This window comes from Bacillus sp. FF-1, from assembly GCF_028548245.1.
GTDB lineage: Bacteria > Bacillota > Bacilli > Bacillales > Bacillaceae_G > Bacillus_A > Bacillus_A paranthracis.
This window is the reverse complement of record NZ_JAQQGG010000008.1, coordinates 1-115343: the sequence shown is the minus strand read 5'-3', so window position 1 is coordinate 115343 and position 115343 is coordinate 1. Positions and strand designations below refer to the sequence as shown.

Annotated in this window: 108 protein-coding genes, 1 rRNA gene, 3 riboswitches and 1 other annotated feature (1 of these 113 running past the window's edge); of the genes, 77 read left to right on the top strand and 32 right to left on the bottom strand. The window is 35.6% G+C overall.

The genetic code is table 11. The annotated features are described in order from the left end of the window. A protein-coding gene (locus PQF83_RS22850) for an FAD-binding oxidoreductase (RefSeq protein WP_000814875.1) crosses the window boundary here: on the bottom strand, positions 1-1178 show its 5' portion. It extends 157 nt beyond the left edge of the window; the window shows 1178 of its 1335 coding nt (coding positions 1-1178); the start codon lies at positions 1176-1178; the stop codon falls past the left edge of the window. A gap of 243 nt (positions 1179-1421) precedes the next feature. Between PQF83_RS22850 and PQF83_RS22845 the strand changes: the two genes are divergently transcribed. From PQF83_RS22845 to PQF83_RS22830, 4 genes are all read left to right on the top strand, one after another. Beyond that, positions 1422-3086 (top strand): glycoside hydrolase family 13 protein, encoded by a 1665-nt coding sequence (locus tag PQF83_RS22845; protein WP_001044741.1) that lies wholly within the window; start codon positions 1422-1424, stop codon positions 3084-3086. Positions 3087-3291: 205 nt separating this feature from the next. Beyond that, entirely contained in the window at positions 3292-4929 is a 1638-nt protein-coding gene (locus tag PQF83_RS22840) for a PTS transporter subunit IIBC (protein WP_000705535.1), read from the top strand. Positions 4930-4933: 4 nt separating this feature from the next. Further along, entirely contained in the window at positions 4934-5725 is a 792-nt protein-coding gene (locus PQF83_RS22835; RefSeq protein WP_000771967.1) for an endonuclease/exonuclease/phosphatase family protein, read from the top strand. 305 nt (positions 5726-6030) lie between these two features. Next, complete coding sequence (locus tag PQF83_RS22830) at positions 6031-9036, top strand: YhgE/Pip domain-containing protein (RefSeq protein WP_000810114.1); 3006 nt, start codon at positions 6031-6033, stop codon at positions 9034-9036. Positions 9037-9076: 40 nt separating this feature from the next. On the opposite strand, the gene topB is transcribed toward PQF83_RS22830, so the two are convergent. Beyond that, entirely contained in the window at positions 9077-11266 is a 2190-nt protein-coding gene (gene topB / locus PQF83_RS22825) for a DNA topoisomerase III (protein WP_000047312.1), read from the bottom strand. Positions 11267-11534: 268 nt separating this feature from the next. Further along, a riboswitch (TPP riboswitch) is annotated at positions 11535-11644 on the top strand. Between the two features lie 72 nt (positions 11645-11716). On the opposite strand from topB, the gene thiM reads away from it, so the two are divergent. From thiM to PQF83_RS22810, 3 genes are all read left to right on the top strand, one after another. Next, complete coding sequence (thiM, locus tag PQF83_RS22820; protein WP_001080177.1) at positions 11717-12523, top strand: hydroxyethylthiazole kinase; 807 nt, start codon at positions 11717-11719, stop codon at positions 12521-12523. Positions 12524-12539: 16 nt separating this feature from the next. Beyond that, a complete protein-coding gene (gene thiE / locus PQF83_RS22815; RefSeq protein ID WP_000086994.1) occupies positions 12540-13199 on the top strand; it encodes a thiamine phosphate synthase in 660 nt (219 codons plus the stop codon). A 79-nt stretch (positions 13200-13278) separates the two neighbouring features. Continuing rightward, positions 13279-14214 (top strand): alpha/beta hydrolase, encoded by a 936-nt coding sequence (locus PQF83_RS22810; protein ID WP_000823920.1) that lies wholly within the window; start codon positions 13279-13281, stop codon positions 14212-14214. A 58-nt stretch (positions 14215-14272) separates the two neighbouring features. Here PQF83_RS22810 and PQF83_RS22805 read toward each other — a convergent pair whose 3' ends face one another. Next, the gene (locus PQF83_RS22805; protein WP_000498710.1) at positions 14273-15586 is read right to left on the bottom strand and encodes an anaerobic C4-dicarboxylate transporter family protein; all 1314 of its coding nucleotides are present in this window, start codon (positions 15584-15586) and stop codon (positions 14273-14275) included. A 283-nt stretch (positions 15587-15869) separates the two neighbouring features. Continuing rightward, a riboswitch (cyclic di-GMP riboswitch) is annotated at positions 15870-15954 on the top strand. A gap of 141 nt (positions 15955-16095) precedes the next feature. On the opposite strand from PQF83_RS22805, the gene PQF83_RS22800 reads away from it, so the two are divergent. From PQF83_RS22800 to PQF83_RS22770, 7 genes are all read left to right on the top strand, one after another. Then, a complete protein-coding gene (locus tag PQF83_RS22800; protein WP_000761106.1) occupies positions 16096-17835 on the top strand; it encodes a methyl-accepting chemotaxis protein in 1740 nt (579 codons plus the stop codon). 61 nt (positions 17836-17896) lie between these two features. After that, a riboswitch (TPP riboswitch) is annotated at positions 17897-17998 on the top strand. Positions 17999-18098: 100 nt separating this feature from the next. After that, entirely contained in the window at positions 18099-18419 is a 321-nt protein-coding gene (locus tag PQF83_RS22795; RefSeq protein ID WP_000082897.1) for an MTH1187 family thiamine-binding protein, read from the top strand. After that, a complete protein-coding gene (locus PQF83_RS22790; RefSeq protein WP_001057151.1) occupies positions 18391-19164 on the top strand; it encodes an ABC transporter permease in 774 nt (257 codons plus the stop codon). Before PQF83_RS22795 ends, PQF83_RS22790 begins: the two co-directional genes overlap by 29 nt. Next, positions 19161-20159, top strand: a complete 999-nt coding sequence (locus PQF83_RS22785) for an ABC transporter substrate-binding protein (RefSeq protein ID WP_000715551.1) — start codon at positions 19161-19163, stop codon at positions 20157-20159. Before PQF83_RS22790 ends, PQF83_RS22785 begins: the two co-directional genes overlap by 4 nt. Then, positions 20156-20905: an ABC transporter ATP-binding protein gene (locus PQF83_RS22780; RefSeq protein ID WP_000016059.1), complete on the top strand. Its 750-nt coding sequence runs from the start codon at positions 20156-20158 to the stop codon at positions 20903-20905. The genes PQF83_RS22785 and PQF83_RS22780 overlap by 4 nt, the downstream gene beginning before the upstream one ends. Positions 20906-20971: 66 nt before the next feature. Next, positions 20972-21745, top strand: coding sequence for a hypothetical protein (locus PQF83_RS22775; RefSeq protein WP_000848343.1), 774 nt, complete (start codon positions 20972-20974; stop codon positions 21743-21745). Between the two features lie 305 nt (positions 21746-22050). Beyond that, entirely contained in the window at positions 22051-23595 is a 1545-nt protein-coding gene (locus PQF83_RS22770) for an ABC-F family ATP-binding cassette domain-containing protein (RefSeq protein WP_000025937.1), read from the top strand. A gap of 459 nt (positions 23596-24054) precedes the next feature. On the opposite strand, the gene PQF83_RS22765 is transcribed toward PQF83_RS22770, so the two are convergent. After that, positions 24055-26079, bottom strand: coding sequence for a glycosyl hydrolase family 18 protein (locus PQF83_RS22765; protein WP_000837172.1), 2025 nt, complete (start codon positions 26077-26079; stop codon positions 24055-24057). Between the two features lie 354 nt (positions 26080-26433). On the opposite strand from PQF83_RS22765, the gene PQF83_RS22760 reads away from it, so the two are divergent. The 8 genes from PQF83_RS22760 (at position 26434) to PQF83_RS22725 (ending at position 30332) form a co-directional block, all read left to right on the top strand. Beyond that, positions 26434-26805: a J-domain-containing protein gene (locus PQF83_RS22760; RefSeq protein WP_000382354.1), complete on the top strand. Its 372-nt coding sequence runs from the start codon at positions 26434-26436 to the stop codon at positions 26803-26805. A 10-nt stretch (positions 26806-26815) separates the two neighbouring features. Then, the gene (locus PQF83_RS22755; protein ID WP_000787596.1) at positions 26816-27130 is read left to right on the top strand and encodes a thioredoxin family protein; all 315 of its coding nucleotides are present in this window, start codon (positions 26816-26818) and stop codon (positions 27128-27130) included. A gap of 13 nt (positions 27131-27143) precedes the next feature. Next, entirely contained in the window at positions 27144-27389 is a 246-nt protein-coding gene (locus PQF83_RS22750; protein ID WP_000394356.1) for a hypothetical protein, read from the top strand. A gap of 126 nt (positions 27390-27515) precedes the next feature. Next, positions 27516-27659: a hypothetical protein gene (locus PQF83_RS22745; protein ID WP_000817979.1), complete on the top strand. Its 144-nt coding sequence runs from the start codon at positions 27516-27518 to the stop codon at positions 27657-27659. Between the two features lie 80 nt (positions 27660-27739). After that, a complete protein-coding gene (locus PQF83_RS22740; protein ID WP_001254445.1) occupies positions 27740-28321 on the top strand; it encodes a TetR/AcrR family transcriptional regulator in 582 nt (193 codons plus the stop codon). Between the two features lie 65 nt (positions 28322-28386). Continuing rightward, positions 28387-29619, top strand: coding sequence for an MFS transporter (locus PQF83_RS22735; RefSeq protein WP_000992542.1), 1233 nt, complete (start codon positions 28387-28389; stop codon positions 29617-29619). Between the two features lie 56 nt (positions 29620-29675). Beyond that, positions 29676-29927, top strand: coding sequence for a helix-turn-helix transcriptional regulator (locus PQF83_RS22730; protein WP_001996603.1), 252 nt, complete (start codon positions 29676-29678; stop codon positions 29925-29927). Positions 29928-29939: 12 nt separating this feature from the next. Further along, positions 29940-30332: a hypothetical protein gene (locus tag PQF83_RS22725; protein ID WP_000514010.1), complete on the top strand. Its 393-nt coding sequence runs from the start codon at positions 29940-29942 to the stop codon at positions 30330-30332. A 36-nt stretch (positions 30333-30368) separates the two neighbouring features. Here the strand turns inward: PQF83_RS22725 and PQF83_RS22720 are convergent, their stop codons facing one another. Together PQF83_RS22720 and PQF83_RS22715 are read right to left on the bottom strand one after the other, a co-directional pair. After that, entirely contained in the window at positions 30369-31652 is a 1284-nt protein-coding gene (locus PQF83_RS22720) for an MFS transporter (protein WP_000738822.1), read from the bottom strand. Between the two features lie 108 nt (positions 31653-31760). Beyond that, positions 31761-33074, bottom strand: coding sequence for an alkaline phosphatase family protein (locus tag PQF83_RS22715; RefSeq protein WP_000356448.1), 1314 nt, complete (start codon positions 33072-33074; stop codon positions 31761-31763). Between the two features lie 153 nt (positions 33075-33227). Between PQF83_RS22715 and PQF83_RS22710 the strand changes: the two genes are divergently transcribed. Further along, the gene (locus PQF83_RS22710) at positions 33228-33521 is read left to right on the top strand and encodes a YesK-like family protein (protein ID WP_000383851.1); all 294 of its coding nucleotides are present in this window, start codon (positions 33228-33230) and stop codon (positions 33519-33521) included. Between the two features lie 93 nt (positions 33522-33614). After that, positions 33615-33820, top strand: a binding site (T-box leader). Positions 33821-33867: 47 nt separating this feature from the next. Continuing rightward, positions 33868-35298, top strand: a complete 1431-nt coding sequence (gene proS / locus PQF83_RS22705) for a proline--tRNA ligase (protein WP_001040945.1) — start codon at positions 33868-33870, stop codon at positions 35296-35298. A gap of 117 nt (positions 35299-35415) precedes the next feature. Here the strand turns inward: proS and PQF83_RS22700 are convergent, their stop codons facing one another. After that, a complete protein-coding gene (locus PQF83_RS22700; RefSeq protein WP_000161201.1) occupies positions 35416-36450 on the bottom strand; it encodes an LPXTG cell wall anchor domain-containing protein in 1035 nt (344 codons plus the stop codon). Positions 36451-36652: 202 nt separating this feature from the next. Between PQF83_RS22700 and PQF83_RS22695 the strand changes: the two genes are divergently transcribed. The 7 genes from PQF83_RS22695 (at position 36653) to PQF83_RS22665 (ending at position 43226) form a co-directional block, all read left to right on the top strand. Beyond that, positions 36653-37531, top strand: a complete 879-nt coding sequence (locus PQF83_RS22695) for an ROK family protein (protein WP_000666103.1) — start codon at positions 36653-36655, stop codon at positions 37529-37531. A 128-nt stretch (positions 37532-37659) separates the two neighbouring features. Beyond that, positions 37660-38256, top strand: a complete 597-nt coding sequence (locus PQF83_RS22690; protein ID WP_001121580.1) for a TerD family protein — start codon at positions 37660-37662, stop codon at positions 38254-38256. A gap of 23 nt (positions 38257-38279) precedes the next feature. Continuing rightward, complete coding sequence (locus PQF83_RS22685; protein ID WP_000146722.1) at positions 38280-38864, top strand: TerD family protein; 585 nt, start codon at positions 38280-38282, stop codon at positions 38862-38864. Between the two features lie 79 nt (positions 38865-38943). Next, a complete protein-coding gene (locus PQF83_RS22680) occupies positions 38944-39522 on the top strand; it encodes a TerD family protein (RefSeq protein ID WP_001007531.1) in 579 nt (192 codons plus the stop codon). A 72-nt stretch (positions 39523-39594) separates the two neighbouring features. Next, positions 39595-40386: a TerC family protein gene (locus PQF83_RS22675; RefSeq protein WP_000025699.1), complete on the top strand. Its 792-nt coding sequence runs from the start codon at positions 39595-39597 to the stop codon at positions 40384-40386. Between the two features lie 107 nt (positions 40387-40493). Continuing rightward, a complete protein-coding gene (locus PQF83_RS22670; protein ID WP_000492873.1) occupies positions 40494-42125 on the top strand; it encodes a YceG family protein in 1632 nt (543 codons plus the stop codon). 18 nt (positions 42126-42143) lie between these two features. Next, positions 42144-43226, top strand: a complete 1083-nt coding sequence (locus PQF83_RS22665; RefSeq protein WP_001064413.1) for a toxic anion resistance protein — start codon at positions 42144-42146, stop codon at positions 43224-43226. A 60-nt stretch (positions 43227-43286) separates the two neighbouring features. Here PQF83_RS22665 and PQF83_RS22660 read toward each other — a convergent pair whose 3' ends face one another. Together PQF83_RS22660 and PQF83_RS22655 are read right to left on the bottom strand one after the other, a co-directional pair. Next, positions 43287-45953, bottom strand: coding sequence for a cation-translocating P-type ATPase (locus PQF83_RS22660; protein ID WP_000073719.1), 2667 nt, complete (start codon positions 45951-45953; stop codon positions 43287-43289). Positions 45954-46143: 190 nt separating this feature from the next. Further along, entirely contained in the window at positions 46144-46368 is a 225-nt protein-coding gene (locus tag PQF83_RS22655) for a DUF1128 domain-containing protein (RefSeq protein ID WP_000366197.1), read from the bottom strand. A gap of 174 nt (positions 46369-46542) precedes the next feature. Here PQF83_RS22655 and PQF83_RS22650 point away from each other — a divergent pair, with 174 nt between their 5' ends. From PQF83_RS22650 to PQF83_RS22640, 3 genes are read left to right on the top strand one after another with little or no spacing between them, the layout of a single operon-like run. Further along, positions 46543-47007 carry a low molecular weight protein-tyrosine-phosphatase gene (locus PQF83_RS22650; protein WP_000250909.1) on the top strand — a complete coding sequence of 155 codons (465 nt, stop codon included), beginning with the start codon at positions 46543-46545 and terminating at the stop codon, positions 47005-47007. A 53-nt stretch (positions 47008-47060) separates the two neighbouring features. Then, positions 47061-47576 (top strand): DUF4075 domain-containing protein, encoded by a 516-nt coding sequence (locus PQF83_RS22645; RefSeq protein WP_001085393.1) that lies wholly within the window; start codon positions 47061-47063, stop codon positions 47574-47576. 6 nt (positions 47577-47582) lie between these two features. After that, the gene (locus PQF83_RS22640) at positions 47583-48452 is read left to right on the top strand and encodes a YihY/virulence factor BrkB family protein (RefSeq protein ID WP_001226530.1); all 870 of its coding nucleotides are present in this window, start codon (positions 47583-47585) and stop codon (positions 48450-48452) included. 184 nt (positions 48453-48636) lie between these two features. On the opposite strand, the gene PQF83_RS22635 is transcribed toward PQF83_RS22640, so the two are convergent. After that, positions 48637-50562 (bottom strand): heavy metal translocating P-type ATPase, encoded by a 1926-nt coding sequence (locus PQF83_RS22635; protein WP_001083783.1) that lies wholly within the window; start codon positions 50560-50562, stop codon positions 48637-48639. Positions 50563-50832: 270 nt separating this feature from the next. Between PQF83_RS22635 and PQF83_RS22630 the strand changes: the two genes are divergently transcribed. The 3 genes from PQF83_RS22630 (at position 50833) to lepB (ending at position 53366) form a co-directional block, all read left to right on the top strand. Next, a complete protein-coding gene (locus PQF83_RS22630) occupies positions 50833-51783 on the top strand; it encodes a DMT family transporter (RefSeq protein WP_000845689.1) in 951 nt (316 codons plus the stop codon). A 123-nt stretch (positions 51784-51906) separates the two neighbouring features. Beyond that, positions 51907-52587 (top strand): lysoplasmalogenase, encoded by a 681-nt coding sequence (locus tag PQF83_RS22625; protein WP_001051049.1) that lies wholly within the window; start codon positions 51907-51909, stop codon positions 52585-52587. Between the two features lie 242 nt (positions 52588-52829). After that, the gene (lepB, locus tag PQF83_RS22620) at positions 52830-53366 is read left to right on the top strand and encodes a signal peptidase I (protein WP_000983294.1); all 537 of its coding nucleotides are present in this window, start codon (positions 52830-52832) and stop codon (positions 53364-53366) included. Between the two features lie 143 nt (positions 53367-53509). Here lepB and PQF83_RS22615 read toward each other — a convergent pair whose 3' ends face one another. Continuing rightward, positions 53510-56272, bottom strand: a complete 2763-nt coding sequence (locus PQF83_RS22615; RefSeq protein WP_000151452.1) for a tetratricopeptide repeat protein — start codon at positions 56270-56272, stop codon at positions 53510-53512. Between the two features lie 462 nt (positions 56273-56734). Here PQF83_RS22615 and PQF83_RS22610 point away from each other — a divergent pair, with 462 nt between their 5' ends. Then, the gene (locus PQF83_RS22610) at positions 56735-57331 is read left to right on the top strand and encodes a DedA family protein (RefSeq protein WP_000434856.1); all 597 of its coding nucleotides are present in this window, start codon (positions 56735-56737) and stop codon (positions 57329-57331) included. Positions 57332-57338: 7 nt separating this feature from the next. Here PQF83_RS22610 and PQF83_RS22605 read toward each other — a convergent pair whose 3' ends face one another. The 3 genes from PQF83_RS22605 to PQF83_RS22595 all read right to left on the bottom strand — a co-directional run bounded on the left by PQF83_RS22605 (position 57339) and on the right by PQF83_RS22595 (position 58631). Continuing rightward, positions 57339-57767: an EamA family transporter gene (locus tag PQF83_RS22605; protein ID WP_000100309.1), complete on the bottom strand. Its 429-nt coding sequence runs from the start codon at positions 57765-57767 to the stop codon at positions 57339-57341. Positions 57768-57912: 145 nt separating this feature from the next. Continuing rightward, the gene (locus PQF83_RS22600) at positions 57913-58059 is read right to left on the bottom strand and encodes a BH0509 family protein (protein ID WP_000817786.1); all 147 of its coding nucleotides are present in this window, start codon (positions 58057-58059) and stop codon (positions 57913-57915) included. Positions 58060-58214: 155 nt separating this feature from the next. Then, positions 58215-58631, bottom strand: coding sequence for a pyridoxamine 5'-phosphate oxidase family protein (locus PQF83_RS22595; RefSeq protein ID WP_000550222.1), 417 nt, complete (start codon positions 58629-58631; stop codon positions 58215-58217). A gap of 179 nt (positions 58632-58810) precedes the next feature. Here PQF83_RS22595 and cax point away from each other — a divergent pair, with 179 nt between their 5' ends. Both cax and PQF83_RS22585 read left to right on the top strand, forming a co-directional pair. Beyond that, complete coding sequence (gene cax, locus PQF83_RS22590; RefSeq protein WP_000482147.1) at positions 58811-59866, top strand: calcium/proton exchanger; 1056 nt, start codon at positions 58811-58813, stop codon at positions 59864-59866. Between the two features lie 81 nt (positions 59867-59947). Next, entirely contained in the window at positions 59948-60745 is a 798-nt protein-coding gene (locus PQF83_RS22585) for a YfkD famly protein (protein WP_001992424.1), read from the top strand. Between the two features lie 34 nt (positions 60746-60779). On the opposite strand, the gene yfkAB is transcribed toward PQF83_RS22585, so the two are convergent. Then, on the bottom strand, positions 60780-61907 hold the full coding sequence (yfkAB, locus tag PQF83_RS22580) for a radical SAM/CxCxxxxC motif protein YfkAB (RefSeq protein WP_000156010.1): 1128 nt from the start codon (positions 61905-61907) through the stop codon (positions 60780-60782). Between the two features lie 213 nt (positions 61908-62120). On the opposite strand from yfkAB, the gene PQF83_RS22575 reads away from it, so the two are divergent. The 6 genes from PQF83_RS22575 (at position 62121) to truA (ending at position 68046) form a co-directional block, all read left to right on the top strand. After that, positions 62121-62303, top strand: coding sequence for an SE1561 family protein (locus tag PQF83_RS22575; RefSeq protein WP_000513558.1), 183 nt, complete (start codon positions 62121-62123; stop codon positions 62301-62303). A 206-nt stretch (positions 62304-62509) separates the two neighbouring features. Continuing rightward, positions 62510-64030 carry a class I fumarate hydratase gene (gene fumA, locus PQF83_RS22570; RefSeq protein ID WP_000413517.1) on the top strand — a complete coding sequence of 507 codons (1521 nt, stop codon included), beginning with the start codon at positions 62510-62512 and terminating at the stop codon, positions 64028-64030. Between the two features lie 126 nt (positions 64031-64156). Beyond that, positions 64157-64939, top strand: coding sequence for a delta-lactam-biosynthetic de-N-acetylase (gene pdaA / locus PQF83_RS22565; protein ID WP_000681213.1), 783 nt, complete (start codon positions 64157-64159; stop codon positions 64937-64939). Between the two features lie 59 nt (positions 64940-64998). Further along, positions 64999-65862 (top strand): DNA-3-methyladenine glycosylase family protein, encoded by an 864-nt coding sequence (locus PQF83_RS22560; RefSeq protein ID WP_000269439.1) that lies wholly within the window; start codon positions 64999-65001, stop codon positions 65860-65862. A gap of 10 nt (positions 65863-65872) precedes the next feature. Next, entirely contained in the window at positions 65873-67252 is a 1380-nt protein-coding gene (gene rlmD, locus PQF83_RS22555; protein WP_000615223.1) for a 23S rRNA (uracil(1939)-C(5))-methyltransferase RlmD, read from the top strand. Positions 67253-67308: 56 nt separating this feature from the next. Further along, on the top strand, positions 67309-68046 hold the full coding sequence (gene truA, locus PQF83_RS22550; RefSeq protein WP_001067307.1) for a tRNA pseudouridine(38-40) synthase TruA: 738 nt from the start codon (positions 67309-67311) through the stop codon (positions 68044-68046). A gap of 53 nt (positions 68047-68099) precedes the next feature. On the opposite strand, the gene PQF83_RS22545 is transcribed toward truA, so the two are convergent. Both PQF83_RS22545 and PQF83_RS22540 read right to left on the bottom strand, forming a co-directional pair. Further along, entirely contained in the window at positions 68100-68297 is a 198-nt protein-coding gene (locus PQF83_RS22545; protein ID WP_000063856.1) for a hypothetical protein, read from the bottom strand. 149 nt (positions 68298-68446) lie between these two features. After that, positions 68447-69850, bottom strand: a complete 1404-nt coding sequence (locus PQF83_RS22540; RefSeq protein ID WP_001258439.1) for a sigma-54 interaction domain-containing protein — start codon at positions 69848-69850, stop codon at positions 68447-68449. A 274-nt stretch (positions 69851-70124) separates the two neighbouring features. Between PQF83_RS22540 and PQF83_RS22535 the strand changes: the two genes are divergently transcribed. The 3 genes from PQF83_RS22535 to PQF83_RS22525 all read left to right on the top strand — a co-directional run bounded on the left by PQF83_RS22535 (position 70125) and on the right by PQF83_RS22525 (position 73275). Then, complete coding sequence (locus tag PQF83_RS22535; protein ID WP_000859492.1) at positions 70125-70379, top strand: biotin/lipoyl-containing protein; 255 nt, start codon at positions 70125-70127, stop codon at positions 70377-70379. A gap of 98 nt (positions 70380-70477) precedes the next feature. Further along, positions 70478-71899, top strand: a complete 1422-nt coding sequence (locus tag PQF83_RS22530; protein ID WP_000969259.1) for an amino acid permease — start codon at positions 70478-70480, stop codon at positions 71897-71899. A gap of 95 nt (positions 71900-71994) precedes the next feature. Then, on the top strand, positions 71995-73275 hold the full coding sequence (locus tag PQF83_RS22525) for an acetylornithine deacetylase (RefSeq protein WP_001001581.1): 1281 nt from the start codon (positions 71995-71997) through the stop codon (positions 73273-73275). Positions 73276-73369: 94 nt separating this feature from the next. Here the strand turns inward: PQF83_RS22525 and PQF83_RS22520 are convergent, their stop codons facing one another. Then, positions 73370-74023: a helix-turn-helix domain-containing protein gene (locus PQF83_RS22520; RefSeq protein WP_001123717.1), complete on the bottom strand. Its 654-nt coding sequence runs from the start codon at positions 74021-74023 to the stop codon at positions 73370-73372. Between the two features lie 128 nt (positions 74024-74151). Between PQF83_RS22520 and PQF83_RS22515 the strand changes: the two genes are divergently transcribed. Together PQF83_RS22515 and PQF83_RS22510 are read left to right on the top strand one after the other, a co-directional pair. Continuing rightward, on the top strand, positions 74152-74763 hold the full coding sequence (locus tag PQF83_RS22515) for a manganese efflux pump (RefSeq protein WP_000100725.1): 612 nt from the start codon (positions 74152-74154) through the stop codon (positions 74761-74763). A gap of 114 nt (positions 74764-74877) precedes the next feature. Beyond that, positions 74878-75036 carry a hypothetical protein gene (locus PQF83_RS22510; RefSeq protein WP_000532409.1) on the top strand — a complete coding sequence of 53 codons (159 nt, stop codon included), beginning with the start codon at positions 74878-74880 and terminating at the stop codon, positions 75034-75036. Between the two features lie 23 nt (positions 75037-75059). Here the strand turns inward: PQF83_RS22510 and PQF83_RS22505 are convergent, their stop codons facing one another. Both PQF83_RS22505 and glsA read right to left on the bottom strand, forming a co-directional pair. Continuing rightward, the gene (locus PQF83_RS22505; RefSeq protein WP_000766603.1) at positions 75060-75401 is read right to left on the bottom strand and encodes a DUF3969 family protein; all 342 of its coding nucleotides are present in this window, start codon (positions 75399-75401) and stop codon (positions 75060-75062) included. A 175-nt stretch (positions 75402-75576) separates the two neighbouring features. After that, entirely contained in the window at positions 75577-76506 is a 930-nt protein-coding gene (gene glsA / locus PQF83_RS22500; protein WP_001149849.1) for a glutaminase A, read from the bottom strand. Positions 76507-76830: 324 nt separating this feature from the next. On the opposite strand from glsA, the gene nagE reads away from it, so the two are divergent. The 11 genes from nagE to PQF83_RS22445 all read left to right on the top strand — a co-directional run bounded on the left by nagE (position 76831) and on the right by PQF83_RS22445 (position 90852). Further along, positions 76831-78324 (top strand): N-acetylglucosamine-specific PTS transporter subunit IIBC, encoded by a 1494-nt coding sequence (gene nagE / locus PQF83_RS22495; RefSeq protein WP_000938883.1) that lies wholly within the window; start codon positions 76831-76833, stop codon positions 78322-78324. A 253-nt stretch (positions 78325-78577) separates the two neighbouring features. Further along, a complete protein-coding gene (locus PQF83_RS22490) occupies positions 78578-79819 on the top strand; it encodes a serine hydrolase domain-containing protein (RefSeq protein WP_000349478.1) in 1242 nt (413 codons plus the stop codon). A gap of 157 nt (positions 79820-79976) precedes the next feature. Then, positions 79977-80378, top strand: a complete 402-nt coding sequence (locus PQF83_RS22485) for a hypothetical protein (RefSeq protein ID WP_000335520.1) — start codon at positions 79977-79979, stop codon at positions 80376-80378. Between the two features lie 16 nt (positions 80379-80394). Next, positions 80395-80589 (top strand): hypothetical protein, encoded by a 195-nt coding sequence (locus PQF83_RS22480; RefSeq protein ID WP_000899481.1) that lies wholly within the window; start codon positions 80395-80397, stop codon positions 80587-80589. Then, positions 80570-82150 (top strand): glycosyltransferase family 2 protein, encoded by a 1581-nt coding sequence (locus PQF83_RS22475; RefSeq protein ID WP_000458457.1) that lies wholly within the window; start codon positions 80570-80572, stop codon positions 82148-82150. The genes PQF83_RS22480 and PQF83_RS22475 overlap by 20 nt, the downstream gene beginning before the upstream one ends. Then, positions 82140-83384 carry a nucleotide sugar dehydrogenase gene (locus PQF83_RS22470; RefSeq protein WP_001103216.1) on the top strand — a complete coding sequence of 415 codons (1245 nt, stop codon included), beginning with the start codon at positions 82140-82142 and terminating at the stop codon, positions 83382-83384. Before PQF83_RS22475 ends, PQF83_RS22470 begins: the two co-directional genes overlap by 11 nt. Next, positions 83381-84346, top strand: coding sequence for an NAD-dependent epimerase/dehydratase family protein (locus PQF83_RS22465; RefSeq protein ID WP_000037033.1), 966 nt, complete (start codon positions 83381-83383; stop codon positions 84344-84346). The genes PQF83_RS22470 and PQF83_RS22465 overlap by 4 nt, the downstream gene beginning before the upstream one ends. Further along, positions 84339-85883, top strand: a complete 1545-nt coding sequence (locus tag PQF83_RS22460) for a glycosyltransferase family 2 protein (RefSeq protein WP_001129994.1) — start codon at positions 84339-84341, stop codon at positions 85881-85883. Before PQF83_RS22465 ends, PQF83_RS22460 begins: the two co-directional genes overlap by 8 nt. A 339-nt stretch (positions 85884-86222) precedes the next feature. Continuing rightward, a complete protein-coding gene (pflB, locus tag PQF83_RS22455; RefSeq protein WP_000195487.1) occupies positions 86223-88472 on the top strand; it encodes a formate C-acetyltransferase in 2250 nt (749 codons plus the stop codon). Between the two features lie 69 nt (positions 88473-88541). Beyond that, positions 88542-89273: a pyruvate formate-lyase-activating protein gene (pflA, locus tag PQF83_RS22450; protein ID WP_000238472.1), complete on the top strand. Its 732-nt coding sequence runs from the start codon at positions 88542-88544 to the stop codon at positions 89271-89273. Between the two features lie 412 nt (positions 89274-89685). Beyond that, positions 89686-90852, top strand: a complete 1167-nt coding sequence (locus tag PQF83_RS22445) for a diglucosyl diacylglycerol synthase (protein WP_000594702.1) — start codon at positions 89686-89688, stop codon at positions 90850-90852. A gap of 364 nt (positions 90853-91216) precedes the next feature. Here PQF83_RS22445 and PQF83_RS22440 read toward each other — a convergent pair whose 3' ends face one another. From PQF83_RS22440 to PQF83_RS22425, 4 genes are all read right to left on the bottom strand, one after another. Continuing rightward, positions 91217-91336: a YfhE family protein gene (locus PQF83_RS22440; RefSeq protein ID WP_000358480.1), complete on the bottom strand. Its 120-nt coding sequence runs from the start codon at positions 91334-91336 to the stop codon at positions 91217-91219. 110 nt (positions 91337-91446) lie between these two features. Further along, complete coding sequence (locus PQF83_RS22435; RefSeq protein ID WP_000914738.1) at positions 91447-92004, bottom strand: GNAT family N-acetyltransferase; 558 nt, start codon at positions 92002-92004, stop codon at positions 91447-91449. A 241-nt stretch (positions 92005-92245) separates the two neighbouring features. Further along, on the bottom strand, positions 92246-93376 hold the full coding sequence (locus tag PQF83_RS22430) for an amidohydrolase (RefSeq protein ID WP_000698301.1): 1131 nt from the start codon (positions 93374-93376) through the stop codon (positions 92246-92248). A gap of 140 nt (positions 93377-93516) precedes the next feature. After that, positions 93517-94422, bottom strand: a complete 906-nt coding sequence (locus PQF83_RS22425) for a TIGR01777 family oxidoreductase (RefSeq protein ID WP_000684393.1) — start codon at positions 94420-94422, stop codon at positions 93517-93519. A gap of 81 nt (positions 94423-94503) precedes the next feature. Here PQF83_RS22425 and recX point away from each other — a divergent pair, with 81 nt between their 5' ends. Together recX and PQF83_RS22415 are read left to right on the top strand one after the other, a co-directional pair. Next, entirely contained in the window at positions 94504-95316 is an 813-nt protein-coding gene (gene recX / locus PQF83_RS22420) for a recombination regulator RecX (protein ID WP_000268522.1), read from the top strand. A gap of 9 nt (positions 95317-95325) precedes the next feature. Further along, positions 95326-95643 carry a YfhH family protein gene (locus PQF83_RS22415; RefSeq protein ID WP_001057035.1) on the top strand — a complete coding sequence of 106 codons (318 nt, stop codon included), beginning with the start codon at positions 95326-95328 and terminating at the stop codon, positions 95641-95643. Between the two features lie 64 nt (positions 95644-95707). Here PQF83_RS22415 and PQF83_RS22410 read toward each other — a convergent pair whose 3' ends face one another. Beyond that, complete coding sequence (locus PQF83_RS22410) at positions 95708-95860, bottom strand: YpzG family protein (RefSeq protein WP_000122093.1); 153 nt, start codon at positions 95858-95860, stop codon at positions 95708-95710. A 38-nt stretch (positions 95861-95898) separates the two neighbouring features. Continuing rightward, a complete protein-coding gene (locus PQF83_RS22405; RefSeq protein ID WP_000517891.1) occupies positions 95899-96057 on the bottom strand; it encodes a small, acid-soluble spore protein K in 159 nt (52 codons plus the stop codon). 121 nt (positions 96058-96178) lie between these two features. Here PQF83_RS22405 and PQF83_RS22400 point away from each other — a divergent pair, with 121 nt between their 5' ends. Next, on the top strand, positions 96179-96445 hold the full coding sequence (locus PQF83_RS22400) for a YfhJ family protein (protein WP_000998157.1): 267 nt from the start codon (positions 96179-96181) through the stop codon (positions 96443-96445). Positions 96446-96469: 24 nt separating this feature from the next. Here PQF83_RS22400 and PQF83_RS22395 read toward each other — a convergent pair whose 3' ends face one another. Beyond that, positions 96470-97450: a metal-dependent hydrolase gene (locus tag PQF83_RS22395; protein WP_000379131.1), complete on the bottom strand. Its 981-nt coding sequence runs from the start codon at positions 97448-97450 to the stop codon at positions 96470-96472. 149 nt (positions 97451-97599) lie between these two features. On the opposite strand from PQF83_RS22395, the gene mutY reads away from it, so the two are divergent. Further along, positions 97600-98697 carry an A/G-specific adenine glycosylase gene (mutY, locus tag PQF83_RS22390; RefSeq protein WP_000171405.1) on the top strand — a complete coding sequence of 366 codons (1098 nt, stop codon included), beginning with the start codon at positions 97600-97602 and terminating at the stop codon, positions 98695-98697. 187 nt (positions 98698-98884) lie between these two features. Here mutY and PQF83_RS22385 read toward each other — a convergent pair whose 3' ends face one another. Further along, a complete protein-coding gene (locus tag PQF83_RS22385; RefSeq protein ID WP_000289263.1) occupies positions 98885-99109 on the bottom strand; it encodes a hypothetical protein in 225 nt (74 codons plus the stop codon). A 125-nt stretch (positions 99110-99234) separates the two neighbouring features. Here PQF83_RS22385 and PQF83_RS22380 point away from each other — a divergent pair, with 125 nt between their 5' ends. The 4 genes from PQF83_RS22380 to PQF83_RS22365 all read left to right on the top strand — a co-directional run bounded on the left by PQF83_RS22380 (position 99235) and on the right by PQF83_RS22365 (position 102562). Then, the gene (locus PQF83_RS22380) at positions 99235-99516 is read left to right on the top strand and encodes a gamma-type small acid-soluble spore protein (protein ID WP_000039045.1); all 282 of its coding nucleotides are present in this window, start codon (positions 99235-99237) and stop codon (positions 99514-99516) included. A 188-nt stretch (positions 99517-99704) separates the two neighbouring features. Then, on the top strand, positions 99705-99965 hold the full coding sequence (locus PQF83_RS22375) for a YgaB family protein (protein ID WP_000997582.1): 261 nt from the start codon (positions 99705-99707) through the stop codon (positions 99963-99965). Between the two features lie 251 nt (positions 99966-100216). Next, the gene (ntdP, locus tag PQF83_RS22370) at positions 100217-100747 is read left to right on the top strand and encodes a nucleoside tri-diphosphate phosphatase (RefSeq protein ID WP_000506628.1); all 531 of its coding nucleotides are present in this window, start codon (positions 100217-100219) and stop codon (positions 100745-100747) included. A gap of 54 nt (positions 100748-100801) precedes the next feature. After that, the gene (locus tag PQF83_RS22365; protein ID WP_001161627.1) at positions 100802-102562 is read left to right on the top strand and encodes an ABC transporter ATP-binding protein; all 1761 of its coding nucleotides are present in this window, start codon (positions 100802-100804) and stop codon (positions 102560-102562) included. A gap of 14 nt (positions 102563-102576) precedes the next feature. Here the strand turns inward: PQF83_RS22365 and PQF83_RS22360 are convergent, their stop codons facing one another. The 3 genes from PQF83_RS22360 to hemL all read right to left on the bottom strand — a co-directional run bounded on the left by PQF83_RS22360 (position 102577) and on the right by hemL (position 109865). Then, positions 102577-103665, bottom strand: coding sequence for an aromatic acid exporter family protein (locus PQF83_RS22360; protein WP_000765784.1), 1089 nt, complete (start codon positions 103663-103665; stop codon positions 102577-102579). Positions 103666-103925: 260 nt separating this feature from the next. Continuing rightward, on the bottom strand, positions 103926-108362 hold the full coding sequence (locus tag PQF83_RS22355) for a glutamate synthase-related protein (protein WP_000933001.1): 4437 nt from the start codon (positions 108360-108362) through the stop codon (positions 103926-103928). Positions 108363-108560: 198 nt separating this feature from the next. Then, a complete protein-coding gene (hemL, locus tag PQF83_RS22350) occupies positions 108561-109865 on the bottom strand; it encodes a glutamate-1-semialdehyde-2,1-aminomutase (protein ID WP_000260535.1) in 1305 nt (434 codons plus the stop codon). Positions 109866-109986: 121 nt separating this feature from the next. Here hemL and PQF83_RS22345 point away from each other — a divergent pair, with 121 nt between their 5' ends. The 6 genes from PQF83_RS22345 (at position 109987) to perR (ending at position 114279) form a co-directional block, all read left to right on the top strand. After that, positions 109987-111000, top strand: a complete 1014-nt coding sequence (locus PQF83_RS22345) for an ABC transporter ATP-binding protein (protein WP_000843642.1) — start codon at positions 109987-109989, stop codon at positions 110998-111000. Next, complete coding sequence (locus PQF83_RS22340) at positions 110993-111784, top strand: ABC transporter permease (RefSeq protein WP_000521517.1); 792 nt, start codon at positions 110993-110995, stop codon at positions 111782-111784. The genes PQF83_RS22345 and PQF83_RS22340 overlap by 8 nt, the downstream gene beginning before the upstream one ends. 4 nt (positions 111785-111788) lie before the next feature. Further along, complete coding sequence (locus tag PQF83_RS22335; RefSeq protein ID WP_000639354.1) at positions 111789-112574, top strand: ABC transporter permease; 786 nt, start codon at positions 111789-111791, stop codon at positions 112572-112574. Positions 112575-112646: 72 nt separating this feature from the next. After that, the gene (locus PQF83_RS22330; protein ID WP_000964356.1) at positions 112647-113051 is read left to right on the top strand and encodes a potassium channel family protein; all 405 of its coding nucleotides are present in this window, start codon (positions 112647-112649) and stop codon (positions 113049-113051) included. A 44-nt stretch (positions 113052-113095) separates the two neighbouring features. Continuing rightward, positions 113096-113551, top strand: coding sequence for a thioredoxin-dependent thiol peroxidase (gene bcp, locus PQF83_RS22325; protein ID WP_000633725.1), 456 nt, complete (start codon positions 113096-113098; stop codon positions 113549-113551). A gap of 299 nt (positions 113552-113850) precedes the next feature. After that, a complete protein-coding gene (perR, locus tag PQF83_RS22320) occupies positions 113851-114279 on the top strand; it encodes a peroxide-responsive transcriptional repressor PerR (protein ID WP_000237831.1) in 429 nt (142 codons plus the stop codon). Positions 114280-114488: 209 nt separating this feature from the next. Here perR and PQF83_RS22315 read toward each other — a convergent pair whose 3' ends face one another. Further along, entirely contained in the window at positions 114489-114845 is a 357-nt protein-coding gene (locus tag PQF83_RS22315; RefSeq protein WP_000025063.1) for a YgzB family protein, read from the bottom strand. A gap of 388 nt (positions 114846-115233) precedes the next feature. Between PQF83_RS22315 and PQF83_RS22310 the strand changes: the two genes are divergently transcribed. Next, positions 115234-115343, top strand: a 16S ribosomal RNA gene (locus PQF83_RS22310); the annotation flags it as partial.

Here is a 115343-nt window from a genome sequence, read left to right as displayed (position 1 = left end):
GTATAAGGATCTAAGCTTTCTCGTAAATCTTTAACCCAGCGTATATTTCGATTTTCTTCATCATCACATTTCCAAGAGGTAATGTATTCTTGCGCAATAATTGCTTTGCGATGGAAATAAGCTGTTTCAGTAGGCGGAATATTTTTAACAGCACCTACGAGCGATTGGTGCCAAATACTCGCATCTTTATTTGGTGCATGTGAAAGAAAATACTGCATGATTTGAATTCCTTTAAGAGGAATAGGTTTATATACGTAGGAACCGGAGCGCTTGAAGTTTTCAGGGATGTTACCACTGTTAAAAAATTCAACAGCCTTTATATAAGGAACTTCATCTATAAAGAGAGAGGGGGTACCAGTTTCAAGAAGAGGAGATAATAAGGAATGGAGTTCAGAGGGAGAGCCAACAAACTCACCTTGTGCTTCAATTTTGTTTTGTTGTTTTGTGAATAATTCAATTGATGAAGTAAGACGTTCGTCTACATAAGGCGCCCAGTTTTGCCAAGCTTGAAAGGCAGCAATAAAATCTTCCCATTCCCATGTAATGGAGAAGATTGATACATTTTTTATAGGGTGTACGCGAAAAGTCAAAGAAGTAATAATTCCGAAGTTTCCACCACCGCCACCGCGGCATGCCCAAAACAAGTTATGGTTTTCATGTTCGCTTGCACGAATGATTTTTGCTCCAAATTTACCACATGCTTGTACCATTTCAACTTCTATTAATTGATCACATGTTAATCCAAATAAGCGTGAAAGCATACCGATGCCACCGCCAAGTGCTAATCCAACAATTCCAACGCTTGCGCTTGTACCAGCCGGTATTGTCACACCATAATTCCAAAGCTCTTTATAAACAGTGCCAAGGTTTGCACCAGCTTCAATTGTTGCTGTTAATTTATCTGTATGAACAGTAATACGATGCATTTCACTCACGTCAATAATAAGTCCTCTATTTAAAAGAGAAAAATTTTCATAGCTATGACGTCCGCTTCTTAAGCGAAATGGTACATGACGCTCGCGTGCCCATTTTAAGGCGTTACACACATCATTTTTATTTTGACAAAACACAATAATACAAGGGAGTTTTGGAATACTTAAATTTAAGTTCATTCGGGCTACGTCATAGTCAGGGGCTGAAGGAACAACGATACGACCTGTTAATTTTGTTTGTTTCAATTTATCACTCCTTTCTAAAATAAGCGGGGCTTTTTATTAATATATGAAAAGTATATGTAACGTGCGTGGACAAGGAGATGAGAAGAATGAGATTTGCCTTTGTGAGAAATAAATAAAGCATAAGAATCAAGAAACTACATAGAGTTCAATGAAAACAGTTGCAAACTATTCATATTTTGTTATGATAGTGTTACGAAAACGTTTGCATAAAAATTCCGATGGATGCAAAAGGAGAGAATGACTATGAATAAGACATGGTGGAAAGAAGCGGTTGCTTATCAAATTTATCCACGTAGCTTTATGGATTCAAATGGCGATGGTATTGGAGATTTACAAGGTATTATTGCGAAACTGGATTATTTAAAAGATTTAGGAATAGATGTAATTTGGATTTGTCCAATGTATAAGTCACCTAATGATGATAATGGTTATGACATTAGTGATTATCAAGATATTATGGATGAGTTTGGGACGATGGAAGACTTTGATGCTTTACTAGATGAAGTTCATAAACGTGATATGAAGCTTATTATTGATTTAGTTATTAATCATACAAGTGATGAACATCCATGGTTTATTGAGTCTCGTTCATCTAAAGACAATCCGAAGCGTGATTGGTATATTTGGCATGATGGTAAAGATGGTGCAGAACCAAACAACTGGGAAAGTATTTTTAATGGTTCGGCATGGGAGTATGATGAAGTAACAGGACAATATTATTTACACTTATTCTCGCGTAAACAACCAGATTTAAACTGGGAGAATAAAGAAGTTCGAGAAGTGCTATACGATACAGTTAATTGGTGGCTTGATAAAGGAATTGATGGTTTCCGAGTAGATGCAATCAGCCATATTAAAAAAGAAGACGGCTTTAAAGATATGCCAAATCCAAAAGGACTAAAGTATGTTCCATCTTTTGATAAACATATGAATGTGGATGGTATTCAACCTTTATTAGAAGAATTAAAAGAAAATACATTTTCTAAGTACGATATTATGACTGTTGGTGAAGCGAATGGCGTTAAGATTGAAGATGCTGAGCTTTGGGTTGGAGAAGAGCAAGGTAAGTTCAATATGGTATTCCAATTCGAACATTTAAGTTTATGGGATGCAGAAAAGAAGAAAGATCTTGATGTTGTAGGGCTGAAAAAGGTATTAACGAAATGGCAAAAAGGGTTAGAAAATAAAGGATGGAATGCTTTATATATTGAGAATCACGATAAGCCGCGTATCGTTTCAACTTGGGGAGATGATAAACAATATTGGCGTGAAAGTGCAACGGCTCTAGGAGCAATGTATTTCTTTATGCACGGTACACCGTTTATTTATCAGGGACAAGAAATTGGGATGACAAATGTCCAATTACCAAATGTTGAAGATTACGATGATGTTGCAACTAAAAATTTATATCGTGAGAAAATTGCAGAGGGCGTATCACATCAAGATATGATGGAAATTATATGGGCTTCTTGCCGCGATAATTCACGTACACCTATGCAGTGGAACGATGAGATGAATGCTGGCTTCACAACAGGTGCACCTTGGTTTAGTATGAATCAAAACTACAAAGAGATTAATGTTGAAAAGCAGAAAAATGAAGAAAACTCTATTTTCAATTTCTATAAGAAAATGATTGCCTTGAAAAAAGAGCACGATGTACTGAATTACGGTACGTACGATTTACTTTTAGAAGATGATCCGCAAATTTATGCATATACTCGTACATTAAACGATGAAAAAATAGTCGTAATTAGTAATATCTCAAAAGAGGAAGCTGTGTATAATGAGGATTTATTTGCACTAGAACGCAAACGTTTGCTTTTAAATAACTATGAAGTTGCGGAACATGAACAAGTAAATTCAATCACGTTAAAGCCGTATGAAACAAGGGTTTATCGTATTTCATAATAAAAAAGGATGCTCTTAGAGCATCTTTTTTTATGAAAAATAATAAATTTCTATTGCAAAGTGAAAACGCTTTTATTAAAATAGATTTATGAAAACGGTTGCGTAAAGATAAAAATGAAGTAACATAAGGAATCGTTTTCATAATAGAAACAGAAATTATAATTTAAATCATTATGTTGTTATAAATAAAGGGGAGGAAGAACAGATGAAAATTACGTCTTTTGATTTTTGGCAAAAGTTCGGGAAAGCGTTATTAGTTGTTGTAGCTGTAATGCCAGCAGCTGGTTTAATGATTTCTATCGGTAAGTTAATTGGAATGTCTGCTGGGGATATTAACGCAGTTCATACAATCGCTCGCGTAATGGAAGATATCGGTTGGGCAATTATTACTAATCTACACATCTTATTCGCAGTAGCGATTGGGGGATCTTGGGCGAAAGATCGCGCAGGTGGTGCATTTGCAGCGCTATTAGCATTCGTCTTAACAAACAGAATTACAGGGGCTATATTTGGCGTAAACGCTGAAATGTTAGCGGATTCAAAAGCGAAAGTTTCTTCAGTATTAGCAGGGGACTTAATTGTAAAAGATTACTTTACTTCTGTACTTGGTGCACCAGCATTAAACATGGGGGTTTTCGTAGGGATTATCACAGGTTTCTTAGGAGCTACTTTATATAACAAATATTATAACTATAACAAACTGCCACAAGCATTAGCATTCTTTAACGGAAAACGATTCGTGCCATTCGTTGTAATTGTTTGGTCTACAGTAACTGCAATTGTATTATCACTTTTATGGCCATTCATCCAAAGTGGATTAAATGAATTTGGTCGCTGGATTGCAGCTTCAAAAGATAGTGCACCAATTGTTGCACCATTTGTATATGGAACGTTAGAGCGTTTACTATTACCATTCGGTTTACATCATATGTTAACAATTCCGATGAACTATACAGAGCTGGGCGGAACATATACGATGTTAACTGGCTCAAAAATTGGACAAGTTGTAGCAGGACAAGATCCATTATGGCTTGCATGGATTACAGATTTAAATAACTTATTAGCAAATGGAGATACAAAAGCATATAACGATCTATTAAATAATGTTGTACCGGCTCGTTTCAAAGCTGGACAAGTTATCGGTTCAACAGCAGCATTAATGGGTATTGCTTTCGCGATGTTCCGTAATGTTGATAAAGAAAAACGTGCAAAATATAAACCAATGTTCTTATCAGCAGCATTAGCAGTATTTTTAACAGGTGTAACAGAACCAATTGAATTCATGTTCATGTTTATTGCTCCAGTATTATATGTTGTATATGCAATTACAACAGGACTTGCATTCGCATTAGCAGATTTAATTAACTTACGTGTTCACGCATTCGGATTCATTGAGTTAATTACTCGTACACCGATGATGGTTAATGCAGGATTAACTAGAGATTTAATCAATTTCGTTATCGTTTCATTAGTATTCTTCGGTCTGAACTTTACATTATTCAATTTCTTAATTAAAAAGTTCAACTTACCAACACCAGGACGTGCAGGTAACTATATTGATAATGAGGATGAGGCATCAGAAGGAACAGGAAATGTACAAGATGGTTCATTAGCAACAAAGGTTATTGATTTATTAGGTGGAAAAGAAAATATTGCTGACGTAGATGCTTGTATGACACGTTTACGTGTAACAGTAAAAGATTTAGATGTTGTTGCACCAGAAGCGCAGTGGAAACAAAATGGTGCTTTAGGACTTATCGTAAAAGATAAAGGTGTACAAGCGGTATATGGCCCGAAAGCTGACGTATTAAAGTCAGACATTCAAGATATGTTAGGTGCGTAATAATATGAAATTGCTAACTTTAAACTGTCACTCTTGGCAAGAAGAAAATCAAATAGAAAAGATAAAATATCTTGCTAAAGTCATTCAAGAAGAAGAGTACGATGTTATCGCATTGCAAGAAGTAAGTCAGTCGATAGGAGCTAAAAATGTATGCGGTAACAAGAAAGAAGATAATTTTGGACTTTTACTATTAGAAGAGTTAAAAGCGTTACATGTAAAAGATTACAATATTACTTGGGATTTCTCTCATATTGGTTATGATGTGTATGAAGAAGGATTAGCGATTATAACGAAGCATAATGTTGTAAAAGAAGATACGTTCTTTATTTCAGAAAATAAGGATACAACGTATTGGAAAACACGCAAAATTGTAAGTGCAACAATTGCTTATAATGGTAAGAACATCACGTTTTACTCTTGCCACCTCGGTTGGTGGAATGATGAAGAAGAATCATTTAAAGGTCAAGTGAATCGTTTGATGGAGCATGTAGATAGCAATGAACTTTCCTTCTTAATGGGTGATTTTAATAATAACGCTCGTTTGCAAGGGGAGGGTTATGAATATATGATGCAAAAAGGTTTGCATGACACATATGAACTAGCAATAGAGAAGGATGAAGGAACAACTGTCCAAGGTGAGATTGCTGGTTGGGATGAAAATAAACATAATTTACGAATCGATCTAATATTGTGTAACCGAAGTGAAAAAGTTTGTTCTTCAAAAGTTATTTTTAATGGTACAAACCGAAATATAATTTCAGATCATTTCGGTGTAGAAGTGCAAGTAGATATATAATAGAAGAAATCCTCACAGATAATAAAAAGCTGTGAGGATTTTTTTAGGAATACAAGTATTTCCAAGAGAAAATACTTGTATTTTTTATGACATTTCCTATATATTTGTTATTATTGAATGTAAAACCGATTTGGTCATTTTGTATTCATGCTTTGACTTACTTCGTTATATAATGTAGTAAGTTAAAGTTAATGGGAAAAAATAGTTCGTTTTTGGTTAATCCACGATGTAGAAAGTGATATAATTGCAAAATGTATGTATCATTTTCTAAAGAAGGAAAAATATATAATTAGGTGATAACTTCTATGAAACAAATTTGGCGTATTTATAAGACAGATTTACGGAATGTAGCAAAACATTGGGCTGCAATTGTTATTGTTGTAGGGTTAATGATTTTACCATCGTTATATGCATGGTTTAACATTAAAGCTTCTTGGGATCCATATGGAAATACAAAAGAAGTTCCCATTGCAGTTTCTAACGAAGATGCAGGCTCTAATTTAAGAGGAAAAGATATCAATATCGGGAACGAGATTGTAGATTCTCTGAAGAAAAACAAAAATCTTGGCTGGAAATTTGTAGATGAAAAACAAGCAATTTACGGAGTGGAACGCGGGGATTACTATGCAAGCATTACAATTCCAAAAGACTTCTCTGAAAAGATTGCAACTGTTCTGGATGAAAATCCACAGAAACCAGAACTTGATTACTATGTAAATGAAAAGGTAAATGCGATTGCACCGAAGATTACAGCAAAAGGTGCATCAGGTATTACAGAAGAAATTAGTAAAAACTTTGTTAAAACAGCGAACGGTGAGATTTTTAAAATCTTCAATGACCTTGGAATCGATTTAGAAACAAACTTACCAAGTATTGAGAAAGTAAAAGATCTTGTATTTAAGTTAGAAGCGCAGTTCCCAGAAATGAATACATTGATGGATAAGGCGTTAGATGATGCGACTCGAGCAGAGGATGTTGTGAAAGTAGCGCAGAAAGAGTTGCCGGTTGTAGAGAGTGTTATTAATGATGGTCAGGATACACTTAAGAGCTTAGATGCATTCTTTGCGAGAAACGATGAAACATTGAATCGTGCTCCAGGAACTATTAAGAATAATTTAATTGTAACGAAGCAGGGATTGGATGCTGCAGCGAAAATTACGGATTACTTAAAAAATCCTTCATTTGATTTTAATCTGACACTTCCAGATCCAGCTAAATTACCAGTGTTACCTAATATAACTATTCCGCAAATACCACAAATACCAGAAATACCAGAAATTCCAGCATTACCGCAAGTGAATGGTGAGGGGTATAAAAATATTGCTAAAAATATTAATCAAACTGTAAATAATGTTTTTAGTTCGATACGTGTCGGAACAACTTACGCACAAGGTGTTATAAACGGGTTGCAAAATGGTAATTTTGATCCAGAGAAAGCGAAACAAGATCTTAATAATGTTTCTGAGACGCTACAAGGTAGAGCAGATAGTGTTTCATATGTAATTGATATCTTTACTAAATTTAAAGAGTCGGCATCAACTGATTTTGGAAAAGAATTCTTCCAAAAGAGAATAGAGAAATTAACAAACCTTAAAACAGCAATTGTAAATGCAAATGGTGGCGTTAAAGATATTGCCAATATTATTGGTACAGGGCAAGAAGTGAAACAAGATGTAAGAGATGCTACTAATAAAAAGCTAGATGCAATAAATAACTTGGTAAATCAAGCAGAAGCAGATTATAATGCTACGTTTGTAGCAGATTTCGAAAAAGCAGTAAGCACAGCTGAGCAATTGAAAAACCAAGCTGAGCAATTGAAAGACAAAGCTGAAAATGTAAAAGAAGATGCTCAGCAACTTAGAGGTAATTTAAATCAAGATATAAAAAAAGCGAATGAGTTAGTAAATCAAACCAATGAGGCATTAGACAATGGTAGAGAAAAGTACGATAAGGCTGTAAGTGATTACAGCAGAGTAAAAACAGAACTTGGAAAAGCAAGAGAAGACTTAAGCAACGCAGGTGTTAATGGATTAGACTCTACAAAAGTAGCCTTAAATGATTTAAATGGACAGTTCAAAGCAGCATGGAATTTAGTTAATGATATGATTCCAGTTCTGGAAAATACAAATAAAGTTTTAGCAGATGTAAATAGTGATAAGAACACGAATAACACGATTTCTAAATTGAATAAAGTAAAAGATGGTCTTCAAAAAGGAATCGATTTAACTGATAAAGGAATTGACGCTATTAATAAAGGTCAAAAGCCAGCAGCAGATGTTATTGAAAGTATTAACGCAGTATCTAAAAGTACTTCGGCCCAAATAAGTGACATCTTAGCTAAATACGATTCAGAAATCGTTCCAAACTTTAATGAAGCAATTGCTCGTACAAAAGAGATGTCTAAAAACACATCTCAAATTTTAAAAGAAGCAGACAAAAAGCTTCCAGATGTTAAAAAAATACTAGAAGATTCATCAAAAGGCTTAGTAGATGGTAAAAAGAAATTAGCAGACATTAAAGCTGAAATGCCAGCTACTGAGAAAAAGATTAAAGAATTGGCAGATAAAATTCGTGATTTTGAATCTGAAGAGGATTTAAAAGACATCATACGCTTATTGAAAAACGATGTTGAGAAGCAAAGTGACTACTTTGCGAATCCAGTAAATTTAAAAGAGAATAAATTATTTGCAATGCCGAACTACGGTTCAGCGATGTCACCATTCTATACAGTGCTTGCATTATGGGTAGGCGCATTATTAATGGTTTCATTATTAACAGTAGAAGTACATGAAGAGGGCGCGAATTATAAGAGCCATGAAATTTACTTCGGACGTTTATTAACATTCTTAACGATAGGTCTTTCACAAGCGTTTATCGTATCAATGGGAGATATATTCTTACTCGGTACGTACGTAGTCGATAAATTCTGGTTTGTATTATTTAGTTTATTTATTGGTGGAGTCTTCGTTTGTATCGTATACTCACTCGTTTCTATTTTTGGAAACGTTGGGAAATCGATGGCGATCATTTTACTTGTACTGCAAGTAGCAGGGTCGGGCGGAACATTCCCAATTCAAATGACACCGAAATTCTTCCAAGCAATTTATCCGTTCTTACCGTTCACATATGCAATTAGTGCAATTCGTGAAACAGTAGGCGGAATGCTGTGGGATATTGTAACGCGAGATTTACTTGTATTAAGTGCTTTCGTAGTAGTTATGATTGTAGCTGCGTTATTACTGAAAACACCAATTAATAAATCGAGCGAAAAATTCGTTGAGAACGCAAAAGGAAGTAAAATCATTCACTAACATAAAAGGTTCCTACCGATAGAGGTAGGAACCTTTTTGTTTAATCAAATTTTAATTTCTTTAATGCTTCTGCAAATGGGTTATTTAATGGTTCTTCTTCTTTTTTCTGTTGTTTCATATATTTTTGAACGTCACGTTTATCAGCTTTGTTTCCAGATTCTTTTTTACGTCTTTCTTGGAATGTGGATAATTTTTCGCGATAGCCACATTTACATGCAAAGATTTGCCCTGCACCTTCACCACGTAATTCTAACTTCTTCTTACACTGAGGGCAACGAGCGTTTGTTGTACGAGATACATTTTTACGATGACCACATTCACGGTCTTGGCAAACGAGCATTTTTCCTTTTTTGCCGTTTACCTCTAGCATTGGTTTACCGCAATCTGGACAAGATTTCGTTGAAATGTTGTCATGTTTATATTTTTTATCACTCGATTTAATTTCAGAAACAATTTCTTTCGTATAGTTCTTCATTTCGGAAATGAATACTTCTTTTTTCAGTTTACCCTTTGCAATTGCCTCTAGCTTTTGTTCCCACTCACCAGTTAGTGTAGGTGATTTTAACTCTTCTGGTACTAAATCAAGTAACTGACGGCCTTTTGAAGTAATGTGAATATCTTTACCGCGTTTTTCAATTAAGAATGAATTGAATAGCTTGTCGATAATATCAGCTCGTGTTGCTACAGTACCTAATCCACCAGTTGATTTTAACGTATCAGCAAGTTGTTTATTTTGCGTATCCATATATTTTGTAGGATTTTCCATTGCTGAAAGTAAAGTTGCTTCGTTAAAACGTGCAGGTGCTTTCGTTTGACCTGATGTTTGCATAATCAACTTTACAGTTAATGTATCGCCTTTTTCGATGCGAGGTAAAAGTTGTTCTTTTACGTCATCAGTTACATCATCATCTTCAAAGCGATTTTCATATACTTCTTTCCAACCGGCATGTAAAATTGTTTTTCCGCGTGCAATGAACGTTTCATTACCGACTTTTGTGCGTAACGTTAGTTGTTCGTATTCGAATGCTGGGAATAAAACAGCTAAGAAACGTTTTACAACTAAATCATAAATTTTACGTTCTTTATCTGTGAAGGCGGAGAAGTTAACGTATCCTTCTGTTGGAATAATTGCGTGATGATCACTTACTTTACTATCATCAACAAATGATTTATTAGCCTTGATAGGCTTTTGTAATACTTTATGTGCTAAGGAACGGTACTCTCCAACACCACATGCTTTTAGACGTTCTGGAAGTGTTCCAACGATATCAGATGAAATATAGCGTGAATCTGTACGAGGGTACGTTAGCACTTTGTGTTGTTCATACAATTTCTGCATAATGTTTAATGTTTCTTTCGCAGAGTAACCGAACTTTTTATTTGCATCACGTTGTAATTCAGTTAAATCGTAAAGACCAGGAGAGAATGACTTCTTTTGTTTTTTATCAATTTCTAAAACAGTAGCATTATGTTTATCTAAACCTTTTACAATACCATCAATTTTTTCTTTATTAAAACTGCGGCTATTGCCATTTGCATCTTGCCACGTTAGTTTTAATTGATTTGTTGTTTGAGCTTCAATGCCGTAGTAAGTTTGAGCTTTGAAGTTCTTTATTTCATCTTCACGATTAGCGATCATAGCAACAGTAGGTGTTTGCACACGGCCACAGTTAAGCTGGGCATTAAAGCGAGTCGTTAAAGCTCGAGTCGCGTTAAGACCGATATACCAGTCAGCTTCTGAACGTGCGACAGCTGAAGCGTATAAATTGTCATATGCTTTACCTGGTTTTAAATTAGCGAAACCATCTTTAATTGCTTTATCAGTAACAGATGAAATCCATAGACGTTTAATTGGTTTGTTAATTCGAACTTTATCAATAATCCAACGAGCGACTAATTCTCCTTCACGCCCAGCGTCTGTCGCTACAATAATTTCATTTACATCTTTTCTAAGAAGCTGACTTTTTACAGCATTAAATTGTTTCCCTGTTTGTTTAATAACTGTTAATTTCAAACGCTCAGGTAGCATCGGTAAATCTTCTAAATTCCACTTTTTATATTTCACATCGTAGCTTTCTGGATCTGCTAATGTAACGAGATGACCTAAAGCCCAAGTCACAATATATTTACTACCTTCAAGGTAGCCGTTTCCCTTTTTATCGCACTTCAGTACACGTGCAATATCTCGTGCAACGGAAGGCTTTTCAGCGATTACAACGCTTTTTGACATATTTAAAACATCCTTTCAAATTTCCATACGTTAACTATAGCATACATCTTCTTGAGATTCAGTTTCGCTCCAGATTTGAACGTTTTTTAATGGGATAACATCTGTTTGAAAGTGAATGATCGTGACAGAACATAATATGCACCATGATGAGACTGTGAGAAATAGATAGTTATTATGCGTATTGTTTTATTAGTTGCTTCTATATTAAATAGAAAAGTAAAGAACTTGTTATTTTACTAGAATAAGAGTAGACTTTGAAGTAGAAGAATACTAAACACATGGGAGTTTGTGGATACAAACTGAGAGTATGACTAGTCCGTCATTGACCATTTGAACCTGTTGGATAATGCCAGCGTAGGGAGAGTGTAAAAGCACATGTTCAGGCACTTTGCGTACGCGCAAAGTGCCTTTTTGTGTATCTCCCATAACTATAGTTAGGAGATGAGAAGGATGAATAGGAAAGAAATTAGTAAAGTAGTGGATTTGGTGAGAGAATCTAATCCGCTCGTTCATAATATTACAAATGTTGTTGTAACAAATTTTACAGCTAACGGTTTGTTAGCGTTAGGGGCATCGCCTGTAATGGCGTATGCAAAAGAAGAAGTGGCAGAAATGGCTAGCATTGCTGGAGCGTTAGTATTAAATATGGGAACACTTCGTCCGGAAGAAGTAGAAGCGATGTTACTTGCCGGTAAATCAGCAAATGTGAACAATGTACCAGTACTGTTTGATCCAGTTGGTGCAGGAGCAACATCGTATCGAACAGAAGTTGCGAGACATATTCCGGCTGAAATTGAATTAGCGATTATTCGCGGAAATGCAGCTGAAATAGCGAACGTTATTAATGAGAGATGGGAAATTAAAGGGGTAGACGCTGGTGCTGGAAATGGTAATGTCGTAAGTATTGCAAAACAGGCAGCGGATGAATTGAATACAGTTGCGGTGATTACTGGAAAAGAAGATGTTGTTACAGATGGAGAGCGAACTGTTCTCATTCGAAACGGTCATCCTATTTTAACGAAAGTTACGGGAACAGGTTGTTTACTAACTTCTGTAATAGGAGCATTTGTAGCGGTAGAAAAGGATTATGTAAAGGCAGCGGTAGCGGCATTAACGTTTTATGGGGTAGCTGCGGAACTGGCAGCTGCCAAGACGGTGGAAAAAGGACCTGGTAGTTTTCAAATTGAATTTTTGAATCAGTTAGCGAATACGACTTCAGGTGATATAGAGAAGTATGGGAAAATTGAGGTTATATAGTAAGGAGGGAAAATAAATGTCACGTATTTCAAAGTCAGAAATGTCTAGGTTGTTATCAGTATATTTTATTATGGGAAGTAACAATTGTACGAAGGATCCACTGCAAGTATTGAGAGATGCACTTGAAGGTGGTATAACAATTTTTCAATTTCGTGAAAAGGGGGAAGGCGCTTTAACGGAAGAGAAACGCATTTGTTTTGCAAAAGAACTACAAGCAATTTGTAAGGAGTACGGTGTACCGTTCATTGTAAATGATGATGTGGAACTAGCTCTCGAGTTAGATGCAGATGGCGTGCATGTTGGGCAAGATGATGAAGGAATTATCTCTGTTCGTGAAAAAATGGGGGATAAAATTATCGGTGTATCTACACATACAATTGAAGAAGCACGCTGGGCAATTGAAAATGGAGCGGACTATTTAGGGGTTGGCCCTATTTTCCCAACGAGTACGAAAAAAGATACGAAAGCGGTGCAAGGAACGAAAGGTTTAGCTCATTTTAGAGAACAAGGAATTACAATACCGATTGTCGGAATTGGAGGTATTTCAATTGAAAATACCGCTTCGGTTATAGAAGCAGGTGCGGACGGTGTTTCAGTTATTTCAGCGATTAGTTTAGCGGAATCTGCGTATGAAAGTACGAAGAGGCTAGTAGAGGAAGTGAGTAACAGTTTGTAGAAGAAGGCTATGTAGTATTAAAACGCTACATAGCTTTTTATGTTTTGATATCGATAGTTAGAAAAAGGGGGAGGATTGTTTGAAAAGGAAACAGTTTATAGAGTTGCAAAATGAGTTGTTTCGTTTATTCGAAAAAAGAGAATTCGAAGCGATTTATAGATGCATAGATAAAGCAAAAAGGGAGTTTCCTGAAAGAATAGAAAAAACTAGTTTCTGGGAAGTGTGTGCACTTTCGGCAGAAGGTAAGTATGAGGAAGCGATTGTTAGTTTAAACGAAGCTTTAGAAAAGGGGATTTGGTGGAATCCACCTACACTTATGGGGGATGAAGATTTAAAGGGATTACGAGAGAATGCAGCTTTTAAAATGATAGTGAAAAAGTGTGAAGAAATCTTTAAGAAACAGCAGCTAACAGCCGAACCGAAATTATTTACTTATGGAAATAAAGAGGCGAAGATAGGGTTATTTTCTTTGCATTGGAGAGGATCAAATATAAGTGATTTTGCACCATATTGGTGTGAAGAAGAAATACTAAATGAGTATATATTAGGTTTTCCCCGGTCCTCACAAATACATGGAATGAAGTCGTATAGCTGGGATAATCATGAAATAGCTATAAAAGACGTTATGAAAACTTTTAATGATTTTGTAAATAAATATAACTTGGAGGACATCATCATCGCGGGAGCTTCTCAAGGGGGAAATATAGCGATAGAGTTAGCGTTAAAGAATATGTCAGCGACTCAAAAATTTATTGCAGTTATACCTGCTATTCGAGATGTTAAGGAAATTGAAAGTATAGTTGTATCAAATGATATAACGAATGTAGAAGGATATATTGTTACGGGAGACAAAGATCCATTTTATGAAAACACACTTCAATTAATGTCTATGTTTGAGGAATATAATGTGGACTGTAAATTAATTGTGAGAGAAGGTTTGGGGCATCTTTTCCCAGCGGATTTTACACAAATATTAAAGAACATAATGGAAGAATGGATAGCTAAAAATATTTAAACAAACGTTTGATTAAAAAAGCACAAACCCTGTAAATTTGTAGGTTTGTGCTTTTTCTTTAAAACATAATTGATATTAAGAGCATTCCAATTCCTATAGAAGTGAATGTTGCGATTAGGCCTGGAATCATAAAGCTATGATTTAAAACATATTTACCAATGCCAGTTGTACCAGTACGATCAAAGTTAATGGCAGCAACAATTGTTCCGTAGTTTGGAATGAAGAAATATCCATTTACTGCAGGGAACATCGCGATCAGTAGTGCTGGTGGAATACCGAGTGATAATCCAAGAGGCATTAAAGCACGTACTGTTGCGGCTTGGCTATATAGTAAAATAGATAGAATGAATAATGCGATGGCAAATAGCCATGGCGCACTTGTTACTAGATGCTGAATTGATCCTTGAATCATATTTAAGTTTCCGTTAAAGAAAGTATCTCCCATCCAAGCGATACCGAAAATAGCAACAACTGCTGTTGCCCCCGCTTTAAAGACGTTACCAGACACGATGCTTTCTACATTTGGTTTACAGAAAATAATAATAAGAGCTGCGATCGTTAACATAACCATTTCAATTGTGTTTGGCATGGAAAGACGGGCTAACTTCCCATCAACTATCCATCCTGGACGAAGTGCTTCAAATGAACCGAGAAGTACGACAAGGAAAGTTCCTACTAAGAAAAGGATAACTGATAATTTAGCGCCTTTTACATCTACAAATTCTTTTTTCTCTTCAATCTTAGGAATCATTCCTTCTTTTAATCGTTTTAAGTATTCAGGGTCTTCATTTAATTCTTTCCCCATTTTGCTAGCAACAAATGCAGCTACCATACAAGCGATAAAAGTAGAAGGGATACTTACTTTTAAAATATCTAATAAAGTGATTTTATAGTCAGCTAACATTGCTAAAAGTGCAACTGTTGCAGCTGATATAGGACTAGCTGTAATTGCTTGTTGGGAAGCAATTACGGCAATTGACATTGGTCGTTCCGGTCTAATTCCAGATTCGCGAGAGACTTCTGCGATAACAGGAAGTACAGAATAAGCAACGTGACCAGTTCCTGCACAAAGTGTAAATAGATAAGTAACAATTGGAGCAAAGAATGTAATGCGTTTTGGATTTTTTCGTAATGCTTTCTCGGCCAGATGAACAAGGTAGTCCATTCCTCCAGCGGCTTGGAGTGCACCAGCAGCTGTAATTACTGCTAAAATCATAAGCATGACATCAATAGGAGGAGCTGTAGGTTGTAAGTGGAAGACGAAAACAAGTATTGCCATACCAACGCCACCCATTACTCCTAGACCAACTCCGCCTAGACGTGCGCCAATAAAAATGCAGAGTAGTAACGTAAGAAATTGTAGCCAAAACATGATAAACTACCTCCGAAATTCATTAGTTAAGATATATTCGAATAATTTAATTTAAAAGAAAATTAAAATAAATATTCAAAACAATCCTTGTGTTATATACATTTTTTATTATATAACACAAGAAATGTAACATTCACGTACTTTGTTAAATTATTTTGAAAAAATAATACAGCCAAATTTTACATTTGTATCTCTAAATAGGTGGACATTTTAATTTTTATGTTGTAATCTTTGATAGAGAATAATGTAATTCTCATAGAACTCCCATATCGTTCAACTCGTTCAGCGAGAAAGGCAAACTGATGGAAACATTAGGACGCAAAACTACAGGAGCTAAGGCCGAAAGGCTACGCTAGCCAGTTACCGGACGGATAGGGTTGGTCTTGACCAATGCTTTTTCATTGGTCTTTTTTTATTTGCAAACAAATGAGAAACCTTATCAGTTGTTGATAAGGTTTCTATTTTAATAGTTTTCCTTTATATTAAGTTAATTAAGAAAGGTGATGTGAATGAAAAAATATTGGCACAAGCTATCATTTCTTCAAAAGAATGTATTGTTAACTGTGTTAGTTATTTTGACGCTTGTTGGTACTATGGGTGCGTTAAGTTTTAACATGTTTCAAAATAGCATGATGTCTATATTTGAAAGGCATTCTTTTGAAACAGGAGATACGGTATTACATAAATTAGACGAAGAAATAGTGAGAGATGTTACAAAAGACCCAGTGGCACAAAGAGAAAAGAGAGAGAAGTTAACAGAGAAATTAGATGAAGCAACGGAAGAATTGAATAGTGTTGGACAAACGTATATTGTTGGAGCAAAAAAAAATGAAAAAGGTGAGTTACTAATCGTCGACTTGTCTACAGACTTAGCAAATGTTGTTGAAGTAAGGCCGGGAGAATATTATAAACAACCAGATCTTTGGATGAAAGCATACGATAAGGTAATGAGCACGAAAAAAGCAAACATGACAGTAGTATATGAAGATCTATTAGGATCATGGGTAACGATATTAGAGCCAATTAAAGATGGAGACGGAAATATTGTGGCAATTGTTGCAGCCGATGTAGATGCTTCTATTGTTCCTATTACAAAGGAAAAATTCATTATACAAGGTTTAATGTTTATTTGTATTTCTGTTTTAATTGCAACTGTTATTCAATTCTTAATCGTACGTAACGCACTTGCTCCATTGCGGGATTTACGTGAAGGATTACGCAGAGTTGGTGAAGGTGATTTAAGTATTAAATTAGAGGAAAGACCAGATGATATTGGTATTATTAATGCGTATTTTAACAATACCATCGAGAAGTTTAAAGGAATTATAGATAAAGTGAAGCAGACAGCAGAACAGGTTTCCTCATCTTCACAAGAATTGTCAGTGAGTACGAAAGAAAATAGCATGGCAGTCCAAGGAATCGTAAGTTCTATAGTTGAGTTAAGGGCTGGCGTTCAATTGCAAGAAACGTCAGTACCAAAGTATTTAGATATTGTATATGAAATGGAAGATAGGATGGAAGAGATAACTAATATTGCAAAACAAATGACGAAAGAGTCTGAAGGTACGAAGCATCATTCAGAAAAAGGAAATGGTATTATTGAACAGACGATGAATCAAATGAACATAATACAAAATGCAGTACAAGATTTATCTTCTATCATTTATTCTTTGGAAGTAAGATCAAAAGAAATTAGTGATATTGTAACTGTAATTACAAGTATTTCAAATCAAGCGAATTCGCTGGCTTTACATGCTACTATTGAAGCTTCACGTGCTGAGGAAACAGGAGAGGGATTTGCCGTTGTTGCTGATGAAGTGCGTAAATTAGCAGAGCAGACGGAAGCATCAGCAAAAGATATAGCAAAATTAATAGGGGAAACACAAGCAGGAACGGAAGAAGCTGTTGTTTCAATGCAAAAAACCTCAAAAGAAGTAGAGTCTGGAATGAAACTTGTTGAAAGTAGTGGTGCTTTCTTTGAAAAAATTTCGAAATCAGCACAAACTGTTACCAATCAAGTTGGAGTTGTTTCTAGCAATTCAAATAATATATTGCAAAATAGCCAAAATATTGTTCGTGTTGTAAATGAACTATCACTTATTGCAAATAAGTATGCGAATAGTAGTAGTAATGTTGAAGAAATCATGAAAGAACAGAAAATGTCTGTACAGGATATTGCTGAATTAGCCAGTTCTTTAAGCTGGCTCTCACAGGAGTTACAAGAGTTAATTGGGGAATTCAAAAGTTAAATGAAATGATTATACATGCTTTTGTTTGTTCAATAAAATAAATCATGCTACAATGAAAACGAATTAAGGACCGGGGAGCCAATTGGCTGAGAGGATGTGAGCAAACATCGACCCTCAACCTGATCTGGATAATGCCAGCGTAGGGAGTTACTTAAAGTGATGTAGCATATGTTATTCTATAATAACTTGCATACAAGGCTTTCCTACGCAGTAGGAAAGCCTTTTCTTGTTTTAAAATTTAATTTCATAAGGGGGATTTTATTATGTCACAACAAGTTACAATTTCGTTTTCAGTAGTACCACAAGCAAAGAACAAAGATGTGTATTCTGTTGTTGATAAAGCGATTGAGGTTGTACAACAATCGGGAGTTCGTTATGAAGTAGGGGCAATGGAAACGACGCTGGAAGGAGAATTAGATGTACTTCTTGATATCATTAAACGTGCACAACAAGCTTGTGTGGACGCTGGAGCAGAAGAAGTGATTACTTCTATTAAAATCCATTATCGTCCAAGCACTGGTGTAACGATAGATGAAAAAGTTTGGAAGTACCGTGATGAATATGCAAAACCAGAAGCAATCTAAAATAATTACAGCAATTTGGCTTATCCTTCTCATTGCGATATGGGAAGGATCTGTTTCATTATTTAAAATTGAACCGTGGATTTTACCGAAGCCTTCTGCCATTGTTCAAGAATTAATTGGAATGAAAGATTTACTATTACCTAATACGATGCAGACGCTGCAAGAGGTTATAATGGGACTGTTCTTTGCGATTTTAATTGGGACAAGCATTGCAATTCTTATGGACGTTATCCCTTTATTTCGTATTTTAATAAATCCGTTGCTTGTTATTTCGCAAACGATTCCAATCGTTGTACTTGCACCGTTATTTATTATTTGGTTTGGATATGGAATGCTACCGAAAGTAATGGTAGTCATACTCGTTTGTTTCTTCCCGATTGCGCTTAGCATTTTAGAAGGTTTTCAAACGGTAGATAAAAATATGTTGAAGTTGTTGCAAACGATGAAGGCAACGAAATGGCAAGTTTACCAGAAAGTAAAGTTTCCAGCAGTGCTTCCATACTTTTTCTCCGGTTTAAAAATTGCAGTTACATATAGCGTAATGGGAGCGATTATTGGAGAATGGCTCGGTGCCAGTGAAGGATTAGGAGTTATGCTTACAAGGGCTACGAAATCCTTTTTAACAGCCCGAGTCTTTGGTGTTGCAGCAATTATTGTAATGGTGACATTATGTCTGTATTTTATCGTGGAGTTTATGGCAAGAATAACAGCACCATGGATATATAGAAAGGACGGCAGAAAATGAAAAAAGGTTTAAAAGTTATGTTGGCTGCCTTATTAGCAGTAGGTGTAGCTGGATGTAATCCGGCGAAGAAAGAAGAAAGTGCAAGTAAAGATCAAAAAGTAAAAGTCGTATTAGATTGGTTTCCGAATACGAATCATACTGGCTTATATGTAGCACAAGCGAAAGATTATTATAAAAAACAAGGCTTAGATGTAGAAATCATTCAGCCTGGTGATAATGTGACGGCGGAGCAAATGATAGCTTCAGGAAAAGCTGACTTCGCAATAAGCGCACAAGAAAATGTAACGTTGGCTCGTGTGGAAGGTATTCCTGTTGTATCTGTAGGTGCGATTATTCAGCATAACACTTCAGCTTTTGCATCGCTTAAGAAAGATAATATGACGTCACCGAAAGATTTTGAAGGGAAACGTTACGGTGGCTGGGGAGGACCAGCGGAAGAAGCGACATTAAAGACAATTATGGATAAGCACCAAGCCGATTTTAATAAAGTTGAAAAAATCATTTTAGGACAAACAGATTTCTTTAAATCAATTGGTCGTGATGCAGACTTTGAATGGATTTATTACGGTTGGGATGGAATTGAAGCGAAGCGCCAAGGAAAAGAGTTAAATACGATTATGGTGAAAGACTTAGATCCAGCGCTTGATTTCTATAGTCCTGTTATGATTACGAGTGAAAAACATACGAAGCAAGATAAAGACTTTGTGAAAAAGTTTATGAGTGCAACGACAGAGGGTTATAATTTTGCAATTAAAGAGCCGAAAGAAGCTGCTGATATTTTAATTAAAGCTGTTCCAGATGTAAATAAAGATTTAGTACAAGAAAGTCAAAAATGGTTAAGTACGAAGTATCAAGATGATGCAAAAGCGTGGGGAGTACAGAAGGAAGAAGTTTGGACGAATTACATGAATTTCTTATATGATAACAAAGTTATTAAGAAGAAAATTGATGTGAAAGATGCCTTTACAAATGAGTTCCTTCCAAGTGAAAAATGAGTGGATTACAAATAAAAGATATTGTGAAATCTTTCGATGGCAAGAATGTATTAGCAAATATTAGTGCTTCTATACGAGAGGGAGAATTTGTTTCTTTTGTAGGACCGAGTGGTTGTGGGAAAAGTACACTATTAAATATGATCGCAAATATTGAAAATCCAACAAGTGGAAGTGTAACGTATAACGATAAGCAAATGCAAGAGCAAGATGTTGTAAGTTATATGCCGCAACAGGATTTATTACTACCGTGGCGGTCAGCTTTGCAAAATATCGTTCTTCCGTTAGAAATTGAAGGGAAGCCGAAAAAACAAAGGCTGACAGAAGGAATGGAAGCATTAAAGCAGTTTGAACTAGATGAATATGCAGAACATTATCCAGATGAATTGTCTGGAGGGATGCGTCAAAGAATTAGTTTTCTGCGCACATATTTATGTGAAAAGCCAATTATGCTACTTGATGAGCCTTTTGGTAAATTAGATGCTTTTACAAAAATGGAAGTACATAGCTGGCTTCTAAACTCTTGGCACCAAGAGAAGCAAACAATCGTTATGGTTACACACGACTTAGATGAGGCAATCTTGCTTTCGGATCGCGTATTTATTTTATCTCAAAGACCAGCATCAATAGTTGGTGAGGTACAAGTGAAATTACCTAGGCCGAGAACGATGGATATGTTAACATCACTTGAGTTAAAGAAAGATAAGGAAGAAATTTTGAGAGTATTAGCTCCTTATATGAAAAAATAGAAAAAGCCTTTTAACAGTTTTTGGTATAATTACTGTTAAGAGGCTTTTTTATATAGGGGGAGAAAGATGAAAACTATAGAGAAAATAGTGGATGAATTAACGGCAGATAATCTTGAAGAAAGAAAAGCTGTATTAAAAAATCATATTTTATTAATGAAGTATGGTATGGAACATCATGAATTAAAAGAAGAAGAAATGACAGAAATTTTAAAGTGGGTTCAAGGTCGAGATCAATTGAGAAAAGATGTTCCGGAGTTACGTGATTTACATTTAATTAAAAAGTTTCAAGCGGTATTAGATGAATTTATTCATTCCATAGTTTCAAATGGTTATGTAGAAGACGCGGTAGAAATTCTAGAGAGTGTATTAAAAAGTATGGGGGCAGTCGCTCATATTGTAAAAATTATGTTTGTCGGCAAAATGAAAGTTGATAGAAATTCTTTGGAAATGGTAGAGGTGCTAAAACGAGAGTGCTACAATTTAATGGAACAGCGTGCTGTTGTTGGTTTACATGCTCAAATTTTTCACGTTTTAGGTTTTGTTCATTCAATACAGTTTGATTTAGAAGAAAGATCACAGGAACACGGACGAGTTGTGATAGGTCTTTTAACAGATTTTAAAACGGATGAATTGAAGTCTGTACAACAATTTCAAGCTGAAGACCATATTTCAGAAGTGAAAAGTATGGTGAGTAAAGGATACGGAATAGAATTACAGAGAAGAATTTATATGTGGAAATCGTTAACGCTCATCTTTACAAGTCCATATGCATTAGAAAAGATGTATAAAGAAATTTATGTAGAAAACGATAACATGGGGAAGGAACAAAAGGAAAAGTAGAGAATAGAATATAACAGAGTAGTTTATACTCTTAATATAACAAATGTTAAAGGAGTGAAAGGATAAAATGACTTTATCAACTGTTCTTCAAATGGTTTTAGCTTGATATGGGAGAAGTCTGCCCATTTTTATCGATTAAGCTAAATTGAAGACAGCAGGTAAAGAACCTTAATCCTTTCTTACGATAATATGTAATGGGTAAGGTGTATTCACCTTACCCATTTTTTATATGCACAATTAAATAAGGCTTTATACTGTTGCTCTCTCTATTTAGCTTATGAATCATAAGTAAAGGAGAGAAAATAATGAGTATATTAACGGTAGAAAATTTAAGTCATTCGTATGGTGAGAAAACCATTTTATATAATGCATGTTTTCGAATATTGAAGGGTGAGCATGTTGGGGTAGTAGGGCAAAATGGAATTGGAAAATCAACATTGTTAAGGATTTTAACAGGAGAACTTATACATGATGATGGGAACATTGAATGGTTTCCACATGTGAAGGTAGGTTTCTTGCAGCAGCATATGGATTTACAAGAAGGGATGACAATTGAGGGATACTTGCAAAGTGCATTTGCTGATTTGTATGCGATTGAATACGAAATGTTAAAAATTGCTGAAGAAATGAATGGAGCAGGAGAAGTAGAAAAACTGTTAGTAAAGTATGGAGAATTACAAACTATATTGGAAAGCTCTAATTTCTATCACATTCATACAGAAGTTGAAGAAGTAGCAATCGGTTTAGGTTTATTTGAAATAGGTTTGAAAAAGGATGTATCGAAGTTAAGTGGGGGACAGCGAACAAAGTTATTACTTGGGAAGCTTCTTTTAGAAAAAGCTGATGTTTTATTACTAGATGAGCCAACAAATTATTTAGATACAGCTCATATAGAATGGTTGCAATCATATTTGAGACTATATGAAAAAGCTTATGTAATCATTTCGCATGATGAATTATTTTTGAACAGTATTACAAATGTTATTTTTCATCTAGAAGGAGGAAAAGTGAAGCGATACGTAGGAAACTATGAAAAGTTTGTGCAAAGTTACCAAGTGCAAAAGAAACAATTACAATCGGCGTATGCGAAACAACAAAAAGAAATCTCTCAGTTAGAAATATTTATTCAAAAAAATAAAATTCGAAAAGCGAAACAGGCTAAAAGTCGAGAGAAAGTATTAGAGAAAATGCAAAGGATTGAAAAGATTCATTCTGTAACTCGATCCCGTTTTGATTTCAGTGTTTATGAGGAGCCGGTGAGTCGTATATTGCAAGCTGAGAAACTAAGGATAGGTTATAGTGATCCTTTATGTCCAGAGTTGAATTTACAAGTGAAAAAAGGAGAAAAGATAGCGATTATTGGTCATAATGGAATTGGAAAAACGACGATGTTAAAAACATTATTAGGTCAAATTAAGCCGCTAAGCGGTTCAATTTCTGTTGGAGAACGAGTAAATCCTGCGTATTTTGCCCAGGAAGAGTTTGCTTCAGAAACAACACCCTTAGAGAAAGTTTGGGCAGAGCGACCAGATATGACAAAGAAAGAAGTACGCCAAGCATTAGCAAAGTGTGGATTGCGAGAAGAACATGTATTAAAGCCTATTCGTTTATTAAGCGGCGGAGAACAAACGAAAGTACGTTTATGTGAACTGATCGTAACGAAAAGTAATGTTTTAATTTTAGATGAACCAACTAATCATTTGGATATAGAAACAAAGAAGGCGTTGCAGGAAGCGCTACAACGATATAAAGGAACCGTTTTACTTGTATCACATGAGCCTTCTTTCTATGAAGCATGGATAACAAAAGTGTGGAATATAGAAGAATGGAACGCTGAACAATATGAATAAAGAAAAGGCATTAGCTTGTATAAGCTAATGCCTTTTCTTTGTGATTAACATGATTTTCGAGAACTCTTACATGAGAATTGTATGAAGAAGCACTCTTATGGTGCGCTTATAAGCGTGCTTTTTCTTTTGTTATGTTTATATTTATAATAATACTAGATGCCTTTCCCTAATAGGCGACTATCCTTCTTTATGTATATATAGATAGTTTGAAATGGAATGAAAATAATTCCTATATGTAAAGGATAATGTGATTAGTATAGGAAGACAATAGAGCTTAAAGGAAATTCATGTAAAATTCAGGTTAACTTCACACGAACTTCATATTGTAAACTAAATATAGTTATAATAGGTTATTATAATGTTAATTTGTGATTTTTCATAAAATTAAAAGTTTGAATTTAAGAGAGAGGAATCAAACCTAAATTCAAACTTTAGTGAAATAATTATTGGAAGTTACGTTTAGTTTTCGCTAATGGATGGATTTACAAGTTCAGCAGGAGTGCCTGTTCCTGCTCCTCCGATTGTAATCGATCCACCAGGAGGAATTTCACCATTCCATCCTGCATTCGTAATTACGTAATGATTATTTATTTTACTACTAATTTTAGAATCCCAAACTTGTGTTAAATTGCCGTTATAATCAAATTCTAATTTCCAGTTTTTAATAGAGGTCGTTCCACTATTTTTAATTACAATCGAGAAGTTGTAACCACTTCCCCAATTTGAAGTGACTGAAAAGGTAGCATTGCTATTTCCACCAGGAGGTGTTGTGTTAGCATCATCTGTTTTAACTGTAATAGCGGTAGGCTGTGACTTATTTCCGGCAGCATCTTTGGCAATTACTGAAAATGTGTATTCTGTATTAGATTTTAAGTTTTTAATTGTAATGCTATTTGTTGTTGTACTCCACTTCTCTTCTCCAGCAGTAATTTCATATTCCGTAACTCCTACGTTATCAGTAGATGCCGTCCAGTTTAATTGAACTGAGTTTGAATTTTTATTTGTTACAGCAATATTTTTTACGTTTGTTGGTGGCTCAATATCTTTTTGAGTAATAGGTCCACCTAGTAATTCTTTTACTAACGTATCAAGTAATTTTGGTCCACTACAACTATATTTTGGACTGGTGCGACAGTCACCACTAAGCTCCCAAAACATTGCACCACTTAAACCTTTTGTCTTTATATAGTCTGTTTTATATTTCATAGATTCGTTGTCATCATAGCTAATAAATGTACCTGTAGTTGCATTATATAAATAAGGTACTTTCGCTACATCGTTCCAGTAGCGAACAAACCCATTTTTATTCACATAATTAGCTGCTAAATCACCATAATCGTACACACCTGTGTCACCGGTAGAATAATCATCCCAAGTACCTTTAGAGGCTAGCTTTCCATCGCTACCTGGTTTACAAGGTTGGTATTGTCCGTTATTTTCTTTTCCACAACTTTTCCACCCGCGTCCGTAAAAAGGTACACCTAATACGAGTTTATCTGCTGGAACCCCTTCATTTGTATAAATGTTTATCGCACCATCTACGTAAAAATTCGTATCCGCTGCTGGGTCATTTGGATCTTTGTATAGAGCTGCATTATGGTTAGAAGTAGCTTCCCATCCACCGTGGAAATCATATGTCATAATATTAATCCAATCCAGTATTTGAGAGATTTTCTTTAGCTCTGTATGATCAGCGTAACGTTGGCTTGCACCTGATGCAATTGTTAGTAAATATTGTTTACCATCTTCTGCACCAGCTTTCGTTAATGCATTTCGAACTTCTTGAAGGAGTAGGGTGAAGTTTTGCTTATCTTCAGGACGATAACTACCACCAGGAATCGTTTCTACGCCCGGATATTCCCAATCTAAATCAACGCCGTCAAATCCATATTCGCGTAGGAAATCGACTGTAGATTCAGCGAATACTTTTCTTGTTTTTTCATCAGCGGCCATGTCAGAAAAGCGGTTAGACCAAGTCCAGCCACCAACGGAAATAATTGTTTTTAAGTGAGGATACTTAGCTTTTAATCGTTTCAGTTCGCCGAAATTTCCGCAGCGTGCGTATTTATCACAATCTTCCCAAGTTGTACCTGAGCCAGGATAAGATTTTGTGACATCGGCCCATGGTTCACCGAGTACGAGAGTACCATTAGGGACTTCTTTATTTTGCAGTGGTACACCAGATTCTTTACAGTTCCACGTTTGTTTATTTGGATTATCGGGGTGAGTAGAAGGGTTTCCATGTTTTCCATTCCAGCAAATATCAGCGAAAGCATAGTTTAAATGAGTTAGCTTTGATGCATCAATATCTGCAACTTGATAATTACGTCCGTAAATGCCCCATGAAGGAAAATACCCAACAATTTTTTGACCTTGCTTTTGTGAATCTGCTAATGCGACATTGGGAGTAATAAAGTTTGTGAGAAAAAGAGGTAAGAAGAGTAGTAGGGATAGTAATAGCAGTGTGAATTTTTTTGATTTCATAGCCATTTCTCCTTTCAAAATAAAAGATATATTTAAAGGCATGCGCCAATAAATCAAAATGAATCTAGATAAAAATGATCAGACATCACGAAGTCTATACAAGGAGCTGAAGCTGATTAAATCGTAGCAAATGTAAGATTTGGTGTAAACGCTTTATTGAATTCGAAAAGACTTTCTCAATATGAAATGGCTCTAATACAGATTACACATGAAAATAAAATATCGATTAGAGAGGAAAGGGCTTCTTGGAGTTAAATTTGAGAAAAAATTGTATGAGGTCAATTTGTAATAGCGTAGCAAGATAATGAAATTTCATGTAAAATAATAGTAAAAATATGTAAGGGAGGGAGTAATGTGGATGTGTTTTTGAATATTGCCGAAGAAAAAATTCGACAAGCAATACGGAATGGAGACCTTGATCATATTCCGGGAAAAGGAAAACCACTACAATTAGAAGACCTTTCAATGGTACCTCCAGAACTTAGAATGAGTTATAAAATTTTAAAAAATGCGGGCATGATTCCACCAGAAATGGAACTGCAAAAAGATATATTAAAAATAGAGGATTTAATTGCTTGCTGTTATGATGAAGAAGAGAGAAAAAAATTAAAAGAAGAGTTAACGGCAAAAACGCTACGTTTTCAGCAAGTAATGGAAAAAAGAAAGATTAAAGATAGTTCAGCATTTCGTATGTATCAAGATAAAGTATTTCATAAACTACGTTAAGAGGGATAAGATGAAAAACTTTGAAACAATAGAAGAATTAGTAACATATATTGAAGAACAACAATTAGTACTTCTGTTTATTAAAACGGAAAATTGTGGTGTTTGTGATGTCATGTTAAGGAAAGTAAATTACGTATTAGAGAATTATGATTACGTAGAGAAAATAGAGATATTACTGCAAGACATGCAAGAGGTTGCAGGGCGATATGCAGTATTTACTGGACCGACAATTTTATTATTTCATAATGGAAAAGAGATTCTTCGTGAATCGCGCTTCATTTCGCTTGAAAATCTAGAGAGAACCATTCAATTATTCGAGGAATAGGGGAGGCTTTTATATGGAATTTATTATTTTCATACTATTATTTGTTGTAGTTGTAACAATCTTAACAGCAGTTCGATCAAACAAAAAGAAGGTAAATCTTACAAAACAAAATAACATTCATAATTCATCTAACAACTCATCACCGCTATTTTTCTTTGCTGGATCTGATAATGATAGCTCGTATGATGGAGGTTCACATGATTGTGGAGGGTCTTTTGGTGGAGATAGTGGGGGAAGCTGCGGTGGTGGCGGTGATTGATGAAAATGCGCCTTATATAGGCGTATTTCTTTTTAAACAAACGTTTGATTAGTTGGCTTACATATACATAAAAACAGTTAAACAAACGTTTGATTAAATACTTTTAACATACTAAGGGGAATGGAAATGAAAAGGGAGCCGAAAGTGAAAAACAAGGGGAAAGTAATGTTATTTTTATTAGCTGCGGGAGGCGTATTTCTTGTTAAATTAGGAGTTAAAATTGGAATTATACACATGATTCGAACGTGGTTTGAGAGTACGTTTTCTTAAATAAGGAATATAGCCTCTTGTAATAGAGGTTTTTAATTTGTTATCATTAGACTGAACGGTCGGTTTAAAGAGGTGTGAATATGAGAAGAAGTGCAGAAGAGATAAAGAAAGAAATTGCATATAAAGCAGAAAGTCTGTTTTCACAGAAGGGCTATGCAGCTACATCTATGGAAGAGATTTGTGAAATTACAGAACGAAGTAAAGGAAGTATTTATTATCACTTTAAAAGTAAAGAAGAATTATTTTTATTTGTGGTAAAACAGCATACGTATGATTGGCTTGAAAAATGGAATGAAAAAGAGAAGTCGTATAGTACGAATACTGAAAAATTATATGGTCTCGCGGAATATCATGTAGAGGACATACAGCAACCAATTTCAAATGCAATAGAGGAATTCTCTATGAGCCAAGTTGTAAGTAAAGAGATTTTGGATGAACTATTAGCTTTAACTAGAGAATCATATGTTATGTTTGAGAAACTAATTGAAGCAGGCATACAGTCTGGAGAGTTTCGTGAAGATAATACGCGCGATCTTATGTATATTGTGAATGGATTATTATCAGGGCTTGGAGTACTTTACTACGAGTTAGATTATAAAGAGTTGAAACGTATTTATAAAAAGGCAATAGATGTATTGTTAAAAGGAATGGCAGCTGAATAATAAGTCAGTTGCTTTTCTATAAAATAAATTAGACCGAACGGTCGGTTTATGAAAGGGGAATGAAAATGAACGCTTTATTTAAAAACCGAGCATTTATGCTCGTTATGGCGTCTGATATTTTACAACAATTTGCAATTTGGATCAGAAATATGGCCCTTCTATATTTCATAATGGAGCGAACGAATAATGATCCAGTTTCCGTTTCATTGTTATCGGTTATGGAATATGCACCTATTTTTATTTTCTCATTTATCGGTGGTGCGCTAGCTGATCGCTGGAATCCGAAAAGAACAATGGTCGCTGGAGATATATTAAGTGTAATGTCTATTATAGGAATTGTCCTGTTGTTAAAACTAGATTATTGGCAGGCTATATTTTTTGCAACACTCATTTCAGCGGTTGTAGGCCAGTTCTCTCAGCCATCATCTTCGCGTATATTTAAGCGCTACGTAAAGGAAGAACAGGTAGCGAATGCGATTGCATTTAACCAAACATTGCAGTCATTATTTATGATTTTTGGACCAGTGGTAGGATCACTTGTGTATACACAACTTGGTTTATTTACGTCACTATATAGCTTAATCATTTTATTTTTGTTATCTGCTATCGCTCTTTCATTTTTACCGAAATGGGTTGAACAAGAGCAAGTGGCGAGAGATTCATTAAAAAATGATATAAAAGAAGGGTGGAAATACGTTCTTCATACGAAAAATTTACGTATGATTACAATTACTTTCACCATTATAGGCTTAGCTGTTGGATTAACAACGCCATTAGAAGTGTTTCTTGTAATAGAACGCCTTGGAATGGAAAAGGAAGCAGTTCAATATTTAGCTGCAGCTGATGGAATAGGTATGTTAATTGGTGGTATTGTTGCTGCGATTTTCGCTTCAAAAGTGAACCCGAAAAAAATGTTCGTATTCGGTATGGGCATATTAGCGATGTCATTTTTAGTAGAAGGGCTATCTACATCATTTTGGATTACTAGTTTCATGAGATTTGGAACAGGTATTTGTTTAGCCTGTGTTAATATCGTTGTCGGTACGCTTATGATTCAACTTGTATCAGAAAATATGGTTGGAAGAGTAAATGGGACGATTTTACCGCTGTTTATGGGAGCTATGCTAATTGGTACTGCTTTAGCTGGAGGATTAAAGGAAATGACATCACTAGTTATTGTGTTTTGTATAGCAATGGCACTTATTTTATTAGCAATAGGGCCAGTTCTACGCATGCAAATAAAGAAAGAAGATGTCACTAATAAAGAGGAACTAACAAATTCGTTAGCGTCGAAATAACTATTGTAAGGGAGCAGAAGTGCTCCCTTTTTCTTTGGCGAACTTTTGACAACTATATGAGCCAATTATATACTGATGATGTAAAAACGATTTTACAGGTTAGGAGAAATGGTGTGAAAAATCAAATCTATGAATTACGCACTGAAAATAATATTTCACAAGGCGCATTAGCTGATAAATGTAAGGTTTCTAGACAAACGATAAATGCAATTGAGAATAATAAATATGATCCAAGCTTAGCGTTAGCTTTTCGTTTAGCGGAAGTATTAGGAACAACTGTTGATAAACTATTTTTGTACAAGCAGTAGGGGGAGTAGTTGTTGGGGAAAGAAAAGATAAGCCTTTTCGTTACTATATTAGTTGCTATAGGTACGTTAGTGTATGCACTTTACTATTGGTTAACTGAACTTCAAGTAAACTGGTATGCACTATTTATTTGTAGCATCGCGTTACATTATCTATTTAAAAGTTTGGCATCACATAGCGTCGAAGGGGATACTGAGGAGAAAGATGATTTAGAAAAACATGTATTAAAAACAAGTGCCAATGTTACATATTATGTACTCGTTGTATTAATTTTTGGCTTGTTTTTCGCATCGGTAGGGTTTAATAGATGGATTGATTTTCATAACATACCGTTATTGTTTGCGTTATGTGCTGCGATAGTTGTAAAGCCGGCTGTTGAGTTTTTAATTGTAAGACGTTATAGATAAAAAAGATCCTCTTCTTGCATGAAGAGGATCTTTTTCTTATAGCGTTTTAGTTTTCGGATTAGGTGGTGTAACGGATGTATTATTTTCAGGGACCTTAGTTAATAAAAATCCACCTATAATAAACAATACAATAATACTAAGAACACCAGCATTTGTTTTTCCTGTTAATTGTGTTGTAACACCGACTAATACTGGACCCATAATCGCGGCGAATTTGCCAAATATATTATAAAATCCAAAAAATTCATTTGCAGATTCTTTAGGTACTAGTTTTGCAAAATAGGACCGACTAAGTGCTTGAATCCCGCCCTGAGAAGTAGCAACTAGCATTGCTAAAATCCAGAAATCGAGTGTCGTTTTTAAGAAATAAGCATATATGCAGATAATGATGTAAATAATAATACCGACATATAGCATTTTTTTACCGGTAAATGTCTCCGATAGTTTTCCGTACAATAAAGCGAATGGACAAGCTACAATTTGTGTGACGAATAATATGATTAATAGATTTGTTGCACTAATACCGAGGTCTGTTCCGTAAGCGGTGGACATAGTAATAATTGTATCGACCCCATCAATATAGAAAAAGTAAGCAATTAAGAACATAAAGACCGTTTTATATTCTTTAATATTTTTAAAAGTATCAGCAAGGCGTTTGAAGCTCATTGTAATTGGTCTTGGGTGACGTTCAATATAGTGCGTTTGTTCTACGTTTTTTAGCATTGGAATTGTAAATAATCCCCACCAAAGAGCTGTGATCGCAAATGAAATTTGACTAGCAATGCCGACTGATAAAGGGATAGTTCCTTTTTGAGCAAGAATGATAAGAGCGATACAACCGATAAATGGAATAGTACTCCCAATATAGCCTAAAGCGAAACCTCTTGTAGAAATTCGATCCATTCTATCTTCAGAAGTGACATCTACTAAAAATGCATCATAAAAAATGTTTGCTCCAGCAAAACCGACTAATGCGAGCATATAGCATCCTAGTAATAAGTACCACTGAGATGTTGGAACGACTGCTAGCATACTTGTAAATACGATACCGAGTCCAAAGAAGAATGTGAAAAATCGTTTTTTAAATCCTTTATAATCAGCAACTGTGCCGAGAATAGGAGCAAGTATAGAAATTAAAAGTGTTGCGAACGAGTTTGCATATCCCCAATATGCTGTTGAAGTTGCACCAGATAACCCAGCTTCTTTTGCAGCTGCTTTAAAGTAAATTGGGAATAATGCGGTTGTAATGACGAGCGAATATACGGAGTTCGCCCAATCGTATAATATCCAGCTTTTTTCTTGTCTGGACATTTTTTTCATATAATGTTCCCCCTCAAATTTGTTCTACTAACAGTGTACAAAAATAAAAATTATAAAAAGAGAAACAATGATGAATTTTACATAACTTTTACATATATACACAGTTCTTTACAATTGGAGTAAATCCTCTACAATTGATCCGTCTGTTTCACCTAAATGTAAACCGAGTAGTCTAGCGATAGTTGGGCCTTCATCAATAAGTCTCATATACGGTATGGTAATGCCGCTTTTTATTCCTTTCCCAGCAGCTATAAAAATTGTTTCATAGTTAGGTTTTGTTGGAGAGTATCCATGCGTACCAAATGTATATTTTTTACTAGGCGTAACATCTTTTTCAGTAATTTCTTTTATAAAATCTCCTGTATAGTTTTCAGTGAAATAATACCCTTCTCGTGCTTCCAACATAAATAAACAATTGCCATCTGCACCGCATTCCTTCGCATCCTCATCATGAAGTATAAATTCAATACCGTTTTGTTTATTTTGAAGCAGTTCTTCAAGGAGTAGTTGTACTTCTCGAATTGTATCGGTATCGTTTTTGTCTTTCACATATACATAGGCGGACCCATCGCAACTTTGGCAATAAGCATTCCAGTCTACTAATTTTCCTTTTGAATTTATAGAGATAAGCCCTTTTTGATGAAATAGTACATTTAATTGAATGGCTTTGTTTTCACTTAAAGCGCTATGATCACCAAGAGCGATAATAGTGCTCTCTTCGTATAGTCCACTGTCTTTTAAAGCTTGAATAATTTTCCCTAGTCGCTCATCATGTCTATGAATTGCGGCTATTGTTTCTTTTGATTCAAAGCCGTGATAGTGTCTTTGGGTGTCTAAATCGGTGAAATGTACAAACATGACATTAGGCTTTTTCGTCTGGATTGTATGCACAGCAGAAGCAAGTACGAAATCATCGAGTTCAGGTTGTGACACTCCATTTCGTATATGGCCGAAACGACGATTTAAATCTAATTGATATAGCGGGCTACCGCTAAATAATGAAACTAAAACTTGATTTTGCCACGGTCTATTTGGAAAGATTTCTGGTAAATTGTAATCAATATTTGCTCTGCCGGTAACAGGCCATAGAAGGGCAGCTGTCGTTAAATTTGCTTTATGTGCTTCATCATATAACGTTGTTCCTTGTATTGATTTTCGGTACCAATGCCAATCGGGTGATTCACGTCCAGGTTGAAGTAACGTATTGCTAACAACACCATGTTTATTAGGGTAATTACCAGTTACGATTGTTGAGTGACTTGGGTATGTTACAGAAGGATAAATTGGTTCTACTTTTTCGACAACCGTACCCTTTTTGATTAGAGATTGGAAGTGAGGTAATTTTTGTAGTATAGGAAAATCTAAAGCTGATAAACAGTCGAATGATAAAATGATGACACGATTCGTTAATGCTTTATCCATAAAGTAATCCTCCTAATTATATAAAACCTATTACTATATACTACTATTAATACCTAGTAATAAAAATATGTTTTTAAATAAAATTTATTATTTATTTTCAGAAAAGTTGAACATATAATAAGTATAAGGGAATCTATGGAAGGAGGGAATGGTATGGACTGGTTAGATGGATTTGGTATATTTTACATCATTGGTGGAATCACGATTATCCTTGTATTTGCTATTTCGTATTTACTAAAGAAACGGTTTCCAGACAAGCAGTTCGATATTATATTTGCACTTAGTCTAATACTTCTTTGTTTAGCATCCTTTCCTGTTACAATGATGGTTATTGGTGGATGGGAAGGAATGGGGTATGGGTTTATTGGTTTCTTCGTCCTACTTGGTACACTTATTGGTATGATTGCACATCAACTTTTAAAAATATCACGAAAAAGCTACGTATAAAACTGTAAAAAATGAAAAGAATATATAAAAATAAGAAAATTCACTCTTGTTTTGAAGTGAAATTTATATTATGATATTCAACAAATTTATTTTGTTATAACGATGAAAAAGGACTAGTATATGTTCAACCTTTTTAGCAGAGAGAGAATCCGTCAGGCTGAAAGATTCTTAAAAAGACAACATGGAACCTACCTTTGCGTTCTGCATATGCAGCGGGAATTTCCCGTTATCAAAAAGAGAGCATGCGCAATTTTGTGCATGAATCAGGGTGGTAACGCCGGCAAAGCTCGGTCCCTATTTAGGGACGCGGGCTTTTTTGTATTTTCTAGAAGGAGGAAGACGGACTATGGCAAAAGAACAAGTACAAGCGATTACGAAGATGGAAGAGGACTTTGCACAGTGGTACACAGATATTGTAAAAAAAGCAGAACTTGTTGATTATTCAAGTGTAAAAGGATGTATGATTCTACGCCCGTACGGCTATGCCTTATGGGAAAATATGCAGAAAGTTATGGATGAGAAGTTAAAAGCAAACGGTCATGAAAACGTGTATATGCCAATGTTTATCCCAGAGAGCTTATTACAAAAAGAGAAGGATCATGTAGAAGGATTTGCTCCTGAAGTAGCATGGGTGACACATGGCGGGAATGAAAAGTTAGCAGAAAGACTTTGTATACGCCCTACATCTGAAACTTTATTCTGTGAGCACTTTTCAAAAATTGTGCAATCCTATAATGATTTGCCAAAGCTATATAATCAGTGGTGTTCAGTAGTTCGTTGGGAAAAGACAACGAGGCCATTTCTTCGCACAACGGAATTCTTATGGCAAGAGGGTCATACAATTCATGAAACAGCAGAAGAATCTCAAGCTGAAACATTAAATATTTTAAATCTATATGCTTCTTTCTGTGAAGACTATTTAGCGATACCGGTAATTAAAGGACAAAAAACAGAAAAAGAAAAATTTGCGGGAGCAAAGGCAACTTATACGATTGAAAGCTTAATGCATGATGGGAAAGCACTTCAAACAGGAACATCCCATAACTTTGGAACGAATTTCTCTGAAGCATTTGATATTAAATTTTTAGATCGTACCGGTAAGTGGCAATATGTACACCAAACATCTTGGGGCGTATCAACGAGAATGATAGGTGGACTGATTATGGTTCATAGTGATAATAATGGGCTTGTAATGCCTCCTAAAGTTGCACCAGTGCAAGTTGTTATTGTACCGATTGCTCAGCATAAAGAAGGAGTTTTGGCGAAAGCGCTAGAGTTACAAGGACATATTCAAAAGATTGCACGAGTAAAAATAGATGCTAGTAATAAAACACCAGGTTGGAAATTTAATGAGTATGAAATGAAAGGTATTCCAATTCGATTAGAAGTTGGTCCTAAAGATATTGAAAAGAATCAAGTTGTACTCGTAAGAAGAGATACGAAAGAAAAAGAGTTTATATCAATGGATCAATTAGAAGAACGCATTCCAGCACTACTTGAGGAAATTCATAACTCTTTATTTAATAAAGCAAAAGTATTTCGTGATGAAAATACGTATAGTGTGACGAAGTTTGAAGAGATGAAAAAATTAGCTGATGAAAAGCAAGGATTTATTAAGGCGATGTGGTGCGGGGAACTAGCTTGTGAAGAGAAATTAAAAGAAGAAGTCGGAGTATCTTCTCGCTGTATGCCTTTTGAGCAAGAGCATTTAGCTGACGAATGTATTTGTTGTGGTAAAGAAGCGAAACAAATGGTGTATTGGGGAAAAGCGTATTAATGCTCTTTTGGATAGGAAGGATGAAAAGGACTTTAGGCTGCATAATAAAATGCAATCCAAAGTCCTTTTTAGTTTTACAATTTGTTTCATGTATTTTTAAGATGGAAGGATATGTTTTTATTTTGCGTTTTTACGGCGAATGAATAGTAACATACCAATTAGGAATGTTGAAAGTCCCATTAAAATAGATGCAGGATAATGTGTTGCAGTATTCGGTAACTTATCGCCTTGTTTTTTCGCGTTATCTTTTACGTTACCACCTTGAGGGCCATTTCCTCCTTGAGAACTGCTATCGCCTTTACCACGGTTACCTCCATGAGAGTCATTTCCCCCTTGAGAACTGCTATCGCCTTTACCACGATTGCCGCTAGAGCCATTGCCACCAGAGCCATTGCCGCCAGAGCCATTGCCGCCAGAACCGTTGCCGCCAGAGCCGTTGTCGCCAGAGCCATTGCCGCCAGAGCCATTGCCGCCAGAGCCATTGCCGCCAGAGCTGTTGTCGCCAGAGCCGTTGCCACCAGAACCATTACCGCCGGAACCACTGCCATCAGAACCGCTACCGCCGGAACCATTGCCACCAGAACCACTGCCATCAGAACCGCTACCGCTAGAGCCATTGCCACCAGAACCGTTACCGCCGGAACCATTGCCACCAGAACCATTGCCATCAGAACCGTTACCGCTAGAGCCATTGCCACCAGAACCATTGCCACCAGAACCGTTACCGCCGGAACCATTGCCACCAGAGCCGTTGCCACCAGAACCACTGCCATCAGAACCACTACCGCCGGAACCATTGCCACCAGAACCACTGCCATCAGAACCGCTACCGCCGGAACCATTGCCACCAGAACCGCTACCGCTAGAGCCATTGCCACCAGAGCCGTTGCCATCAGAACCATTGCCACCAGAACCATTGCCATCAGGGCCGTTGCCGCCAGAACCATTGCCACCAGAACCACTATCGTCCTGAGAACCACCGTTTCCTGGTGGTTTATTATTATCTTTTGAGTTACCTTCTGCGAAATGATCGTTATTTTGTACAATCGCATTTGTTACTGGAGAGAAGCTTTCTGTTGCTGCATTACCAATATTTAAACCACTAAAAAAAGATAAAGAAAGAGTTGATGCTAAAATAAAAATTTTCGTCATTGATTTCCTCCTGAAAAATTAATATTCCATCTAAAATACATCCCTTTGTAATATTTCATAGGAAAAAGAGTTTTATACAAAAAAATCTATATATAGAAAAAGGTGGTGTATTTCTAAAGAGAGAAAAGAGTTAGTGTAAATTCTTTATAATAGTAGAGTAGTGGGAATTTCACACACATTACAGTAGAGGAAGTGACAGCAGATGAAAGAGTATATTGCATTTGATATTGGTGGTACACATATTAAATATGGAATTGTTTCAGAAACAGGAACAGTACTAAAGCATAAAACAGTTCTAACAGAAATTCATTTGGGCGGAGAACAAATCATTCAAAAACTCATTCTTTTATCAAAAAAATTAATGGGGGAACATAAGGTTTGGGGAATTGGTATTAGTACGGCGGGAATTGTTGACGTTAATAAAGGGGTGGTGATGGGAGGTGTGGATCATATTCCGGGCTATAGTATGATTCCTATTATGAATAGATTGCAAGAGGTATTAAAAGTTCCTGTATCCATTGATAATGATGTGAATTGTGCAGCGTTTGGAGAAAAGTGGAATGGTAGTGGAAGAGAGAAAGGAAATTTTATTATGTTCACCCTTGGAACTGGTATTGGAGGAGCAATTTTTATAGATGGAGAGTTATATAGAGGGCATTCGTTTAGTGCTGGTGAATGGGGAAATATGTTAATAGAAGGAAAGCCGTTTGAAGAGGTCGCTTCCATTTCAGGGTTAATTCATCTTGTCCGAAAATATAAAGGAGAAGGTGATTGGAATGGGAAAACGATTTTCGAACTGTATGATAAAGGAGATAGGGAAGTTACGCAAGCAGTTGAGGTATTCTTTAAACATTTAGCGATTGGAATTAGTAACCTTGCTTATATTTTCAATCCAGAAATGATTGTTATAGGTGGCGGAATTACTGATAGAGGAAATCAGTTCTTAAAAGAAGTAAAAGAAGAGGTAGAAAAATATTTACAAAAAGAGATTTATAATAATTGTGAGATTGAACTTGCACAAAACGGTAATTGTGCAGGAATGATTGGTGCTATTTACCACTTCTTACATCATCATAAGTAAATTATATGAATGTTTTCATATAACTGAGAATTTATCCTTTTTATCACTAGGTAAATAATGCTACAATATAAGAGGAGAATACAATATTTTCCGTATTGGAAAATGCTTTGTAGAAAGGAAGAAACTGCATGCCTATTATTTTAGAAAAAGGTCAAAAGATCGATTTAACGAAAGGACAACCCAAAGTAGCAAAACTACAGGTTGGCTTAGGCTGGGATCCAATTGGGCAATCAGGTGGGTTTCTGTCTTCATTATTTGGAAGTAAACCAAATGTAGATTGTGATGCATCAGTTGTTATGTTAGAAGAAGATCGTTTTTTAAACAAAAACGATTTAGTTTACTTCGGAAACAAGCTTTCTACTTGTGGTAGTATTATTCATTCAGGAGATAATTTAACAGGCGAAGGCGCTGGTGATGACGAAACAATTTTCGTAGAATTACATAAAGTTCCGAGCCGTATTAATCGTTTAGTATTCGTTGTAAATATTTATGACTGTGTAAATCGTCGTCAAGATTTCGGGATGATTCGTAATGCATATATTCGTATTCAAAACCCGCAAACTGGCGAAGAATTCGCACGCTATAATTTATCGGATAATTATGCTGGCAAAACGACTCTAATTGCAGGTGAAATGTATCGCCACGGAAGTGAATGGAAGTTTTCAGCTGTTGGAGAAGGAACACAAGATAAAAACTTAAGTGAGATTGTATCACGTTATCAATAATATAAACCGAGGAGGAATTGTATATGGCATCAATTTCATTGAAAAAAGGACAAAAGGTAGACTTAACAAAAACGAATCCAGGTCTTTCAAAAGTTCTTGTAGGACTTGGTTGGGATACAAATCGTTATGATGGACAAGCTGATTTTGATTTAGATGTTAGTATCTTTTTAGTAGGTGCTAACGGTAAAGTTTCAGGAGCAGAAGATTTTGTTTTCTATAATAACCCAAAAGGTGCGAATGGTGCTGTAGAACATTTAGGAGATAACCGAACTGGCGAAGGTGAAGGCGATGATGAATCTATCAAAGTAGATTTGAAAAATGTACCTGCACATATCGAACGTATTTGTTTCACAATTACAATTTACGATGGAGAAGGTCGTAGCCAAAACTTTGGTCAAGTTTCTAACTCTTTCGTACGTATTTTAGATGAAGAAAAGAATGCAGAGTTAATTCGTTACGATTTAGGAGAAGATTTCTCTATTGAAACAGCTGTTGTAGTAGGTGAACTATACCGCCATGCAGGTGACTGGAAGTTCAATGCAATCGGAAGTGGATTCCAAGGTGGATTAGCGTCTCTATGTAACAATTTCGGTTTAGATGTAGAGTAATAGATTTAGCTATCCATTAGTAAATATATATTTGCTAATGGATATATTTTTAAAGATTAAAATATAGGGGTGAATATACATGGCCATTCAGTTACAAAAAGGACAGAAAATCGATTTAGGTAAAACAAGCCCTGGCTTAACGAAAGCAGTAATTGGTCTTGGTTGGGATATTAAATCTTATGATGGTGGAGCTGATTTCGATTTAGATGCATCTGCCTTTTTATTAGATGTGAACGGAAAATGTACGAAGGAAACTGATTTTATCTTCTATAACAATTTACAGTCTCCTTGTGGATCTGTTCTACATACAGGAGATAATCGTACAGGTGAAGGTGAAGGCGACGATGAGCAACTTGTTGTAGATTTGAAGAAAGTTCCAGCAGATGTGCACAAAATTGCTATTACAGTTACAATTTATGATGCAGAAGGCCGTAGTCAAAACTTTGGACAAGTAGGAAATGCGTTCGTTCGTTTAGCGAATGAAGAAACGAATGAAGAAGTTCTTCGTTTTGATTTAGGGGAAGATTTCTCCATCGAAACAGCAGTTGTCTTTTGTGAATTATACCGTCATAATGGACAGTGGAAGTTTAATGCAGTAGGAAGTGGATTCCAAGGTGGCTTAGGTGCGCTTGTAAGAGCGTATGGCTTGGATGCATAGGAAGGAAACGATATTCGTTTCCTTTTTTTGACCTTTCTATAAATCTAGCAAAGAATAGGGGATATAGGTAAGATGAGTATTTTGCAAGGAATCCTTGATACGTATGCTCAATTTTTCGACTTGGACATGTGGATTAAAGTGTTGCAGGATCCAGTATCTTGGGGATTAATAGGTACACTTGTTGTACTTGAAGGATTGTTATCTGCTGATAACGCACTTGTATTAGCGGTAATGGTAAAACACCTTCCGGAAGAAAAACGTAAAAAAGCATTATTCTATGGACTTATTGGAGCTTATGTATTTCGATTTATCGCAATTGGAATTGGAATGTTCTTAATTAAATTAGCATGGGTAAAAGTGTTAGGTGCACTTTACTTAGCATGGCTTTCAGTTAAATACTTTATTGATAAACGAAAAGGTAATGCAGAAGAAGAGGAAGCTCATGGTATGAACCAAAACAGTGTTCTCTTCAGAATGTTTGGTGTCTTCTGGGGAACAGTTGCGATGGTTGAATTAATGGATATCGCATTCTCTGTAGATAGCGTACTTGCTGCATTTGGTGTATCAAATGAAGTTTGGATTCTATTATTAGGTGGAATGCTCGGTATTTTAATGATGCGCGGTATCGCTGGTGTATTCTTAAAATTGTTAGAGCGTATTCCAGAACTTGAAACGACAGCATATATTTTAATCTTAATTATCGCAGCAAAAATGTTATTGTCTGTCATTCATATTGAAATAAGCCATACAGTGTTCTTTATTATTTTAGTTGTAGCATTTGGAGCAACATTTATACTTCACTACATGAAGAATTCTGGACAAGCTAAAGAAGAAGTTGCAGCTACTAAAGAAGACAATAAATAATTGAAATGGGTTTGCTCGTTTTACGAGCGCCCATTTTTTATAGACAGAAATAGTTTATAATAGAAGAAAGACTTAGAAAAAGTAAATGTTTTTGGAGGTGAACTGTTGTGTTTTCACGTTTTACACTTCAACCATATGCATTAAAAGATGAATCAGATTTAAAGCAATTTGAAACGCTTTTAGAAAAACGTCCACAATATGAGCTGACAGAGAATGAGATGAAATTTAGTTATATAGCATGTCGAATCCTTGGCGTTCCTAATGATGTAGATGAATATTTCAATGAACTATTTGATTATAGTGAAGCGAAAGGAATTGAAGTTTTACATGAACAAAATTTAAATAAAGTAATCGATTCGGAAAAACTTCGTCATATTCAAGAAGTGTTCGGATTACATCAAGAAGCACCAAATGGTCTAACAGTAAATAGGCTAGTGGCACACTTATCTGGGAAACAACTTTTGCCGAAAGTAGATAATCCTGATTTACAACATTATATACATACGACATTTATTTCTGTATTGAAATTATATGAGAAACAACATAATCAATCTTTAAAGACAGAAGGCTTCCGTCGTTTCTTAATCGACATGATTAAATTAAGCGAAAATTACGTAGCGAAGTGGTTCTCTACGATTAACTATAAGAAACAAATGCCGCGTATTGTTTGGTACGGTGATGCACAGGAAAGCCGTATATATTTCTTATACTTTCTTATTATGCTCGGCTGCGATGTACTTTATTATCACCCAGAAGGAAAAGATGGATTTGAGAATGTCGATGAAGAGGGAAGGACATTTATTATGTCTCATCCAGGCCGTATTGCTCTTGAACCATTTCCAGATCGCCGCCGTGAGCGTGTTGCAACAGTAGCGTATCAAGCTTCAAAAGAAATTGAGCAAGTACTTCACCACGATAATTCACTGCTGTACAAGCCATGGCAATTCCGTTCCTATACGCCTGTAGCTCGTACATTAAAAACAACATATGATGAACTCTTTTTAATTACGAAAGAAAAGGCGTTTGTACGCCCGACATTCTTTGTTGAAAATAAACACATTTATATCCCTTCTTTATTTGCGAAAATATCAGGTGTTTCAAAGAATGATAAAGAGTATTTTCAACGATTAAAGGCTGTTACATCATTTGATAACAGTTTATTAATTAATACATTTCCGTTTACGAAAGAACAAAAAGCAAATTTCCAATACCATTATCGAGATGCATTAGACCGTGGGGGAAAATTGCATCCAGATTTAATTATGAACAGTCATTGGTGGCCGCATAAACGATTGCCAGAAGGATTACAACATGGTATTGCAGAAGCGATTATCCATACGTGTGAAAGCGAAATGTGTAAACCAATTGCAAAAGAGACGAAACAAGATGTAGCGCTATATGTTTTCGCGCAACTTTCTCAAATACCACCGAATATTTTAGAACAGCTTGAGAAATTTGATTATTCACAAGATGTACCGAAAATTGTTATATTTAATAATGAGAAGAGTGGAGAGTTAACTCGTTCTGATGCTGTTTTATTACTATTTTTAAATCAAATTGGAGTAGATGTATTCCATTTCAATCCAACGGGAAGAAACGATATTGAACCATATATTGAAGCGGGGGCATTTGATTCACATTGGCTTGAAGAAGTTAATTTCGATCTTGAGTTTCATGGTTCATCAGCCTATAAAAATTTATCACAAACAATAAAAGGACTATTTCGTCCATTTTTATAAGGAAAGGGAGAATACCATATGAATAACCCAGTCGTACTAGATTCGAAAACAGAATTAAATGAGCAAACAGCACAAGATGTTCGCTTGCAACTTAGACAAGATGCGGATGTACAACGTATTTATAATGCGGTAGATATTAAAGATCAATTAGAATTAATTGAACTTGGAAAAGAACCTTCTATGGAAATTTCACGTTTTGCTGATCAAATTTTACATACAATGTCATTATCAAAGATAGAAGATTCTGGTGAATTATTAAAACAGCTTGGTAAAATTATGGACCGATTCGATAGCAAAGACTTTGCGGAAGAGAAAAGCGGTTTCTTCTCACGTATGTTCAAAAAAGCGGATAAAATGATTGAACAAATCTTTAGCAAATATCAAACGATGGGCCGTGAAATTGATAAAGTGTATGTGGAAATTACAAAGTATCAAGATGAAATGAAAAAATCAATTGGTACGTTAGATGGTTTATATGAGCAAAACTTAAAATATTATTTAGACTTAGAAAAATACGTAGTAGCAGGAGAAATGTTATTAGAGCGTTTAAATACAGAGTTAGTTCCGATGTATGAAGAGCGTGTACGTAATAATGATCAATTAGCAGGTATTGAATTAGAGTCGCTTAAAAACTCTGTTGAAATTTTAGAACAGCGTATTGATGATTTAGAAAAAGCACGTATGGTTGCGTTACTTACAGCACCACAAATTCGTATGATTCAACGTGGTAATAATAAATTAATTGGTAAAATCAATACAGCATTTATTACAACGATCCCTATCTTTAAAAATGGTATCATTCAAGCGGTAAATGCGAAGCGTCAAAAGCTTGTTGCAGATTCTATGGCTGAACTGGATCGTCGTACAAATGAATTACTTAAGAAAAATGCACAAAATATCGCGACGCAAAGTGTGGAAGTAGCGAGGTTATCAGGTTCTTCTAGTATTAAGATGGAAACACTTGAGGAAACTTGGAACATTATTTCAAGAGGTATGCAAGAAACACAACAAATTGAAGAACAAAATAAACGTGAGCGTGAAGAAAGCCGCAAACGTATGGCTACATTAACAGAGAACATTAAAAAAGAATTACAAGGATAAAGTGAAACTTTAATCAGTGGGGTAAACGAAAAGGCAATGAGGAATAGTCCTCATTGCCTTTTAGTTTTTCTTCACTAATTTAATGATTTCATTCACAACAAGCGGAATGATACTTAATAAGAGAACAAATCCCCAATCTCGCATCGTTAATGCATGCACACCGAATATATTTGCAAGGGGCGGAATGGAGATGATACAAACTTGCATAAGAACACCGATAAGAAGGGAGAAGACTAAATATTTATTTGTAAAAATCCCAATTGAAAAGATCGATTTCGTTCTTGAACGCAAGTTAAATGAATGAACGAGCTGAGAAAAACTAAGAACGACAAATGCCATCGTTTGAGCGTGTAATAGAGCATCCTCATCAATTTGCTCTGGGAAAAGAGGGAATAGATGTGTATCTCCAGTATAGAACTTTGCTCCGGCGATAAAGGCTATTAGCGTCAAAAGGCCAATGACAACCCCATTGAAAATAAGGAAAGGAACGCTACCACTAAATAAGCTTTCTTTCGCATGTCGTGGTTTTTCCTTCATCACATCAGGATCTTCAGGATCAACCCCAAGTGATAATGCAGGCAGCGTATCTGTAATTAAATTCACCCACAAAATGTGAATAGGTCGTAGTGGTGTTGCCCAGCCGAGTAAAATGGCTAAAAATAAAGTGATAATTTCTCCGAAGTTACAAGAGAGTAGGAAGAGAATTGATTTTTTTATGTTACGATAAATGTTTCTACCTTCCTCAACAGCTTTCACGATAGATGAGAAATTATCATCTGTTAATACGACATCCGCTGCCCCTTTTGCAACATCTGTTCCTGTAATGCCCATCGCTACGCCAACATCTGCTTGTTTTAAAGATGGAGCGTCATTGACGCCATCACCAGTCATAGAAACGATATTGCCTTTTGCACGTAATGCTTTTACGATCTTTACTTTATGTTCTGGAGAGACTCTAGCGAATACATGTAAGCGATCAATTTTGTTTGCTAGTTCTGTATCTGAAATGTTGTCTAATTCAGTTCCAATCATAATTTCAGATATTTCTTCAGCGATGCCAAGTTCTTTAGCAATTGCAAAGGCGGTATCTTTATGGTCACCAGTAATCATAACTGTGCGAATACCGGCTTTTTTACATTCTGTAATTGAATCTTTTACTTCAGTTCGCGGTGGATCAATCATACCGACAAGACCAATAAAGATGAGATTTTCTTCGAGATGATCTATATCCACATCGTTTGAATTGTATTGTTTAAATGCGAATGAAAGTACTCTTAAAGCTTCTTGAGACATTGACCCAGCGGCTTCTAATATTTGATCTTTATCAGCATCTGTTAGAACCTCGATTTTACCGTTTTTAAATATGTGGGTACATCGAGGTAAGAGTTTATCGATAGCACCTTTCGTCATGCTATAGTAGCTTTCATCATATGTATGCACGGTTGACATCATTTTACGATCTGAATCAAAAGGTAGCTCATTTACACGTTCATGTATTTTTTCTAAATGATCTTTTTGCATATTAAAGGTGCTCCCGGCAACGAGAAGAGCAATTTCAGTCGGGTCTCCCGTTTGTGAGTCATTATTGTAAGATGCATCATTACATAGCACCATATTTTCTAACAATAGACGTTGCACATCATTATTTACGTTTAAATTTTCTAATTGATCGTATGTGTTATCACTATAAAAGTGAGTAACGGTCATTTTATTTTGTGTTAACGTACCTGTTTTATCTGAACAAATAATTGTGACAGAACCGAGAGCTTCAACAGCTGGTAGTTTCCGAATGATAACATTTTGTTTAATCATACGCTGCACACCAATTGCAAGAACGATGGAAACGATAGCTGGCAAACCTTCTGGAATAGCTGCAACGGCTAAACTAATTGCAGTCATAAACATTTCTAGTGTATCTCGTCCTTGTAAAAAGCCGATGAGAAACATCACGATACAAATAGCTACAGCAACAAAGCCTAAATACTTTCCGACTTGTGCTAAGCTTTTTTGAAGTGGTGTCATATCATCGTCTGCTTCATGTAACAAGGTAGCAATCTTACCAATTTGTGAGTTCATTCCAGTTTCAACAGCAACACCAACGCCTCGTCCATATGTAACAAGAGTAGACATAAAGGCCATATTCTTTTGATCACCGAGTGGTACTTGTTCATCACTTTGCATGGAAGGGTGGTAGATTGCATCTTTATCAACAGGGACAGATTCACCAGTTAGAGCAGATTCTTCAACTTTTAAATTTGCGGTTTCGATCAGGCGTAAATCGCATGGGATATATCGTCCGGCGTCGAGCATAACGATATCACCTGGAACGACGTGCTCAGATGGAATTTCTTTTAGTTCACCATCTCGCTTGACGATAGCTTTAGGTGTCGCCATCTTTTTCAATGCCTCTAAAGCTTGTTCTGCTTTCGATTCTTGGACGACACCGATAACAGCATTTAAAACTACAACGAGCGCAATAATACTTGCATCAGCCCATTCACCTACAAAGGCTGAAATAAGGGCAGCAATAATAAGGACATATACGAGGACGTCATTAATTTGGGCGAAAATACGCTGCCATAAAGTGCGTTTTTGTTTTGTAGCTAATTCATTAGAACCGTATTGCTTTAAACGTCCATTTACAATTTCTTCTGTTAAACCGTGTTGTTCGTTTGTTTCTAGGTCGATTAATGTTTGATCTTTCGTCTTACTGTACCAATTGCTCATAAGTAAGCACCTCCAGTAAAAACAGTTAGCAATGGTAGTGTTGCTATTATTTGTGAGTAGTATGTATGGAGAAAAAATCTAAGGTGAGGTTCTACTTCTATTGTACAATATTTTACAGTTGATTGAGGGAAAGAGAAGAGTTGTCATGAATTTGTTGGAAGTAAAAAAGAGCCTCATAAACGAGGCTCCTTTACTTTTTAATTAATGTACCTAATTCTTCTGTAATAGCTTGCATTTCACTAATGCTGAATGTTTCACGTTTCATAACATGCTCATAAATGTCACGTAAGTCTTCGTACATTTCTTCATTAAAGCTAGCAGCTCTCATCGCTCCAGCATTAACCATACGTAATTTTTCTTTAATAGCTTCAACCATATATTCAACGTTTTCTTCTGACTTTACGGATAAATCCACCGAAGTGTCCCCCTTTAAAATAACATAAGGCTATCTTAACATTTTTTATCATTTTCGTTAATGAATCTTTTCAATCCTATTAAATTAGTAGGGATTTCCTTTATATTCACTAATTGGTTGTTTATACTATAAGTATATATAAAGAAATGCACCAAGAAAGGAAGAAACAAAAATATGGTTCAAGTATTGTTTGTTTGTCTTGGGAACATTTGCCGTTCGCCGATGGCAGAAGCGATTTTTCGAGATCTTGTCGTAAAAGAGGGACTCGAAGAGAAAATTGTCATTGATTCTGCAGGAACTGGAGATTGGCATGTTGGCCATCCGCCACATAAAGGAACACAAAAAATTTTAAAAGAAAATGCAGTCACTTTTGAAGGAATTAAAGCAAGGCAAGTAGAAAAAGAAGACTTAACAAAGTTTGATTATATTATTGCCATGGACAACAAGAATATAGCAGATTTAAAAAGTTTAGGTAAAACTGGAGGCTATATTGGTAGGCTGTCCGATTTTGTTCCAGACGGTGGCTGGACAGACGTTCCCGACCCTTACTATACAGGGAATTTCCAAGAAGTATATGACCTTGTAACAGAAGGGTGTGCAAAGCTATTAGCTTTCATTCGAAAAGAACAAGGAATATGAGGAAGCTTAGAAAGAAATACTTTCTAACATAAGAAATGAAAGGGTGAAGGAATATGGCAAAGAAAAATAATATTGCTCGAAACATTGCGATTGGTGTAGCTGCAGGTGTAGCTGTATCTATGTTGAAGAAAGAAAACCGTGAAAAAGTAAAAAATACTGCAGAAAAAGCAAAAACAAAGATGATTGAAATTGGTGAAAATGCAAAAATCAAAGAAAAAGTGCAAACTGTTACAGATAAAGGACGCGAACTTGCTGATTTAAATGTAGTGAAAGCAAAAGTAGCAGAAATTAAAAAATTGACGCCGTCTGTTGTAGAGACGTTAAAAGAAACGAAAGAAATTTTTAGTAAGAAAAAGGTTGAGCCAGCAGAGAAGCCAGAAACGATTGAAATTCAAGCTGTTTCTCCAAAAGTAGATGAACTGAAAGCAGAAGAAGAGCCGGTAGTTGCTGAAGATGGCGGTATGAAAGAAGCGCGTGAACTATTTATGAAAGACTCCAATGTAGAGGAAAAAAAAACTGAAGCGTACATTGAGTTGAAGCAAGATAAAGAAGAGAAGAAAAGCGTTTAACCATATATGAGAAAAATTTTAGAAAAGGTGAGAAGAAATCGTACTTATTCGTTTGGTAAAGATTTATATGACCGAACGATGCGCGATGATGTAGCGGGCTTGGCAGCACAGCTCGCTTATTTCTTCTTGCTTGCGATTTTTCCTGGGCTTGTTTTCTTAATTACGCTTCTTGGATTCATTGACCTTCAAACAGAAAGTGTGCTCAACTTATTAGAACCGTACGTACCTGAAGATGCAATGTCTTTGATTGAAGTAAACGTGGATAAAGTTGTAAATGAGCAAAATGGTGGTTTATTATCATTTGGTTTATTATCAATGCTATGGTTTGCTTCAAATGGTGTAAATGCGGTGATGAATGCTTTTAACCGTGCGTATGATGTAACAGAAACACGTTCTTTTATTAAAACGAGGGCGTTATCAATTGTATTTACATTAGCGATTATTTTTATGATTGTGTTTGCACTAATTGTTCCAGTGTTTGGACAAGTCATTGGGGCAGCTGTATTTAAAGCAATTGGTTTATCGGATAGTTTTTCTTACGTGTGGAGTATTACGCGTTTAGTAGCGAGTTTCTTCGTGTTATTTGCATTGTTTAGTTTTTTATATACATTTGCACCAGATCGAAAATTAAAAAGAAGAGAAGTCATTTCAGGAGCAACATTTGCTACTGTAGGATGGATTGTGGTATCGTACTCATTTGCTTATTATGTAGATAAGTTTGCGAATTACGCCAATACATATGGTGGTCTCGGTGGTATTATTATTTTAATGTTATGGTTTTACTTAACTGGATGGGTAATTTTACTTGGCGGTGAAATTAATGGTTTACTCCATCATTATAGGACGGGTGACAATAATTCCCGTAATGAAAAGTGAGCTCTTGTTCCATAATAATAGGGAACAGGGGGGATATTTCATGAGTAATAATAAAAAGAATCACAACAATAAAAATAACAATAAACAAAAGAGTAGTTCGCATCCAAAGCATAAAACGAGTGGTAGTGCAAACGGGCATAATAGCTACCATTAGAAAAAACGGGTCCTTTATGAGGGACCCGTTTTAATTGTTTCCTTTTAATAATCGTAAGCCATTTAAAATAACAAGAATCGTACTTCCCTCATGCCCGATAACCCCGAATGGAAGAGCTAAAAATTGCATGAAGTTTGAACAAATCAGCATTGCAATTACAGCTAGTGAAAAGATTACGTTTTGCTTTACAATACGGTTCATTCGTTTTGATAAACGAATTGCTTGTGAAAGTCGAGATAACTCGTTCTTCATAAGTACAACGTCTGCCGTTTCTAAAGCTACGTCTGTTCCTTCTCCCATCGCTACACCAATGCTAGCAGTAGCGAGTGCAGGGGCATCATTTATACCATCTCCGACCATTGCTACTGTCCCGTATTTTTCTTTTAGCTTTTTAATCGTTTCCACTTTTGTTTCTGGTAAGCATGATGCGTAATATTCCTTTATATTACTTTCAGAGGCAATTGCTTTTGCTGTTTCTTCATTATCACCAGTAATCATAATTGCTTCGACACCGATGCTTTGTAATTCGCGAATAGCAGCTATCGTTTCTTGGCGAAGTGTATCTTTTAAAGCGATAAGCCCAAGGATGCCATCCTCGTCACTAATATAAACGACAGTTTTACCTTCTTTTTCAAGGGAAGCAGAAATACCATTATGAAATGTCTTTGTTTCTTCACCGATAAAATCAGCTTTACCTATTTTATAAGCTTTGTTTTCGAATGTTCCTTTTAGCCCAAAACCAGTTACATCTTCAACGTTTTCTGGTTTTTTTAATGTAATGTCATACGCATGTTGTGCATACTTCACAATAGATTCAGCTAAAGGATGTGTAGAGTGACTTTCAATTGCTGCTGTAATTGAAAGTACTTCTTTTTCTGTCATATTTTCTCGAACATATACATCTGTTACGGTAGGTTTTCCTTCTGTTAATGTCCCTGTTTTATCAAAAGCAATTGCTTTTACTGAAGCGAGGCGTTCTAAATGTATGCCACCTTTAAAGAGAATTCCATTTCTTGCTCCGTTAGAAATAGCAGATAACGTTGCTGGTGTAATGGCAGCAACGAGTGCACAAGGAGATGCGACTACAAGTAAGATCATAGCGCGATAAAACGTTTCATTCCAGCTCCAATCTAGTAAGAAATGAGGGACGAACATCATAAGCGCAACAACGAGTAGTACACCTTTTACATATGTTCCTTCAAACTTTTCGATGAATAGTTGTGATGGTGATTTTTCACTTTGTGCACTTTGAACGAGACGGATAATCCTTTGGAATAATGTTTGATCGCTCGGCTTTGTAATTTTAACTTCGATAGCACCGCGTAAGTTTACAGTACCAGCAAATACTTCATCACCATGTTTTTTTTCATTTGGAATAGGTTCACCAGTAATCGCTGCCTCATCGATATTTGTTTCACCGCTATGAATCGTACCGTCAGCAGGAACGCGCTCACCTGGCTTAATTAAAATAATGTCGTTAATTTGTAATCGTCCAACAGGAACACGTTCCTCGGTTCCATTTGAAATACGTAATGCTTCTTCAGGTTGTAGATCAAGAAGCGCTGAAATTTCTTTTTGGCTTTTACTTAATGTATAAGATTCCATTGCACCGCTTAGTGCGAAAATAAAGATTAAAATCGCGCCTTCTGCCCAGTAGCCAATAATTGCAGCACCGATAGCAGCAAAGAGCATAAGCATTTCGACATTTAGCTCTTTCTCCTCAATTGTATCTTCAATACCTTCTTTTGCTTTTGCATATCCACCAACTATATAAGCAAGGATATAGCAAGTAATGCCTACATTCATTACATCGTTCTTTGTGAATAACCAACCAGCTAAAATGAAAATACCAGATGCGATTGCAAATATAAGTTCATAATGTTTCTTTAATGTATCCCATAAAGAGGGATGAGAAATAGACTTTTGTACTTGTAATGTTTTTACTTCTGAGTTCATTACTACTCGCTCCTTCCAAATTCTTATTGAGAAAAATAATCAAAATCGAAACCCCTATAAAACGACGAAAGCTGCCATCCATAATGGATAGCAGCATTTCTGTTGAATCTGTTTTTAACAGTTATTATGTTGTAATTATTCTATAGTATAGCATATGTTTTCGTTAGATGATATGTTTTTGTTTGCGTATAAACTGAAAACTTGTGTTTTCACAGTTCCTTTGGTATATATGAATATTGTTCGTAAAAAGATCGGAAAGGAAGACAACAAGTGAAGACAGAGAAATTTTTTACCCATCCGATTGGCGTGTTTATTGCTGCAATAGTAGCGACTTTTTTATGGGGGAGCGCATTCCCTTTTATTAAATTAAGTTATGCTGAACTTGGAATTCAGCCACAAGAAGTTGGGGAGCAAATATTATTTGCTGGTTATCGTTTCTTCTTATCTGGGGTTATGCTTTTATTCTTCTTTAAAGCGTTAGGAAAAGATATGAATTTCAAAAAAGGAACGGGGAAGCAGTTAGTACAAATTGGTTTATTTCAAACATTTCTTCAATATATATGCTTTTATATTGGAATGAGCTATAGTTCTGGTATTGAAGGAGCTATCATTTCAGGAACCTCATCATTCTTTCAAATTTTACTCGCACATTTTTTATATAAAGATGATGCTCTTAATGTGAGAAAAGTAATTGGAGTTTCTATCGGCTTCTGTGGTGTCATTTTAGTAAATGTACCGAGTGATGGTAGTTTGTCATTCCATTTCGGAATTGGTAGTTTATTACTTATGATTGCAGCAATGTTGTACTCGTATGGGAATATATTGGCGAAAGAAGGTAGTAAAACATTAGATGTTGGCTATATGACAGCATACCAAATGATTTTTGGTTCTATCGGGCTATTATGTATAGGGGCTTTGCAAGTTGGAGTCATGCCATTTACATTCAGTGTACATGCAATACTTATGCTGATTTACTTATCTTTCTTATCCGCAGCAGGATTTTGCATTTGGAATACAATTATGAAGTACAACAAGGTTGGAAAAGTATCAATGTACATGTTCTTCATACCCGTATTTGGTGTGTTATTATCGAGCATGATTTTAGGAGAAGCAATTCATTCATTTGTATTATTTGGTTTAGCATGTGTAGCCGCGGGAATTATCGTGGTGAATCGTACGCCAGCTAAGCAGAAAATGGAGCAAGAAAAACAAGTAGCATAAATAACAGGAAAACGATTAAAAAAGAAGAACAGTACTGTTCTTCTTTTTTTATGTAGAAAAAGGATAATAGACTAGGTGTAACGAAAAAAGATACAAAAAGCATTTTATTGGGGAGAACATATTATGAATCTACTTTACATGGTGTTAATTGCACAAATCATTCTTTTTTTAATTGGTGTAATTTATGCAATAGGACAGACAAAAAAGAAAAGAAATAATATGCCGTTACCTTTAGCGGTGCGTCTTATTCTTAGTTTTTCTTTAACAGCAAGTGCAATTTGGATATGGTTACAAGATCCATCAGTAGATTATAGTACGTGGGTTGCACTAGGTATGACGTTATCAACTGTAGGGGATTTATTTATGGCAGGTTTAATTCCAATTGGTCACAGGCTAATTGGAGGGATGATTACTTTCGCGCTTGCGCATTGTTTTTATGTAAAAGCATTTTTGCAAACAGGTATTTCATGGAATGGTTTTTGGATTGGTTTACTCGCATACGGACTCTTTCTCATTATAGGATGGTTCTTTTTTATTCGAAATGAGAAACAAGATAAATTGTTTTCGATAGGAGCGCTAATTTACGGATTGTGGGTTGGAGGAATGGCTTGCTTTGCATTCGCCTTATACTATGAGAATACAGGAATATGGTGGATACCAGCTTTTGGTGGTTTACTATTTGTGATTTCTGATTTTATTATTGGCGTGACAGATATTGGAGGGCGCAAATTAAAGTATGAACCACTTTGGATTTGGTTTACATATGTAGCGGCTCAAATGTGTATTGTATATGTGGGAATATAAAAGGATACTCTCCAAATAGTAGATAGACTATTTGGAGAGTATCTTTTTTACTATTTTGCTTCAGCCAAATTTTACTGTCTATAAATAGTGAGGTACATATAAAATATGGTATATAAAAATAAGGATTTTATGAGGATGTTATTTTAAAGTTTTTAATATTCTAATTTTATAATTCAGAATTTTATAGAAATTAAGTAGTTGAAGTCTTTATAATAAAAGTAAAAACATGATGAGATGGTGGAATGATGCAAAAGAAAAAACGGTTGCGTGAATTCTTTGGAACAATTGCAATTGCTTGTTTGCTCGTGTTTTTGGCGAAAATTTTCGTATTTTTTCCTACGACTGTAAAAGGGGCGTCTATGAAGCCAACGTTACAAGATGGGGATAAGGTGATTGTGAATAAGTTGGCAAAGAAATTTGAAAGTTATGGGAGAGAAGATATTATTGTTGTAAAGACAGAAAATTTTTATGTGAAAAGGGTTATTGGTTTGCCTGGCGATGTTATTGAGGTGAGAAATGATCAATTATATGTGAATCATGAAGTGATAGAGGAAGCGTATTTGTATAGTAATAAAAAACAAGCTGAAAAAAAACTTATGAATTTAACGGAGGACTTTGGACCAATTACAGTTCCTAAAAACAAGATTTTTGTTATGGGAGATAATCGCTTAATAAGCAGAGATAGTAGAAATGGTTTAGGACTCATTGATAAAGCTGATGTATTAGGAGAATTAGCGGCAATTTATTATCCATTTGAACATATGAAAATAATGAATTAAAGTAAAAAACCAAGCAAATTTCAGTTTGCTTGGTTTTTTATCCCGCTTTAATGGGCAGTAAGACCCCCACCTCAAAATTCAGCGAAAGCAAGGAAGTTAGGTGGGGGATGAAGACCCCCCACTGATTAAAGTTTCACTTTATGTTAAATCGTAGGAGACTCATTAAATTCATAGACGTCTTCATTGTTTTTGTGCGTACTTAAAACGAATTTGTGTTGCAATAGTTGCAGTTTAAAGAATGCTAACGGATCGTGATAAGTTTCTGGGTTGCTTCTTAACGTTGCTAATGTTTGCTCGTCTTCCTGTATTTCAAGTTGAGCGGCTTCTACATTTTGTTTCAGTATGCTAAGTGGATCTTTAAAGAACATCATGATATCTCGTTCTAATGCGCCTTCAAATACTTCAAATTGAAGGAAGAATTGTTTTGAAATCGTTTGAGCAATTTCCGTATAGTCTTCCGTTTCAATATATTGTTTATATTTGTTTGCAAGCATAGATTGATTTTTTTGCATGTTACCAAATAGTTTTCCTGCACTCTTTAAGAAAAATTGTGTCGGTGTAAAACGTAATAAAATATTGATATTCGATACTGTAATTCTATTGGTCATGCGTACAACATCTCGATGCCAATCATCTAGTAATTTGAAATCGCAAGGAAGTTTCATTCGTTCTTCTTTATATAATTTATTAAACGTTTCACTCATTTCATCTAAATAAGATTGAGCTTGAATAAATTCATTATGTGCTGTTTCAATCCACTCTTGAATAAACCCAGTAAATTTAGGGAGAAGCACTTGCTGTACATGTTTTTGAATTCGTTCGTTCATCGCAGTATTTAATTCTTCATGAACTAATTTGAAATCACTATCTTCTTGAACAAGGTCAGAGCAGCTCTGTAATAATTCAGGAATTTGAGAATGGATATCTCTTGTGATTTCTTCTTTCGTTAAAAGATAAGATTCTGTAATAGAACGAATTTTATCTTTTTCAAGAGCAGTAAGATTGTTAATAAATCCGTTTAGTTTTACTGAGATATGTTTATTCCAGCGTACTGATTTGACTAATGTATTTTCTAATTCCACACGTTCATTTACAAGGTATGCGATTGTCTTTTGAGTAAACCATATTAGTTTTTCGATACGTTCTTGTTCTATATCGCGTTCTGCTAGATTAGAAAGAATAGACTCTGTCACGTCCCCAAGTTGTTGGCTCCCCTCTTGTGAAGGAGAGTATGGGAAGAACTGCGCATTTGGGAAATGGACTTTCATCTTACTCATTAGTTTTTCATTCGTATCCGCACTATTTGTATGTAATACGAAATGAATTTGTAAGTTTGGTACTTGTTCACGTAAATAAAGTAATGTATCAAGTTCTTCACCATGTAATGATGAAGCAGAATTTAATACGTAAATAAGGCTATCTGCGGCTTGTAAGTATTCAAAATATGAGCTGTTTTTTTCCACTTGTCCTCGAACAGATGGTGTAACAAGAAATGCAAATTTATTCTTTCTCAAAAATCTACTTGGTAATTTAATTTCTATACATTTGTTCTCAAGTTCTGATTGTTCAGGTGTAGCCATTATTTGATGGAATTCATCAAAGTTCGGTATATTGTGCACATCTAACGCAGTGAATTCTGTTATTTCAGTTTGGCTATCATCTTTAAATAGAATAGGAGTTGTTATAGTTTCAGTTAAGATGTTCTCTCCTAATATTGAATTGACGAATGATAATTTATCATAGTCACTAGTTCCCGAAATTAGTAATTTTGTAACATTTAAATCACATAGTTCATGAACGAGTAACGTAAATTGATGACTTAAATCTACATCATTTTTTTCAGCCCATACAGCAATTGTTTCGAATAAATGAGAAACAGTTTCCATTTTCACATTTGTTTCAGCTGTTGAATTAGAGAGTAGGGCTCCCGCACTTTTTACGAGTAATGACTCTAAAGTTGTAGGTGAAACTTCATTCCACGCTAACACTGCAGCAGAGACGAATAGGGCGTCTTTTGCTCTCGTTAAACTAAACCAATTTGTTAATAAGTCAGGTACAAGTCCTTGCATTTCATGCATGAAATGTTCACCAGTAATTAATTCAAAGTACGTATCTTGATAGCGTTCAACAATTTCATGCCAATCGTCATTGTTGTCTGTTTCAATATGTAAGAATAAATGATTGATTGTTTGAATCCAAGGTAGATGTGATTTTTCATTTTGATAGCTGTTCCAAAGAGCAATAACAAGTTCCTTAAATTGGACTTGATCAATTGCATATAAAGCTTTTAAAGATTCATAGAAATATTCTGGTTTGATTTGTTTCGTAAATCCTTGATTCACATAATTAATTAAAGTATCGAACCAGTGTAATGATTTTGTTCGAATTCCTTCTTGAACGGCAAGTTCGATGGCGTTATTCCAATCTTCTTGTTTTTCATAGAATGAACGAGCAATTGAAGTAATATTTGGATAGTCAGGTTGAAATGCAACAGCCTCACTAATCGTCTTAAATGCTAGACCTAAACGATCTTGTTCGATATAAAGAGAAAGAAGTTGTAAGGAAACTTCCATTGTAAGAGTTGTATCTTCCGTTTGGATAGATTGATACATTTCTTCTGCCTTTGGTAAGAATCCTAGTTCAAAATAAGCATCTGCAATATTCTTGGTTGCCCAAAGTGCAAGCTCATTATTTACTTTCTCCCATTTAAATATTGCTGCTTCAAAGTCTTTATTTTGGTAATACAATTCACCTTGAGCAAAGCGAATATTAGAAATGTTGGAGAATTCATTTGTAGATTCATTTATATATGCTTCACCGAGTACTTCTGATACTGGAGTAGAAGTTTTTTCTGTTAAAAATGTTTTATAGTAAACCTTTTGGATAAATTGATTTTCAATGGTCATGTTCGTTCCCCCTGTATAATTTAGAAAAATGATGTTGTATGTAAAGGGTGCATGTTCTTTTAATAGGTAGAAGTTGCATTATATCGACCAAACTATGTTTTTGCTAGGTATATCATTTTTCCTGAGAGTTAAACCGTTGCGAAAAGTAACTTTCCTTTATTGTAACAAAAAAACAAGCATATGAATTTTTATTTTTTAATCATGGTATTTGTGGATAGTAAGATTAGTCCTTCAAGAGGAGATGGATATAAGGAAAGAAGGCGGGAGTCTAGCACGTGATTGATGTGTACTAAGAATGAGCGAGGTCACTGATTAATAGTTCAATTTCTGCCTGCTAAAGGAATGGATAGAAGTAGAGTTCATTATAAAAACAATGTATAGTGAATATGTATACCATGTTTGTCTGAAAGATAGAAAGGGCACAATGTGGAATAACGATCGTGTATAGGATGTGTCTTCCGAATGGAACAACATATTGGCGAGTTAATCGCACATTATGGGTATTTTGGAATTATTATAGCTTTAGCTGGCGGGATTGTTGGATTACCGATACCAGACGAGTTTTTATTGACCTTCGTTGGTTATAACGTTTCAAAAGGCGTTATGTCAGGCACAGCTGCGTTTTTAAGTGGGATGGCTGGTGCGATGTTAGGCATTACATTAAGCTACATATTAGGTTTAAAACTTGGACTCCCTGTTTTAAAAAAATATGGACCGAAAATTAGAATTAAAGAACATCACATTGAAAAAACACATATTTTATTTGAAAAATATGGCCCATTTCTTTTAATAGTTGGTTATTTTATCCCAGGAGTACGTCATTTAACAGCGTATTTTGCTGGGATGTCGAATTTAACACTTTGGCGTTTTTGTTTGTACGCTTACGGTGGTGCACTTATTTGGATAAGTGTTTTTATTGGACTTGGCTGGAAGTTAGGAGAGAAGTGGCGTTTCGTTGAGTATAGTTTGCATCATTATGGAATATGGATTTTATCCATTTCAGTAGTTGTTACATGTGTCGTATGGTTTTACATAAAGAAAAAGAAAAACCGCGAGTAGCGGTTTTTTAGCTGAAAGCGATAAATAGTACACCAGCTGTAATAAAGACAACACCAATACCAGTCATAAAGTTTAACTTTTCGCCGAGTATAATCATAGCGAGAATAATAGAAAATACGACACTTAATTTATCGACAGGAGCTACTTGTGAAACCTTTCCTGTTTTAAGGGCAAGAAAATAAAATAGCCATGACGAAGCACCTGCAACTCCACTTAATGTGATAAAGAGCAGTGCTTTTTTATTTAGCAGTACGTCGCCGATATTTTGAAATTTACCTTGTATAATAATAACGCCTACCATAAATAATGCCATAATAATAGAACGAACCGTCGTAGCAACATTGGCATCGATTCCATCTAAACCAATCTTACCGAAAATAGATACAAGGGCAGCAGTAATTGCTGATAATAGTGCGAATAAGAGCCATGAACTCATAGTAAAATTCCTCCAATCGTACATTATTATACATGAAAATCATTCTCACGTATAAAGTGAATGGGATTTTACCGCCTCGCAAAGAGCTGGATAGATAACGAAATAATCCCCACCTTATATTTTTCATAAGGTGGGGATTATTATACTACTCTGCAATTTCTTCATATAAAAAGTACGTTACATTATAAATATGTTCTACTTCATCATCTGTCATAAACAATAATTCGTCACGCTCAATCCCTTTTTTCTTTTCGATAAACTCAATCATGTTTTTACGTTCTTCTCTTTTCATCAATTTTATTTCTCCTCTCAATCTGTTTTAATACAGTTTATTTAAGTTACTGCTATTATATAACAGAATCTTTAGAAAGTTCCACCTATTTTATTGTTTTTTTCAGAAGAACTTTTCGACAAAACAAGCCCACCTAAAGGTGGGCTTGTTTCACTTTATAGTCGTAAAAACTCGGGCTCCGTCGTACCCGCACCATCGATGTAATAAATTGTATCGGGGTTGATTTTAATTAGTACATAATTAGGGTCTTCAGGACCGAGTAACCAACGCTTTAAGCTATTACTCCAAAACTTGTTTTTTAATGTGGAGTCTTCCTCGATGGAGGCTAAGCCTTCCACTTCGATATAATCTTCATCTAATTTTTTTCCTTCACGACCAAGTAGTACATGTACATTTGGATTGTTTTTAATATCTGTTATCTTTTTTGATTGTCGATCTGTTGCAACATACAGTACAAAATCTTCGTGGAAAAACATCATAAAGGCGCTATGAGGTTTCTCATTTCGTACTGTAGATAATACACCGGTACGTTGACCTTGAATAATAGTTGCGATTTTTTCTTTTAAGTGCATAATTTTAACCCCTTTTCATAATTTATAATTCTGTCTGTTTCAACAAGGTAATTTAAATATCTTTCATACTGTTTTCTTCAATCCGATTTTTTAAACGCAATTGTGATGAAATCGGACAAGTTAGGAGAAGAATAATAATAATATCGAGGAGAAATACATACGATGGAAGGATGGAAAGCATGTTTAATAAAATATTTCTTATAGTGGCGCTTATAGGTGTACCACTGTCTGTACTTGGGAAAACACTTCATTGGCCTCAAACAATTATGTTTGCTGTGTATTGTATTACGATTATCGCATTAGCGGGTTTTATGGGGAGAGCGACAGAAAGTTTGGCAATTGTATCTGGTCCTAGAATAGGTGGATTATTAAATGCTACTTTCGGTAATGCCGTTGAACTAATCATTTCAATTTTTGCCCTTCAGGCAGGATTAATTGAAGTTGTGTTAGCTTCTTTAACGGGTTCTGTACTTGGAAATTTATTATTAGTAGGAGGGCTATCCTTCTTTGTGGGAGGGCTTAAATATAAGAGACAAAGTTTTAATGTATATGATGCAAGGCATAATTCGGCTTTATTAATCTTTGCTGTAGTAGTAGCATTTGTTATTCCAGAGATTTTTTCAATGAAGATGGACGCTGGAAAGACGTATCAGTTAAGTATAGGTGTCTCGATTATTATGATTATTATGTACCTTGCTGCATTGCTATTTAAGTTAGTTACGCACCGTGGTGTATATCAGCAGAAAAGTGATGAAGTCGCTCATGAGGAAGAACCAGAGTGGTCGAAAGGGAAAGCATTACTCATTTTAGCGATAGCAACAATTGCGGTAGCTTATGTGTCAGAGGCGCTCGTGCATACATTTGAGACAGTTGCAAAATCATTTGGTTGGTCAGAATTGTTTATAGGTGTTATTATCGTTGCGATTGTTGGAAATGCAGCAGAACATGCATCTGCAATTATTATGGCGTATAAAAATAAAGTAAATATTGCAGTTGAGATTGCGATAGGTTCTACATTACAAATTGCCATGTTTGTTGCTCCTGTATTAGTACTGCTTTCTATGTTTTTCACGCAAAGGATGCCTTTAGTATTTACAATACCAGAACTTGTTTCTATGATTACAGCTGTTTTCTTAACGATTGCGATTTCAAATGATGGAGATACAAACTGGTTTGAAGGCGGTACTTTATTAGCTGCGTATGTCATTATGGGAATTGGTTTTTATTTATTATGAAAAATAGGCATAACAATTGTGCTCAGAGAAAACAATAAACGAAGTAGTATATATACCTTTATGTAGGAAGGAGCCAGACAGGTGAAACGAGTATACAGCATATGTCTTTCAACTATGGTCTCGTTTATTTTATTATTTCCTAACAGTGGCTTTGCAAAGACAACAGTAGAAACAAAAATGCCTTCATCTGTTTTAAATATTTCTAAAGACAATACGTTTCCAAATGATGCGCAAGATTTACCGCGTTTACAGCCGAGTAAGTTTGCTCAAGAATTATTAAAAACAGCAAATATTAAAATTGAAAATCCGGACTTAATTCGAATGTTTAATGAAACAACAATTTCGAATGCGCCGCTTGCGGTAGGGTACCGAGCAAAGATTTATTTAGGGCAATGGGCTTTACATTATGAATCGATTGATACATCGGTTAATTGGGAATATAAACAAGTAAATCGCAATGTGTACGATAATCGCGGAGGAGATCGCCTATATCCACTACGCTATAAGCAAGAAACACAAAAGACGGTTGAAGGTGATTTAACAGCAGATATGAAAGATGCTGCAGATGTGAAAAAAATGATGCTTCTCAAAGCACTTGAAAAAGTACAATTGCCACTTTCATTTAAAACGACTATTGGTTATGGTACTGGACATGAGAGAGTGTATAATATTAGTCCGAGTCAACTTGGATATTTATACGCTTATACACCAGCGGTAAATGAAAAAGGAAAAGTAACATTTGGAGAAGTATACCTCGTATTAAAAGGAAATCAAAAAAGGCTTGTTGTAAAAAATATTACTTCTCAAGGAATTGGAGCCGCTATCCCAATTCATGATCATTTATATTTTAAATTCATTTCTTCTTCTCATTCGCAATAAGATAAAAAACGTCAGCTTATAAGCTGACGTTTTTTTATAATGTAATGTTTGCCGTTTTTGATAAGAAATCTTCGGTTGGATAGTAGCTGTTTTTTACAAGAACATTCGGTCCAAGACATTTTACTGCTGGACAGTGACAGCTTAATGATTTTGCTGTTTTTGAAGCGCTCCATTTTTCATACGCTTCTTGTAACGTATTTGTTTGAATGTTACCTAGAAGTGGAACATCACCAAAGTCCGTTACAATAATATTTCCATCAAAAATATTTACATTTAAACGAGAACGGCCATCTGGATCATTACGAACTGTTACGTTTTTGCTTTTTTGTAATTTCTTAAATGTGGCAATGTCTCGTTCGTCATCGCTACAAGCATAGAAAGGTAAAGTTCCAAATAACATCCATACATTTTCATCGCGAATTTCTAGTAAATGCTCAATTGCATCACGAATTTCAGCTTTTGTTAAAATCTCTAGATTACTCGCGAAGTCACTTGGATACATTGGGTGAACCTCATGACGTTTACATCCCATTTCATCAACGATTTGACGATGAATATGCTCAATGTGTGGTAGAGTTCGTTTATTCAACATCGTTTCGGCTGATACGAGTACACCTGCATCTGATAGAGCTTTACTATTTGTGATCATACGTTCAAATAATTTTGCACGCTGTTCATACGTAGGTTTACGCTCCATCATTGCAAATCCGCCTTCAACGAAGTCGTCAATTGTTCCCCAGTTATGAGATATATGCAATACGTCTAAATAGGGAATAATTTGTTCGTAACGTGCTAAATCTATAGTTAAGTTTGAGTTGATTTGAGTGCGAACACCTCGTTCGTGGGCGTATTTTAAGAGTGGTGTTACATAGTTGTCGACGGATTTTTTTGAAAGCATAGGTTCTCCGCCAGTAATACTTAAAGAACGTAAATGAGGAATCTCATCTAATCGTTTTAATAAAAGATCCATCGGAAGCGGATTCGGGTCTTTCGGCTGTAACGTGTAACCAACAGCGCAATGCTCACAGCGCATATTGCATAACGTCGTCGTTGTAAACTCAACATTTGTTAATAGTAGTTTGCCGTACTCTTCAAGGTCCATATACGCTTCCCATGGATCGTAAGAAGGAGTAATCGGCTTCATTTTTTGTGATATCGTCATATGAAATACTCCTTTGACTATTGAAATAACAATTTGTCCATCCTCTATAATAGAAGAATATGTGCTTTTTATAAAGCGAAACTTTTTAGAGGAAAAAGAGAGAGGGCTTACATTATAGTGAATAACCGTGACAAAATTGATGAAATTACATACCCATTGTAATCATTTTTGCGGTATAATAAAAGCAACTCGAATTAAAAGGAGAGTGCCTTCATGGGAAAAGCAATTCAAGATAAAGATACACAATTAGTATATTTAAAAGAACGTTTAAATATGTTCATTGAAGTAATTGATACAATTGAACCTGAAGAAGTAGAATTAGAAGATGTAGATCGTCTTCTTGCAATGCTAGATGAATTAGAATTAAAATGTGAGCAATTTAAAAAAGACGAATAATATATTAAAAAGGCTGCCAATTCCAATTTGGTAGCCTTTTTCTGTGCGGATAATAGAAGGACGATAGAAAAAGAGGTATAATCAAGTTGTGAAAAATTTCATGTATGCTTGAATAGCGTGAAACAAATAAAAAGCTGCAGAGCATAATAGTGGAAATTTCAGCTCATAACGTTTTGGTAGCGTTCACAATTGAGGGGGAAGTAACAATGGAAAAGCTTCAAGAAAGCATGTATCAACTAATTGTTGAAACGTCAACGAACTTACCGAAAGATGTTCGTCGTGCGATTCAACAAGCGAAAGAGCGAGAAAATGCAGGGACTCGTTCTGCGATGGCACTTGGCACAATTACAAATAATATTAAAATGGCTGATGATAACATCTCGCCAATTTGCCAAGATACAGGGATGCCAACGTTTAAAATTTATACACCAGTTGGTGTGAATCAATTAAAGTTGAAGGAAGCTATCTATAATGCGCTTGAGCGGGCGACAAAAGATGGTAAACTTCGTCCAAATTCTGTTGATTCTCTTTTTGGAGACAATAGTGGAAATAATTTAGGACCAGGTACACCGGTTATTAAGTTTGAACAATGGGAAAAAGATTATATTGATGCACGTTTAATCCTAAAGGGGGGGGGCTGTGAGAATAAAAATATTCAGTATAGCTTACCGTGTGAACTAGAAGGACTTGGACGAGCTGGCCGCGATTTAGAAGGGATTCGTAAATGCCTTCTTCATGCGGTATATCAAGCACAAGGTCAAGGATGTAGTGCAGGTGTAATTGGTGTTGGTATCGGGGGAGACCGCACATCAGGTTACGAATTAGCAAAAAATCAATTATTCCGTACATTAGATGATGTCAATCCAATCCCAGAATTACAACAACTTGAAGAATATGTATTAGAAAATGCGAATAAGCTTGGCATTGGTACGATGGGATTTGGCGGAGAAACAACTTTACTTGGCTGTAAAATTGGCGTGTATAACCGTCTGCCAGCTAGTTTCTACGTATCTGTGGCGTATAATTGCTGGGCATACCGTCGCCTTGGTGTAACAATCCATCCTGAAACAGGTGAAATTATGGATTGGTTATATCAAGAAGGTGAAGATACACTGGAGCAAGAAGTACAAGAAAAAACGGAGCAGCGTGAAATTGTATTACAAGCGCCAATTACAGAAGAGCAAATTCGTGAACTTCGCGTTGGTGATGTTGTAACAATTAATGGCATGATGTATACAGGTCGTGATGCAATTCATAAGCATTTAATGGATAACGATTGTCCAGTAGATTTAAATGGACAAATTATTTACCACTGTGGTCCAGTTGTTGTGAAAGATGAAAATGACAATTGGCAAATTAAAGCGGCAGGTCCAACGACAAGTATTCGTGAAGAACCGTACCAAGGTGATATTATGAAGAAATTCGGTATTAGAGCTGTCATTGGAAAAGGCGGCATGGGTGCGAAAACATTAGCAGCTTTAGAAGAACACGGTGGTGTATATTTAAACGCAATCGGTGGTGCAGCGCAATATTATGCTGAATGTATTAAAGAAGTGAAAGATGTTGATTTCTTACAATTTGGTATTCCAGAGGCAATGTGGCATTTACGTATCGATGGATTTAAAGCAGTTGTAACGATGGATTCTCACGGTAATAGCTTACATGCAGATGTTGATAAAACATCACTTGAAAAATTAGCTAGCTTTAAAGAGCCAGTATTTAAGTAAACAAAAATGCATCTCGAACGATTCGAGATGCATTTTTTTGGTATATATAGAAAAACATGTTCAGCATGAAAGAATGCGTAGCAACAGAAACTACGAGTACGATTATATATGGAAAGGAGACTATTTATGAAACATAAATGGTTATATATCGGTCTCATTTTTTCAATTATGATGGCACTTGTTCCAGTTTCGGCACTAGCTTATACAAATACTCCACATAACTGGGGAATCCCGCGCCCTAAAAATGAAACAGTACCAGATGCAGGAAAGTTATATACAGATTTGCTACAAAAAAATGGTGGTTTTTATTTAGGGGATACGAAGAAAAAGGATATTTATTTAACATTTGATAATGGATATGAGAATGGATACACAGGAAAAATCTTAGACGTATTAAAAGAGAAAAAAGTACCAGCAACTTTCTTTGTAACGGGGCATTATATTAAAACACAAAAAGATTTATTGTTAAGAATGAAGAATGAAGGACACATTATTGGAAACCATTCGTGGAGCCATCCTGATTTCACAGCGGTAAATGATGAGAAACTTCGTCAAGAATTAACGAGTGTAACGGAAGAAATTAAAAAAGTAACCGGGCAAAAAGAAGTGAAATATGTACGTCCTCCGCGCGGCGTATTTAGTGAAAGAACGTTAGCTCTTACGAAAGAAATGGGCTACTATAATGTATTTTGGTCACTTGCATTTTTGGATTGGAAAGTGGATGAGCAAAGAGGGTGGCAATATGCTCATAATAATGTTATGACGATGATTCATCCAGGATCTATTTTATTACTTCATGCAATATCAAAAGATAATGCAGAAGCACTTGCGAAAATCATTGATGATTTGCGCGAGAAAGGGTATCATTTTAAAAGTCTAGATGACTTAGTAAAAAGCAATCAACCGTAAGCATGTATGCTTGCGGTTTTCTCATGCTATAATGATGTGTAAAAAGGATGGGGAAACGTATGTGGAGCGAACATGTTACGTTAGAGTATCCGTATCATTTTGAAGAAGTATTAAAACGTTTATCTTTTGATCCTCTTAACGTCATTCAATTAGATGAGAAAGTTATTTATGTCCCGCTTTGTATAGACGAGGAACAGATTGTTGTTCGCCTGCAAGGGATTGGTACTGTTCAAAATCCACAGTTTTGGATTTCTAGTCAGACAGGAGATCCAGAGAAAGTTATGAAACGAATGAGGGCCATTTTTCATTGGAATGAACCGTTTCAAGATATACAAAATCATTTTTTAAACACATCATTACGTCCACTATTTGAAACATATGCTTATACTCCAATTATTTTAGAATTTGATTATTTTGCTTGTCTTCTTCGCTGTATCATTCATCAACAAATAAATTTGAAATTTGCTACTGTGTTAACAGAACAGTTTGTGAAACGATATGGAACAGAAAAGAACGGTGTATTCTTTTTCCCCACTCCAGAAATAGTAGCAAATATTTCAATAGAGGAATTGAGAGAGCAGAAGTTTAGTCAGCGAAAGGCTGAATATATAGTAGGATTAGGTCGAAGTATTGCCAGCGGTACATTAAATTTAGCGAGTATAGAAACCAAGGCGGAAGAAGAGATTTCAGCACAATTGTTACCAATTAGGGGGATTGGTACATGGACAGTGCAAAATTTTTTAATGTTTGGGCTTGGACGGAAAAACATGTTTCCGAAAGCGGACATTGGGATTCAGCGTGCAGTACAAGGTGTATTTCAATTAGATGATAAGCCTGATGATGCATTTTTAGAAAAAGTGAAACAAGAGTGTGAACCATACTGCAGTTATGCAGCGTTATATTTATGGAAAAGTATAGAGTAGAGGTGTAATAATGATACAAAAGCAACATGAGAGTAAGTTGGAAGTTGGTCAAACGTTCCCTGTGACAATTAAACGTCTTGGGATTAACGGAGAAGGCGTTGGTTATTTTAAGAGACAAGTTGTTTTCATTCCAGGGGCATTACCAGGAGAAGAAGTTGTTGCAGAAACAACGAAAATTCAGCGTGGCTTCGCTGAAGCGAAAGTGAAAAAAGTTCGTAAAGCTTCACCACATCGTGTGAAAGCACCATGTCCGGTATATGAAGAGTGTGGCGGTTGCCAATTGCAACATTTAGACTATAAAGAACAATTAAATCAAAAGCGTGATATCGTTGTACAAGCATTCCAGAAGTATATGAACAACGGTTTGGAAGAGAAAATTCGTCCGACGCTTGGCATGGAAAATCCATGGCATTATCGTAATAAGAGTCAACTACAAGTGGGGCGTAAAGACGAAAAGGTTATTACAGGACTGTATAAACAAAATTCACATCAGTTAATTGATATTGCTCATTGTATGATTCAACATAAAGCAACGAATGAAGCGACAAAAGTTGTAAGACGTATTTTAGAAAAATTAAATGTTTCTATTTACAATGAGAAAAAACAAAAAGGTTTAGTACGTACAATTGTGACACGTACTGCAGTTCAAACAGGGGAAGTACAAGTTACACTTATTACAACAAAAGAAGAGTTGCCAAATAAAGAACAATTTATTGCAGAAGTACAAAAACAGATGCCAGCTGTTAAATCAATTATGCAAAATGTAAACTGGCGTAAAACATCTGTTATTTTCGGTGATAAAACATTTAAATTAGCTGGAAAAGAAGTAATTCAAGAAACACTTGGTGATTTATCATTTGAATTATCAGCACGTGCATTCTTCCAGTTGAATCCAGAACAAACGGTTGTTTTATACAATGAAGCGAAAAAAGCCGCTGCTTTAACTGGCAATGAGAAAATTGTAGATGCGTATTGTGGTGTTGGTACAATCGGACTTTGGCTTGCAAATGATGCAGCGGAAGTACGTGGTATGGATGTAATTCCAGAAGCAATTGCAGACGCAAGAAAAAATGCGAAGCGTCACGGATTTACAAATACGAAATATGAAGCAGGTAAAGCTGAACAATGGCTACCGAAATGGGTAAAAGAAGGATGGCGTCCAGATGTAATTGTTGTCGATCCACCTCGTACAGGTTGCGATGATAAATTACTGGAAACAATTTTAAAAGTGAAGCCGAAACAAGTTGTTTACGTATCTTGTAACCCTTCTTCATTAGCACGTGATGTACAAGCGTTAATGAAGAGCTATGAAGTGGAATATGTACAACCAGTTGATATGTTCCCGCATACAGCTCATGTAGAAAATGTAGTGAAGCTTGTTAGAAAGTAAAGTGTATTTATATTCCCTCACGATATGAGGGAATATTTTCTATGAAGGAGAATAAAATGAACAATTATAAATTAACGATTCAGTACGATGGTGCACGTTTTAAAGGATGGCAACGTCTCGGTAATAACGATAATACGATTCAAGGAAAAATCGAAAGTGTCATTTCCGAAATGGTCGGAAAAGAAATTGAAATTATCGGTTGTAGTAGAACAGACGCTGGTGTACATGCTTTGAATCAAGTTGCTAACTTTCAAAGTGATGAGAAGTTAGTGGAACATAAAGTAAAAAAATATTTAAATCAATATTTGCCAAATGATATTAGCATTACAAATGTGGAAGAAGTACATGATCGATTCCATGCTCGTTACAATTCTAAAGCAAAAACATATCTGTATAAAATTTGGAATGAAGAGCATACGAACCCATTTATGCGTAAATACAGCATGCATGTGAATAAAAAATTAAATGTGAAAAGCATGAAAGAAGCTGCGAAACATTTAGTTGGTTCACATGACTTTACTGCTTTTTCAAATGCAAAATCAAAGAAAAAGTCTATGGTGCGAGAAGTATATACACTTGATGTGATGGAAGAGGCAGGATTTGTACAAATTAGAGTAAGTGGTAACGGATTCCTTCATAACATGGTACGAAAAATTGTTGGAGCATTAATTGAAGTTGGATTAGGACAATTAGATGCAGAGGCGATTCCACACATTTTAGAGGCGAAACAACGTAATCAGATTAATTGCCTTGCTGAGGCAAGTGGTTTGTATTTGGAGAATGTTGAGTTTTAATAATCAGTAAAAAAATCGAGCTGTGTAGGCTCGATTTTTTTTATGCTTTAGCGTTAAGAAGATCTTTCTTTCTTCATACGTATCTTCAAATTCCAAAAAGCAGCAAGCATAATAGCTGCAAAAGAGCCGCTAAGTGTTGCTAGTAGCTTTGCATAAGGATAGGCATTTATATCAACTAGTAACATCATACATACAATGGTAGGGAAGAAGGCTAAGTATTGTAATAATTTTAATTTTTTATCATTACTCATATATATCGTTCCTTTCGAGTATGTTATATGTTCATTATAGCATATTTTACCAACTGTTTATTTGTACATTAAAGCAGATTTATGCTGCATGAACAAGCAATAAAAGTCGAATTGGTGAGGGCTAGTAATCCACTCATCCAAGCTTCATTTCATATGTGTAAATGCAGTTTTTTAATTCGATATTGTAAGTTTTGTCTACTTAATCCTAAAAACTTTGCAGCTTGTGAGATATTACCGTGATATTCTTTTAGAATTTGATTGATGTAGTTCTTTTCCATTGCTTCTATTGTGTGTTTTAATGTTTTAGGTGTATCAGTATCGTTATTAGTTAGGAAAGGTTGCGTATTGAATTCTTTTTTTATTCGTTCGCGAAAGCGAGTGGGAAGATGAAACGCTGTAATAATATTTTCATCTTCAACCAAGTTCATTGAACCTTCAATGATATGTTCCAATTCTCGTACATTTCCGGGCCAATCATATGCATACAAGAATTCTCTTACATGTACATCTATATCTGTTACGCTAAGTTCAAATTGAATGTTGTACTTTTCGATAAAGTGCTGAACAAGAGCGGGAATATCTTCTTTTCGTTCGCGTAACGGCGGGAGGCATAAAGTAACGACGCTTAATCGGTAATATAAGTCTTCCCGTAATCGATTGTTTGTAATAGCTTCAAGAGGGTCTTCATTAATAGTTGCTATAATGCGAACATCAATTTCTTTTTCTTGTGTGCCTCCGACTCTTCGTATTGTTTTTTCTTGTATAGCCCGCAGTAACTTCGCTTGAAGTGCTGGACTTAACGAATTGATCTCATCTAATAACAAAGTTCCTCCGTTCGCTTCTTCAAATAAACCGGCTTTATCGATAGCTCCTGTAAATGCACCTCGGTTCGTACCAAATAATAAACTTTCCATTAACGTATCAGGTATAGCGGCACAGTTTTGTGAAATAAATGGTTTGCCTGAACGCTGGCTTTCATTATGGATACTTTGTGCAAATAGTTCTTTCCCAGTGCCTGTCTCTCCTACGAGAAGTATAGAGGAGGATGTACGAATGACCCTTTTTCCTTCCGCAATGATTGATTGAATGGCTTCAGAATCACCAATTATGTGATCAAAGGTAAACTTATTATTTTGTTTTCGGGAAAGGTTTGTTTTCATTGTTTGTTTAGAATTGCTAATCTCTTTTGAAATTTCAATAGCGCCTTTAATTTTTCCATTTTCTATTATAGGGAAAGTATTGTTAATCGTCGTAATTTCTTGCCCTTTATTGTTAAAATAAGTTTGTTTTATATTTTTGTTTGTTTTTCCTAATTTTAATGCTTCTATAAGAGTACTATTTTTATTTTCCTCAAATGCGAATACTTCTAAAGGACTTTTATATAACACATCTGAGCGCTCCATTGATTCAATTTCCATCATTTTACGGTTATAGATAATCGTTTTACCTTCCTCATTAATAATATGAATCCCGATATCGAGTTCATTGAGCAAAGTTTCATATAGCATATTCATTTCAATGATCTGTTTCAAATTAATTTCTTCTGTACGCATAGATTATCTTCTCCTCATTTCACCCTATGAAGACTGACTTTTTATAATTTTATTAAAATTCTTATAAAACCGCAAAATTTTTTTGCGATTTTCCTTTTAAAACTTTTTACACGGTAGAAAAAATTTGCGGTTATGAAGATTTTTTTGTGAGGAACCCTCATTTTAAATAGGAATTTAAGATTGGTACGCATTTTGCATAAAGAATAGTTGAAATCTCTAAAGGAGGGATATGCAACGTTTCAGTACCAATTAATAAGAAGGAGGAGTGTATAAAGTGAAGACGGTTATAGAAGGCGTGTATAGTCCTTGTTACGGGAAAGTTGAGAAGTTATTTGTTACGGAAAGTTCTTACGTATACGAATGGGAGAAATTAGCGTTAATTGAAACAATAGATAAACAGAAAGTAGAAATTAAGGTAGGAATCAGTGGGTATATCGAGTCATTAGAAGTAGTAGAAGGACAAGCTATCGCTGATAAAAAGTTATTAATAACAGTGAGGGATGATCTTTTAATAACAGGTAGTGATTAATACTATGTATTTTGCTCTTTTCAATAATTATTTTTCGTATAAAAAAAATAAAAACGCTTACATGAAATGGGTTTCCAAAGGGAAAAGGGGGGATTTGTATGATGGATCAAAACCAAGGATTAAAAAGGGAATTGAAAAGCAGACACATATTTATGATTGCACTTGGAGGAGTTATTGGTACCGGACTTTTTTTAGGATCGGGGTATACAATTCATGAAGCTGGGCCTGGAGGAGCGATTGTAGCTTATCTTGTTGGAGGATTTGTTATGTATTTAACGATGCTCTGTCTCGGAGAATTAGCTGTTGCGATGCCTGACGCAGGATCTTATCAAACGTATGCGACAAAGCATATTTCCCCTGCAGCGGGTTATGTAGTCGGATGGATGTCGTGGCTAAACTGGTCGGCTACAATAGGTATTGAACTAATTGCAGTTAGTATTTTAATGAAACGCTGGTTTCCTGATGTACCGTCTTGGGTTTGGTGCGTAGTGTTTGCGGTACTACTTTTTGCTATTAACGCGTTATCTTCAAGAAGTTTTGCAGAAGTTGAATTTTGGTTTGCAAGTATTAAAGTCATTACAATCATTGCATTTATTATTTTGGGCGGGGCAGCGATGTTTGGTTTTCTAGATATGAAAGGAAATGAACCAGCACCAATGTTCTCTAGTTTTACTGATTATGGTGGATTGTTTCCAAATGGATTATCCGCTATTTTAATTACGATGATTGCTGTTAACTTTTCCTTCCAAGGAACAGAACTAGTCGGTATTGCAGCAGGTGAGAGTGAAAATCCAGAGAAAACAATTCCGAAGGCAATTAATAATACAGTTTGGCGTATACTCGTGTTCTTTGTATTATCTATTTTCATTCTTGCAGGATTATTCCCTTGGCAACAGGCGGGAGTAATAGAAAGTCCATTTGTAGTTGTATTTGATAAAATTGGTATTCCTTATGCAGCCGATATTATCAATTTCGTTATTATTACAGCGGTTCTATCCGTTGCGAATTCAGGATTATATGCAACTTCTCGTATGCTATGGTCTATGTCTAATCAAGGAATGATTAGTCCGATTTTTGGTAAGTTATCTAAAAATGGTGTTCCTATTTATGCATTGATTGTAAGTACAATTGTAGGTTGCCTTTCATTACTATCAGGTATTTATGCGGAAGATACAGTTTATTTATGGCTACTTTCTATTGCTGGGTTCGGAGCGATATTAGTTTGGGCATCTATTGCTCTATCTAACTTATTAGCTAGAAGGTCATATATAAAGCAGGGCGGAGATGTGAAAGACTTGAAATTTAAAACACCGCTGTATCCATTCGTTCCACTGCTTGCGTTAGTATTAAATATAACGGTAATTGTAGGTATGGCCTTTATTCCAGAACAAAGAATGGCATTGTATTGTGGAATTCCATTTATGATTGTTTGCTTACTGTTTTACCGTGCGACAAGAAATAAGGCACATAAAGTAGAACATATTGAAAAGACAGATACAACAGAAGTAGAAAGTTTATAATATTGAGTAATTTGGAGACTGTAAAATTGTAAACAGTCTCTTTTTTTGTGAAAATAAAGCTGGAAACATACTATGTATGCAAAGGGGGATTAGCGATGAATGAAGAAGTTTCACAGCTATTAGAACAGATTGATTTACGAAAAGATGAGTTACTAGAGCTTACAAAAACCTTAATTCGTTTTGAAACACCAGCACCGCCGGCGAGAAACACAAATGAGGCGCAAGAATTTGTTGCACAGTTTTTAAGAAAACAAAATTTTAGTGTTGATAAATGGGATGTATATCCGAATGATCCGAACGTTGTTGGGGTGAAAAAAGGGATAGAAAGTGACACATATAAAAGTCTTATTATTAATGGGCATATGGATGTAGCGGAAATATCAGCAGGTGAGGCGTGGGAAACGAATCCGTTTGAGCCATTTATAAAAGATGGTTGGTTAGTTGGACGTGGTGCAGCAGATATGAAAGGGGGACTGGCTGGGGCACTATTTGCTATTCAGCTATTACAAGAAGCTGGTATTGAATTACCTGGAGATCTAATCTTTCAATCCGTAATTGGGGAAGAAGTGGGAGAAGCGGGTACACTTCAATGCTGCAAAAGAGGGTATGATGCTGATTTTGCAGTCGTAGTAGATACGAGTGATTTACATATGCAAGGACAGGGCGGCGTAATTACTGGGTGGATTACTGTGAAAAGCCCGCAAACGTTTCATGATGCAACACGTAGGCAAATGATCCATGCAGGGGGTCGTTTATTCGGAGCGAGCGCGATTGAAAAAATGATGAAAATTGTGCAAAGTTTACAAGAATTAGAGCGTCACTGGGCAGTTATGAAAACATATGAAGGCTATCCATTTGGAACAACAACAATTAATCCAGCTGTTATTGAAGGCGGAAGACATGCAGCATTTATTGCGGATGAGTGCCGGTTATGGATAACAGTACACTTTTATCCGAATGAAACACATGAACAAATAATAAAAGAAATTGAAGAGTATATTGGGAAAGTGGCAGCTGCCGATCCATGGCTAACTGAAAATCCACCACATTTTAAGTGGGGCGGAGAATCAATGATTGTGGATCGTGGCGAAATTTTCCCTTCTTTAGAAATAGATAGTGAACATGCAGCTGTAAAAACGCTTAGCTTAGTACACGAATCAATTCTTTCTAAAAATGCAATTTTAGATATGTCTGCAACGGTAACGGATGGTGGTTGGTTTAGTGAATTTCATATTCCGGCCGTTATTTACGGACCAGGTACATTAGAGGAAGCTCATTCAATAAATGAGAAAGTAGAAATAGAACAGTTAATTGAATTTACAAAAGTAATAACAGCATTTATATACGAATGGTGTCATACGAAAAAAATAGATTAGTATGTTGAAATCGTACAGGTATGTATACTTGTACGATTTTTTAGTGAACTATTTCAGAGTTGGATAGAAACAACTGAAATAGTTCTTTATTTTTCTATGTCTTTCGTTTTAGCTCAATTAATTTCTCTTTCGCTAATTCAACAGCAATTGCATCATCTAAATAACCAATTGGAAAGAGATAGTCGGGAATAATATCTGTCGATAAAATGAAATACAGTAATGCGCCGCCAAGGACTGCACGCTCTTCTTTTGGAATCGTTTCATTGCAAAATTGTTGATACATATCCGTTAATTGTTCAATGAAAGGACCAGCACTATCAATTTGTTCTAACTTGCTTGCAAAACTTTCATGAATACGTTTTTCACCTTCTGTTGTTTGCGCATATCGTTCATAGTTTTCAAGTTCTTGTTTTACGCGGGTTGTTGTGTAGTCGAAATCGAATAAGTTAGAGGATTGCAGCGTTTGCTGAATTGTATCAAGAGATGTGTACATATCCGTCTTTTCTTTATTAATGTGAGGAGAATCCGGATACATTTCATCAAATAACAATTGGGGTGGAACTTGCAGACATTCTGCGAATTTTTGTAGGTGTTTTTGTTTTGGCGGTTGTTTACCATTCATAATTCTTGAGATTGTTGCGGGATCAATATTTGTAAGCATTCCGAGTTGGCGCATAGATAAGGCACGTTCTTTTAAAAGTTTTTTTATTAATCTACTAAGCCGCTCATTTGGATTTTCTTTAGGCATAGCGAAGGCACTCCTTTTATTGTTGAAAAAATGTTGAGCATTTATTACATGTATATGAAACAGACAGGCACAGTTGCTCAACATTTTCATAAGATGCATTGAAAAGTGAGAAAAAGGGGTGGCTATTTATGAGTACGGCAGGTCTATTTTCAATTTTTTTAATTGGGATTGCTTCTAATTTAGATAATGCAGGTGTTGGGATTGCATATGGCATTCGTAAAATTAGAATTTCGTGGTTCAACAATTTTATCATCGCATTTTTTGGTTTTTTATTTACTTTATTAGCTGGATTTTTTGGGAACTGGATTGCGTTATTTATTTCAGAGTTTACAGCAAACTTGATTGGAGCAATCGTTTTAGGGATAATCGGTGTGTTTATTTTGTGCCAGCCTTTCTTGGGGCAAAGAAATACCGTAGGCTCTAAAGATGGTAATGTACTTATGGGAATTTTACGTGATCCAGAAAAAGCAGATTTTGATGGTTCTAAAACGATTAGTTTTTCAGAAGCAATTGTTTTAGGGATTGCGTTGTCTATTAATAATATTGCAGGTGGATTTGATGCTGGAGTAACAAACTTGAACCTTTGGCTTACAGCAACTATTTCTGGGGTGTTTAGTTTTATTTGCATAAGTGGTTTTGCGTATGTAGGAAAACGATATTTAGCAGAATACTTAGGGAAATGGGCTACGGTTATTGCGGGCGTGTTATTAATTCTTATCGGGATAGATCAGTTGTTGTAAGGAGAGTAGAAAACAAGGTTCGAGTATTTCCTTGGAAATACAGCAAGGGATTGCATATATCGACGTACTTTTCTCCATACTAATACGGATTTCTTTTAAGAAAGGGGGATTTGTATGGGACGCGGGAAAGCATTTGATCATAAGAAAAAAGGGCATGATCACCAACCACCTAAAGGTGCGTTCATTCATAAAGATGTAAATGAACATACTTTGGAAGAGGAAGAGCTACCAGTAAATATTGAAGCGTATAAAAATAGTTTGAAAAAACATTAAAAGCACCTACATAGGTGCTTTTTTTAACGTATATCTTCAATTAATTGTTCCGATTCTTCATGCATACTGTACTCACTTAATACTTGGATACAAAGCCACTTTAATTCTTCAATTGTATGTTCAAGTTCTTCAGGAAGCACATGATGAATGTCTTCAAGTCCCATTCCGAAATGAATAAGTTCCAGTACTTGATCATCGATGTTCCGATCCATTAATAGTTCAAGTACTTCTAAATTGAATATGTATCGGTGAGCTTCATCGAGTGAAACGACTTTTAACTTCAAGCTTTCTACAATACTCAATATAAAAAGAAGAATTGTTTTTTCAAGAACAGGTTGTTTTCCCATTTGAAATATTAGTTTCATCTTTCACACCTCCACATATAGCGCTAGGTTGTACTATATTATTCAGGAGGGGGGAGCAAATATGCATGATATAGAGAAACTTTCAGCACGGTTTTTGTACGGGCGTGGATAGTTGATACAGTTAAGGTTTTTATGAAATGAAAAAATCCTGCTAGTATAGCAGGATAGCTCTCAATTAAAAAATGCTCCAACCTTCTTGGGCAGAAAGAAGTTCAAGAATTTTAAAGCCAGCGATACTATTTCCGTTTGCATCTAAAGCTGGTCCGAAAATACCAATGCCCATTTCTCCTTTTACACAGCCGAAAATGCCACCAGCTACACCACTTTTTGCGGGAATACCAACACGAATCGCAAATTCACCAGACTCGTTATACATACCGCATGTAACCATAAATGTTTTACAAATCTTTGTAATATGCTTAGGGATAATTTGTTTTTCCTTATATGGATCATATCCATCCATCGCAAAAATTAAACCGATACGCGCTAAATCGATACAGTTTACCTCAACTGCACATTGACGAGTGTATAAATCCATCAGTTCTTCGATATCACAATCAATAATTCCGTTTTGTTTCATATAGTAACAAAGTGAACGATTTAAGTAAGCTGTCTCTAATTCTGAATTGGCAACTTTAGAAGAATAATTAATAGTAGGATTATCTGTTATTTCACGTACGAAATGAAGAATGCGATCCATTTTTTCTTCATTATCTTTTCCTGCTAACATGCTTGTAATGGCTAGTGCCCCTGCATTAATCATTGGATTAAGTGGTTTAGAAGGACTTGTCGTTTCTAATTTAATAATAGAATTAAATGGATCACCGGTTGGTTCCATTCCAACTTTAGAAAATACATATTCTTCACCACGATCTAAAAGGGCAAGTGCAAGTGTAATTACTTTTGAAATACTTTGAAGAGTGAATAGTGTTTGTGAGTTGCCAGCATGGATGTATTCTGTTTCTTTATGAAAAATGGCAATCCCTAAATCATCTGGATTGGCATTTCCTAGTTCGGGGATATAAGTAGCAAGCTTTCCTTTTTTCGTATATGGTTTTACTTGTTCTAACAACTGTTGTAAGTTGTTTGTTTCAATGCACTGCATAGTACCAACGCTCCTATTTCGAATTAACTAAGTTTACTTTTCCCGATATGCTCGGAAATAAATAATAACATGAAAAAGTGGAATGATAAAACGAAAGTTGCATGTTCTATAGAGGGTCTTTCGTTTTGAATATTCTGTAGTGAAAAAGGAGAAATTTCCTTTTATATAACAGTTTGGAAATAGGAGATTTATCCATAAAAAATTCAAAAATAAAAACTACACATCTATACAACTATATGTTATTATGGTTATGTAAATAGAAAGCGTTTTCTAAGGCGTACTTATAATGATAACGATTTCATAAATTTGATAGGGGGAATTAAAATGTTGCAGTTTCTACAACGTATTGGTAAAGCGTTAATGCTTCCAATTGCCGTACTACCAGCAGCAGGATTATTGCTTCGTTTAGGACAAGAAGACGTATTTAACATTCCTGTTATGGCACAGGCCGGTGCAGCAATTTTTGATAATTTAGCACTTATTTTTGCAATTGGTGTTGCAATCGGTTTGTCTGTTGACGGTAGTGGAGCAGCTGGACTTGCCGGAGCAATCGGATATCTTGTTTTACAAAATACAACGAATGCTCTAAGTAAGACGTATTCAGCAGCAGAGTTAAATGATAAATTAAAAAGTGTTCAAGATTTAGTCGGTTCAGTAGATCCAACTAAATTAGCAGATACAATGACAAAGGTTTCAAAAGCAGCGGCGTTAACGCCAAAAATAAACATGGCCATACTCGGTGGTATTATTGCAGGGGTTGTTGCGGGATTATTATACAACAAATTCCATAAGATTAAACTACCAGAATGGTTAGGATTCTTTGCAGGAAAACGCTTCGTACCAATCATTACTTCAATCGTAATGTTACTTTTAGGATTGGTATTCGGTCAAATTTGGCCAACAATTCAAAGTGGTATTGATGCAGTGGCACATGGTATCGTGAACTTAGGTTCAATTGGTGCTGGTTTATTTGGATTATTAAACCGTTTATTAATTCCAATTGGTTTACACCACGTAATGAACACATACTTCTGGTTCGTACTTGGTGACTTTACAAATGCAGCAGGCGATATCGTTCATGGTGATATTGCACGTTTCTTTGCAAAAGATCCATCAGCAGGTATGTTTATGACTGGTTTCTTCCCAGTTATGATGTTCGGTTTACCAGCAGCATGTTTCGCAATGATTGCAGCTGCTAAACCAGAAAAACGTAAAATGGTTACAGGTATGTTAGGTGGTCTAGCATTAACTTCATTCTTAACTGGTATTACAGAGCCAATTGAATTCTCATTCATGTTCTTATCACCAGTACTATATGGAATTCATGCTGTATTAACAGGTCTGTCTCTATTCATTACAACAACACTTGGCATTCATGATGGTTTCTCATTTAGTGCCGGGGCAATCGATTACGTCTTAAACTTCGGTATTGCAACAAAACCATTGTTACTAGCAGGAATCGGTTTAATTTACGCAGCAATTTACTTTGTAGTATTCTACTTCTTAATTAAGAAGTTCGACTTAAAAACTCCTGGTCGTGAAGATGAAGAGGAAATGGCTGAAGGCGAAGAAGCTCCAGTTGCAGGTTCAATTGGTGAAACTTACGTAGCAGCTTTAGGTGGAAAAGAAAACTTAACAGTTATTGATAACTGTGCAACACGTCTACGCTTACAAGTGAAAGATGCTGGTCAAGTAAACGAAGCAGCATTAAAACGTGCTGGTGCAAAAGGTGTTATGAAATTAAGTAACACGAGTGTCCAAGTTATCGTAGGTACAAATGTTGAATCTGTTGCCGATGATATGAAAAAACACGTATAAATAATTAGATAAGAGGATATCCAAAAAGATTGATAACATCAGTTTTTAGAGGATATCCTCTTTTTTTATGTTAAAAATTTAACGGGAATCTTACTTTTGTAAATTTTCTTTTTCTTTTTTATACATATAGGTTGGTAATATGTGCAGTGCGTGATAAAGTAGGGATGACATAGAATGGATTATCCATAATCTACTAAAATAAATCTTTAGTAGAGAGATTAAATTATTGGTGAATAAGGGGAAAAAAGTAATCATGGATCACGAAAAAAATAATGCGAATGGGAAATCACGTCGGCCGATTGTATACATAAAAAGAACAATCATTCTCGTCTTACTATTTTCACTTGTATATTTCATGTATACAAAAATTGTTGCGCATAATAAGAAAGAAGAAACTTTAAAAGTAGCAGCAGAAATGAAGAAACAAGAAGAGCTAAAAAAGAAAGAAGAAAAAAAGAAGCAAGAAGCAAAAAAACAAATAGAGCAGGAAGAACAAGTGAAGCAAGCACAAGCTGCAGAACAGCCTGCTGAGGGACCACCTCAAGAAATTAATGAAAACGCTCAATTAGATCAATATTTGCAAAAAACAGGATTTAGCGGGACAGCGGTTATTGTGAAGAACGGAAAGGTTCTTTTGAATAAAGGATACGGTATGGCGAATAAAGAGAAACAAGTACCGAATAATTCAGAGACAACTTTTTATATTGGTTCTATTTCAAAGGCTTTTGTAGCGACTGCTATTATGCAATTAAAAGATCAAAATAAGTTAAATGTAGAGGATACGATTGCGAAGTATATTCCAGATTTCCCTCAAGGTAATGGCATTCAGTTAAAACATTTACTAACACATACATCAGGAATTCCAGAGTACGAGCAGGGAACAGAGGATATCTCTCATGAAGAATTGATAAAACGAATAGGAAAGCAAAAGCGTATTGGAAGTCCAGGAGAGAAATGGAAGTATTCCGATTCTAACTATTCGATACTTGCCTATATTGCTGAGAAGGTAAGCGGACAACCGTTAGAAGAGTATATTAAACAACATATTTTTGCTACTGCTGGTATGAAACATTCTGGTTTTGGTAGAGAGCTAGAACAAACGAGATTTCCATCGACAGGTTATAAAATAGTAAATAACAATATGACAACACCTAATATTCCAAGTATGTCACAACTTTATGGTTGTGGTGATATATATACAAGTGCCCATGATTTATATTTATTTAATGAAGCGCTCTTCTCTGGAAAGTTGATTTCAAAAGAAAGCTACGATCAAATGTTTACAGGTGGAAAAAAAGATTACGGGTTTGGATGGTACGTAGACCCGGGAAGTTATTCGAATCACGGTGTAATGCCAGGCTGGAACTGTTTAAATGGATTTAGTAAAAATGGTAGTGTGTATGTTGTTTTATTATCTAACATTCAAAACAACATTAAATCTTTTGGTAAAGTGAATAATGACATTTATACGATGTTACGAAATATTGAAGTGTAAGAGACTATCTTTTTAGGTAGTCTTTTTTTTATGTGATTAGAACATATTGTTTCGTTGAAAAATGTATGTCTTACCTATCACAAAAAGAGTCTGCTTTGTATACATTAAGATGTATGGATATATTTTTATAATTTAAAAATAATAGGAGGAGAAGTGTATGTGTTTATTCGGTAAGTATTGGAAAAAGTTATCGAGATTGTTTAATAGACAATTAGATTATTTTTTAGATAATAAGTTATTGCCTGCTGTGGAACGACTTTTGTTTTCGCAAAACTTCGCGAGGTTTATTCAAAGAAACTCCAAGCAAGCTACGGAAGAATTTATTGAATCAAGTAGATTTCAATCTATTATTTGTAACATTTTAAAAGAATGTAATACATCACCTTTTAAAGAAATTGCAGAGCAGTATTTAGGTAAAAATGTAGAAATTACGGTGACAGTTGGACAGTTAACAGGTGTAATTGTAGCAGTTGGTGATGATTTCTTAACACTGCAAGAAGGAATAGGAACAGAAGTTTTATTACCATTTACAAGTATTATATCAATTAAAGAAGCGTAAGAAAGGAGACTTATATATGTTATTTACTGAAGAATTACGTAACCATGTTGGTGAGCTAGTGCAAGTTGTGACAGCGGTCGAAATTGTTGCGGGTATTTTGTTATCTGTGACAGACGGGGCAGTAAGTGTTCGTACTTCTCCTTCTTATGGACCACCGGAAGATGTAGTTGTACGTATTCCTATCATTTCTTATGTTCGCTTGGAAGGGTAAGCGTGGTACAAGTATGAGGGTATCAGTTATTATTCCGGCGCATAATGAAGCGAGTACTTTATCACAAGTCTTAGTAGAAGTGGAGAAATTGAAACCATATGAAATTATCGTAGTAGATAATGGGTCGACAGATGGAACAAAAGAAATAGCCTTACAACATCATTGCCATGTCATTTATTATAAATATTCTCTTGGTAATGATGTTGGACGGGCAATTGGTGCAAGAGAAGCGAAAGGCGACATTGTTTTGTTTTTAGATGGTGATATCGTCATTGATCATAGAGAGCTGCAACGTTTTATAAAAGGCATTCAGCAAGGCCACCAAATTGTTGTGAATAATTTAACATGGTCCGTTTATTTAAAGATGAGACCGCATTATACGACAGTTGGAAAATTTATGTTGAATCGTTATTTGAATAAAAAAGAGCTTGTTGTTGGATCTTTAATCGCAATTCCGCATGCAATGAGTAGGGAAGTTATTCAGAAGTTTGGTTGGTGGAATTTAGCGGATCCAGCACTATTTCAAGCGATGGCGATGTCTAGAGGAGTAGATATTGTCGATATGGCTTCAGTCGATGTCATTCATACAAATAAAGTGCGTCCTGTTCATACTGGTACATCACCCGGTTCTCCTTATCCGAAAGCGACTAGCCGTATTATGGGGGATCATTTACGTGCTTTGCAATACGTAATCGAAATATATGGTAAGCGTGGCGGCTTTTCGGAAGGAAAGAGGGATAGAGAATTTATAGGAAAGTATAAACCAATTTTATTACAAAGAGAAAAAGCAAAATATAGTGCGATTATCCCAGTATCAGAAGAAAAGACGACTATAAGATCTGTTATACAAGAAGTGAAAAAAGCAGGTATAGATGAAATTATAGTTGTTGCGAATGGAGCGGACGTTGAGACAGTTAAACAAGCAAAGCTAGAGAATGTCATTGTTATTGAATTTGAGGAAGCGCTTGGACATAATGTAGCCCGAGCGATAGGAGCTATGCATGCTACGGCCGATATTTGTTTATTTGTCGATGGTGATTTTGTTATTCCAGGGGAAAAACTAATTCCATTTTTACATGCTATCGAAGATGGAAATGATGTGGCATTGAATGATTTACAGTGTTTATTAGATATGTTTCATCCGGCAGACCCAATTAGCATGGGAAAATATTTTGTGAATTTGGTAGCGAAACGACCAGATTTATGGAATAACTCATTAACGGCAGTACCACATGCTATGCATAAAAGAGTAATAGAGAAAATCGGATATGATTCTCTTATCATTCCACCACTCGCTCAAATGAAAGCTATTTTGGAGGGATTTTCTATTACAGCGGTAGACTTTGTAGATGTCATAAAAACAAATCGAGTACGCCCAGAGCAACATGGATTTGTAAATGGGCGTATTCCAGCATTTGATCGTATTTTCGGTGATCAACTTGAGGCGATTGCATATTTATTGCAATCCACAGACGAGCGCGGGAGTTTTACAGATGGAGAGCGGAATAGAAATATCATTCAACAATTGAGAAAGGAAGAAGAGAATACAGATGAATGTTAGTAGTACAGTTGCCATTATCGGATTAGGATATGTTGGTCTTCCTTTGGCAGTTCATTTTGCAGAGAGAGGACATACAGTGCTTGGATTAGATAAAGATACTAGAAAAATAGAATCAATTATACAGGGAGAAAGTTATATTCCAGATGTTTCTTCTAAATTGTTACAGAGTTTATTGACTAGAAAAAAATTAATAGTCAATACACCGGATCAAGGTATTGCTGATTTTCAAAATAGTGATTATGTTATTGTCACTGTCCCAACTCCAATTAATGAACAAAGAGAACCGGACTTAAGTGCCCTCATTTCAGCTTCGCATTATATACAACAAAACCTTCAAAAAGGACAAACCTTCATTTTCGAAAGTTCCACATATCCAGGTACGCTCGAGGAAGTTATTATTCCGATTATTTCTCAAACAGGAAAAAAGGTAGGAGAAGATTTCTATATTGGGTATTCTCCTGAGAGAATTGACCCAGCTAATAGTCAATATTCAGTTCAAACGATTCCAAAAGTCATTAGTGGACAAACAGAAATGTGTAAACAAAAAGTACAGGCTTTGTATAGCACTATATTTGATGTAGTTGTTCCAGTTAGCTCCCCAAAAGTAGCAGAAATGTGTAAGCTATTTGAAAATATTCAGCGCTTAGTCAATATTTCATTAGTAAATGAGTTAAATACACTATGTGAAAGTTTAGGAATTGATTTTTATGAGGCACTTGAAGCGGCATCTACAAAACCGTTTGGATTTACGCCGTATTGGCCAGGACCAGGGATAGGGGGACACTGTATTCCGGTAGATCCTTTATATTTCCAGTGGAGAATAAAAAAGAATGGAGCAATTAGTCAATTAATTGAGGCGGCACATGTAATTAATGAGGAAATGCCAGAGAAAGTGGTCCGGAAAGTAAAAGGTGTGGTGCAATCACCTGCAACGGTTTTAATTGTAGGGATTGCATATAAAAAAGATGTAAATGACTTAAGAGAATCGCCAGCGTTGCCAATTATTGAATTGTTAATAAAAGCAGGATATGAGATAACGTATCACGATCCATATATTTCTTCTGCAAAATTTGGAGATAAGGTGTATCAATCTGTTTCTTTGGATGAACAAGTCGTTAAACAAGCGGATTGTATTTTAATTTTAACAGACCACTCTAATATCGATTGGAAGGTTTTTAAAGGGATAAAGCAAGTCGTAGATACACGTGGAATTATAAAGAAGGTGAGTGTATGAGTAAGAAATGTTTAATTACAGGTGGAGCAGGATTTATTGGATCGCATTTAGCTGAAGAGCTGGTGAAAAGAGGTTATGATGTCACTATCGTTGATAACTTCTATAAAGGGAAAAATAAATATCATGATGAGTTAATGAAAGAAATTCGGGTTATTCCAATAAGTGTTTTAGATAAAAATTCTATTTATGAATTAGTAAATCAACATGATGTAGTGTTTCATTTAGCAGCAATTTTAGGTGTGAAAACGACAATGGAAAAGAGCATAGAGCTTATTGAAACGAATTTTGATGGAACGAGAAACATTTTACAAGCAGCGCTAAAAGGAAAGAAGAAAGTAGTTTTTGCGTCTACTTCAGAAGTATATGGTAAGGCAAAGCCGCCCTTTTCTGAAGAAGGAGATCGATTATACGGTGCAACCTCTAAAATACGTTGGAGTTATGCAATTTGTAAAACGTTAGAAGAAACATTATGTTTAGGATACGCTTTAGAAGGTTTACCTGTAACGATTGTTCGTTATTTTAATATTTATGGTCCAAGAGCGAAAGATGGTCCGTATGCAGGGGTAATCCCACGATTTATCCGCGCAGCACTGCGAGGAGAAGACATTCTCGTATATGGAGATGGAAAGCAGACACGTTGTTTTACGTATGTAAGTGATGCGGTAGAGGCAACGATTCGAGCAATGGATGAGAAGGTAAATGGTGAGATTATTAATATAGGTTCTGAGAATGAAAAGAGTATAAAAGAAGTAGCAGCAGTAATAAAAAAATTAACGAATTCTTCTTCAAAAATTGTTCAAGTTCCTTTCGAAGAGGTATATCCACATGGCTTTGAAGAAATTCCAAATAGAAGACCAGATGTAACGAAATTAAGAGAACTTGTTCAATTTCAAGCGAAAGTAACGTGGGAACAAGGGTTGAAAGAAACTATTAAATGGTTTCGTGAAGAAAACAATGGCTAAGTCACTATCGATTATTATACCTGTATGTAATGAAGTGGATACGATTTCAGACGTTATTCAATCGGCAAAAGGATTAAATCCAGTAGAGATTATTGTAGTAACAAACGGTTGTAACGATGGTACAGAAGAGGTTGCTGATCATTTAGGGTGTAAAGTAATCAAGTATACAGAGCTACTGGGGAATGATGTGGGCCGTGCAGTTGGCGCAAAACACGCGATAGGTGATGTATTACTATTTATAGATGGAGATTTTGTTATTCAAACTTCAAAGTTACAATTATTCCTAAATCCAATTTTACATGATCAGGCCGACATCGTTTTAAATAATTTGGATGCGTTATTTTTAAAGAAACAAAAACCGCACTCAGTGACAGTGTGGCGCCAAATATTAAATGCAATGTTAGAGAGTGAGGAGTTAAAAATTGACTCTTTATTATCTGTACCTCATGCGTTGACGAAAGAAGTTGTTCAAAGCATTGGGTATGAATGTTTTGTTAATCCTATTGTCGCTCATTTACGTCTTGTTCAAAGCAAATGGAGAATTAGTCGACATTGTGCAATTGACGTTATTACACCAAATAAATTTCGGCCGACCGAGCATGCTGCGTATGGCACGGGTCTTTCTCATTCTGAAAAACGGATGATAGGTGACCATATAGAAGCTGTAGCGGAGCGAATAGTAGGTAGCGATGAGCGCGGAGGGTATTATGATGGAAATAGGAAAAGAGATAGTGTCTATCATACTTTAGATTTTGAAGATTTTTATCAAGGATGGGGCGTTACATCGAATTTGTATAAGGGAAAGCAATTATCGGTCATTATTCCTGTACAAGATGAAGAGAAAACAATTGGAAACGTTATAGAAGAACTTCGCAAAATTGAACCTTTTGAAATTATCGTTGTTGTAAATGGTTCGTCTGATAAAACAGCAACGATTGCAAAAGAAAAGGGAGCAACGACAATCGTATATAAAGAAGCACTCGGAAATGATGTGGGGCGCTCACTTGGAACGTATTTCGCAAAAGGAGAAATTGTATTATTTATAGACGGCGATTTTGTTATTCCAGCGAGTGAGTTATATCCTTTTGCAAAAGCTATTGCAGATGGAACAGATGTTGCATTAAATGATCTAAATCATTATTTAGATTTAAGAGTACCGCTTCATCTTGTAACTGCATTTAAATATGCATTAAATTTAGCTTGTGATAGAAAAGATCTAGGCGTAGGCTCTCTTATTGCTGTACCGAATGCATTTAGTCGTAAGTGTTTGAAAGAAATTGGATATAGATCTTTACTGGCACCGTGTGTAGCTCAAGTGAAAGCTATTCTTTCAGGATTTGAAGTTGCATGTGTAAGTCGTGTTGAAGTCGATAAGATGAACCGTATTCGACCCAGTGAACATTTTGCTAAAATAGGTCATCCACCAGCTGTACTTCGAATTATTGGTGATCATATAGAAGGGTTAGAGCAATTAATTGCATTAACAGGCAGTCGTGGTGGATTCCATGATGGAAATAGAAAAAGAGATATTTTATAGGTAACAAAAAAGTGTACAACATATGTACACTTTTTTGTTCTGTTATAAAAACTATAACAGATTAGGAGATAAGAGTATTACAGCTCTACAATGGGTATTGTTTTTATATTACAAAATAGGACTCGTATATAAGAATACCAAAAAAATACAATTAAGGAAAGGGTTAATTTTAAAGACTTTAAAATGAAGTTAACACTATGTATATAGTAGTTTGCTCAACATTTCACAAACATGTCACAACTATTTCGTTCACTTTCGTAAAAAAGTAGTATTCTAAGTGTGTAAGCTGTTATATAAAAAATCTTAGTCCTGTACTAATCAAAAATGGAGGAGATTAGGATGACTCAAGTATTAGAAAATGTTAAAAATGCATGGGAAAACTTTAAAGGTGAAAAATGGAAAGCAGAGATTGATGTTCGCGATTTCATTTTAAATAATGTAAACGTTTACGAGGGAGATGAATCTTTCTTAGCGGGAGCAACTGAAGCAACGAAACAACTTTGGGATCAAGTAATGGATTTAACAACGAAAGAACGTGAAAACGGTGGCGTTCTTGATATGGATACAAAAATTGTTTCTTCTATTACATCACATGAACCAGGATATTTAAATAAAGAGACTGAAAAAGTAGTCGGTTTCCAAACTGATAAACCATTTAAACGTTCTTTACAACCGTATGGTGGTATTCGTATGGCGGAACAAGCTTGTGAATCTTATGGATACGAAATGGATAAAGAGCTTAGTCGTATTTTTAGAGATTGGAGAAAAACTCATAACCAAGGTGTATTTGATGCTTATACACCAGAAATGAGAGCTGCTCGTAAATCAGGTGTTATTACGGGTCTTCCGGATGCATACGGACGTGGACGTATTATCGGTGACTACCGCCGCGTAGCATTATATGGAGTAGATCATTTAATTGAAGCGAAGAAAGCAGATTTAAATTTAACTGGCGGTGTAATGAGTGAAGATACAATGCGTTTACGCGAAGAGTTATCTGAACAAATACGTGCACTTCAAGAGTTAAAACAAATGGCTGCTTCTCATGGCTTTGATATTTCTAAGCCAGCAACAACTGCTCAAGAAGCATTCCAATGGTTATACTTCGCATATCTTGCAGCAATTAAAGAGCAAAACGGAGCTGCAATGAGTCTTGGACGTACTTCTACATTCTTAGATATTTATATTGAAAGAGATTTAGCAAATGGTACTTTAACAGAAGAAGACGTACAAGAAATTGTGGATCACTTCATTATGAAATTACGTCTTGTGAAATTTGCAAGAACACCTGATTATAATGAATTATTCTCTGGTGACCCAACTTGGGTAACTGAGTCTATCGGCGGTATGGCATTAGATGGCCGTCCATTAGTAACAAAGAACTCATTCCGTTTCTTGCATACACTAGATAATTTAGGACCAGCTCCAGAACCAAACTTAACAGTTCTTTGGTCTAAACAATTACCACAGAACTTTAAAAACTACTGTGCGAAAATGTCTATTAAAACATCAGCAATTCAATATGAAAATGATGACATTATGCGTGCTGACTACGGCGATGACTACGGGATTGCTTGTTGTGTATCTGCAATGAGAATCGGTAAACAAATGCAATTCTTCGGTGCACGTGCAAACTTAGCAAAAGCATTGCTATATGCGATTAACGGTGGTAAAGATGAAAAATCTAAAGCACAAGTTGGTCCTGAGTACGCACCGATTACTTCTGAAGTATTAGATTATGAAGAAGTTATGCATAAGTTTGATATGACAATGGAATGGTTAGCGGGTCTATATTTAAACACATTAAATGTTATTCACTACATGCACGATAAATATAGCTATGAACGTATTGAAATGGCACTTCACGATACAAATGTTCTTCGTACAATGGCAACAGGTATCGCGGGTCTATCTGTAGTAGCAGACTCTTTAAGTGCAATTAAATACGCAAAAGTAAAACCAATTCGCGATGAAAACGGAATTGCAGTTGACTTTGAAATTGAAGGAGATTTCCCTAAATACGGTAACAATGATGACCGTGTAGATGAAATTGCTGTAAATCTTGTGAAAACATTTATGAATAAACTTCGTAAACATAAAACATATAGAAATTCTGTTCATACAATGTCAATCTTAACAATCACATCTAACGTTGTATACGGTAAGAAAACTGGTAACACTCCAGATGGTCGCCGTACTGGAGAACCATTTGCACCAGGTGCGAACCCGATGCATGGACGTGATACAAAAGGTGCGTTAGCTTCATTATTATCTGTAGCTAAATTACCATATGAAGATGCACAAGATGGCATTTCTAATACATTCTCTATTATTCCAAAAGCACTTGGTAAAGAGGATGAAGTACAAGTACGTAACTTAGTATCAATGCTTGATGGTTATGCAGTAAAAGAAGGACATCACTTAAATATTAACGTATTTAACCGTGAAACATTAATGGATGCAATGGAACATCCTGAGAAATATCCACAATTAACAATTCGCGTATCTGGTTACGCTGTAAACTTTATTAAATTAACTCGTGAACAACAAATCGATGTAATTAACCGTACAATGCATGAAAGCATGTAAATGAAAAAAGTGTCCCTCTGCATTTTATAAATAGCAGAGGGAGGCTGTTTCAATAAAGGAGGAAGTAACATGGTAAAAGGAAGAATTCATTCTGTAGAGTCTTGTGGTACTGTTGATGGCCCAGGAATTCGTTATGTCATATTTACACAAGGGTGTTTATTACGTTGTCAATATTGTCATAATGCTGATACGTGGGAGATCGGTAAAGGAAAAGAAATAACAGTCGAAGAAGTAATGCAGGATGTGACATGTTACCTTCCTTTTATTGAAGCTTCCGGAGGCGGTATAACAGTTAGTGGTGGGGAACCATTATTACAACTAGATTTCTTAATTGAATTATTTAAGAAGTGTAAGGAAATTGGAATTCATACAACAATTGACTCTTCGGGTGGTTGTTATTCTGAAGAACCAGAATTCCAAAATAAGCTAGATATTTTAATGGAGTACACAGATTTAGTTTTATTGGATTTGAAACATATTGATTCAAAGAAACATCGTAAATTAACAGGAAAACCAAATGAACATATTTTACAATTTGCTCGTTATTTATCGGATAAGAATAAACCGATTTGGGTACGACACGTATTAGTTCCTGGCATTACTGATAATGAGGAGGATCTACAAAAACTATCTAGTTTTATTCAAAGTCTGTCTAATGTTCAGAAAGTTGAAGTGCTACCATACCATAAGCTTGGTGTATATAAATGGGAGGCACTTGGGCATAAGTATCCACTCGCAAATGTAGAACCGCCTACTGAAAAAAATGTAGAAGAAGCAAGACATATTTTACAAGCAGTCTAATCCAAATGTTGGGTTAGGCTTTTTGCTTTCTTTACAATAAAACCTAGAGTATATATGGAGAAAAGAGTATACTGAAAATAGAATATCCATATTTTTGTAAGGAATAAGTGGAGAAATTTACATAATTGTAAAGGGAAATCAAAATAGTAAAAAGAATTAAGAAGTAAAAGAGTGAGTATCATGGAATAGAGAACATTTGTAAGTTATTGCGAAAGCTCTTATAGGAAAGTATAATGTAAAGATATGAGCACAGATAGGATTAAGGGGTCAATCTTATATGCTTTGCATATCCACGACAGGTACATAGCTGAAAGAGAAATATTAGAGTCTGTTTATGTAATTTTTAAGGAAAATGTTTTTCCTATTGTCGTATATGCAATATGGAGAAACAATAAGCTAGGAGTGGATTTGTTTGATAAAAAACCCCAAGGTTTTAATATTAACTGCACATTACGGAAACGGTCATGTGCAAGTAGCGAAAACATTAGAACAAACATTTCGCCAAAAAGGAATTAAAGATGTAATTGTATGCGATTTGTTCGGAGAATCACATCCGGTTATAACCGATATTACAAAATATTTATATTTAAAAAGTTATACAATAGGAAAAGAATTGTACCGCTTGTTTTATTATGGCGTGGAAAAAATTTATGATAAAAAAATAGCATCTTGGTATGCTAATTTTGGAAGAAAACGTTTGAAATTACTTTTACAAGCGGAGAAACCGGATATTGTTATTAATACGTTTCCGATTATAGCTGTACCAGAATTAAAAAAGCAAACAGGTATTTCAATTCCTGTGTATAACGTATTAACGGATTTCTGTGTGCACAAAATATGGATTCATCGGGAAGTAGATCGTTATTTTGTAGCAACTGATCACGTAAAAGAAGTTATGGTTGATATTGGTGTGCCTGCGGAGCAAATTGTTGAAACTGGAATTCCGATTCGTAGTAGTTTTGAGTTAAAGATCAATTCAGATATTATATATAATAAATATCAGTTATGTAAGAATAAAAAGATTTTACTAATTGTAGCAGGTGCTCATGGAGTATTAGGAAGTGTAAAAGAACTATGCCAATCATTTATGTCAGTACCTGATTTACAAGTAGTTGTTGTTTGTGGGAAAAATGAAGCGTTAAAACAGGATTTGTTAGGGTTACAGGAAAAAAATCCTGATGCATTAAAAGTATTTGGTTATGTAGAAAATATTGATGAACTATTCCGTGTTACTTCTTGTATGATTACAAAGCCAGGCGGTATTACGTTAAGTGAAGCGGCAGCATTGCAAGTACCTGTCATTTTATATAAGCCTGTTCCAGGACAAGAAAATGAAAATGCGATGTACTTTGAAAGAAAAGGGGCTGCAGTTGTCATTCGTGATGATAGTGAGGTTTTTGCAAAAACAGAGGCGTTATTACAAGATGATATGAGGCTTCTTCAAATGAAAGAAGCGATGAAAAGCATTTATCGTCCAGAGCCAGCTGATCATATTGTGGATACAATTTTGGCAGAAAACCATGTAGAACCGAATCATATACCTATTAAATCACCTGCTCTTGCACAATCATTTACTTAATATGAAACCCTCTTTTGTATGTTTAAAGAGGGTTCTTTATTATTTTCGAAGATAAAGACTTATCCACATGAAGAGTGCGCTTTCATTAAACAGTAAAGTCGGAATATTAACAACTATATCCACATTATCCACAATTTTTAGAAAAATATCCACAATTCTAACATTTGATGTGCGTTACGATATATAAACTGGTGAAAGGTTTGCCTAATTTATTCACAATTCTATAAATTATGTGGATAACGTTATCCACATAAAAAAGGTTCCTTATTTATAAGGAACCTTTTTCCTACTCTATCACGTAGAAAAAATATGTAATGAGAATGAATAATTAGGGGGGGAGAACTTCTAATTATTCATTCTCACTTTAAATACTTTTCGAGCGATAACCCGCTGCGCGATCTGCTTTACGAAATTCTCGTTGGTAGAGAACTTCTTGTGTACTAGATAATGCGTTTTTTGCTTTATCACGTTTCTTTTTATCCATTACAAATCACCTCGTGTCCTAAAGTCACTATTTATCGTTTCCAAAGACATGGGGTGATATACGTATATATCAAAATGTTAATGGTTAATTATTATTTCTGAAAATTTAGATTATGCTTCTTTTAAGTGATGAGAATCTTGGAACGTTGTATCTCGCATTGTAGCAAGTGTATATTGATCTTTTGGAATTTCATATAAGTTATATACTTCTTCATTTGCGTTAATTTCATCATAAACGGCTTTTCTTGTTTCGTTTGCTAGGTTTACATATTGTAATTTTTCTGCAGCTTTAATAGAACGAATATTTATTTTGCGAATACGCATAAAGATCGTTTCAATATCTAACTCGTAGAAAAGTTCGCTAAAAAATGAATCTTTTGCCAATTTATTGTAGCCTTTTCCGTGATAAGGTTTGCCAAGCCATGTTCCAAGGAATCCGGCTTTTTCTTGCACATCAAATAAAGTAATTGTTCCGATAGGGTTACCCCATTCATCTAAAATTGTGCGTGAAATTAATTCCCCACGCTCTTCAGCTTCAATCGTTTGTTTCGTTAAAAATAAATATTCCTCATAAGAATAAGCCTTTTGACGCACAAAAGGGAAGACAGCTGGATCCACCATTAACTCGTATAGAACGTGGCTGTCGTGTAAGTCGCGTTTTTTCAACATACTAACTCCTCCTCACACGAGGGTAGCATGACGAAAAAACACCCCACCCTCGAAATTTTTATATCAATCTTTAAAAAATTTCGGGGTGGGAATCGAACCCACTAGAACCAGTTTCTAACGCTGGTGGCGCACCATTTGCCTTCCCCATTCATCAATTTGAAAATGATAATCACGACACAAATTGATTATGGTTTCATTCAGTTTATAATCGTATAATACTTTATCTAGTCAAAAAAATAAACTAGTTTTTTTTATTTTTTTTGTAAATTATTTTTCCATCAATCATAGTTAGTACAGGCTTGGCTAAATAATGGAAAGGATGATGGGTCCAGAGCACAAGATCAGCGTCTTTTCCAGCCTCAATGCTTCCAATTCTATCCTCTAAACGTAAATTTCGCGCTGGAAATATAGTGATTCCTTCTAGTGCAGTTTTTTCGTCTAATCCTTCCCTTACTGCGACAGCAGCACAAACATTTAAATATTGAATGGGTGTATAGGGGTGATCTGTTGTGATGGAAACTTCCACTCCATTTTTTGATAATATATGGTAAGTATCCCACGTTTTATTTTTTAGTTCGATTTTAGAACGGCGTGTAAGCGTGGGGCCAACTGAAACCTTCAAATTGTGTTTTGAAAGTTCTTCAACAATAAAGTGTCCTTCTGTACAATGTTCAATACGTAAATCAAGATTGAACTCTGTTGCAAAGCGTAGAGCGGAACTAATATCATCTGCTCGGTGAGCGTGGATACGTACGGGTATTTCACGGCGTAATGCTTTTAAAATAGGAAGCATTCGAAAATCTGCTTCATGCCCGTAGTGCTGTGCTTCATAAAATGATTCCCGAAGTAATCCCATAATTCCCATACGCGTAATGGACTCTTTTGTTCCATTACTATGGACTTTTTTAGGATTTTCGCCAAAGGCAATCTTTAAGCCAGCAGGTTCTTGAATGATCATATGATCAATACAAGTTCCGGCTGTTTTTATTACACAAGTCGTACCACCGATAATGTTTTGACTTCCTGGCATAACGTGAACAGTTGTAATTCCATTTTGTACCGCATCTTTAAATGCAATATCCAAAGGGTGGATTCCGTCTAAAGAACGGATATGGGGTGTTGAAACTTCAGACGTTTCATTTGCATCATTGCCAGCCCAACCAGTACCTTCATCATAGAGACCAAGATGGGTATGGACATCAATAAATCCAGGTAAGAGATGAAGAGCACGTGCGTCTATAACTGTCATATCTTGAGTAGGTTGAATGGAAGGCTTGACCTCAGCAATTTTTTCTCCTATAACGAGTACATCCCCTTGAAATTTTTGGGATGTAATAGGATAGACAATGGCTTGTTTGAGCAATATTTTCATAGGTACCTCATTTCTGTTACTTTATAATGTTAATGGAATGTAAGGGAAAGTAACTGAAAGATTATTTGTGTAATAATGCTTCGGATGCTAGAAAATAAAAGTTTTGAAAGGGCCCTCTGTAAAACTGTGTTTTAGAAGTACTACATTGTATGCGAAAGTATATTTTGTAATGCATGGTCTATTGACGGAAATGTGTATTGATACCCATACTCAATTGCTTTACTAGGTAATACATGTTGCCCTTCTAGTACAAGTATGCTCATCTCGCCTAATAAAGCACGAAGCATAAATGAAGGGACAGGTAACCAATGAGGTTTTTTTATTATAGTTGCAATGATTTCTCCAAATTCCTTCATTCTTATAGGATCAGGAGCTGTAATGTTAAGAGGTCCATCAATTTCTTCTTTGTGTATGATGAAATCAATCATGGAAGCGACATCGTCTATATGAATCCATGATAACCATTGATTTCCAGATCCAACTGTACCTCCGATATAGAATTGATAGGGAAGTAGCATTTTTGGAAGGGCTCCTCCGTCTGGACCTAATACGACTCCGAATCTTGCGTAGATTGTCCGTATTCCGAGAGCACGTGCTTTAGATGCTTCTTGTTCCCATGAATATACTGTATTTGCTAAAAAGTCATTTCCAGGAGTCACATGCTGTTCTGTAAAAGACTCGGTTTCAGACGTTCCATAGTATCCAATTGCACTTGCGTTAATAAATGTGTGTGGTTTTGTAGGGAGTGCCTGCAATTGTTTAATGAGTCCTTTTGTTGTTTGAATTCTACTGTTTAAAATGACTTTCTTTTGTTTCTTTGTCCATCTACTATTAATAGACTCTCCAGCTAGATTAATAACTACATCAATAGAAGAGAGGGGGAAGGTTTGTAAATCTGGTGTCCATTGTACATACTGAAGGTTAGGATCGGAAGTTTCAGCAGTTTTTTTTCGTGAGAGAATGTAAACAGTATATCCTTTTTGAATAAAAAAGGTAGAAAGGTATTTACCTATAAAGCCGGTACCACCAGAAATTGCGATTTTCACAATTATTTCCTCCTCATTATATATATTCTTGAAAAGCAAAAACGTTCCTTGACTATGTTAAAATAATAGAGAGGTGAGAGTATGGCTGTCATTACAAAAATAGAAGTGCAAAAACGATCGAAAGAACGGTTTAATATTTATATCGATAAAGGTCAAGGTGAAGAATACGGATTTAGTGTCAATGAAGTAATCTTAATAAAACATGGATTACAAAAAGGCTTAGAAATTGATGAAATAGCTTTAGGAAATATTTTGTACAATGAAGAGGTACAAAAAGCATATTTACAAGCAATCTCCTATTTATCCTATCAAATGAGAACGAAACTAGAAATAGAAGATTTTTTACGAAAAAAAGAAGTTGGACAAGCCATCATCTCTGAGGTCGTTTCGAAATTATTACATGACCGATATATTAATGATAAAGAGTATGCTATTTTATATACGAGAACGCAAAGCAATGTGAATCGAAAAGGTCCAACGGTTATTAAAAGAGAGTTGTTAAATAAAGGTGTTCAGGATTTAATTATTACGCATAGTTTACAAGAATATCCGAAGGAAAAGCAAATTGAGAATGCTTTAATTCTTATAGAAAAGAAGAAGAAATCTTATCAAAAGCATTCCTTTTTACAAATGAAGTTAAAGTTAGACGAAATGCTGGTTCGTAAAGGATATTCTAGAGATGTGATTCAAATTTGTTTAGAAGAATTGAAAGACGAAAAAGATGACGAAAAGCAACGAGAAGCGTTACACTATCATGGGAATAAATACTATGAGAAATATAAGAAGTATGATGGATGGACATTTGAAAATAAGATGAAACAAGCGTTATATCGCAAAGGATTCTCTATCGATGAGATAGAGATATTTTTGCAAATGAAACGTGAAGAGGGATGAGGGAATAAAATGAATATGCCAAAACGCTACAGTGAAATGACACCATATGAGCTAAGGGAAGAAATTGGGGTTTTGAAAGAGCAAGCGATAAAAGCTGAGCAACTTGGAATTGTAAATGAGTTCGATGTATTAATGCGAAAGATAGCAATGGCTCGCGCTTATATGACTGACATAAACAAATTCCATATCGGTGAGACATATGAATTAGTAGAAGAACCTGGTATATTATTTGAAATTACGTATTTCAATGGGGTATTTGCTTGGGGACATAAGCAAAATGATAATGAAGAGATTGGAATACCGATTTCTTTATTGCAAGAAAAATAAAAACCAGAGAGCGAATATCTCTCTGGTTTTCATCTTTGGTAGGCGTTACAGGAGATAGGAGATTCTAAAATTGGCGTTTTTTACATTCATTCGCCAATATAATGAGAGACTGGGTTTGTTGCGTCTGTCCGTTAACTTGCGCTTTTGCATGTTTCGGACGAGTCCACGTATGGTTAAATAATTCAGAACGACTATCTAAGCGATCACGGTAGCTCATCTTTATCACCTCGTGTAGGAAGTTAAGTTACTTTGTTACTACTCTTCCTGCTGATTTGCAGCACGCATACGTTCTTGTGGGTGCGTGTTAATTGTGCCGTTAGGTCGTTTCGAAGCGAAGCGTGATTTCGCTTTCGGTTGACCGTCGATTTTGCTGTTGTTTTTTGACTCAGACCAAAATTCGGCTTGTTTACCCATTGCGAACGCCCTCCTCATCATCAGTTGATACCTCTTGAAGAAGTATCAATTATAGAATGTGCAAAATAGAAGAAACTATCCTTTAGAAATGAAGGGATAATTAGGTAAAGGAGACTAGAACATGAATGATATTTATGAAGCATTAACGAAAGAATTATTAGACAAAAATGACAAGCTTTCTTACGCACAAGCGCGTGCTTGGGTTGAATTACTGTGGGAAGATTTTCAAACGACTTATGCGAAATCAGGTCGTTATCAAGGAGAAGAAATGACTGAACAAGTTGTGCGATCATGGATTAATAATCATGGAGGACGCCTTCATGAAATGCGTACAAATAATCCGAAATATAGCCATCTAATCAATCAAGAAGATCATTTGAAACATTAAAAAAAGCGACTGAAGTCGCTTTTTTTAATGTGGAAGTAACTCCAGTTTTTTTCGAAGTTTTTCTTCACTAAAAATCCATCCTGTATAGGAACTAATAATATTTAAATTATGATCGAGTTGAACGATCGCAACGAATGGATAATAGTCTTTACTACGATATCGCAAATCAATGAATCGAACTTCATAATAATGGTCATAATCGAAAATGTCCCAGCGATATACAGGGGAGAAAGATAAAAATGCTGAGATGTTTTCATCTTGTTTAGCTGCGCGCATAATAGCATTATCTGGGAACGGTACCCGATCGAACTTATCATAGATCATAATGTTACCACGATGCCATCTAGCAACGTAGTAATAATCGGTTGTAACGACTGCTAAATGATAATGATAAAATCGATAAGAAGGAGAAATGATTATCTTCTCAACATTTTTGAAACGTTTTTGTACAACACTTCTTATATTTCTATGCATCATAATCCGTCCGATGTAGTAAACAATCATTAATATATACGCTGCTAAGGCAGTATATCCTTTATGGGAACCTACGAGCATACAAGCAATTGCGAGTATATGGATAAAGAAAATGACGGTATCAAATGTATTAATGATGCCGAGCGCTACCCATTTTTTTGTGAAGGGCCGTAATGCTTGTGTACCGTAGGCATTAAAAATATCTACAAAGACATGAAGAAAGACGGCAATAAAGGACCAAAGTAGTAGATGCAAATATGGAGCGTCTGAAAAGAAGGCGAAAGAGATGCCACTTATAAGGAAAGACCAAAGAATCACTGCAGGAATGGAATGAGTAATCCCACGATGATTTCTTATATATTTAGCGTTATTACGCAATTTTAAAACTGTATCGATGTCAGGAATATTGGAGCCGGCAATTGTAGCAAGCATAACTGCTTGTGGCCCAATATCACTTTGTGCTATGGCTGGATCTAACGTGGCCAAACTGCCTAGAGTAACGCCCATAACAAGGTGAGTGGCTGTGTCCATAGAAATCCACCTCCGTTTTTTATTAATGTAACTCTTTTTATTCGATACCTCAAGTCCTTTGCCTTCTATTTCCTATGTCATCTTACTTAAATTTTTTCCTAAAATCTTTATAATAGTACTTATATGCAAAAAAATGAGGGGGACCAAGTTTGACACTTGAAATATTAAATAATTTTAACATAGAGCAGTTTCAAAATGATTTAATTGGTTGGTTTGAAAAAGAGCAACGCGACTTACCATGGCGTAAAAATAAAGATCCATACCGTGTTTGGGTTTCGGAAATTATGTTGCAGCAAACTAGGGTAGAAGCTGTAAAACCATATTACGCAAATTTCATGGGGAAGTTTCCTACTCTAGAAGCTTTGGCAAATGCTGATGATGAAGAAGTGTTAAAAGCATGGGAAGGTTTAGGCTATTATTCTAGAGCGCGAAATTTACATGCAGCCGTAAAAGAAGTAAAAGAAGTATATGGCGGGATTGTGCCAAGTGATGTAAAGAAGATTGAGAAATTAAAGGGAGTCGGTCCCTATACAAAAGGTGCTATTTTAAGTATCGCATATGGTATACCAGAGCCGGCAGTTGACGGAAATGTTATGCGTGTATTATCTCGCATTTTATCAGTATGGGATGACATTGCAAAACCAAAAACGAGAAAAGTGTTTGAAGAGATTGTGCGTGAAATTATTTCGGCTGAAAATCCATCTTATTTTAATCAAGGTTTGATGGAATTAGGAGCACTGATTTGTATTCCTAAAAATCCAGCATGCTTACTTTGTCCTGTACGTGAGCATTGCAGGGGATATGCTGAAGGTGTTCAAAAGGAATTACCAGTAAAAAGTAAAGCGAAAGCCCCTACGATGGTACCGATCGTTGCAGGAGTACTTCAAACTGAAGATGGTCGTTACGTCATTAATAAACGTCCAAGTACCGGTTTATTAGCTAACATGTGGGAGTTTCCGAATATTGAACTTGGCGAAGGGATTCGAAGTCAGAAAGAACAGCTTACAGATTATATGAAAGAAAAATTTGAGCTCTCGATTTCTATTGATGAATACGCAATGAATGTACAACATACATTTACACATCGCACATGGGATATATTCGTATTTTACGGAAAAGTAACTGGTGATATCGTTGAAACAGATACATTGAAATTTGTATCGAAAGAAGCATTTGAGCAGTTACCTTTCTCTAAATCACATCGTACGATTTATGAGAATTGTGTTGAGAAAATTACAATGCAATAAAGTGAAACTTTAATCAGTGGGGGTTTTCTTCATCCCCCACTGATTATCAGCCCTCACCAATCGGACTTTAATGGGCAGCCCGCCCCCCACCTCACTTCTTTGCTTTCGCTGCATTTTGAGGTGGGGGTCTTACTGCCCATTAAAGCGGGATAAACAAAAAAAGTGTTCCCAGGTTGGGAACACTTTTTTAATCGTAAGAAATTTTTGTCCCATGAGTCCAACTAGCATCACCTTCTTGTAAGCCGCCTCTTGATTCAATTTCTATTACAATTTCTTTGTAGATACTTTGACCTTCTGCATTTAAATACGGCAAAATCTGTTGTAATGAATGATGAAAATAAGCCAATTCATCTTCTTTCCACTCACTTTTTGAAACCATCGTTAGTTCAGTCATATCGCGTCCTACATACATATTCCCACCTCCATTTTCTATAGTTTGAATGAGTAACAAGAGATATATGCGGAATTTTTTCAAAAGAAAATTACGGATAGCTTCTAGTTGAATTGGTTACATTATTGATTGTGGAGGTGAGAAAGATGAGTAAAAAACAACAAGGTTATAACAAGGCAACTTCTGGCGCTAGCATTCAAAGTACAAATGCTAGTTATGGTACAGAGTTTTCAACTGAAACAGATGTGCAAGCAGTAAAACAAGCAAACGCACAATCAGAAGCGAAGAAAGCACAAGCTTCTGGTGCACAAAGTGCAAACGCTAGTTATGGTACTGAATTTGCAACTGAAACAGACGTGCATGCTGTGAAAAAACAAAATGCACAATCAGCTGCAAAACAATCACAATCTTCTAGTTCAAATCAGTAATGAAAGAAAAACACTTCTCTAATTCGAGAGAAGTGTTTTCTTTGTGCTTTGGTCATGGGAATGAAAATAAAACGAACGACATAACTTCTAATAAGTCAACAAATGTAGTCAAAGGAGAAGGAAGTTAAAGATTAGAAATATGTAATGAGGAATAATAAATGATAAATAAGTCCAAAAGGGGGTAAGTAATGAACGATTTTGATAAGTTGGTAGGAGAGCAATTGGAAACGATGGATGAGTTGTTGAAGTTACAAGCTCACCTAGAGAAGTATCAGCAAATTGAAATGAGCGAAAAGGATACGTGCGATAAAAAGGAATTACATTTTATCCGCCAAGAAATATATAGAACAGAATTAGCGCTCAAGCTATTACATGAGAAATTTGAAGAGCAAACAAATAGTGTGATTCAATCTTTTGAAACTGAAAAAATGATTTCAAATTTAGGATAAGATATATTGTTGCCTTTAGGTGAAAGGTCCTTCTGTACATGGAAATGAGGAAGGACTTTTTTTATTCTCATTTCTTCCTTTATAAAATGTTAAGCGAAGATCCTTGTTTCTTAATAGGATTAAGGATATCGTATTCAGTGTAAAATATAGAGTCTTATCGCTTTAGTTTTAAAATTTCGACAAAAAAGTTATAATAGAAAAAAAGTGAATGCAGTTCAAAGGGCATTTGCAGTTGAAGGAAGGGAGCATATATGGGATTTCCCAAAGAAGGAGAAAAAGTACAAATACATAGTTATAAACATAATGGCTCCATTCATAGAATGTGGGAAGAGACAACGATTTTAAAAGGGACACAAAGTCTTGTGATCGGAGCAAATGATCGTACAGTAGTGACAGAATCAGATGGCCGAACATGGATTACTCGTGAACCAGCAATTTGTTATTTTCATGCAAACTACTGGTTTAATGTGATTGGAATGTTAAGGGAAGAGGGCGTATATTATTATTGTAATTTAAGCTCACCTTTTGCATATGATTCTGAAGCGTTAAAGTATATTGATTATGATTTAGATATTAAAGTGTATCCAGATATGACATATACACTTTTAGATGAAGATGAATATGAAAAACATAGTCAAATTATGCAATATCCACCTGTAATTGATACGATTTTAAAACGAAATGTAGCACAACTAACACAATGGATTCATCAAAGAAAAGGGCCATTCGCACCAGACTTTGTAGATATGTGGTATGAGAGATATTTAATGTACAGAAATTAAAACAAACCTGCAGGGGATTTCCCCGCAGGTTTGTCCTATTAGAGGGGGGATTATGTGCAAGGTATAAAAAGATATTTGCAATTTGTTAAACCATATCGATGGCTTATTGCTATTACGATTATGATTGGTCTAGTTAAATTCGGCATCCCGCTCATTATGCCGTGGTTATTAAAGTATATTATTGATGATGTCATTCAGGGCGGAGGGTCACTTCAAGATAAGACGTCTCAACTAGTAACAGCGATTGGGATTGCTTTTTTTATTTTTGCAGTGTTAAGACCACCGATTGAATATTATCGTCAATATTTTGCGCAGCGTATCGCAAATACAATACTATATGATTTGCGAAAACATATTTTTGGTCATTTACAAAAGTTGAGTTTACGTTATTATTCGAATACAAAAACAGGGGAGATTATTTCGCGCGTCATTCATGATGTAGAACAAACGAAGGATTTTGTAATTACTGGTTTGATGAATGTTTGGTTAGACACGGCAACAATTGCTATCGCTATCATTGTTATGTTTTCTATGAATATAAAATTGACATTTGTTGCGCTATTAATTTTACCTATTTATGTAGTGGCAGTGAAATATTTTTTCGGGCGTCTTCGAAAATTGACGAAAGAGCGTTCACAAGCGTTAGCAACGATGCAAGGGTATTTACATGAACGTATTCAAGGGATGCAAGTGACACGTAGCTTTGCATTAGAAGAGTATGAAGGGAAGCAATTTGAAAAAAGAAATAATGAATTTTTGACGAAAGCGTTAACACATACGAGTTGGACGGCGAGAACATTTTCGGCAGTAAATACGTTAACAGATTTAGGGCCGTTACTCGTGATCGGTTTTGCGGCGTATGAAGTGATTCAGGGGCAGTTAACCTTAGGAACTATGGTTGCCTTTGTTGGATATATGGATAGTTTGTATAGTCCACTTCGCCGCCTTGTCAATTCCTCTACGACATTAACACAGTCTTTTGCATCGATGGATCGGGTGTTTGAACTATTAGATGAAAAATACGATATTGTGAATGTGCCAAGTGCGGTACAAACGAAAAAATTAAATGGTGAAGTGATATTTGATAATGTATCTTTTCGTTACAATTCGGATGAAAAAGAGGTATTACATAACCTTTCGTTAACTATGTTACCAGGAGAGAAGGTAGCACTTGTAGGAGCGAGTGGGGGAGGGAAGTCATCTCTTGCTAGTTTAATCCCGCGTTTCTATGATGTCTCTTCAGGCGTAGTTTATGTAGATGGGATAGATGTTAGAAAGTATGATATGAGAAATTTACGTAGCCATATTGGAATTGTACTGCAAGATAATTTGTTATTTAGCGATACAATCGGGGCAAATATTTTATATGGGAATCCGAAAGCTACAGAGGAAGAAGTAATTGCAGCTGCCAAAGCTGCGCAAATTCATGATTTTATTATTGAGTTACCTGATGGTTATGATACTGTCGTCGGGGAACGCGGTGTGAAGTTATCTGGTGGGCAAAGGCAACGTGTAGCGATTGCACGCGTGTTTTTAAAGAATCCATCGTTACTTATATTAGATGAAGCGACTTCCGCTTTGGATCTAGAAAATGAACGATATATTCAAGAGGCGCTTCAAACGTTAGCTGCTGATCGAACGACGATCATAATTGCACATCGATTGGCGACGATTACGCATGTGGATACGATTATTTACATTGAAGATGGTGAAATTAAAGAAACAGGATCTCATGAAGAATTAATGAAAAAAAGAGGATATTACCACAATTTATATCAACTTCAACATATAACAGAAACAGCTCCTTTAGCGTAAAAGGAGCTGTTTTTTTATTCGTCTTCTTTTTTATCATCGATTTTGAGTTCTGCTTCTGGTTTATGGTATGTGTAGAAGCTATCCACAAGTAAATCTAAATGCTCTACTTCTTCACTATAGTTAATAATAGCAGAAATAAGAGGGAAGAGATGTAGCCATGTTTTATATGCCTCTTCATCATCCTTGTTTTGATATTCCATAAAGATATCAATTAATTCCTGTTTACCTGTTTCAACTTCATCAAGCATTTCAACAGATTGTTGTTTTTTTGCTTTACCAATAAATTTTAATAAAACTTGTTCATGATAATGTGTTAATGAATCAAGTTCGTTCTGAATAGATTCCTGGAATTCTTCTGGCATATAGCGCAGTTCGTTTTCAGTACGATGTAATGATTTTAACGTACTTAAAGCACGACTTGTTGTCGCTAACATTTGTCTGAATAAAACAAGCTTACGAATTTTTGCGAACTTTACTTTTTTCGTATAGCTTCTTTCTTCTTTATACAGCAAATAGTAATGGTTTAGTTTGATCATTTTTTCTTTCATACGATCAATATCAGTTTTTAATGTTGTAAAATCAGAAGCTTGCCTGCTATTCATTCGAATCCATTTTACAATTTCTTCTGTATTATCAACGATGCGATGATATAACTTTGTTTCGTATTTTGGCGGCATAAACACTAAATTTACAAGTGAAGCCGCAATAATTCCAACCATAATCGTCGCAAATCGAAGTAAGGCAAAACTAAAGAAATCTTCACCTTGATACTCCATAATAGCGATAACTGTTACTAAAGCAATTGATATTGTGTTTTCTAATCGTAATTGCAATGTAAGAGCAATTACTAATATACATGTTAATCCAATAATAAAAGGATTATGTCCAAAAGCAGTAGCGAATGCGATAGCGAATACCGCACCAATGACGTTTGCTTGAATTTGTTCAAGTGCAGTTAAATACGAACGGTATACAGACGGTTGAACAGCGAAGATAGCTGAGATTCCCGCAAATACTGGACTCGGTAAGTTAAGTAAAATACAAGCAAATAAAGCTAATGTGATGGCAATACCCGTTTTTAAAATGCGAGCACCAAGTTTCATACCCTTAATAAGATCCTTTCTCTTGTCATAATGAATGTACAACATGATACTATACATTCATTACAATATGTTAGCAAGTGATATTTTAGTGACGTTAATAAGAAATTAAGATTCATTTTATACTTTTTCCTAATTCTTTTTAAACATCAATTTTTAGTAAAAAAACCTGCTGAATTTCAGCAGGTTTCAAATTGTTACTATAGATTACTATGAGAAGTGTACTTCGTCAATTTTTTTCTTGAAGATGAAAATTAGGCATATCACTCTGTTGATATAGATGGATCAGCCTGCTCTTTTTTCGGGATGATTTCAAAAAACTGTTGCTGCATATCATCGAATAACGGTGTCAATAAAGCAACTTCCTCGTATTGCTCATGTTCATTTAATACACGGATATAATCTAGTAATAACTCGGTCACATCTTGCACACCATTTTTACTAAGTGGTTGTAATGTAACATTTGCTCCTTTTGCGATTCTTCTTTTTAAGGCCTGTTCTGTTAAACCTAAGCTTGAATCATGGCGTAAATAAACAACACCGCCAGTCATACCAGCGCAAATCCATGGACCAGGATCTCCTAAAACAAGCGCGCGCCCATTTGTCATATATTCAAAAGCGAAACCTTTAATATTAGAGTATGCTCCTATATTCCCTTGTTCTTTTTCGCGGAGTGGCTTTATCATGCGTCCGCCAATTATCATGTCTGCTCCAGAGAGGCGAATGCCAGCGCGAGCATCAGCGTTACCTTGAACGTATAGCGCCCCTTTTTGTGCACCGTATCCAAAACCTTTTCCGACAGAACCGTTATAATATAGACCATCTTTTCCTTTTGCTTTCGTTATATAAATACCACCACCAAAGGAGGTTTTACCAATACCATCTTGTGCGCCGCCGTTTACGTGTATAAATAAGTTCTCACTATTGTAAGCACCTAATCCATTTCCAGGAATCGAGCCATTCGTATACTTTAATGTAAGTGGTTCAAGCTTCGTGTCTTCATATAATTTACTACGAACGCGATAACAAGATTCTAGACCACCCATAACGCGTTGCTCTACGCCAACGCCTACTAATTCTTTTGAATGAGGAGAATGAATTGTTTCAAATTGTTTTTCTAGTACGTGTTCTGTTTTTGTACCAGATGGATGTTCTATCGTTTGTAGTAAATTACATAAGTTTAATAAATTTTTGCCTCGAACTTGTTCTAATAAATCGGAACGCCCGACAATTTCTTGTAAATTTGTATAGCCGAGATTTCCTGTTAATCGTTTTAGTTCTTCGCCAAAAGTAGTGAATAAATGTAATAATCCAGCCACGGCGCTTTCTAATTCACGCGGGACGAAGCGGCGTAATCCGTGTTCTTTCGCTTGAGCTTCAGATTCAATCTGTGTTGCGATTCCAACGTGGCAAGTATCTAGATGACATCCGCGGCAAGTTGTACAGCCAATTGCAATCATGGATAATGTACCAAATCCAATGCGGTTTGCTCCAAGGAGCATAATTTTCAAGGCATCATTCACACTTCGAATACCACCATCAGCCCAAATTTCTACTTTATGTCTCATATTTGCTTCTAATAAAGCATTGTGAGCGGCTTTCACACCAATTTCTACAGGAAGCCCTACATGTTGCAATGCGTGAATACGTGCGGCACCTGTACCACCATCAAATCCGCTAATGTTAATAAAATCAGCACCAGCTTTAGCGATACCGACAGCAATTGTTCCAATGTTAGGGACGACAGGAACTTTTACAGCTACTTTTGCAAGTTGATTAGCCGTTTTAATTTCTGTAATCATTTGAGCTAAATCTTCAATGGAATAAATATCATGATTGTTAGAAGGTGAAATTAAATCAGAGCCAATTGTAGCATTACGCGCTTCAGCGATTTTGGCTGTTACTTTTGAACCTGGCAAATGTCCACCTTCACCAGGCTTGGCACCTTGCCCAATTTTTATTTCAATTAAGTTTGATGAATTGAGTAGTTCGGCGTTTACGCCAAATCGTCCGGACGCGATTTGTTGTCCACGTGTATGTGGATATTTTCCAATCATATCTTTAATTTCGCCGCCTTCACCGTTCAAACTAATCATATTTAGCTGATCGGCTGCTTCTGCATATGCACGAAAGGCAATTTCATTTTGAGAACCGAATGACATGGAACTAATAATAAATGGTAAATCATGATTTTGAATACTGATGGACACTTCTTCAGCCGGAACGACATGTTTTGTTTCTTTCGTTTGAACAAGATGTCTAATTGCGATTGGGTTATTTTCTTCTAATTCACTTAATTTTTCACGGTAATCATCATAAGAGTTTCCCTTTGCAACATCGCCGATTGCTTTCCAAATTCGCGGGAATATATGAAAAGATTTTCGCATTCTAACTTTAGGATTGTTATAATCGTTCGCTCGCATTTGTGCATCTTCAGCAAGTGATTCAAGAGAAAAAGCTAAATCATTTGAACCTAAGAAATTTGTAATTTGCAATATATTTGCGATTTCTTCATGTAACCCGATAGAAGAATAGAGGCGACCGTAACCACGCAATTCATGAATTCCAATTGTTGAAATGACTTTTTCCAGTCCTTTATTAAGTGCATGATATAAATTCGTAATTGGTGTTTTTGTCCCATCATTTACGGTTGCAAATAGTAAATATGGATTGATACTATCTGCTCCTAATCCATACAGTGTGACGATATCGTGTAAGGAGCGAAGGGCACCAGAACGTATAACGAGAGAGCAGTTTCGGCGTAATTTATTTTCGCTTAATACTTGATGTACTTTCGCGGTAACTAAATGCGGATCAATCCATAATCGTCCATTTAGGTGAGCGTCAGCATCGTCTATTAATAATAGGGAAGCTCCATCGTTCACGGCTGTTATCGCTTCAGAACTAATTCGACTTAAGGCACATTGTAAAGTTTCTGCCTGACTGAATGTAGCAGAGAGTGTAGCGATAGAGCTATGAGTATTGAATAGTTGTATAAGTTGCTCGTACGTAATTGTGTGTAATTCTTCTACAATAGATTGTGCTACACTTCCTTCTAAAATGATTGGGGAAAGCATCTCAACTACAAATGGCTGTTTAGCATCGGCCAATAAACTTGGACGTTTGCCAAGTATCGTTCGGGTGGAGAAGTGTTCAACTTCTCGATCGCGATCGATTGCTGGATTTGTAACAACAGCTACACTTTCCTTAATGAAGTCAGCGATATTTCGTCTATCAGTATCAAGTGCAGCGAGTGGTGAGTCATGCCCAAGTGAGCGAATTGGTTCAACACCTTTTGTTGCCATCTGTTCAAGAAGCTGAATATGTTCACGATCCCATCCGAAAGCAACGTATTGTTTTGTGTCAACTTGCATAGAATCACATAATCCTTGGATTTCTTTCGTTTCAGGGGTAGATAAGTTTAAATGATAATCTTTAGTATCCACTCGTTTTTTAAAACGGTCATATACTTGAGCTTGGTATTTGTCATATTCATAAAGAACAAGCTCATCTTGTTCATTCCACTTTAGTCCGACTTTTTCCCCTGGAGCGAGTGGTTTTGGTTCTGCTACATATTCAGTTGGGGATACAACTCCAGGTTCAGAAGAGAAAATATAAGAGCTTTCTGTCTCTACTTTCCATACTGGTCGTAGCCCGAGGGAATCCACGCTGAAAACAGCTTCATCTTTATAACGTGAAATAATGCCAGCTGGACCTTGTGCAAAATGGCCCCATGCTTCACGTATATACGTATATAAATCTTGTAAATGTGGTTCATAAAGTTTAATTTCATTAATAATTGGCGGGAATAGTATATCCATTGCTTCAAATAAACTGTAGTTGTATTGAACAAGTAGAGTTTCTAAGGTGCGGTTTAAATCTTGGGAGTCACTGCCCCCAGCAGTAAGTGGAACGTGAATCATTTCAGCTTGATCGCGTAATTTTGCAATTGTGTTAATTTCACCATTATGTCCGAGGATACTAAATGGTTGTACACGAAAGAAGTTAGATAATGTATTAGTAGAATAGCGATTATGTCCTAGTGTCATAGTTGAAGCAATAAGTGGGTGTTGTAAATCATTGTAATAGGCAACAAGTGTATCCCCAGCACCGAGAACTTTATATACAACGTGATCGCGACTTAAGGAAGCAACATGAATCGCTTCATTTTCTTCTATTTTTATCGTTACTGTAAATAATGTTTGCTCAATATTTGTAACTTCATTTTCTGCGATAAGAGCAACTTGCCAAAATAAAGGTTCTTCTTGTTTACCAAGTGGACCGAGTGCATCGGAGTTGATTACATCATCACTTTCGAAAAGAATTGCAAAGTTTTCGTTATTTAGTTGTGTACGAATATGATTTTTTAAATTAACTATATTTTCGTTTTTGTTTAGAAAAAAATGTCCAACGATAAAGTGGGGATGATCCACGATCGTTGGATTATATCCGCTACTTTTTAATTTTTCATTCCAAAGTGATTTTGGTACATCAATGTGAATACCGATTCCATCGCCTTCGCCATTAATGAAACCAGCTCTATGATTCATTTTGACGAGCGATTGTATGCAAAGGTCAATATTTTCTTTTGTAGGAATTTTTCGTTTCTCCATAACGGAAACGATTCCACACGCATCGTGTTCCGCATTTTTGTAATCTCGAAATAAAGACGGTGTCCATGTGTTTGTTTTATTGAGCATCCGTCAATCCCCCCTCTTATGAAAGTTTGAATAATCTTACTATTCGAGGCGTGAGCAGCCTTATATACAAAGATAGTAAGGATATAAAATAAAATTAAACAGATAATTATGAATAATTATACTATTAATGAGGGATTTATGAAATAGAAAAAAGGAAAAAAGAAAGGTGTGCTTTCTTTTTTCCTTTTAATGGCGGGATTATTTATTGTTTGCTAAAGCAGCAAATGCTCTACCTACAGCTTCAATTGTATATTCAATATCTTCTTTTGTATGTTCTGTCGTTAAGAACCATGCCTCGTATTTAGAAGGTGCTAAGTTAATTCCTTCTTGCAGCATAAGCTTGAAGAATTTACCGAACATTTCTCCGTCTGTATCTTGTGCTGCATCGTAATCTTCAATTGTATTTGTTGTGAAGTATACAGTTAAAGCGCCTTTTAGGCGGTTTAATGTAATATCGATATTATGTTTTTCAGCCTGCTCTAAAATTCCTTTTTCAAGCATTGCACCAAGTTCATCTAATTTTTCATAAAGCCCTTCTTGTTGAAGAACTTCTAGACAAGCAATACCAGATGCCATAGAAGCAGGATTTCCTGCCATTGTACCAGCTTGATATGCAGGTCCAAGAGGGGCAACTTGTTCCATAATTTCTTTCTTACCACCGTAAGCACCGATTGGAAGTCCGCCGCCAATAACTTTACCAAGCGCTGTTAAGTCTGGTGTTACGCCAAGTAAGTCTTGAGCACCACCGTACATGAAGCGGAAAGCAGTAATAACTTCATCATAAATTACTAGTGCACCAGCTTCGTGAACAAGTTCATTCACTTTCTCAAGGAAGCCAGGTTTTGGCTCTACAATACCGAAGTTTCCAACGATTGGTTCTACAAGAATAGCTGCTACTTCATGTCCCCATTTATCTAATGCTTCTTTTAAAGTTTCTACATTATTAAATGGAACGGTAATAACTTCTTGAGCGATACTTTGTGGTACACCCGCTGAGTCAGGAGTTCCTAGTGTAGAAGGGCCAGATCCAGCTGCTACAAGTACTAAATCAGAATGACCGTGGTAACAACCAGCGAATTTCATAATTTTTGTGCGGCCTGTGTAAGCGCGAGCGACACGAATTGTTGTCATTACAGCTTCAGTACCAGAGTTTACGAAGCGAACTTTATCTAATGCAGGCATTGCTTCTTTTAACATTTTTGCAAATTTTACTTCTAGCGCTGTTGGAGTTCCGTAAAGTACACCATTTTCAGCAGCTGTTGTAATTGCTTTTGTAATGTGCGGGTGAGCATGTCCAGTAATAATAGGACCGTATGCTGCTAAATAATCGATATATTTATTTCCGTCTACATCCCAGAAATAAGCACCTTTTCCACGTTCCATAGCAACAGGAGCGCCGCCACCAACTGCTTTAAAAGAACGAGAAGGACTATTAACACCGCCAACGATATGTTCTAAAGCTTCTTTATGTAATGCTTCTGATTTTGTGAATTTCACTACCATTCATCTCCTTACAAAAATCTATGTATTATTCTAACATGTTTTTCGAAAAGACGTATTGTTTGTGATAGAGAAGGCAGTTGGGTAAACTATTCGTTGTGACATTTAGGAAGGGGGTCCGGTTATGAAATCGGTAATTGAGGTACAAGGGTTACGTAAAGAATTTACAGCCTATTCAAGTCGTCCAGGTTTAAAGGGTGCATTTCGCGATTTATTAAATCGTAATTATAAAATAGTACCAGCAGTAAATGATGTATCTTTTACTGTGAAACAAGGTGAAATGGTTGGATATATCGGTGAGAACGGTGCCGGTAAATCAACGACAATTAAAATGCTTACGGGAATTTTGACTCCGACATCAGGAGACATTTTAGTAAATGGGATGAACCCACATAAGCAGAGGGAAGAATTTGTAAGAACAATTGGTGTTGTTTTCGGTCAACGCTCGCAGCTTTGGTGGGATATTGCCGTGCAAGAATCGTTTCGTTTATTAAAAAAAGTGTACGGTGTATCAGACGCTCAGTATAAGGAACATATGGAGCACGTAATCGAAACGTTAGATATTGGTCCTTTGTTAGACAAGCCAGTTCGAAAGTTATCTTTAGGTCAAAGAATGCGTTGTGAATTAGCGGCGGCATTAATTCATAATCCACCGTTATTATTTTTAGATGAACCAACAATTGGGCTAGATGTACTTGTGAAATTGAAAATACGTGAATTTTTAAAAGAAATGAATGAACGTTATAAAACAACAATTTTATTAACAACCCATGATATTACTGATATTGAAGCATTATGTGAGCGCGTTATCATGCTGGATGAAGGAAATATTATGTATGACGGTTCTTTACATAATCTTCGTACGCAGTGGGGAGCAGAGAAGGAAATACATTTTCAGTTTGTCGCACCAGTTTCCTATCAGGCTTTATCAATGGTTATGCCAGATAGTCATGTCGTTTGGTCGAAAGCGAAAGAGGAAAACGCGTGGATTGCCAAAATACCGAATGAAGAAGTTATTATTTCAATGCTTATTTCTAAAGTGGTACAAGCCTTTCAAATTAAAGATTTAAAAATTAACGAAGTGTCTACAGAGGAAATTATTCGTAACATTTATGAAGAAGGTATTAAACATGGGTAAGTACATTGAAATGATTCGAATTCGCTTTTTAATGATGCTTGCGTATCGCACAAATTATTATAGCGGGATTTTAATTTATACGATTAATATCGGTGCGTATTATTTTTTATGGCAAGCAATTTATAGCGGAAAAGAGAATATTGAAAGTTTATCTATTTCGCAAATGACTACGTATATCGCAATTGCGTGGATGGCACGTGCTTTTTATTTTAATAATATAGACAGGGAAATTGCGATGGAGATTCAAGAAGGACGTGTAGCGGTAGAACTGATACGTCCATATAACTATTTAGGGATGAAAGTGATGCAAGGTCTTGGTGAAGGAATATTTCGCTTTGCCTTCTTTTCCATTCCGGGTATGGTCATCGTTACCTTATTATTTTCATTGCAAATTACAACGAACTTTCAAACGTGGTTATATTTCTTCTTATCTTTAATATTTAGTTTTATTATTAATACACAAATTAATTTAATGACGGGAATGCTCACATTCTTCTTATTTAATAATAGTGGAATTATGTATGCAAAACGTGTTGTTATTGATTTGTTTTCAGGTCTATTATTACCAATTAGTTTTTATCCGTTATGGGCCCAAAAGGCAATGATGTTTTTACCGTTTCAGGCTATTAGTTATATTCCGAGTATGATTTTCTCAGAAGGTATACAAGGAAGTAAATTGTATGAGGCATTATTATTCCAAGTAATTTGGGCCATTGTACTTATTATTCCGATTGTACTCATGTGGAGAACGGCGAGAAAACGTCTAATTGTACAAGGGGGATGATGAGATGATATATATAAAACTATTTTTGCAATATGCAAGTCAATATATAAAAACAAAATTGGAGTATCGGGGCGATTTTATCGTTGGATTACTTTCTGATTTATCACTACAGGCTGTTAATTTAATCTTTATTCTTGTTGTGTTTGGACATACGCAAGCATTAAAAGGTTGGAGTAGAGAAGAAGTCATCTTTATTTATGGTTTCTTTTTAGTGCCGTTTGCCATTTTCTCAGCTTTCTTTAACATATGGGACTTTAATGATCGTTACATTATTAAAGGAGAAATGGATCGCATATTAACGAGACCGATTCATAGTTTATTTCAAATTATTTTAGAAAGAATGGAGCTTGAATCTTTAATTGGAGCAATTACGGGAATGATTGTAATGGGCTACGCAGCAGTGGAGTTGCAATTATCTTTTTACTGGTACGATATCTTCTTATTCTTGTTGATGGTAGGAGGGGGCGCACTTGTATACGGAGGAATATTTGTTACGCTTGCAAGTCTTGGTTTTTGGTCGGACGCGAAAAGTTCGATTATGCCGCTAATGTATAACATAGGGAATTATGGCCGCTATCCTGTTAATATTTATAACCGTGTGATTCGCTTCATTTTAACGTTTGTCTTACCATTTGCGTTTGTCGGAGTGTATCCAGCAGCGTACTTTTTAAGAAAAACAGAGTGGAATAGCTATGCATTTGCAACACCGCTCGTTGGTGTTATCTGTTTTACGATTGCAATTACTCTTTGGAATCAAGGGGTAAAAAGGTACCGTGGTGCAGGGAATTAATTATAAAAGCTTGTTTGTTTCTAAGGGATAAATCCAATGGCTGTCTCATACATATAAAATGAGGTGGAGGACATGTTATGGGGATTTATTCTATTAATTGTAGCAATTGCTATTTTGAGAAGTGTCCAATTGTTATGGAGTTCCTATTCAGATTCAACGCGTTTTTTTTCGCTGTATAATCTAGCCACATTATTTTTGATTTATACAACTGTACTAATTGCGTTTGGATTAAGTTATGTTGTATTAGAAGAAATGGGTTTTGCAGTTTTGAAAGAGGATGGAGAAAGCTTAAACGCTCACTCTTTTCAACTCGTTGAAATTTGTTTATATTTTAGCGCAGTTACTTTATTGTCTGTTGGATATGGTGATATATCTCCAATTGGAATTGGGCGGTGGATTGCAATTGGAGAAGCGCTAATTGGATATACATTACCGTTTGCTTTCGTGATCAGGTCTGTAATAGACAATGAAAAATAAGGAAGCATTTGTTATAGTAAAAGAAAAGAGTAGGAGTGATAACAATGATCACAGTAGGAGAAATGGCTCCAGAATTTACATTAGAGGGAAGTAACGGGGAACAAGTTCGCTTAGCTGATTTTCGTGGGAAAAATGTAGTTCTATATTTTTATCCGAAAGATATGACTCCAGGGTGTACAACTGAAGCGTGTGATTTCCGTGATTCTTATGGATTATTTCAAGAGAAGGACACGGTTATTCTTGGAGTGAGTCCGGATTCGGCAAATAGACATTTGAAATTTATTGAGAAGCATGAACTTCCATTTACACTTTTAGTAGATGAGGATCATAAAGTAGCAGAATTATACGATGTTTGGAAATTGAAAAAGAACTTTGGGAAAGAGTACATGGGAATTGAGCGCTCTACATTCCTGATTAATAAAGCCGGTGAGCTTGTAAAAGAGTGGCGTAAAGTGAAAGTGAAGGGACATATTGAAGATGTTCTTTCTTATATAAAGTAAATCCATTGTGGAGATAAAATATACAGAAGTAAGGCGAGTGTCTATACATATTTTATTGTCTTACATAAAGTGAAGTGTAGGGCATACCTCCTCAGATGATAGTATTCCAAGTGCGATTATGTCGCACTTTTTTTCTATTGTAAATGCATAAAAAATAGGGAAAGATACATAAGAATAAGGCTATATACAAAAATAAACCACATACTTATAGTAGAAATATTGACGATTTATAAGAAAAGGAGTACACTCTTTATAAGAATTATAAAATAATAATCCGTATAGAATCGGGGTGCATGACGGTGGTCAAAGAAGAATTAAAAGAAGCGCTAGAAATGCTGAAAAATACGGGTGTACGCATTACTCCACAGCGTCATGCTATTTTAGAGTACCTTGTGGAATCAATGACGCACCCAACAGCGGATGATATTTATAAAGCATTAGAAGGTAAGTTTCCAAATATGAGTGTTGCAACTGTCTATAATAACTTACGTGTATTTAAAGAGGTTGGGCTTGTAAAGGAATTAACTTATGGAGACGCTTCAAGTAGATTTGATTATGTTACAAGTCAACATTATCATGTGATTTGTGAAAAATGTGGTAAAATTGTTGATTTTCCTTATGGAGGTTTGGAACAACTTGAAGAGGAAGCTGCAAAAACAACAGGCTTCGTTATTAATAGTCATCGCTTAGAAATTTATGGCGTTTGTCCAGAGTGTCATAAGGCGTAATATATAATAAAGAAAGAGGCTGACGGCTTTACGTCAACCTCTTTCTTTATTATATATGGGAATTACGTTAGGTTCAGAAGGAGTTAAAATGTTCAGTGGAGATCTAATTTAATTAAGAATAAATACAAAAGGTGATTTCTTAACCAAGAAATCACCTTTTAATGTTTAGCTCAGTAAGGATACATTTTCCTTACTGTACTCATATGTGCCTATGATTTATAGCTCTTCTTATTATATTTTTCATCAAATTCTTTTCCTTCTAGATTTCGATCCATTGTTAAAGGTTGGTTGCAATGCATACATGCGTCGACACGACCGAGCATTTTTGTAGGTTTATCGCAGCTTGGACAAATAATTTGTACAGTTTTAGTAGATAACATACCAATCCAAAAATAAACGACTGTACTAGCGATAACAGCTAAAAAGCCAACCATCATAAATGTTGTCATAATAATAATGTTCTCACGGAAAAAGACTCCTAAGTATGCAATGAAGAGGCCGATAAATACTAAACTTAATGCAAAGGTCCGGATTTTATTGATTTTGTTTGAATACTTAATGCTCATTCTCACCACGCTCCTATAACAATAATATAACATAAAATTTAGAATTTTCTATCGTGCAGAAATATGGTAAAGTGATAAGATATGAAATGCAGAAGGAAGGGAGATTATAATGATTTTTGAAACATGTTTTTAAACTTTTAACGGGATGTGAAATTTTTTTATAAAAAGTATTGACCATGTATGTACTGCATGATATATTAATAACCGTCGCTGATGCGGAAACGCAGAAAACGATAAAAAAGAAATTAAAAAACTTAGTTGACATCGAAAAACGAAGATGTTAACATAAGGAAGTCGCAAATGAGCGACTAAGTAGTTCTTTGAAAACTGAACGAAACAAACAACGTGAAACGTCAATTTTTATTTTATGATGCTAGACAAACTAACTTTATTGGAGAGTTTGATCCTGGCTCAGGATGAACGCTGGCGGCGTGCCTAATACATGCAAGTCGAGCGAATGGATTAAGAGCTTGCTCTTATGAAGTTAGCGGCGGACGG

Excerpts from the sequence above, each read along its gene's own strand:
- PQF83_RS22845 (WP_001044741.1), top strand. The coding sequence starts at position 1,422 with ATGAATAAGACATGGTGGAAAGAAGCGGTTGCTTATCAAATTTATCCA.
- PQF83_RS22840 (WP_000705535.1), top strand. The coding sequence starts at position 3,292 with ATGAAAATTACGTCTTTTGATTTTTGGCAAAAGTTCGGGAAAGCGTTA.
- PQF83_RS22835 (WP_000771967.1), top strand. The coding sequence starts at position 4,934 with ATGAAATTGCTAACTTTAAACTGTCACTCTTGGCAAGAAGAAAATCAA.
- PQF83_RS22830 (WP_000810114.1), top strand. The coding sequence starts at position 6,031 with ATGAAACAAATTTGGCGTATTTATAAGACAGATTTACGGAATGTAGCA.
- topB (WP_000047312.1), bottom strand. The coding sequence starts at position 11,266 with ATGTCAAAAAGCGTTGTAATCGCTGAAAAGCCTTCCGTTGCACGAGAT.
- thiM (WP_001080177.1), top strand. The coding sequence starts at position 11,717 with ATGAATAGGAAAGAAATTAGTAAAGTAGTGGATTTGGTGAGAGAATCT.
- thiE (WP_000086994.1), top strand. The coding sequence starts at position 12,540 with ATGTCACGTATTTCAAAGTCAGAAATGTCTAGGTTGTTATCAGTATAT.
- PQF83_RS22805 (WP_000498710.1), bottom strand. The coding sequence starts at position 15,586 with ATGTTTTGGCTACAATTTCTTACGTTACTACTCTGCATTTTTATTGGC.
- PQF83_RS22800 (WP_000761106.1), top strand. The coding sequence starts at position 16,096 with ATGAAAAAATATTGGCACAAGCTATCATTTCTTCAAAAGAATGTATTG.
- PQF83_RS22795 (WP_000082897.1), top strand. The coding sequence starts at position 18,099 with ATGTCACAACAAGTTACAATTTCGTTTTCAGTAGTACCACAAGCAAAG.
- PQF83_RS22790 (WP_001057151.1), top strand. The coding sequence starts at position 18,391 with ATGAATATGCAAAACCAGAAGCAATCTAAAATAATTACAGCAATTTGG.
- PQF83_RS22785 (WP_000715551.1), top strand. The coding sequence starts at position 19,161 with ATGAAAAAAGGTTTAAAAGTTATGTTGGCTGCCTTATTAGCAGTAGGT.
- PQF83_RS22780 (WP_000016059.1), top strand. The coding sequence starts at position 20,156 with ATGAGTGGATTACAAATAAAAGATATTGTGAAATCTTTCGATGGCAAG.
- PQF83_RS22775 (WP_000848343.1), top strand. The coding sequence starts at position 20,972 with ATGAAAACTATAGAGAAAATAGTGGATGAATTAACGGCAGATAATCTT.
- PQF83_RS22770 (WP_000025937.1), top strand. The coding sequence starts at position 22,051 with ATGAGTATATTAACGGTAGAAAATTTAAGTCATTCGTATGGTGAGAAA.
- PQF83_RS22765 (WP_000837172.1), bottom strand. The coding sequence starts at position 26,079 with ATGAAATCAAAAAAATTCACACTGCTATTACTATCCCTACTACTCTTC.
- PQF83_RS22755 (WP_000787596.1), top strand. The coding sequence starts at position 26,816 with ATGAAAAACTTTGAAACAATAGAAGAATTAGTAACATATATTGAAGAA.
- PQF83_RS22750 (WP_000394356.1), top strand. The coding sequence starts at position 27,144 with ATGGAATTTATTATTTTCATACTATTATTTGTTGTAGTTGTAACAATC.
- PQF83_RS22745 (WP_000817979.1), top strand. The coding sequence starts at position 27,516 with ATGAAAAGGGAGCCGAAAGTGAAAAACAAGGGGAAAGTAATGTTATTT.
- PQF83_RS22740 (WP_001254445.1), top strand. The coding sequence starts at position 27,740 with ATGAGAAGAAGTGCAGAAGAGATAAAGAAAGAAATTGCATATAAAGCA.
- PQF83_RS22735 (WP_000992542.1), top strand. The coding sequence starts at position 28,387 with ATGAACGCTTTATTTAAAAACCGAGCATTTATGCTCGTTATGGCGTCT.
- PQF83_RS22730 (WP_001996603.1), top strand. The coding sequence starts at position 29,676 with ATGAGCCAATTATATACTGATGATGTAAAAACGATTTTACAGGTTAGG.
- PQF83_RS22720 (WP_000738822.1), bottom strand. The coding sequence starts at position 31,652 with ATGAAAAAAATGTCCAGACAAGAAAAAAGCTGGATATTATACGATTGG.
- PQF83_RS22715 (WP_000356448.1), bottom strand. The coding sequence starts at position 33,074 with ATGGATAAAGCATTAACGAATCGTGTCATCATTTTATCATTCGACTGT.
- PQF83_RS22710 (WP_000383851.1), top strand. The coding sequence starts at position 33,228 with ATGGACTGGTTAGATGGATTTGGTATATTTTACATCATTGGTGGAATC.
- proS (WP_001040945.1), top strand. The coding sequence starts at position 33,868 with ATGGCAAAAGAACAAGTACAAGCGATTACGAAGATGGAAGAGGACTTT.
- PQF83_RS22700 (WP_000161201.1), bottom strand. The coding sequence starts at position 36,450 with ATGACGAAAATTTTTATTTTAGCATCAACTCTTTCTTTATCTTTTTTT.
- PQF83_RS22695 (WP_000666103.1), top strand. The coding sequence starts at position 36,653 with ATGAAAGAGTATATTGCATTTGATATTGGTGGTACACATATTAAATAT.
- PQF83_RS22690 (WP_001121580.1), top strand. The coding sequence starts at position 37,660 with ATGCCTATTATTTTAGAAAAAGGTCAAAAGATCGATTTAACGAAAGGA.
- PQF83_RS22685 (WP_000146722.1), top strand. The coding sequence starts at position 38,280 with ATGGCATCAATTTCATTGAAAAAAGGACAAAAGGTAGACTTAACAAAA.
- PQF83_RS22680 (WP_001007531.1), top strand. The coding sequence starts at position 38,944 with ATGGCCATTCAGTTACAAAAAGGACAGAAAATCGATTTAGGTAAAACA.
- PQF83_RS22675 (WP_000025699.1), top strand. The coding sequence starts at position 39,595 with ATGAGTATTTTGCAAGGAATCCTTGATACGTATGCTCAATTTTTCGAC.
- PQF83_RS22665 (WP_001064413.1), top strand. The coding sequence starts at position 42,144 with ATGAATAACCCAGTCGTACTAGATTCGAAAACAGAATTAAATGAGCAA.
- PQF83_RS22660 (WP_000073719.1), bottom strand. The coding sequence starts at position 45,953 with ATGAGCAATTGGTACAGTAAGACGAAAGATCAAACATTAATCGACCTA.
- PQF83_RS22650 (WP_000250909.1), top strand. The coding sequence starts at position 46,543 with ATGGTTCAAGTATTGTTTGTTTGTCTTGGGAACATTTGCCGTTCGCCG.
- PQF83_RS22645 (WP_001085393.1), top strand. The coding sequence starts at position 47,061 with ATGGCAAAGAAAAATAATATTGCTCGAAACATTGCGATTGGTGTAGCT.
- PQF83_RS22640 (WP_001226530.1), top strand. The coding sequence starts at position 47,583 with ATGAGAAAAATTTTAGAAAAGGTGAGAAGAAATCGTACTTATTCGTTT.
- PQF83_RS22635 (WP_001083783.1), bottom strand. The coding sequence starts at position 50,562 with ATGAACTCAGAAGTAAAAACATTACAAGTACAAAAGTCTATTTCTCAT.
- PQF83_RS22625 (WP_001051049.1), top strand. The coding sequence starts at position 51,907 with ATGAATCTACTTTACATGGTGTTAATTGCACAAATCATTCTTTTTTTA.
- lepB (WP_000983294.1), top strand. The coding sequence starts at position 52,830 with ATGATGCAAAAGAAAAAACGGTTGCGTGAATTCTTTGGAACAATTGCA.
- PQF83_RS22615 (WP_000151452.1), bottom strand. The coding sequence starts at position 56,272 with ATGACCATTGAAAATCAATTTATCCAAAAGGTTTACTATAAAACATTT.
- PQF83_RS22610 (WP_000434856.1), top strand. The coding sequence starts at position 56,735 with ATGGAACAACATATTGGCGAGTTAATCGCACATTATGGGTATTTTGGA.
- PQF83_RS22605 (WP_000100309.1), bottom strand. The coding sequence starts at position 57,767 with ATGAGTTCATGGCTCTTATTCGCACTATTATCAGCAATTACTGCTGCC.
- PQF83_RS22600 (WP_000817786.1), bottom strand. The coding sequence starts at position 58,059 with ATGAAAAGAGAAGAACGTAAAAACATGATTGAGTTTATCGAAAAGAAA.
- PQF83_RS22595 (WP_000550222.1), bottom strand. The coding sequence starts at position 58,631 with ATGCACTTAAAAGAAAAAATCGCAACTATTATTCAAGGTCAACGTACC.
- cax (WP_000482147.1), top strand. The coding sequence starts at position 58,811 with ATGTTTAATAAAATATTTCTTATAGTGGCGCTTATAGGTGTACCACTG.
- yfkAB (WP_000156010.1), bottom strand. The coding sequence starts at position 61,907 with ATGACGATATCACAAAAAATGAAGCCGATTACTCCTTCTTACGATCCA.
- PQF83_RS22575 (WP_000513558.1), top strand. The coding sequence starts at position 62,121 with ATGGGAAAAGCAATTCAAGATAAAGATACACAATTAGTATATTTAAAA.
- fumA (WP_000413517.1), top strand. The coding sequence starts at position 62,510 with ATGGAAAAGCTTCAAGAAAGCATGTATCAACTAATTGTTGAAACGTCA.
- pdaA (WP_000681213.1), top strand. The coding sequence starts at position 64,157 with ATGAAACATAAATGGTTATATATCGGTCTCATTTTTTCAATTATGATG.
- PQF83_RS22560 (WP_000269439.1), top strand. The coding sequence starts at position 64,999 with ATGTGGAGCGAACATGTTACGTTAGAGTATCCGTATCATTTTGAAGAA.
- rlmD (WP_000615223.1), top strand. The coding sequence starts at position 65,873 with ATGATACAAAAGCAACATGAGAGTAAGTTGGAAGTTGGTCAAACGTTC.
- truA (WP_001067307.1), top strand. The coding sequence starts at position 67,309 with ATGAACAATTATAAATTAACGATTCAGTACGATGGTGCACGTTTTAAA.
- PQF83_RS22545 (WP_000063856.1), bottom strand. The coding sequence starts at position 68,297 with ATGAGTAATGATAAAAAATTAAAATTATTACAATACTTAGCCTTCTTC.
- PQF83_RS22540 (WP_001258439.1), bottom strand. The coding sequence starts at position 69,850 with ATGCGTACAGAAGAAATTAATTTGAAACAGATCATTGAAATGAATATG.
- PQF83_RS22530 (WP_000969259.1), top strand. The coding sequence starts at position 70,478 with ATGATGGATCAAAACCAAGGATTAAAAAGGGAATTGAAAAGCAGACAC.
- PQF83_RS22525 (WP_001001581.1), top strand. The coding sequence starts at position 71,995 with ATGAATGAAGAAGTTTCACAGCTATTAGAACAGATTGATTTACGAAAA.
- PQF83_RS22520 (WP_001123717.1), bottom strand. The coding sequence starts at position 74,023 with ATGCCTAAAGAAAATCCAAATGAGCGGCTTAGTAGATTAATAAAAAAA.
- PQF83_RS22515 (WP_000100725.1), top strand. The coding sequence starts at position 74,152 with ATGAGTACGGCAGGTCTATTTTCAATTTTTTTAATTGGGATTGCTTCT.
- PQF83_RS22510 (WP_000532409.1), top strand. The coding sequence starts at position 74,878 with ATGGGACGCGGGAAAGCATTTGATCATAAGAAAAAAGGGCATGATCAC.
- PQF83_RS22505 (WP_000766603.1), bottom strand. The coding sequence starts at position 75,401 with ATGAAACTAATATTTCAAATGGGAAAACAACCTGTTCTTGAAAAAACA.
- glsA (WP_001149849.1), bottom strand. The coding sequence starts at position 76,506 with ATGCAGTGCATTGAAACAAACAACTTACAACAGTTGTTAGAACAAGTA.
- nagE (WP_000938883.1), top strand. The coding sequence starts at position 76,831 with ATGTTGCAGTTTCTACAACGTATTGGTAAAGCGTTAATGCTTCCAATT.
- PQF83_RS22490 (WP_000349478.1), top strand. The coding sequence starts at position 78,578 with ATGGATCACGAAAAAAATAATGCGAATGGGAAATCACGTCGGCCGATT.
- PQF83_RS22485 (WP_000335520.1), top strand. The coding sequence starts at position 79,977 with ATGTGTTTATTCGGTAAGTATTGGAAAAAGTTATCGAGATTGTTTAAT.
- PQF83_RS22480 (WP_000899481.1), top strand. The coding sequence starts at position 80,395 with ATGTTATTTACTGAAGAATTACGTAACCATGTTGGTGAGCTAGTGCAA.
- PQF83_RS22475 (WP_000458457.1), top strand. The coding sequence starts at position 80,570 with ATGTTCGCTTGGAAGGGTAAGCGTGGTACAAGTATGAGGGTATCAGTT.
- PQF83_RS22470 (WP_001103216.1), top strand. The coding sequence starts at position 82,140 with ATGAATGTTAGTAGTACAGTTGCCATTATCGGATTAGGATATGTTGGT.
- PQF83_RS22465 (WP_000037033.1), top strand. The coding sequence starts at position 83,381 with ATGAGTAAGAAATGTTTAATTACAGGTGGAGCAGGATTTATTGGATCG.
- PQF83_RS22460 (WP_001129994.1), top strand. The coding sequence starts at position 84,339 with ATGGCTAAGTCACTATCGATTATTATACCTGTATGTAATGAAGTGGAT.
- pflB (WP_000195487.1), top strand. The coding sequence starts at position 86,223 with ATGACTCAAGTATTAGAAAATGTTAAAAATGCATGGGAAAACTTTAAA.
- pflA (WP_000238472.1), top strand. The coding sequence starts at position 88,542 with ATGGTAAAAGGAAGAATTCATTCTGTAGAGTCTTGTGGTACTGTTGAT.
- PQF83_RS22440 (WP_000358480.1), bottom strand. The coding sequence starts at position 91,336 with ATGGATAAAAAGAAACGTGATAAAGCAAAAAACGCATTATCTAGTACA.
- PQF83_RS22435 (WP_000914738.1), bottom strand. The coding sequence starts at position 92,004 with ATGTTGAAAAAACGCGACTTACACGACAGCCACGTTCTATACGAGTTA.
- PQF83_RS22430 (WP_000698301.1), bottom strand. The coding sequence starts at position 93,376 with ATGAAAATATTGCTCAAACAAGCCATTGTCTATCCTATTACATCCCAA.
- recX (WP_000268522.1), top strand. The coding sequence starts at position 94,504 with ATGGCTGTCATTACAAAAATAGAAGTGCAAAAACGATCGAAAGAACGG.
- PQF83_RS22415 (WP_001057035.1), top strand. The coding sequence starts at position 95,326 with ATGAATATGCCAAAACGCTACAGTGAAATGACACCATATGAGCTAAGG.
- PQF83_RS22410 (WP_000122093.1), bottom strand. The coding sequence starts at position 95,860 with ATGAGCTACCGTGATCGCTTAGATAGTCGTTCTGAATTATTTAACCAT.
- PQF83_RS22405 (WP_000517891.1), bottom strand. The coding sequence starts at position 96,057 with ATGGGTAAACAAGCCGAATTTTGGTCTGAGTCAAAAAACAACAGCAAA.
- PQF83_RS22400 (WP_000998157.1), top strand. The coding sequence starts at position 96,179 with ATGAATGATATTTATGAAGCATTAACGAAAGAATTATTAGACAAAAAT.
- PQF83_RS22395 (WP_000379131.1), bottom strand. The coding sequence starts at position 97,450 with ATGGACACAGCCACTCACCTTGTTATGGGCGTTACTCTAGGCAGTTTG.
- PQF83_RS22385 (WP_000289263.1), bottom strand. The coding sequence starts at position 99,109 with ATGTATGTAGGACGCGATATGACTGAACTAACGATGGTTTCAAAAAGT.
- PQF83_RS22380 (WP_000039045.1), top strand. The coding sequence starts at position 99,235 with ATGAGTAAAAAACAACAAGGTTATAACAAGGCAACTTCTGGCGCTAGC.
- PQF83_RS22375 (WP_000997582.1), top strand. The coding sequence starts at position 99,705 with ATGAACGATTTTGATAAGTTGGTAGGAGAGCAATTGGAAACGATGGAT.
- ntdP (WP_000506628.1), top strand. The coding sequence starts at position 100,217 with ATGGGATTTCCCAAAGAAGGAGAAAAAGTACAAATACATAGTTATAAA.
- PQF83_RS22360 (WP_000765784.1), bottom strand. The coding sequence starts at position 103,665 with ATGAAACTTGGTGCTCGCATTTTAAAAACGGGTATTGCCATCACATTA.
- PQF83_RS22355 (WP_000933001.1), bottom strand. The coding sequence starts at position 108,362 with ATGCTCAATAAAACAAACACATGGACACCGTCTTTATTTCGAGATTAC.
- hemL (WP_000260535.1), bottom strand. The coding sequence starts at position 109,865 with ATGGTAGTGAAATTCACAAAATCAGAAGCATTACATAAAGAAGCTTTA.
- PQF83_RS22345 (WP_000843642.1), top strand. The coding sequence starts at position 109,987 with ATGAAATCGGTAATTGAGGTACAAGGGTTACGTAAAGAATTTACAGCC.
- PQF83_RS22340 (WP_000521517.1), top strand. The coding sequence starts at position 110,993 with ATGGGTAAGTACATTGAAATGATTCGAATTCGCTTTTTAATGATGCTT.
- PQF83_RS22335 (WP_000639354.1), top strand. The coding sequence starts at position 111,789 with ATGATATATATAAAACTATTTTTGCAATATGCAAGTCAATATATAAAA.
- PQF83_RS22330 (WP_000964356.1), top strand. The coding sequence starts at position 112,647 with ATGTTATGGGGATTTATTCTATTAATTGTAGCAATTGCTATTTTGAGA.
- bcp (WP_000633725.1), top strand. The coding sequence starts at position 113,096 with ATGATCACAGTAGGAGAAATGGCTCCAGAATTTACATTAGAGGGAAGT.
- PQF83_RS22315 (WP_000025063.1), bottom strand. The coding sequence starts at position 114,845 with ATGAGCATTAAGTATTCAAACAAAATCAATAAAATCCGGACCTTTGCA.